The 115,343-nt window shown below is 33.2% G+C and carries 103 protein-coding genes, 3 riboswitches and 1 other annotated feature (2 of these 107 only partly in view); of the genes, 13 read left to right on the forward strand and 90 right to left on the reverse strand.

The window, feature by feature from the left end; translation table 11 throughout:
* Positions 1-227, forward strand: partial view of an alpha-amylase gene (locus IAE52_RS01905; RefSeq protein WP_109990963.1) — the end only. It extends 1,249 nt beyond the left edge of the window; only the last 227 of its 1,476 coding nucleotides appear in the window; the start codon falls outside the window, past its left edge; it ends in the stop codon at positions 225-227.
* A 59-nt stretch (positions 228-286) separates the two neighbouring features.
* On the opposite strand, the gene IAE52_RS01910 is transcribed toward IAE52_RS01905, so the two are convergent.
* The 46 genes from IAE52_RS01910 to gltB form a co-directional block, all read right to left on the reverse strand.
* Positions 287-1,387 carry a lactate oxidase gene (locus IAE52_RS01910; protein ID WP_162551454.1) on the reverse strand — a complete coding sequence of 367 codons (1,101 nt, stop codon included), beginning with the start codon at positions 1,385-1,387 and terminating at the stop codon, positions 287-289.
* 285 nt (positions 1,388-1,672) lie between these two features.
* Positions 1,673-2,695, reverse strand: coding sequence for a 3-deoxy-7-phosphoheptulonate synthase (locus IAE52_RS01915; protein ID WP_058204683.1), 1,023 nt, complete (start codon positions 2,693-2,695; stop codon positions 1,673-1,675).
* A 363-nt stretch (positions 2,696-3,058) separates the two neighbouring features.
* Positions 3,059-3,910 carry a methylenetetrahydrofolate reductase [NAD(P)H] gene (gene metF / locus IAE52_RS01920; RefSeq protein ID WP_058212926.1) on the reverse strand — a complete coding sequence of 284 codons (852 nt, stop codon included), beginning with the start codon at positions 3,908-3,910 and terminating at the stop codon, positions 3,059-3,061.
* Positions 3,900-6,173, reverse strand: a complete 2,274-nt coding sequence (metE, locus tag IAE52_RS01925) for a 5-methyltetrahydropteroyltriglutamate--homocysteine S-methyltransferase (RefSeq protein ID WP_109990965.1) — start codon at positions 6,171-6,173, stop codon at positions 3,900-3,902. The genes metF and metE overlap by 11 nt, the downstream gene beginning before the upstream one ends.
* A gap of 155 nt (positions 6,174-6,328) precedes the next feature.
* Complete coding sequence (locus IAE52_RS01930) at positions 6,329-6,982, reverse strand: metal-dependent transcriptional regulator (RefSeq protein ID WP_012897863.1); 654 nt, start codon at positions 6,980-6,982, stop codon at positions 6,329-6,331.
* Between the two features lie 93 nt (positions 6,983-7,075).
* Positions 7,076-9,808: a magnesium-translocating P-type ATPase gene (gene mgtA, locus IAE52_RS01935; RefSeq protein WP_109990966.1), complete on the reverse strand. Its 2,733-nt coding sequence runs from the start codon at positions 9,806-9,808 to the stop codon at positions 7,076-7,078.
* 256 nt (positions 9,809-10,064) lie between these two features.
* Positions 10,065-10,225, reverse strand: a riboswitch (M-box (ykoK) riboswitch).
* A 61-nt stretch (positions 10,226-10,286) separates the two neighbouring features.
* A complete protein-coding gene (gene dltD, locus IAE52_RS01940; RefSeq protein WP_109990967.1) occupies positions 10,287-11,573 on the reverse strand; it encodes a D-alanyl-lipoteichoic acid biosynthesis protein DltD in 1,287 nt (428 codons plus the stop codon).
* A complete protein-coding gene (gene dltC, locus IAE52_RS01945; protein WP_003130226.1) occupies positions 11,563-11,802 on the reverse strand; it encodes a D-alanine--poly(phosphoribitol) ligase subunit DltC in 240 nt (79 codons plus the stop codon). Before dltC ends, dltD begins: the two co-directional genes overlap by 11 nt.
* Before the next feature lie 41 nt (positions 11,803-11,843).
* Positions 11,844-13,067 (reverse strand): D-alanyl-lipoteichoic acid biosynthesis protein DltB, encoded by a 1,224-nt coding sequence (gene dltB, locus IAE52_RS01950; RefSeq protein WP_010905856.1) that lies wholly within the window; start codon positions 13,065-13,067, stop codon positions 11,844-11,846.
* Entirely contained in the window at positions 13,067-14,566 is a 1,500-nt protein-coding gene (gene dltA / locus IAE52_RS01955) for a D-alanine--poly(phosphoribitol) ligase subunit DltA (protein ID WP_200136639.1), read from the reverse strand. The genes dltB and dltA overlap by 1 nt, the downstream gene beginning before the upstream one ends.
* Before the next feature lie 24 nt (positions 14,567-14,590).
* A complete protein-coding gene (dltX, locus tag IAE52_RS01960; protein WP_003130223.1) occupies positions 14,591-14,722 on the reverse strand; it encodes a teichoic acid D-Ala incorporation-associated protein DltX in 132 nt (43 codons plus the stop codon).
* Between the two features lie 189 nt (positions 14,723-14,911).
* Positions 14,912-15,559, reverse strand: coding sequence for a thiamine phosphate synthase (thiE, locus tag IAE52_RS01965; protein ID WP_109990969.1), 648 nt, complete (start codon positions 15,557-15,559; stop codon positions 14,912-14,914).
* The gene (gene thiD, locus IAE52_RS01970; RefSeq protein WP_109990970.1) at positions 15,549-16,352 is read right to left on the reverse strand and encodes a bifunctional hydroxymethylpyrimidine kinase/phosphomethylpyrimidine kinase; all 804 of its coding nucleotides are present in this window, start codon (positions 16,350-16,352) and stop codon (positions 15,549-15,551) included. Before thiD ends, thiE begins: the two co-directional genes overlap by 11 nt.
* A gap of 13 nt (positions 16,353-16,365) precedes the next feature.
* A complete protein-coding gene (gene thiM, locus IAE52_RS01975) occupies positions 16,366-17,118 on the reverse strand; it encodes a hydroxyethylthiazole kinase (protein WP_109990971.1) in 753 nt (250 codons plus the stop codon).
* 80 nt (positions 17,119-17,198) lie between these two features.
* Positions 17,199-17,301, reverse strand: a riboswitch (TPP riboswitch).
* A 101-nt stretch (positions 17,302-17,402) separates the two neighbouring features.
* Positions 17,403-19,877 (reverse strand): glycosyltransferase, encoded by a 2,475-nt coding sequence (locus IAE52_RS01980; RefSeq protein WP_109990972.1) that lies wholly within the window; start codon positions 19,875-19,877, stop codon positions 17,403-17,405.
* A complete protein-coding gene (gene wecB / locus IAE52_RS01985) occupies positions 19,867-20,955 on the reverse strand; it encodes a non-hydrolyzing UDP-N-acetylglucosamine 2-epimerase (RefSeq protein WP_109990973.1) in 1,089 nt (362 codons plus the stop codon). The genes IAE52_RS01980 and wecB overlap by 11 nt, the downstream gene beginning before the upstream one ends.
* Positions 20,956-21,358: 403 nt before the next feature.
* Entirely contained in the window at positions 21,359-22,546 is a 1,188-nt protein-coding gene (locus IAE52_RS01990; RefSeq protein ID WP_200136640.1) for a site-specific integrase, read from the reverse strand.
* Positions 22,539-22,796: a DUF3173 family protein gene (locus IAE52_RS01995; protein ID WP_200136657.1), complete on the reverse strand. Its 258-nt coding sequence runs from the start codon at positions 22,794-22,796 to the stop codon at positions 22,539-22,541. The genes IAE52_RS01990 and IAE52_RS01995 overlap by 8 nt, the downstream gene beginning before the upstream one ends.
* Positions 22,780-23,379, reverse strand: a complete 600-nt coding sequence (locus tag IAE52_RS02000; RefSeq protein ID WP_200136641.1) for a replication protein — start codon at positions 23,377-23,379, stop codon at positions 22,780-22,782. The genes IAE52_RS01995 and IAE52_RS02000 overlap by 17 nt, the downstream gene beginning before the upstream one ends.
* 122 nt (positions 23,380-23,501) lie before the next feature.
* A complete protein-coding gene (locus IAE52_RS02005; protein ID WP_200136642.1) occupies positions 23,502-24,110 on the reverse strand; it encodes a hypothetical protein in 609 nt (202 codons plus the stop codon).
* Entirely contained in the window at positions 24,107-25,183 is a 1,077-nt protein-coding gene (locus tag IAE52_RS02010) for a cell division protein FtsK (protein ID WP_200136658.1), read from the reverse strand. The genes IAE52_RS02005 and IAE52_RS02010 overlap by 4 nt, the downstream gene beginning before the upstream one ends.
* Complete coding sequence (locus IAE52_RS02015) at positions 25,183-25,503, reverse strand: hypothetical protein (protein WP_200136643.1); 321 nt, start codon at positions 25,501-25,503, stop codon at positions 25,183-25,185. Before IAE52_RS02015 ends, IAE52_RS02010 begins: the two co-directional genes overlap by 1 nt.
* Positions 25,504-25,740: 237 nt before the next feature.
* Positions 25,741-26,946: a hypothetical protein gene (locus tag IAE52_RS02020; protein ID WP_200136644.1), complete on the reverse strand. Its 1,206-nt coding sequence runs from the start codon at positions 26,944-26,946 to the stop codon at positions 25,741-25,743.
* 181 nt (positions 26,947-27,127) lie between these two features.
* Positions 27,128-30,079, reverse strand: coding sequence for a type I restriction endonuclease subunit R (locus IAE52_RS02025; protein WP_200136645.1), 2,952 nt, complete (start codon positions 30,077-30,079; stop codon positions 27,128-27,130).
* 18 nt (positions 30,080-30,097) lie between these two features.
* Positions 30,098-31,942 (reverse strand): DUF4435 domain-containing protein, encoded by a 1,845-nt coding sequence (locus tag IAE52_RS02030; RefSeq protein WP_200136646.1) that lies wholly within the window; start codon positions 31,940-31,942, stop codon positions 30,098-30,100.
* A complete protein-coding gene (locus IAE52_RS02035; protein ID WP_200136647.1) occupies positions 31,932-33,248 on the reverse strand; it encodes a restriction endonuclease subunit S in 1,317 nt (438 codons plus the stop codon). Before IAE52_RS02035 ends, IAE52_RS02030 begins: the two co-directional genes overlap by 11 nt.
* Positions 33,245-35,332 carry a type I restriction-modification system subunit M gene (locus tag IAE52_RS02040; RefSeq protein ID WP_200136648.1) on the reverse strand — a complete coding sequence of 696 codons (2,088 nt, stop codon included), beginning with the start codon at positions 35,330-35,332 and terminating at the stop codon, positions 33,245-33,247. The genes IAE52_RS02035 and IAE52_RS02040 overlap by 4 nt, the downstream gene beginning before the upstream one ends.
* Before the next feature lie 336 nt (positions 35,333-35,668).
* Positions 35,669-36,034: a 50S ribosomal protein L7/L12 gene (rplL, locus tag IAE52_RS02045; protein WP_003130214.1), complete on the reverse strand. Its 366-nt coding sequence runs from the start codon at positions 36,032-36,034 to the stop codon at positions 35,669-35,671.
* Positions 36,035-36,103: 69 nt separating this feature from the next.
* Complete coding sequence (gene rplJ, locus IAE52_RS02050; protein ID WP_003130213.1) at positions 36,104-36,619, reverse strand: 50S ribosomal protein L10; 516 nt, start codon at positions 36,617-36,619, stop codon at positions 36,104-36,106.
* Positions 36,620-36,644: 25 nt separating this feature from the next.
* Positions 36,645-36,770, reverse strand: a sequence feature (ribosomal protein L10 leader region).
* A 71-nt stretch (positions 36,771-36,841) separates the two neighbouring features.
* Complete coding sequence (locus tag IAE52_RS02055; RefSeq protein WP_003130209.1) at positions 36,842-37,030, reverse strand: hypothetical protein; 189 nt, start codon at positions 37,028-37,030, stop codon at positions 36,842-36,844.
* Positions 37,031-37,045: 15 nt separating this feature from the next.
* Positions 37,046-37,804, reverse strand: coding sequence for a helix-turn-helix transcriptional regulator (locus IAE52_RS02060; protein WP_003130207.1), 759 nt, complete (start codon positions 37,802-37,804; stop codon positions 37,046-37,048).
* Between the two features lie 120 nt (positions 37,805-37,924).
* A complete protein-coding gene (locus IAE52_RS02065; RefSeq protein WP_200136649.1) occupies positions 37,925-39,751 on the reverse strand; it encodes an ABC transporter ATP-binding protein in 1,827 nt (608 codons plus the stop codon).
* A complete protein-coding gene (locus IAE52_RS02070) occupies positions 39,735-41,552 on the reverse strand; it encodes an ABC transporter ATP-binding protein (protein ID WP_109990974.1) in 1,818 nt (605 codons plus the stop codon). Before IAE52_RS02070 ends, IAE52_RS02065 begins: the two co-directional genes overlap by 17 nt.
* Before the next feature lie 148 nt (positions 41,553-41,700).
* Positions 41,701-42,321, reverse strand: coding sequence for an ECF transporter S component (locus IAE52_RS02075; protein ID WP_003130203.1), 621 nt, complete (start codon positions 42,319-42,321; stop codon positions 41,701-41,703).
* A gap of 114 nt (positions 42,322-42,435) precedes the next feature.
* Positions 42,436-42,572: riboswitch (FMN riboswitch) on the reverse strand.
* 97 nt (positions 42,573-42,669) lie between these two features.
* Complete coding sequence (locus IAE52_RS02080) at positions 42,670-43,389, reverse strand: pseudouridine synthase (RefSeq protein WP_003130202.1); 720 nt, start codon at positions 43,387-43,389, stop codon at positions 42,670-42,672.
* Positions 43,376-43,942: an SMC-Scp complex subunit ScpB gene (scpB, locus tag IAE52_RS02085; RefSeq protein WP_012897880.1), complete on the reverse strand. Its 567-nt coding sequence runs from the start codon at positions 43,940-43,942 to the stop codon at positions 43,376-43,378. The genes IAE52_RS02080 and scpB overlap by 14 nt, the downstream gene beginning before the upstream one ends.
* The gene (locus tag IAE52_RS02090) at positions 43,935-44,663 is read right to left on the reverse strand and encodes a segregation/condensation protein A (protein WP_109990975.1); all 729 of its coding nucleotides are present in this window, start codon (positions 44,661-44,663) and stop codon (positions 43,935-43,937) included. The genes scpB and IAE52_RS02090 overlap by 8 nt, the downstream gene beginning before the upstream one ends.
* A gap of 29 nt (positions 44,664-44,692) precedes the next feature.
* Positions 44,693-45,409, reverse strand: a complete 717-nt coding sequence (gene xerD, locus IAE52_RS02095; RefSeq protein WP_010905864.1) for a site-specific tyrosine recombinase XerD — start codon at positions 45,407-45,409, stop codon at positions 44,693-44,695.
* The gene (gene cbpB / locus IAE52_RS02100; RefSeq protein WP_010905865.1) at positions 45,387-45,848 is read right to left on the reverse strand and encodes a cyclic-di-AMP-binding protein CbpB; all 462 of its coding nucleotides are present in this window, start codon (positions 45,846-45,848) and stop codon (positions 45,387-45,389) included. Before cbpB ends, xerD begins: the two co-directional genes overlap by 23 nt.
* A gap of 30 nt (positions 45,849-45,878) precedes the next feature.
* A complete protein-coding gene (locus IAE52_RS02105; protein ID WP_021465146.1) occupies positions 45,879-46,382 on the reverse strand; it encodes a metallophosphoesterase in 504 nt (167 codons plus the stop codon).
* A gap of 47 nt (positions 46,383-46,429) precedes the next feature.
* Complete coding sequence (locus tag IAE52_RS02110) at positions 46,430-47,035, reverse strand: nucleoside-triphosphate diphosphatase (RefSeq protein ID WP_003130194.1); 606 nt, start codon at positions 47,033-47,035, stop codon at positions 46,430-46,432.
* Entirely contained in the window at positions 47,036-47,851 is an 816-nt protein-coding gene (gene racE, locus IAE52_RS02115) for a glutamate racemase (RefSeq protein WP_003130192.1), read from the reverse strand.
* Positions 47,852-48,005: 154 nt separating this feature from the next.
* Complete coding sequence (locus IAE52_RS02120; protein ID WP_003130191.1) at positions 48,006-48,245, reverse strand: YneF family protein; 240 nt, start codon at positions 48,243-48,245, stop codon at positions 48,006-48,008.
* Between the two features lie 151 nt (positions 48,246-48,396).
* Positions 48,397-49,656: a diaminopimelate decarboxylase gene (locus tag IAE52_RS02125; RefSeq protein WP_109990976.1), complete on the reverse strand. Its 1,260-nt coding sequence runs from the start codon at positions 49,654-49,656 to the stop codon at positions 48,397-48,399.
* A gap of 115 nt (positions 49,657-49,771) precedes the next feature.
* On the reverse strand, positions 49,772-51,211 hold the full coding sequence (locus tag IAE52_RS02130; RefSeq protein ID WP_015426512.1) for a glutamate synthase subunit beta: 1,440 nt from the start codon (positions 51,209-51,211) through the stop codon (positions 49,772-49,774).
* On the reverse strand, positions 51,211-55,671 hold the full coding sequence (gltB, locus tag IAE52_RS02135; RefSeq protein WP_109990977.1) for a glutamate synthase large subunit: 4,461 nt from the start codon (positions 55,669-55,671) through the stop codon (positions 51,211-51,213). Before gltB ends, IAE52_RS02130 begins: the two co-directional genes overlap by 1 nt.
* A 168-nt stretch (positions 55,672-55,839) precedes the next feature.
* On the opposite strand from gltB, the gene IAE52_RS02140 reads away from it, so the two are divergent.
* On the forward strand, positions 55,840-56,451 hold the full coding sequence (locus tag IAE52_RS02140; protein ID WP_003130183.1) for a sugar O-acetyltransferase: 612 nt from the start codon (positions 55,840-55,842) through the stop codon (positions 56,449-56,451).
* A gap of 32 nt (positions 56,452-56,483) precedes the next feature.
* On the opposite strand, the gene IAE52_RS02145 is transcribed toward IAE52_RS02140, so the two are convergent.
* A complete protein-coding gene (locus IAE52_RS02145) occupies positions 56,484-57,506 on the reverse strand; it encodes a branched-chain amino acid aminotransferase (RefSeq protein ID WP_003130182.1) in 1,023 nt (340 codons plus the stop codon).
* A 160-nt stretch (positions 57,507-57,666) separates the two neighbouring features.
* Here IAE52_RS02145 and IAE52_RS02150 point away from each other — a divergent pair, with 160 nt between their 5' ends.
* A complete protein-coding gene (locus IAE52_RS02150) occupies positions 57,667-58,413 on the forward strand; it encodes a mechanosensitive ion channel family protein (protein ID WP_058206448.1) in 747 nt (248 codons plus the stop codon).
* 111 nt (positions 58,414-58,524) lie between these two features.
* Here IAE52_RS02150 and IAE52_RS02155 read toward each other — a convergent pair whose 3' ends face one another.
* From IAE52_RS02155 to IAE52_RS02185, 7 genes are all read right to left on the reverse strand, one after another.
* Positions 58,525-59,925: a glutamate decarboxylase gene (locus IAE52_RS02155; protein WP_033898927.1), complete on the reverse strand. Its 1,401-nt coding sequence runs from the start codon at positions 59,923-59,925 to the stop codon at positions 58,525-58,527.
* Positions 59,926-59,944: 19 nt separating this feature from the next.
* Positions 59,945-61,456, reverse strand: coding sequence for a glutamate:gamma-aminobutyrate antiporter (gene gadC, locus IAE52_RS02160; RefSeq protein WP_010905871.1), 1,512 nt, complete (start codon positions 61,454-61,456; stop codon positions 59,945-59,947).
* 143 nt (positions 61,457-61,599) lie between these two features.
* The gene (locus tag IAE52_RS02165) at positions 61,600-62,430 is read right to left on the reverse strand and encodes an XRE/MutR family transcriptional regulator (RefSeq protein WP_012897893.1); all 831 of its coding nucleotides are present in this window, start codon (positions 62,428-62,430) and stop codon (positions 61,600-61,602) included.
* A gap of 551 nt (positions 62,431-62,981) precedes the next feature.
* On the reverse strand, positions 62,982-63,758 hold the full coding sequence (locus IAE52_RS02170) for a ribonuclease HII (RefSeq protein WP_109990978.1): 777 nt from the start codon (positions 63,756-63,758) through the stop codon (positions 62,982-62,984).
* Positions 63,759-63,869: 111 nt separating this feature from the next.
* Positions 63,870-64,718, reverse strand: coding sequence for a ribosome biogenesis GTPase YlqF (ylqF, locus tag IAE52_RS02175; RefSeq protein WP_012897895.1), 849 nt, complete (start codon positions 64,716-64,718; stop codon positions 63,870-63,872).
* Between the two features lie 222 nt (positions 64,719-64,940).
* Positions 64,941-65,486 (reverse strand): GNAT family N-acetyltransferase, encoded by a 546-nt coding sequence (locus IAE52_RS02180; RefSeq protein WP_109990979.1) that lies wholly within the window; start codon positions 65,484-65,486, stop codon positions 64,941-64,943.
* A gap of 92 nt (positions 65,487-65,578) precedes the next feature.
* Positions 65,579-66,310: an alpha/beta hydrolase gene (locus tag IAE52_RS02185; protein ID WP_162551455.1), complete on the reverse strand. Its 732-nt coding sequence runs from the start codon at positions 66,308-66,310 to the stop codon at positions 65,579-65,581.
* Between the two features lie 195 nt (positions 66,311-66,505).
* Here IAE52_RS02185 and IAE52_RS02190 point away from each other — a divergent pair, with 195 nt between their 5' ends.
* Positions 66,506-67,267 carry a DeoR/GlpR family DNA-binding transcription regulator gene (locus tag IAE52_RS02190; RefSeq protein ID WP_109990981.1) on the forward strand — a complete coding sequence of 254 codons (762 nt, stop codon included), beginning with the start codon at positions 66,506-66,508 and terminating at the stop codon, positions 67,265-67,267.
* Positions 67,260-68,645: a Xaa-Pro peptidase family protein gene (locus IAE52_RS02195; protein ID WP_200136650.1), complete on the forward strand. Its 1,386-nt coding sequence runs from the start codon at positions 67,260-67,262 to the stop codon at positions 68,643-68,645. Before IAE52_RS02190 ends, IAE52_RS02195 begins: the two co-directional genes overlap by 8 nt.
* Positions 68,646-68,710: 65 nt before the next feature.
* Here the strand turns inward: IAE52_RS02195 and IAE52_RS02200 are convergent, their stop codons facing one another.
* From IAE52_RS02200 to IAE52_RS02250, 11 genes are all read right to left on the reverse strand, one after another.
* Entirely contained in the window at positions 68,711-69,238 is a 528-nt protein-coding gene (locus IAE52_RS02200; protein ID WP_103054791.1) for a DUF805 domain-containing protein, read from the reverse strand.
* A gap of 74 nt (positions 69,239-69,312) precedes the next feature.
* A complete protein-coding gene (locus tag IAE52_RS02205) occupies positions 69,313-71,274 on the reverse strand; it encodes a MucBP domain-containing protein (RefSeq protein ID WP_109990983.1) in 1,962 nt (653 codons plus the stop codon).
* Positions 71,275-71,573: 299 nt separating this feature from the next.
* On the reverse strand, positions 71,574-73,148 hold the full coding sequence (locus IAE52_RS02210) for a zinc ABC transporter substrate-binding protein AdcA (protein WP_187398348.1): 1,575 nt from the start codon (positions 73,146-73,148) through the stop codon (positions 71,574-71,576).
* A gap of 387 nt (positions 73,149-73,535) precedes the next feature.
* A complete protein-coding gene (locus IAE52_RS11680; protein WP_187398349.1) occupies positions 73,536-74,285 on the reverse strand; it encodes a Firmicu-CTERM sorting domain-containing protein in 750 nt (249 codons plus the stop codon).
* 243 nt (positions 74,286-74,528) lie between these two features.
* The gene (locus tag IAE52_RS02220; RefSeq protein ID WP_109990986.1) at positions 74,529-76,073 is read right to left on the reverse strand and encodes a TIGR03766 family XrtG-associated glycosyltransferase; all 1,545 of its coding nucleotides are present in this window, start codon (positions 76,071-76,073) and stop codon (positions 74,529-74,531) included.
* Between the two features lie 10 nt (positions 76,074-76,083).
* A complete protein-coding gene (locus IAE52_RS02225; RefSeq protein ID WP_058203122.1) occupies positions 76,084-76,452 on the reverse strand; it encodes a 6-carboxytetrahydropterin synthase in 369 nt (122 codons plus the stop codon).
* A 1-nt stretch (position 76,453) separates the two neighbouring features.
* On the reverse strand, positions 76,454-77,800 hold the full coding sequence (locus tag IAE52_RS02230; protein WP_187398352.1) for a TIGR03111 family XrtG-associated glycosyltransferase: 1,347 nt from the start codon (positions 77,798-77,800) through the stop codon (positions 76,454-76,456).
* Positions 77,797-78,405, reverse strand: coding sequence for an exosortase family protein XrtG (xrtG, locus tag IAE52_RS02235; protein WP_207186890.1), 609 nt, complete (start codon positions 78,403-78,405; stop codon positions 77,797-77,799). Before xrtG ends, IAE52_RS02230 begins: the two co-directional genes overlap by 4 nt.
* 198 nt (positions 78,406-78,603) lie before the next feature.
* A complete protein-coding gene (locus tag IAE52_RS02240; RefSeq protein WP_109990987.1) occupies positions 78,604-79,785 on the reverse strand; it encodes a GGDEF domain-containing protein in 1,182 nt (393 codons plus the stop codon).
* Complete coding sequence (locus IAE52_RS02245) at positions 79,782-80,504, reverse strand: EAL domain-containing protein (protein ID WP_187398353.1); 723 nt, start codon at positions 80,502-80,504, stop codon at positions 79,782-79,784. The genes IAE52_RS02240 and IAE52_RS02245 overlap by 4 nt, the downstream gene beginning before the upstream one ends.
* A gap of 175 nt (positions 80,505-80,679) precedes the next feature.
* Complete coding sequence (locus tag IAE52_RS02250) at positions 80,680-81,063, reverse strand: helix-turn-helix transcriptional regulator (RefSeq protein ID WP_109990988.1); 384 nt, start codon at positions 81,061-81,063, stop codon at positions 80,680-80,682.
* Positions 81,064-81,264: 201 nt separating this feature from the next.
* On the opposite strand from IAE52_RS02250, the gene IAE52_RS02255 reads away from it, so the two are divergent.
* Together IAE52_RS02255 and IAE52_RS02260 are read left to right on the forward strand one after the other, a co-directional pair.
* On the forward strand, positions 81,265-82,794 hold the full coding sequence (locus IAE52_RS02255) for a helix-turn-helix domain-containing protein (protein ID WP_200136651.1): 1,530 nt from the start codon (positions 81,265-81,267) through the stop codon (positions 82,792-82,794).
* Between the two features lie 162 nt (positions 82,795-82,956).
* Complete coding sequence (locus IAE52_RS02260) at positions 82,957-84,246, forward strand: hypothetical protein (RefSeq protein WP_109990989.1); 1,290 nt, start codon at positions 82,957-82,959, stop codon at positions 84,244-84,246.
* 129 nt (positions 84,247-84,375) lie between these two features.
* Here the strand turns inward: IAE52_RS02260 and IAE52_RS02265 are convergent, their stop codons facing one another.
* The 9 genes from IAE52_RS02265 to IAE52_RS02305 form a co-directional block, all read right to left on the reverse strand.
* Positions 84,376-86,127 carry a metallophosphoesterase gene (locus IAE52_RS02265; RefSeq protein ID WP_109990990.1) on the reverse strand — a complete coding sequence of 584 codons (1,752 nt, stop codon included), beginning with the start codon at positions 86,125-86,127 and terminating at the stop codon, positions 84,376-84,378.
* Between the two features lie 204 nt (positions 86,128-86,331).
* Entirely contained in the window at positions 86,332-88,326 is a 1,995-nt protein-coding gene (locus IAE52_RS02270) for an alpha-glucuronidase (protein ID WP_109990991.1), read from the reverse strand.
* Between the two features lie 28 nt (positions 88,327-88,354).
* Positions 88,355-88,981 (reverse strand): polysaccharide deacetylase family protein, encoded by a 627-nt coding sequence (locus tag IAE52_RS02275; protein ID WP_109990992.1) that lies wholly within the window; start codon positions 88,979-88,981, stop codon positions 88,355-88,357.
* 12 nt (positions 88,982-88,993) lie between these two features.
* Positions 88,994-90,127, reverse strand: a complete 1,134-nt coding sequence (locus IAE52_RS02280) for a glycosyl hydrolase family 8 (RefSeq protein ID WP_200136652.1) — start codon at positions 90,125-90,127, stop codon at positions 88,994-88,996.
* A 1-nt stretch (position 90,128) separates the two neighbouring features.
* Positions 90,129-90,971: a carbohydrate ABC transporter permease gene (locus tag IAE52_RS02285; protein WP_031560090.1), complete on the reverse strand. Its 843-nt coding sequence runs from the start codon at positions 90,969-90,971 to the stop codon at positions 90,129-90,131.
* A gap of 14 nt (positions 90,972-90,985) precedes the next feature.
* Positions 90,986-91,930, reverse strand: coding sequence for a carbohydrate ABC transporter permease (locus IAE52_RS02290; RefSeq protein WP_109990994.1), 945 nt, complete (start codon positions 91,928-91,930; stop codon positions 90,986-90,988).
* Between the two features lie 67 nt (positions 91,931-91,997).
* The gene (locus IAE52_RS02295; RefSeq protein ID WP_109990995.1) at positions 91,998-93,305 is read right to left on the reverse strand and encodes an ABC transporter substrate-binding protein; all 1,308 of its coding nucleotides are present in this window, start codon (positions 93,303-93,305) and stop codon (positions 91,998-92,000) included.
* A gap of 27 nt (positions 93,306-93,332) precedes the next feature.
* Entirely contained in the window at positions 93,333-95,180 is a 1,848-nt protein-coding gene (locus tag IAE52_RS02300; RefSeq protein WP_109990996.1) for a sialate O-acetylesterase, read from the reverse strand.
* A gap of 232 nt (positions 95,181-95,412) precedes the next feature.
* A complete protein-coding gene (locus IAE52_RS02305) occupies positions 95,413-96,423 on the reverse strand; it encodes a DUF3883 domain-containing protein (RefSeq protein ID WP_109990997.1) in 1,011 nt (336 codons plus the stop codon).
* A 212-nt stretch (positions 96,424-96,635) separates the two neighbouring features.
* Between IAE52_RS02305 and IAE52_RS02310 the strand changes: the two genes are divergently transcribed.
* The gene (locus IAE52_RS02310; RefSeq protein WP_109990998.1) at positions 96,636-97,739 is read left to right on the forward strand and encodes an SLC13 family permease; all 1,104 of its coding nucleotides are present in this window, start codon (positions 96,636-96,638) and stop codon (positions 97,737-97,739) included.
* Positions 97,740-97,784: 45 nt separating this feature from the next.
* Here IAE52_RS02310 and IAE52_RS02315 read toward each other — a convergent pair whose 3' ends face one another.
* The 5 genes from IAE52_RS02315 to IAE52_RS02335 form a co-directional block, all read right to left on the reverse strand.
* On the reverse strand, positions 97,785-98,381 hold the full coding sequence (locus IAE52_RS02315; protein WP_109990999.1) for a histidine phosphatase family protein: 597 nt from the start codon (positions 98,379-98,381) through the stop codon (positions 97,785-97,787).
* 201 nt (positions 98,382-98,582) lie between these two features.
* Positions 98,583-99,386: an HAD family hydrolase gene (locus IAE52_RS02320; RefSeq protein WP_109991000.1), complete on the reverse strand. Its 804-nt coding sequence runs from the start codon at positions 99,384-99,386 to the stop codon at positions 98,583-98,585.
* 269 nt (positions 99,387-99,655) lie between these two features.
* Positions 99,656-100,462: a Cof-type HAD-IIB family hydrolase gene (locus IAE52_RS02325; protein WP_109991001.1), complete on the reverse strand. Its 807-nt coding sequence runs from the start codon at positions 100,460-100,462 to the stop codon at positions 99,656-99,658.
* A gap of 38 nt (positions 100,463-100,500) precedes the next feature.
* Entirely contained in the window at positions 100,501-101,100 is a 600-nt protein-coding gene (locus IAE52_RS02330; RefSeq protein WP_200136653.1) for a sugar O-acetyltransferase, read from the reverse strand.
* A 44-nt stretch (positions 101,101-101,144) separates the two neighbouring features.
* Positions 101,145-101,546 (reverse strand): VOC family protein, encoded by a 402-nt coding sequence (locus IAE52_RS02335; RefSeq protein ID WP_109991003.1) that lies wholly within the window; start codon positions 101,544-101,546, stop codon positions 101,145-101,147.
* Between the two features lie 233 nt (positions 101,547-101,779).
* Between IAE52_RS02335 and IAE52_RS02340 the strand changes: the two genes are divergently transcribed.
* The gene (locus IAE52_RS02340) at positions 101,780-102,748 is read left to right on the forward strand and encodes an ROK family protein (RefSeq protein WP_200136654.1); all 969 of its coding nucleotides are present in this window, start codon (positions 101,780-101,782) and stop codon (positions 102,746-102,748) included.
* A gap of 79 nt (positions 102,749-102,827) precedes the next feature.
* Here IAE52_RS02340 and IAE52_RS02345 read toward each other — a convergent pair whose 3' ends face one another.
* Complete coding sequence (locus tag IAE52_RS02345; RefSeq protein WP_109991005.1) at positions 102,828-104,474, reverse strand: alpha-keto acid decarboxylase family protein; 1,647 nt, start codon at positions 104,472-104,474, stop codon at positions 102,828-102,830.
* A gap of 134 nt (positions 104,475-104,608) precedes the next feature.
* On the opposite strand from IAE52_RS02345, the gene IAE52_RS02350 reads away from it, so the two are divergent.
* Both IAE52_RS02350 and IAE52_RS02355 read left to right on the forward strand, forming a co-directional pair.
* Entirely contained in the window at positions 104,609-105,079 is a 471-nt protein-coding gene (locus IAE52_RS02350) for a MarR family winged helix-turn-helix transcriptional regulator (RefSeq protein WP_058206429.1), read from the forward strand.
* Between the two features lie 50 nt (positions 105,080-105,129).
* Positions 105,130-105,951 (forward strand): LysR family transcriptional regulator, encoded by an 822-nt coding sequence (locus IAE52_RS02355; RefSeq protein ID WP_109991006.1) that lies wholly within the window; start codon positions 105,130-105,132, stop codon positions 105,949-105,951.
* Between the two features lie 40 nt (positions 105,952-105,991).
* Here the strand turns inward: IAE52_RS02355 and IAE52_RS02360 are convergent, their stop codons facing one another.
* Positions 105,992-106,765 carry an alpha/beta hydrolase gene (locus IAE52_RS02360; protein ID WP_033898984.1) on the reverse strand — a complete coding sequence of 258 codons (774 nt, stop codon included), beginning with the start codon at positions 106,763-106,765 and terminating at the stop codon, positions 105,992-105,994.
* 106 nt (positions 106,766-106,871) lie between these two features.
* Positions 106,872-107,069 carry a hypothetical protein gene (locus IAE52_RS02365; RefSeq protein WP_012897925.1) on the reverse strand — a complete coding sequence of 66 codons (198 nt, stop codon included), beginning with the start codon at positions 107,067-107,069 and terminating at the stop codon, positions 106,872-106,874.
* Positions 107,070-107,272: 203 nt separating this feature from the next.
* Between IAE52_RS02365 and IAE52_RS02370 the strand changes: the two genes are divergently transcribed.
* Complete coding sequence (locus tag IAE52_RS02370) at positions 107,273-107,809, forward strand: ClbS/DfsB family four-helix bundle protein (RefSeq protein ID WP_033898986.1); 537 nt, start codon at positions 107,273-107,275, stop codon at positions 107,807-107,809.
* A gap of 55 nt (positions 107,810-107,864) precedes the next feature.
* Here the strand turns inward: IAE52_RS02370 and IAE52_RS02375 are convergent, their stop codons facing one another.
* The 4 genes from IAE52_RS02375 to IAE52_RS02390 all read right to left on the reverse strand — a co-directional run bounded on the left by IAE52_RS02375 (position 107,865) and on the right by IAE52_RS02390 (position 111,277).
* Positions 107,865-108,188, reverse strand: coding sequence for an arsenic metallochaperone ArsD family protein (locus IAE52_RS02375; protein ID WP_033898988.1), 324 nt, complete (start codon positions 108,186-108,188; stop codon positions 107,865-107,867).
* A gap of 58 nt (positions 108,189-108,246) precedes the next feature.
* Positions 108,247-108,618: an ArsC/Spx/MgsR family protein gene (locus tag IAE52_RS02380; protein ID WP_017864571.1), complete on the reverse strand. Its 372-nt coding sequence runs from the start codon at positions 108,616-108,618 to the stop codon at positions 108,247-108,249.
* 186 nt (positions 108,619-108,804) lie between these two features.
* Positions 108,805-110,691 carry an aminodeoxychorismate synthase component I gene (gene pabB / locus IAE52_RS02385; RefSeq protein WP_109991008.1) on the reverse strand — a complete coding sequence of 629 codons (1,887 nt, stop codon included), beginning with the start codon at positions 110,689-110,691 and terminating at the stop codon, positions 108,805-108,807.
* A 4-nt stretch (positions 110,692-110,695) separates the two neighbouring features.
* Complete coding sequence (locus IAE52_RS02390; RefSeq protein ID WP_033898992.1) at positions 110,696-111,277, reverse strand: aminodeoxychorismate/anthranilate synthase component II; 582 nt, start codon at positions 111,275-111,277, stop codon at positions 110,696-110,698.
* A gap of 124 nt (positions 111,278-111,401) precedes the next feature.
* On the opposite strand from IAE52_RS02390, the gene IAE52_RS02395 reads away from it, so the two are divergent.
* Positions 111,402-112,814 (forward strand): PLP-dependent aminotransferase family protein, encoded by a 1,413-nt coding sequence (locus IAE52_RS02395; RefSeq protein ID WP_200136655.1) that lies wholly within the window; start codon positions 111,402-111,404, stop codon positions 112,812-112,814.
* A 62-nt stretch (positions 112,815-112,876) separates the two neighbouring features.
* Here IAE52_RS02395 and IAE52_RS02400 read toward each other — a convergent pair whose 3' ends face one another.
* From IAE52_RS02400 to IAE52_RS02415, 4 genes are all read right to left on the reverse strand, one after another.
* On the reverse strand, positions 112,877-113,659 hold the full coding sequence (locus tag IAE52_RS02400) for a PhzF family phenazine biosynthesis protein (RefSeq protein WP_058203145.1): 783 nt from the start codon (positions 113,657-113,659) through the stop codon (positions 112,877-112,879).
* A gap of 10 nt (positions 113,660-113,669) precedes the next feature.
* Positions 113,670-114,626: an ornithine cyclodeaminase family protein gene (locus IAE52_RS02405; protein ID WP_033898997.1), complete on the reverse strand. Its 957-nt coding sequence runs from the start codon at positions 114,624-114,626 to the stop codon at positions 113,670-113,672.
* Positions 114,627-114,834: 208 nt separating this feature from the next.
* Positions 114,835-115,125: a helix-turn-helix domain-containing protein gene (locus tag IAE52_RS02410; RefSeq protein ID WP_109991011.1), complete on the reverse strand. Its 291-nt coding sequence runs from the start codon at positions 115,123-115,125 to the stop codon at positions 114,835-114,837.
* 175 nt (positions 115,126-115,300) lie between these two features.
* Positions 115,301-115,343 carry the 3' end of a metal ABC transporter substrate-binding protein gene (locus IAE52_RS02415; protein ID WP_033899003.1) on the reverse strand. Its footprint extends 899 nt past the window's final position, so the window shows 43 of its 942 coding nt (coding positions 900-942); the start codon falls outside the window, past its right edge — the gene reads right to left on this strand; the stop codon is at positions 115,301-115,303.

Genomic DNA, 115,343 nt, shown 5'->3' on the forward strand with positions numbered 1-115,343 from the left:
ATGGATTATCATGTATTTTAACTAATAAAAATGGTGGCTCAAAATATATGATAATTGATAAGGCGTATGCAGGTAAAGTTTATATAGATTTATTTGGAAGACATGAAATACCTATTACGCTGGATCAAAATGGTGGAGCTGAATTTTACGTCAATGATGGAAGTGTTTCGGTTTGGGTAGATAAGGAAATTGTTTCAAAAATTGATCAAATGAACTTTCAAAACTAACTACTTTATCAAATAGGATAAAAAAGTACCTCTAATAAGGTACTTTTTTATTTGAACTATTAGTCAATCAATGAGGTATGTTTGATTTCTTCAATATTTTTTGTTCCAGCAAGTTGCATAGTAATACTTAGCTCTTTGTTTAAGTGTTCAAAAACAGATTGAACGCCTTTGGCTCCCCCTAAATTCAAACCATAAAGAACTGGACGACCTACCGCAACAACATCTGCTCCTTGTGCTAAAGCTTTGAAGACATGTTCCCCACGTCTAACTCCACTGTCAAAAACAATAGGAACTCGATGATTAACACTTTTAGCGATGAGGGGTAGGACATCAATTGAAGCAGGTCCTCCATCTAATTGTCGTCCCCCATGATTTGAAACCCAGATACCGTCTGCCCCAGCGTTAATGGCATCATCTGCATCAATAGGAGATTGGACCCCCTTAACAATTACAGGAAGATTTGTTATTTTTTTAATTTTTTGAATATCTTCTAAAACAAGACCTTGTTTTGCTGCTTCATAGATTTCGCTGATTCCTTTGCCAGTTCCATCACTTTCTGAAAAAGCAGCTAGATTTGGCATTGGTAAAGGAAATTGGAAATGATTGACAATGTCTTCTTCTCTATAGCCACCTAATGTTGAATCAGCGGTTAAAATAATTGCCTTAACTCCAGCTGATACAGCTTTTTTCAAAAGAAATTCATTAAATTTATCATCTTTACTCATGTATAATTGGAAAAATTGCGGTGCACCTGGTGCTGCTTTTGCGGCGTCTTCCACTGATGTACTTCCGTAAGTACTAATTGAAAAGATTGAGCCAACTTCAGCCATCGCTTTAGCAGTTGCAACTTCTCCTTCTTCATGAGCAAGGCCTTGGGCGGCAACTGGTGCTTGGATTATTGGTGTTTTTAGCTTTATACCAAAGAGTGAGGTACTTAAATCTGCAGAATCAATTCCTCTTAATACTCGAGGCATAATTTGTTTTTTGTTAAATGCTGATGTATTTTCATTCAGTGTCCACTCATCTTCAGAGCCACCACGAATATAGCCAAAAGCACCTTTATTTCCCGCAGCCTCCATACTTTGTTTCACTTTACCTTCAAGTGATTTAACATTTACAATTTCTAACGCTTTGTTTTCAGTACTAGTTTTATAAGTCATCTTAGTTCTCCTATTTTTTGTAAAGTTTACATCTGTAGATGATAAATACATTATACATCTTATTTTTAAAAAATACACAAATGAAAGATTTATTTTTTTATAAACTAAAACTTATATAAAAAGATAAATTAAAAAAGTAGCAAAACTACGCTTTTATATTATTATTTTAAAAGGTGGTACGATAAGGTTTGGTTCTTTACTTTTGATAGAAAAATTCATTTTCTATCTGAACAGAATATGAAAATATTCTATTAAGTTTCTCACTCATCCCTTCTCATTTTACAATCACGAATTATAAATTTCATTAATAAGTTCTTCTGTTTTATCCCAACCCAAACATGGGTCAGTGATTGATTTTCCAAATACTTCTGGTTTGTCTTGACGACCGTCTTCAAGATATGATTCAATCATAAATCCTCTGACATATTTATGAATTTGTTCATCCCAATTACGATTGACTAATGTTTGACGAACAATTCTTATTTGTTCCATATACTTCTTCCCAGAGTTATCATGATTAGTATCAATAACAATAAATGGATTTTGTAAGCCCATTTTTTCGTATATTTCGATACTTTCAAGAAGATTATCTGTATAGTAATTTGGATGGTTTTTACCATTTTCATCTTGTCCACCACGAAGGATGGCATGAGCTAATAAATTTCCTGATGTTTCTACTTCAGCATTCCCAAATAGAAAATCTTGAGATTGTTGGGCTGCATACATTCCATTAAACATAACTTTTAAATTCCCTGATGTCGGGTTTTTCATTCCTGTTGGGGCATCTATTCCTGAGGCAACAAAGCGATGTTGTTGATTTTCAACTGAGCGAGCGCCAACTGCATAGTAACTTACTAAGTCATCAACTAATGGTAGATTTTCTGGGTATAGCATCTCATCTGCTGTAGTCAGACCAGTTTCAGTAATTACTTTATAGTGAAGGTCACGAACCATTTTTATCCCATTGATAAGGTCTGTATGTCCATCTGCATCAGGTTCATGAATGAGACCTTTATAGCCATCTCCGTTTGTCCGCGGTTTTGCAGTATAAACACGCATCACAATAAAAATTTTATCTTCTACTTCTTTTTGAAGTTTTGACAATCTGTGAGCATATTCTAGAACTGCAGCTTCATTATCCGATGAGCAGGGGCCAATGACTAAGAGGATTCTATCGTCTTCACCCTTAATTATCGCTTCAAGTTCCTTATCACGTTTTTCTTTCTTTTCTCGTTGCTCATCATTTAAATGATTTAGCTCTTTTACATCTTTAATGTTAATTTTGTTACTGAGTTCTTTAAAAGTCATCTTTTACCTTTTTTCTATAGTTTTTTAGTAAAAATACTTAATAATATTTTACTTGCAATAAATTTTTTCTATTTTACTTTTTATGTGCCTCCTTTATAATAAAAAAAGACGTCCCAGGGGACGTCTTCTTTATCCCCTAGATGATTAACGAACATCAAAGAGGACCCACATTTTATTAGCCAAAAACTAATGTGGATCATTCATAAAGAAAAAATAAAATTTTTTAAAGTTGTTAATCATTTTGGAACCTCGATATTTAATATTATTAGTTAGTATAATTAAAATTTTTTGATTTGTCAATTATTTATCTATTTTTTCTTAATTTTATTTCAAAATTTCTTTTTACATAACTTTTATTATGTATCAAACGGTAAATAAAGAAGAAATTGAAGCATGGATGGAGTGTGCTGTATTTGCATTATTCATCGTATAGAGGTGAATTCCAGCAACATCCTCTGTTACTAAATCAACGATTTGGTCGATGGCGTAAGCAATTCCAGCATCCCTTAAAGCTAAAGGATTATGTTCATATTTTTCGAGTATTCTAATAAATTTTGCTGGTAATGGCGTATTACAATTTTTTAATAGACGAAGAATTTGATTTCGATTGACTACTGGCATTATTCCGGCGAATATCGGAGTATTTATCTCAGCAATTGCGCATCGTTCTTGAAAATCATAGAAACTATCATTATCAAAAAATAGTTGCGTAATTAATCTGTCACAACCAGCATCTACTTTTTCTTTCAGATAATGAAAATCACTCACTCGATTTACTGATTCGGGATGAATATCGGGGTAGCAAGCACCTAAAACTTCAAAACTATCATCATAATCTTTGATAAATTTAACCAAATCACTTGCAAATTTAAAATCATCTTTCATCGGTTCATCGCTGATATCACCTCTTAAAGCAAGAATTTTTTTGATTTGTTTATCTTTTAACCGTTCCAAAATTTCGATCACTTGAGCTTTATCTAAATAAGCGGCAGGTAAATGAGCAACCGCTGGAATATCTAGTGTATTGTTTACATAATCAGCAAACTTTATAGTTGTATCTCCAATATTATCATAATTATTGTTACTACAAGTTACACTGATAAAATCTGGCGAGAGAGTTCTTAGGCTATCCAAGGTCTTTACCAAGTTGGTACTTCCAATTTGAGTTGTAGGTGGAAAAACTTCAAAAGAAAGAATTTTGGAATTACTTGTCATATTCAACCTTTTCCTTTCTTAACACCCTAGTTGCCTCAACTAAGTGTCTTAAACTAGGAATGGTTTCGGCATTACCACGTGTTTTAAGACCACAATCAGGATTTACCCAAACTTGTTCAATTGGTAATTTGGCCAATATTTTTTCTAATTGATTTTGTATTTCTTTTACGCTAGGTATTCGTGGAGAATGAATATCATAGACTCCAGGTCCAACCAAAGTTTGAAAATGGTGAGCTTTCAACGCATCGATAATTGATAGCTCACTTCTACTTGCTTCAAAAGAAATTACATCAGCATCCATTGCGTCAATGGATGGAATAATATCTTCAAATTCAGAATAACACATATGCGTGTGAATTTGTGTTTCCGGTTTTACTTTAGAGTGAACTAAACGAAAGGCAGGAATTGCCCAATCTAGATATTCTTTATACCAATCACTTTTGCGAAGAGGTAACTTTTCTCTCAAAGCTGCCTCATCAATTTGAATAATCTTAATGCCAGCTTTCTCTAAGTCAAGAACTTCTTCTTGAACAGCTAATGCCAATTGTAAAGTACTTGCTTTTAACGAAATATCTTCTCGCGGAAAAGACCAATTTAGAATCGTTACCGGACCTGTCAGCATTCCTTTTACTGGTTTAGATGTTTGAGATTGAGCATAGGCTGACCAACGGACGGTCATAGATTTTGGTCTAGTGACATCAGCCCACACGATTGGAGGTTTGACACAACGTGTTCCGTAAGATTGAACCCATGCTTTTTGAGTAAAAACATAACCTTCTAACTTTTCTCCAAAATACTCTACCATGTCATTTCGTTCAAATTCACCATGAACTAAAACGTCTAATCCAATATCTTCTTGGAGTTTAAGACATTCTTTTATTTTTTCTTCTAAGAATGTGTCATAATCTGCTTGGCTTAATTCTCCTCGCTTATTTTGTAGCCGAACTTTTCTCACCTCTGCCGTTTGAGGAAATGAACCGATGGTTGTGGTTGGTAAAAGTGGTAAATTAAGCGATTGAGATTGACTTGCTCGTCTTTCCACTAGTGACGGTTGTCTAGTAAAGTCTTTTTCTGTTAATTTATCAAGTTTTTGCTTAAGTTTAGTATTTTCACGAACTCTTTCATTTTCAAAAAGTTCGATATTCTTCTTCAAAAAAGAAGTGTTTTTATTAAAATAAATATCGGAAATTTCATCAATTTCATTTAATTTTTCTGTGGCAAATGAAAAGTGTTTAAGAATTTCTTTTGATAATTTAGTTTCGTTTTTAACTGTTACCGGAACATGTTGTAAAGAGCAGCTTGTATTAATTACGATATCTGCTACTGCATCTAAAGCGGTTAGTAGCTCAAGTGTCTTTTGATAATTATTACGCCAAATATTTTTTCCATTTACTAGTCCTGCAAAAAGTATTTTCTCTTTGGGAAAACCGTATTTTTGAATAAGAGTTAAAGAATCTCTTCCTTCTATAAAATCAAGACCAATACCATCAAAATCAAGCTTTACTATTTCTTTATAGCTATCACGAACATCTCCAAAATATGTTTGAAGAAGTATCTTAAGGTTGTTTTTACTCTTAAGTAGTTCTTCATAAATACTCACAAATAATTTTTTTTCTTCTTCAGTTTGGTCTAAAACAAGTGCTGGTTCTTCAATCTGTAACCATTCTACTCCTAGTTGATTAAGTTCTTTTAGTAGTGTTTGAAAAGCTACAATAACATCATATAATACTGTATCTTTCGTGGCTCCTGACTTGTAATCTGCTAAAACTAAAAATGTATATGGGCCAATAATTGTTGGTCTGGTTTCAAATCCAGCAGATTTTGCTTCCTTATATTCATTTAATAATTTTGAAAAATTTGCTTTAATAATCGTATCTTTGTTAATTTCTGGAACTAAATAATGATAGTTTGTATTAAACCATTTTTTCATTGGTCTTGCTTTTACGTCATTTTGTTCATCTTGGAAACCACGCGCTAATGCAAATAAAGTATCTAGTTCATTTAATTCTAAATTTTTATAAGACTCTGGAATTGCACCAAGAGCAATTGATAAATCTAAGGTTTGGTCATAGAAAGAAAAGTCATTGGAAATAGGTGAGTCAATCCCAGCTTCTTTTTGACTTTTCCAATTTTCCAACCGAATTTCTTTGGCTACTGTTTGTAATTCTTCTTCTGTAATTTCTTTACGAAAATATTTTTCAAGAGCAAATTTTAATTCACGGTTTGAACCGATACGTGGGAAAGCAATAATTGATTTTTTCATAGTCATAGTCTCCAATTTTTAATAGGTCTATCTTATCAAATTTAATAAAACTTTAATAATACATTTTTAATATGATGACCTATAGTTTAAAACTATATGAAAACTCAAAAATAAAAAGTCCAAATAAATTTCTTGGACTTTTAGTGTATCTTATCTTATCTTCTATGCATGAGATGAATTTTAGATTGTAAAAATGGTGGGATTACAATTGAACTTTCTCGATCTTCTTTAATAATTATTGATTTATCTTCTAATTTATCGATTACTTTAATAAGATGTGGAAGAGAAATTTCTAATTTTTTGAAAAAGTTTTTTCCTTCTTCTTCTATAGCAGTAACGTGGTAAGTCTGATCAACTTGTGCTTCATCAAGTGTGAGTTCCACTTCATTTTTCAGCCAAAATGATTCTGTAGGAATTTCTGAGCCGTGAGGGTCAGTTGCTGGATAGCCCATCAGGACATATAGAGATTCAATCAACCTTGGTGATGAAGCATGTTCTAAATTTTCGGCTTCATCGTGCACTTCCTCCATTGTATATCCAACCTTCTCAAAAAGAAAAGTTTCCCAGACCCTATGACTTTTTAAAATAAATCTCGCTTCGTGATTTCCTAAGTCTGTAAGTGATACCCCATAATAAGGTTTATGAATAACAAGTTCTTTTTTGGCTAATCGTTTAATCATTTCAGTGGCGCTTGGTGATGATACTGATAATTTTTGAGCAATGGCATTAATACTAACAGATCCATTATTTTCATTTTTTAGGCTATATATTGCTTTTAGATAGTCTTGTTCATTTTTTGATGTTTTCATTTTTTTACCTTACTTTTCTTGATTTAATTATAGCATAGACTATACCAAAGTAAAATAAAAGTGGGATAAATTATCACCACTTTTATTTTTTATTTAAAGTAATTCACCGTATTTTGAAACAAATATTTTTTTAAATATGGTGACAAGCATCATATACATCACTACTGTTAAAATTAGCCATGGGAAAAAGTTAATTGGTAAAGCCATTAAACCAATTGAATGTCCAAAGCTTGTGAATGGAATGATTGTGAGTCCAATGATTCCCATGAAAGTTAAGATTGTTAGTGGAGCCGAAGCACGACTTTGTAAAAATGGGATTTTAGGAGTACGAATCATATGGATAACCAAGGTTTGAGTCCACATTGATTCAACAAACCAACCAGTATGGAAGAGCGCGATAAATCCAATATATGCTGCACTTCCAGGAACAAGAGAGCTAAATGGTCCAAATGTTGCTGGACAAATCACAAAGAACATTAGGAGATAAGTTGTAATATCGAATACGGAACTTGTTGGGCCAATCCACAACATGAATTTACTTACAGAACTTGCATCCCATTTTCTTGGAACAACCAAATATTCTTCATCGACATTATCCCAAGGAATAGCGGTACAAGAGAAATCATAGATTAAATTAAGTAAGAGAATATGAATAGATAACATTGGAATAAATGGTAAAAATGCACTAGCGATTAGAACTGAGAACATATTACCAAAGTTAGAACTTGCTGTCATTTTTATATACTTAATCATGTTAGCATAGGTTTTTCTTCCTTCAATAATTCCTTTTTCAAGAACCATTAAATCTTTTTCTAACAAAATTACATCAGCTGACTCTTTGGCAATATCTACAGCACTATCTACTGAAATTCCAACGTCAGATGATTTCATTGCTGCTGCGTCATTAATACCATCTCCCATATAGCCGACACTATTGCCTGAATTTCTAAGTGTTGTTACTATTCTGGCTTTTTGTTGAGGTGATAACTTAGCAAAAACAGAAGCTTCCTTGGCAACCTTTGCCAATTCATTATCATCTAATTGGTCGATATCAGAACCTAAAATAGTTTTATCAACTGGAAGTCCTACTTGTTTGCAAACTGAACGAGTAACTTTATCGTTATCACCAGTCAAGATTTTAACTGATACCCCATATTTATTGAGTGCTTTGATTGCTTTTGCTGTAGATTCTTTGGGTGGATCAAGAAAGGCAAGATAACCCATTAACACCATTTCAGATTCATCTTGAACCGAGAATGTATCTACTGGTGAAGGATTTGTTTTTTGAGCGACTAAAATCACGCGCATTCCTTCTTCGTTAAGTTCATCAACTTTTTTCAGAATGTATGCTCTGAGTTCAGGAGTTAAAGGAACAACATTTTTCTTATCTTCAACCAAAGTACAGATGTCTAACATTTCTTCAGCTGCACCTTTAGTAATCATTTGAGTTTTTGAAGTCGCTCCATTAGTATTGCTTTTTACTACAACACTCATCCGACGTCTTTCAAAATCAAAAGGAATTTCATCAACTTTTGTATATTTACTACTTAGACCACCCAGTTCAGGATTTTTATCTTGCTTGGCTTCGGCTCCTTCGATAATTGCCAAATCCATTAAATTCTTTAAACCAGTTTGGTAGTAACTATTCAAAAATCCATGTCTTAATACTCGAATATTTTCTTGCCCATGAATATCTAAATGACGCATTAATACTACTTTATCTTGTGTTAATGTTCCAGTTTTATCAGTACAGAGAATATTCATTGAACCTAGATTTTGAATAGAATTTAGGTTCTTGATGATTGTTTTTTCTTTTGACATTGTGACTGCACCTTTTGCTAGGCAAGTTGTCACAATCATTGGTAACATTTCTGGTGTTAAACCAACAGCAACTGCTAAAGCAAATAGTGCGGCTTCCATCCAATCACCTTTAGTGAAACCATTGATCAATAAGACAAATGGAACCATAACTAACATAAAGCGAATAAGGACCCATGAAACTGAGTTAACGCCTTTTTCAAAAGTTGTTTTAGTTGAGTCTTCGGTTACACTTTTTGCCATTTCACCAAAAATGGTCGCATCTCCAGTTGCAATTACAACTCCATAAGCACTACCAGAAATGACATTTGAACCCATGAAGGCTAGGTTTACTGACTCTGTGATTGAATCATCTTTTTCATCAGTAGCTAAATCTAGTTTTTCTACTGGTTCGCTTTCACCAGTTAAAGAGGCTTGGCTGATAAATAAGTCTTTTGCTTGAATAATCCTAAGGTCTGCTGGAACCATGTCTCCAGCTGATAGATGGATAATATCGCCTACGAGAACTTCTTCAATAGGAATCTCTTGACTTCCTGATTCTAATCTATGAACGTTTGTCGTCGTCGTAATCATTTTTAAGAGATTCTCAGCAGCATTTCCACTTCTAGTCTCTTGAACGAAACGCAGAATTCCTGAGATTAAAACCATTGTAGTAATGATAATGAGTCCTTGGGGATTTTTCTCACCAGGAGCTGCTAAGATAATATCCGTAAAAGCTGAAACTAATGCTAAGACAAACAATATAATGGTAAAAGGATTGATGAACGCTTGATAAAGCCGTTTAATAAGTGAAGTTTTTTTACCACGCGTAATCGTATTATCTCCATATTGTTCACGAGAGATTTCTACTTGTTCTTCACTTAATCCTTTATTTGATGTTTTAAATTTTTGAAATAGCTCCTCTTTTGTAGAAGTTTTTGCAAATTCTAATCTTGCATTTATTTCATTGTTATCTACAAATGTTGTAGCTCTTTTTGTGTTTTCGAGTGTTTTTCTAATTTTTTTCATTGGTCTGTACCTCATATTCTATAATATTTTTGTGTGTACAGTCCCAAACGTTAGGCACTTTAAAGAAGGTGATAAAAACGGAAAGCTGCTCTTATCACGTTAATTATCTGCGGCCTATCAGGCTCGGGACTATTAATACTCTGGGATTCCATTTCCGTTTTCACCTCCTTTTTAAATATAAAAAACCTTGCCTACAAAACTTAAACGTAGGCAAGGGAATAATTCCAAAAAAGATACCACTACTATAGAGCGAATCAGTTACAAGCTATCGTTCAAGCTTTAGCTCCGCAGGGCAATGTTGTTGCACTATTTCACGCCTTGTTTGTCGACGTGAACTGTTAGCCCTCTCATCGTGTCTCCACGACTCTGCGGCAGCAACCCGTATCCCTGCGGTAGCCTCACCTACCGACGATTATGTCATAGACATAACCTTTATTATTATAACTGACATATTCTTTTTTGTCAATCTTTTTTATTTTTAATTTACTATAGACTCTGTTGCACCATTCATTGCCCAATCTTTTGATAAAAATAACGAATTATCAATATGATAGTTGACCTTGCTTGGTGTCTTCATGAATTTTTCAATCGCTTTGTCTGTGGCTAACCAACCTTTAGTACCAAAGTGAACAGTATCACCAGAGGCATAAGGCGTGTTATACATATCTGTTAAGTCAGCAATTTGATAAAAGCCTTGACTGCGCAATTGTGTTTTAATTTTAGAGCTGAAATTTTCGAGTGTTGCTTTTGATACTCCAGTGTAAGATGACCATGAGCCATTTACTGGTTGAATAACAAATAAAACATCATTATTATTTTTGGCAAACACATTTAAGAGCTGTTGGAAATCTTGATACTCTGGACTTTCTAAATAGGAAACATGTTTTTTGTAATTTTCTAGATGTTTATATTTAGATTTTATTTTCTTATCCCAAACTTTATTATTGATTTGGAAAGGATTGTTATTTGAACTATCTTTTCCTTGGTCAACTGCCAATTTTTCTAAGTTTTCAGAGGTTGGATCATTGGGTAATTCTTTAGCAAACTTATTAATTTTTGGTGTAAGTCCAAGAGGTTGTGCTGTGAATTGTGAAACACTTGAGAAGAGTAAATCTTCTTTTCGCCAAAACTGAAGATTGGTCGCCACAGTCATTTTTTGTAGAGCGGTCAGTGGTTTTTTATCTGCTAGACGTCCAAGAGAATTATAAATCGTCTCTTCAGATTTAAGCGATCTAAATCTTAATAAATGTTTTGCAAGTTGGGTGGTGGTATCTGCTTTAGGGTTTGCTTCTTTTAACCAACCGTAAATCTCACCTTTGGATACAAAGTTTTTCAATTCACTTTCAACAATTCCTTGTTTTGAAAACCATTGTGGACTAATGACAAAAACAATTTTACGATTTTTTAACTCATTTGCCACAGAGTTCATGTAGAAAAAGTGGGTTAAAGTAGTTGTTCCTGGTTGTCCTACTAAGAATGGCGTAAAACCAGAATTGTATTTTTTGAAATAGGCACTTGGGTGAAAAGAATCCACATGTTCCATTTCTGATGAACCAAGAACTGGTAAAAACTCGGGGTCTGAATAGGCTTGTTTTTTAATTGAATAGCCTGTAAAGCTTGGAGTATTTAGTGGTGATTGAGCAAATTTAACAAGTTGGTCTTTTGAGTATTTCATACCAACATTTATTGGGAGAAATATCAGTAAGCCAACAAGGGCTAAAGCTGCAATTAATGGGCCAATGGCTCTAAAAATTTTAATTTTCATCCTTTTTTTCCTGAACGCGTGCTGCTATTTTATTTGCTGTATTCCAATCTTCACGGTCCATTTCTGATGGTGGAAGACTGATATCAAAAGCGCCTTCTAATTCAACAATGAGCATGATGGCTCTCATTGAATCAAGAATTCCTTCTTCAAATAAATCCATGTCTAAGTCTTCACGGAATTCGTCTGTGCCTGATACGGTTTCGATAATATCAAAAATTTGTTCTTTCATTTTGTTTCTCCTAATGTTTTTTATGATATGCCTAACGCCTTTTAGAAGTTAGGAAGTGGGAAATGTGGATCTATGCAGTGCATAATGATATGATTTGGTATTCCTGAGAAAATAAGGAAACTGATAAATACTAGATTAAATGTAATGAAAATACTTATAGCACTTGTCCATTTATTATCTGGAATTTTCCAGTTTTTACGTTTCTTCAGACGTTTCCATGCGTCATACCCAATCATTAACATAGCGTGGTAGAAACCATAAAGGATGTAATACCAAGTTAAACCATGCCAGAATCCCATGAGTAACATATTTGCGAGGTAACCAACATTTGAGATGGTTATCATATTTTTCGACCATTTTTTAACCATGAATGTTTTCACTAATCTCATGAATACAAAGTCACGGAACCAAAAACTCAAAGTCATGTGCCATCTTTGCCAAAAGTCATGAATATTTTTAGCTAGGAAAGGTTTGTTAAAGTTGTGTGGGAGGTCATATCCCATTAAATTGCTGACACCAATAGCAAAGAGTGAGTAGCCAGCAAAATCAAAGAATAGATAGAGTCCGTAAGCATACATTGATGATGAAACGTTCAAGAAGCTTGGGTGTATCGTTGCAGAGATTGCAATGCCATGTAGCCAATATTGGTCAATCAAGTATCCGATGATGAATTTATAAAGGAAACCTTGGAAAATTCTAAAGACACCTTTATTTAATAAATCAAGGTATTTTTCAGTGACAACTGGCGCTTTTAGTTCTTTAACAAAACGTCGGAATCGGTCAATTGGTCCTGATGAAATCGTTGGATAGAAATAGAGGAAATATAGAAATTCTTTAAGAGGAACGGCTTTAATAAGTCCGTCTCGTATTTCCATAATCATGGCTACTGTCTTAAAACTGATGTAAGAGATTCCTAAGAATCCAAGAATTGAACCTGGTCCAGGTCCTGGATTGAACAGAGGATGCACTTTGACAATCACTAATGGCAAAATAGAGAGCAGAATGATGAGGTAGAAAACAAAACTCTGATTCTTGTTTTGTTTTACTCGATACCACTCATAGAATTTTACAATGATGGTCTGGAAGACTCCGAAGCCGATTAATGCCCAAATTGTCACTGTTCCCGAAAATGTCAGCCAAAGAAAAGCGATGGTCAATAGGACTTGATACCACATGAGTTTTTTGCCCAGAAGCTGGGCAATAACGATAGGAATTAAAGCAAGTCCTAAAATCACGAAGTAAAAGGGTGTTGAATAGGGTTGCACTAGTTGTCACCTCGCTCTTTTTGGGCGAGTGCCTTGCGGTCAACTTTGCCATTTTGATTCAATGGGAACTTTTTAAGATAAACAAACTTAGTTGGCATCATGTAATCCATAATTGTTTTTGAAAGTTCAGATTTGAGTTCTTTTGTGAAGGCGCGTTCGGCTGCACGGTCTTCAAATGTTTTTTCTGTTTCTAAATAAGCGATTAATGCGGTGACTTTATGCTGGTCATTCGTTTTCGGTAAGACTACCGCTTTTTCAATCTCTTTTAAGTTTTGAATATTGGCTTCAATATCTTGAAGTTCAATACGGAATCCATTAAATTTAACTTGAAAATCAATTCGTCCTTGGTAACGGAGCATTCCGTCAGCCGAAATTGAACCGGCATCTCCTGTATGATAAGCGGGTTTTCCGTCGACTGTGAAAAAGGCTTGCTCAGTTTTTTCTGGATTTTCAAAGTAACCTTTGGCTACCGAATCACCAACAATGATGATTTCCTTATCCATAATTTTTAAGTCAACACCTGGTTTGGCAAAACCAATTGGGACACGATCATTTTCTGTCAGTAATTCTTTCGTGATTTTTACTGACGAAATGGCTCCTGTTGCTTCTGTTGGACCATAGGTATTGTATATATTTGCTGACGGAAAAGCTGTCAGTAATTTTTCTGCTGTTTTCTTTGTTAATTCTTCACCGCAGAAAATAAATTGAACTAATTGAGGGTGTTCTTTCTCAGTGAACGAAGGGTCCAATAAGCAAATATCAACAAATGATGGTGTTGAAATCCAAGTATTAATGACCGTTTTGTTCAAACGTTCAAAAAGTAATTTGAAGTTGGTTGTTTCGTCACGTGAGAGTGAAATTAATGTTCCGCCAGTTGTAAGACTTGGATACAAGCTGAAAATTGATAAATCAAAGCTGTAAAGGGCTTGTGACAAGATTTGATTATTTTCAATTTTCATAAAATCATTGTTCATCCAATTGGTGAAAGTCACAAGATTATCATGACTGACTTCAACACCTTTTGGTACTCCTGTTGTTCCAGAAGTATAAATAATATAATTGCTGTCATTTCCAGAAACAGCTTTAGAAAAATCAAGTGCTGGAAGTTTGTCAGTCAAAATCTGGTCAGTAAGTTCAAGAGAAATTCTGTCAGTAAAAAGTGCTTCAAAATCTGCTGACAGCTCAACTGTAGTGAGTACCGCCGCTGGTTTTGCCGCTGATTTAATCATTTCTGTCCGCTCAAATGGTGTGTGAGCATCAACAGGAATATAAGCGTGACCAGTTAAATTTGTCGCAAGCATGGCTGCTAAAGTGATAAAATCGTTTTTACCGAAAATCAAGATTGGACGCTGATTTAAATTGCGTTCATTGATTTGTTCTGAGATATGTGAAACCGCGGCAAATAATTGACGGTAAGTAAATTTCTGCTCACGCTCGGCAAGTACAATAAGGTCTGGTTCTTTTTTTGCAATTTCAAAAATTTGTTCTAATAATTTCATAATTAACTCCTTCGATAATTCTCTCTAAAATTCGTTATAGATAAAGTGTGCTCCGCCAGTATGACTGTAGGAATAAAGATAGAGCAGAATTAAAATAATTATAAAGTAAAATACTGTTTTAGCCAAAAATAGACGAATTTCTTTTTTCTTGTCCATTGGAACTCCTTTTAAATATAAAGTAATAAGAGGTTTTTAAAATACTCAGTTAATCTCATATCATTTATGACTCTGATTATAACATTTATTAAAGAAAAAAAACTTACATTTGTGTAAGTTTAATTTATATAATAAAAAGAAAACGGAATCATTTTGTTTTGTTGTATTTTTAAGGGTACAACATCTTTTTCATCTAATATTTTGCTTAATTTTTTGAACCATATTTTTGTAATTTTCGGATTCTGTCAGCAAAGAAATTACCGCAACTCCATCCAAACCAATTTTTGAAAGCTCTGTCAGTGAATTTTCAGTAATTCCACCAATTCCAACAGTTGGTAATTGATTATGCTCAAGCATTTTTCTTAAATGGTCAATCCCAATTGGTTCTGCTGCGTCGGACTTGCTATTTGTTGGATAAATTGGACCAATTCCCAAATAGTCAGCTCCACTTTTTTGAGCGCTTTCTAATTCCATATCATTACTGACAGAAAGTCCTACCCACATTTCTTGGCCAATCAGCTCGCGAATTTTACTGACAGAATCATCGTCTTGTCCGACATGAATCCCGTCAGCTGACAGTTCACGCGCTAATTCAACATCATCATTCACAATAAAAGAAACAGCCGCTTTCTGAGCTACTTCTTGTAGTCTTTTTGCTACTTCTAATCGTTGATTATTATTTTTATAAATTGTTCCCTTATCACGAAATTGATAAACCGTTACTCCACTTTTTATGATTACAGAAATTTTATCGATTGCATCATCAATTGAAAGTTTTGGAAAATCTTGTGGGCCAGCAATAAAATACGCCCTCAGGTCTAAAATTTTATTTTTCATTAATTGTCACCCAATGGTTTAACGGTCCATGACCGTGACCAACATTAATTGTTTGTGAAATAGCTTCAGTAATAAACAATTTAGCTTTTGGCATCACCTCTTTTAAATCTTCTCCTAAAGCTAAATGAGCTGTAATATAAGAAGAAAGTGTATCTCCGGTTCCGTGTGTTCTTTCTGTCAGTAATCTTTTAGAGTCATAAGTACTGACAGAACCATCTGTCATCAATAAATAATCTCTGACCAGTTCTCCATTACCATGTCCCCCTTTAATCAGCACATTTTTAGTACCTAACTTTTGAATATCATGAAGGGCTTTTAAAATTTCCTTTTCGTCAGTAATTTTATAGCCACACATAACCTCTGCCTCTTCCAAATTGGGAGTGACCAATTCTGCTAAAGGTAATAATTCATTTTTTATCAAATCAATGGCTTCTCTTGTCAAAAGAATTGCCCCGCCTTTAGCCACCATTACCGGATCCACCACCAAATGCTTCGGTTTATATTTTTTCAAGCCTTGAATTACCGCTTCAACTTGAGCGATATCAAAAAGTGCCCCCGTTTTAGCTGACGAAATTTCCAAATCAGAAAATACTGAGTCAAATTGAGCCAAAATAAAAGCTTTATTTGTCGGTAAAATTTCTTGTACTCCATAGGTATTTTGCGCTGTCAACCCTGTCACAATCGTTGCCGAATATACTTTTTGATTATGAAAAGTTTTTAGGTCAGCATTAATACCAGCCCCACCAGAAGAATCAATTCCAGCGATTGTCACAACTTGAGAAACATCAATCATTTATTTTTCTCCCTTATATAACCTCTTGCGTCACTTGATAAATTTTATCAAGAAGACGATTCACAAAATTTCCTGGTAGACTTTCTACTTGCTCAGTAGCTTTCACACCAGATTCACCGAAGAATTCTGTCGCTTCATAAGCCGCCTTAAATAAATCATCAGATACAGCCGCAAAAGTTCCAACAATTGCTGACAACATATCCCCACAGCCAACATTAATTTTAAAAAGTGGACTATCAGTTTCAACAAATAGTTCCTCAAACCCATTAGAAATAACATCAACTTTTCCAGTTTGAATAATGACTGCCCCTGTTTTTTGAGCAGCAACTCGCGTGTGCTCAACTTCTAAATTTGACTCAAGTGCATCAATTCCTTTGTTCAAGCTTTCTTTATCAGCAAACCAAGCAATTTCTGCTGAATTCCCACGAATGATATCAAATTTTACCTCTTGCATTAATCTTTTGACAAAATTTGCTCTAAAAGGGACATTGACAGCAACTGGGTCCAAAATTAAAGGTTTGTGCTTTTGATTTGCTAACTGACAAATAGTCAAAAAAAGCGGATAATCCTTTTCTGAAATGGTTCCAATATTAACCACTACAGCATCTGCAATTTCAACTAAAGTTTCACTTTCTGAAATTTCCGCAGTCATTAATGGTGAACCACCAGCAAAACTAATCGCATCCGCAACTCTTTGTGGAGTTACAAAATTCGCTAAATTTAAGATAAGTGGTTGTTTTTCTTGAATCTTTTCTAAAATTGACATCAAAAAACTCCTTTATAGACACAAGGAGGGCTCTAGTATGATAAGAAAGTAAGCTAAAAGATTTTCATAAAGAAAATACAATTAAAACTCGGACACATTCTTACGCAGGTCTTAACCTGTTCAAGTCTGATGGTCTTTCTCAACCGGTAATTTTAGTTTTTACCAGTACCCATTGTGTTATTGATTTATTTTTAAAACTACAACTACTTTAACATATTTAAACTAAAAAAACTAATTTCGCAAATATACAAAAGAAAAAACCTAGCCCAAAAGGCAGGTTTTTCTTATTTTTTATACTCATCAATATGAGGGTCAACACTTTCTTCTTGACGATTAGTTTTTACCCAATCATTTTTAGAGTTGAAATATCGAATGGCTGACTGTGGATAAATTTGAGTTAAAATAAGTAGAAATTTTGTCAGATTAACCGTATCTTTCACTACATCCCACACCCTTGTTTTTTCTTGCGACTTCTCTTTATTATAAAGAATAGCCCATACAAAATTGACTACAATAATATAAATGGACATTAGTATAAAAAGAATTAATACAATTCTGAGCGGTTCAGTAATTCCAGTTAATATAAGTGAATTAACAATCATTATCATTGTATAAATTACAATAATATATTCAATTCCCATTAACCAAGGTTTCAGTAGGGTCATCAGTAATTCAAACTTCTGTTTATTCTGCAATTTTTTTGACCGAATCGTCGGTAAAATATATTTTGAAGATTGGATATTTCCCTGCGCCCATCGCACTCGTTGTTTAACCAAAGCTTCATTATCATTGATAATCCCTGTTTGTTCAATGTAAATATCATCAAATTGAGCATTTTTAACTTCAATATCTGACAGAAACAGACGGGTTGATAAATCAAAATCTTCCACAAGAGAATCTGTCCAAGGATCCTCATTTAGGGCTTGAAGAGTACTCAATTTACAGAATTGACCATTTCCACCAAAGGCAACCGTATTGGTCAAACTTCGAAAAGACTGTGTAGCATTGATAATTTCAGAAAATTCGAGATCCTGAGAAGCATCTTTAAGTAAATTTGCAACACGAACTTTTGATTGTAAACCGGTAAGTTTATCATCATGATTAAAGGCACAATTAACTTTTTCAAAGTAATTATGATCAAGTTTTGTATCAGCATCGATAATCGCAATTAGAACATCCTCAGGAGCAATTCCTGCTTCTTGAATTTGTTCACTAATTTGATAGTAAGCCCAATTGAGCGCTACTCCTTTCCCCTGCTGTGCATTAGGTTTCAATCGTTTTAATACATTTAATCTAGAATCCTTAAGTTCAGAAATTTTTTCCAATGTGTGATCATCACTTGCATCATCAATAACTGTTACCACTAGATTTTCGTAATCATTTTTTAAAATACTTTTTAAAGTTGTTTGAATCACTAATTCTTCATTCAGACATGGGATTAAAACATAGATATGGAACTGCTTTTTTAGTCCTTCATTTTTTAAAGTAAGAGCGTTAATTCTTTGTCTTTTACTATAAGAATACCAAAGAATGAAGACTTCCACAGTATAATAAAGAAAAACAAAAATTGAAAAAAGAAAGAAAATATAATTGATACGGTCAAAAACATCTGCAAAAATATAACTATTTTCCCAATAATGATATCTTACGATATATAAATAGAGGAAAGGGAGACTTGATCCAATATACAATAGTATTTTTGATCTTGGCCTTATAAACTTTTTTAATCCAGTATAAATGCTCAAAAGCATAATGACTACTACTTCAAATATTTGCAAAGCAAAATAACTATTAAATACTTTTTCATTAAACCTAACAAAGTTAGTCGGAGGTTCAATTAAGAAGATATAGCCATATACCCCCAATGCAATTAATAATAAAATTAAAAATGGTTTTAGAGTGGATATTTTTTTCTTAGATTTTTCACCCTTATATCCAATTACTAGAGCAAAAGCGATAATCGGGAGAACGAATTGAGAAACCACTGTCAAGCTTTCAAGCCAATGAGCTAATAATACACCATGATTAAGTTCTATTCCATTAAAGAAAGCTTCTTGTGCAAAACTAAATGTAATATTCATTTGAGTCCCAGAATAGACAATCAGGGCTACTAGATAGATTAATAGGAGCGCATAAACAGTATTCTTTATGTTTTTACTTATTTGCTTCAGATCAACACCAGTAAACTTACAAAAACTTAAATACATAATCGGCATAAAGGGAACAATCAAATACCTAATATCCATATTACTTACAATTGAGAAGTCGAACCTTTGGTGTTCAATCAAAATTTTAAAAAGAAATCTAAAAACGATAATAGGTAATGTAATAAACCATAAAGAGGCAATAATAGTTGCTAAATTATAGATTAAGCGTTTTTTTGTTGAAACATAGTAAGCTAAACCACAACAGAATAAGGTAAATATGGCTATCAAAAATCGAAATGAAAAGAGCTGTGGAACAGCATGCTCCCCTCCTATGAGATAAGTTAACGATACGATTAAGCGATTTGAACCATAAATTAAGAAGCCGAAAACACCGATAATACTAAGATTTTTAACTGAATTAGGGACCTTTTCACTATCAGTAATGATAAAAAATGAACTCAGCATCAAAGGAGCTACAAAAAAGAAAAGTGTAAAAAATTTTTCCCTGGTAGTAAAATTTGATAAGCGGAAAATAAACTCAAAATTAAAAAGGAAGATAAAAATGAGACAGACAGACTGGAAAGACTTTAAATTAATTTTTTTATTTTTCATTTAGAATATTAACAATCTGCAAGGAAGTTGTTCCGTCACCATAAGGATTCTTACTTCCTGACATCCTTTCATATTTAGTCTTGTCTGTCAGTAAAGTCCGAGTCTCATTAACAATATTTTCTTTTGAAGTCCCCACAAGTTTTAAAGTACCAGCCAGTACACCCTCGGGTCTTTCAGTTGTATCACGTAAAACAAGCACTGGAATTCCTAAGAAAGCCGCTTCTTCTTGAATTCCACCAGAGTCAGTTAAAATCAACTCGGCATGACGCATCACATTATGAAAGTTAACTGTATCCAGCGGGTCAATGATTTTAATATTACTATGTTCCAGTAATTTTTGCGCTTTTTCACGAATGATTGGATTCATATGAATTGGATAAATGATTTTATGTGTTTCTTTAAATTCATCAGCGATCTCTGCAATTCCATCAAAAATTTCTTCTAAATCACTCAAATTTTCACGACGGTGAGCCGTCACTAAAATCATTTTCTTATCAGCTTGCCATGATAAAGCTTCATTTGTATAATCATCCTTTAAAGTATACTGAAACATATCTATAGCACTGTTTCCAACTACAAAAACCTGTTTTTTAGGCTTACCTTCTTTTAAAAGATTTTCTTTCGTCATTTCCGTTGGTGTAAAATGATAATCAGCCATTAAACCAACAATTTGACGATTCATTTCTTCAGGAAATGGTGAAAATTTATTGTAAGTTCGCAAGCCTGCTTCAATATGTGCCAACTTTATCTGATTAAAATAAGCAACCAAACTTCCAGCCAAAGTAGCTGCAGTATCACCATGAACTAAGATGACATCTGGTTGTTCCTTTTTAATAATTGGGTCAAGACCGCTAATTGATCCTGCCACAATTTCTGATAAACCAGAATATTTTTCCATGATTTTTAAATCGTAATCAACTTCCACAGAAAATTCATCTAAAAGTTCATTGAGCATTTCTTTGTGCTGCCCTGTGTTAACCAGAACAATTGGATTGCCTTGCCTTTTCGCCTCTTGGATTACTGGATAAACTTTAATAAATTCTGGCCTAGTCCCAAATATAAAGAGTAACTTTTTCATCTCTACCTCACCATCTATAATTAATATTTTATTACGGCTAACTACTTTAAATGTACCTTAAAAACTATACACTTATATTCTATTAAATAATAGTATCAAGAGCAACTGAACTGCTTTTGTCCCGTATTAAATTAATATTATGCATTATAAAAGTATGGTACAAATGTACCACACTGTCATTTTGGTGTAATTATTTAAAGACGCTGTACGATATATTCTAGCATATAAAACTTACATCAGTCAACATTTTATAGTTTTATCTTAAAAGTTTTATAAACTTTCAATAGATTAAAAAAACTGCCAACATAATGTGACAGTTTTTATTCAAATAAGAATAAAATTCTTATTTAAGTGTGATTTTAACTTTTTATCGTTTAACCATTGATATACATGGGTTTGTTTTTTATTTTTGCTCTTTGGCAGAATTATTGGCAGAAACCAAATCTAACCCTGCTTTTTTAATGTTTCGAGTGATTTCATCCGAAATAGATTCATCTTGATGATGATACCAATGACTATAAGTATTTAAAGTCGTTGATTTATCAGCGTGTCCAAGTCGGTATGAAACATATAAGGTATTTTTTCTCAATACGTTTATCAAGTATGAAGCGTGACTGTGCCTTAATCCTTTGCCTGTGATAACTGGAACTTCTGCAATTTGAGCATGACGTTTGATTACACGACTTAGCGTTGATTTATGAATTGGTTCTCCAAATCTTGAAATGATATAATCGTCACTAGAGCTTTGAACCTGAACTTCTCTCCATTGTTTCAGAATTTGAAGTGTAATATCATCAAGCTCAATGAATCTCATGCCAGCTGCTGTCTTAGTCTGCTGTTTAGAATACCAAATTCCATTCTCATCTTTTTCAAGCGTGGAATGTACATGAAGAATTTTTTCTTTAAAATTTATATCAGACCATTTCAAGGAAAAACCTTCACTTACTCGGCACCCTGTCATATAATACAGCCAAACCATTGTAAAACGTTGTAAACCTTCATAATCAGATAAGTCAAAAGTCTTCATCACTTTCTGAAAATCGTCATACGTCCAAAACTTTGTTTCTGGGTGTTTTCCTCGTGGATTATCCAAGTTCTTACATGGATATTCAGAAATATAACCCAATCTTTCCGCATATCCCATACAAGCTTTGAACCTTGACCAAACACTTCGAGCATAATTCTCAGAAAATTTATCGACAATGAATAAACGGAACATCTCACAATCACGAGTGGTAATTTCACGAAGTTTTCTATTCCTGAAACGCTCAATAAACATATTATGTTGAGTCAAAGCGGTCTGATAAGTCGCAAACTGTACTTTTTGACGATATGCTTTCAGATAAATCTCATTCATGAACTGCTCAAATGTAATACTATAATTATCATACGAATGCTTTGTATTAAATTCAACTTTCACACGAAGCATTTCATCATAGGCTTCTTTTGCAGTTTCAAAAGGTTTTCCAGTTTTATCTGTTCGTCCTTTTTTAGAGATTTTCTTTCCTGTTACAGGGTCTGTTCCCAAATATACTTGAAAAAAGTAATTTTCATTTTTATCTTGATATACATTTGTGTATTTTTTAGCCATCTTCTTTTTCGCTTTCTAACACACCAGAAAGTGAAAATCCGATAAGCTCCTCGACAATTTCTGTCGGGGCAATACCTAATCTTCGATTGTCAAAGGGCGATTTAGTTAATTGTACCAAATTATTCTGAGAATTACGAGCTTCTTCAAATTTATGTACTGCAATTTTCTTAGCTTGTCGGATAATATCACGCGCTCCTGTTTTTGAAAATCCCAATACAACTAACGATTTATAACTAACAGTTTGTTTCATCATGTGTTCCTCCTTTCCGCTTTTTTGGATTGTGTCGTCTTGAATCTAAAAACTTTGAAAAGAAAAAAGTTTTATCAATTACTAAACTCAAAAGTAAATAGTTATTTTTTCGTGCGAACCTGACCAATTCTTCAAATTCTGTAATCTCATTTTCTTCAATTAAATCAATCACTTCATTCAAAAATGTATCAGATGCCTGTTCAATCAAGAATTTTTCTAGTTCAAAGCCACAACCTGATTCAATTTGGTTTATATCATACAATGTTTTATCTGGATTCTCTGCATGGGTAAAATAATCATACATTCCTTTTGGGCTCATTACAATTTCAACATGAGCTGGACTATTCAACTTTTCCGTCAAAAGTTCTGACAGCTGAGTATAACTTTTGAGTGAATCAAAAAACAATGCTCCATGTTTATGTGATTTCTTAAACTCCCCTGTTTGCTTATTGACATCTTTATCATGCCACGGACTAAGCACAAAGGGTATATGCAAGTCTTCCAGTACTTCCAGATAGTTTTCAGGGGCAGATTCTTGATAAATTAGGAATGCCCATTTATTCGAACGTTTTTCTTTTGCCATCATCCCTTCTTTTTGATTAATGATTATTGATCCATTGGGGGTCGTAGTAGCCCCAATGGAATTTAAAGATAAAAAAGGCGCTTTGTGGCTTTCACTTTGTGAGCCACAGCGCCAGAGGGAATTTATCTTTTTGTTCCTTGAAGCCACGACTGATTATGATGACGTTCAAAATTTGAAAAGATATAATCAGGATTTTGGCTTGAAACTTCTTCCTTGATTTGGGCTTCCAATTCTTTTAGAATCTTTTGTGTTTGTTGGGTACGAGGGACTTTGATAAAAATTTGTGCCGTTTCTCGGTGAATATCAACGACTGCTAAACGTACCGAACGATTAAATCTATCATTAATCGGATTAAAGTTGGTCACTTTTTGAGCATCTACAATTTTTTCAGAACGCTCGCTTTGTCGCATGAACTTTCTCAAACTAAATGTCTGCTTGACTGACCTGAACCAATTCAAAAGATTATCAGAGTAAATTCTTGAAATCCATTCTTTAGCTGTTAATATCACTGCAAGCACTAAGGTAACTGTTCCCATGAAATGAGCTAACTCAGAAATATTCTGAATGCCATGATAAATCTGAATTACAATCCCTTTGAAATCAAATAAAGGTGCTTTATCCCATGTGTGGAGTGCCAATCTCAATAATAACTCAAAGATAAAAGCTAAGATTGAAATCGCTAAAAGTATGATATTCAGATTAAAGGTACGCATAAAATAAGTTTTCTTCATAGAATCCCCTTTCGAGTATAGTATGTTGGGATAAGGAGCGGTAAAACCTGATAGGGATGCTCATTATCAATGATTTGAATCAAACCTGTTCCTTTTCCAATTGGAATAACGATGCCTTCAGGGCTCAAATCAGGGAAAAGAAATTGAACCGTTTTTGAATTGATATTTCCAATCTGAATCAAAACATTCAACTGCTCCCGAACACTTACGGGAATAGAATTATAATCAAACCTTTGCGATACAAGGAGTAAATGGACTTTTGTAGCTCTTCCAAGCAAGGCTATTTGAGCCAGCAAAGAGAAAAATGCTTCTTTTATTGCCTTGTTTACCCCCTCTGAAATAGCTAACACTTCATCAATAACAATGGTAAGATGAGTAAATTCATGGTCAGGTTTCTCATATAGAATAGCTTGTCTTTTATAGATAATGTTTAAGCTTTGAGAAAGAGCCTCATTAATTTCAGAAACAAAATCTGACTTGCTACGGTTCATTTCTGGATGGATTACTTTTAAACCATTAACTTTTGCCCAACGACTGGGCGTATCAAATTTTGGGTCAATCAAGACTAAATCTGATATTGGATTGAGCATCGTCAAAAAATACACAAGTCCATAAGATTTCCCAGAACCACTTGATCCACTAATAGCAATATGATTGACCTTGTTATAATCAATTTCGAGGTTCTCCATAATCGGAATATTTGTGCTATCTTGTGAAGCTGAGAAACGTTCCAAATCAGGAATGATGAGCCGTTTTGAAATGCCAGCCTTCCAAGGGAAAAATAAACCACGTTGAATATGAATATCTTCTGTAACCATCGGCACAAAATAAGCTGAATTTTGTTTCAAAAGTGTATATTGCGGATAGAGTGCTGCGTTCGCAATCAAGAAAATCTTTTGATAAAGCTCATCATCAATAATATAACCCGCTGGTAAGCGGGGAAGAAAGAGAAATCCTTCTTCCTGAATTTTGACATCAAAGCTATTCGTATAGCTGGTTTCGCCTTGCATTTGACTCCCTAAAGCCATATTCAGACTTTGAAGCAAATATTGTTCGAGTTGTTTATCCGTCATCATTTGACCTCACGAATTCCAGAAGCACGAAAATAAATATTATATCCGACTTCACAGGCTTGAAGATCAATGAATTGAATTACAGACAAATAGCTTGGTAGAGTAATTTTTTCATCAAATTTAACCTCAAATGGTGGAAGTCCTGCTTGAGTAAACCAAGCCTTGTAAGCTACAATTTCATCTGTACGCTTATTCTCTTCAAATTTGAATTGAGGTTCAAGTTCGATACTCAATGAGTGAAATGGTTTTGAGCCATCTGCGATTTGATTTGCGAGGTCCGAGGTATATCCGCCTTGACGTTTGATGTTGTTTGATTTCATGAGAAGTCCTTTCAATAAGCTGATAACCAGCAACTTATCAGCAGCTAATCAGAAAAGTTTGCAACCCTTTCTGATCATCTGGTCATCAAATGAATTGCTGAGTCATTTGATACATATATATCTTACCTTATAATCAATCTCCAAAAATCTATGTATTTGGACTTATTTTTAGATGATTTGAACACCAAAACGAAAACAAAAAAGAGCGAAACCTCATCGCTCTAAATACAATAATTTTTATTTTGAAAATGCTTTTAAATCGTCCCGCTCAATCGAATTAATAAAATAATTTTGAACGGATACAAGGCTATCAATCATATCTCTAGCTGTATTACTAACTCTTTCTTGAAATAAGTTTGATGCTTGCACATTAACTGTCAAGACTCCTGGAATCTTCCATCTACCATGATTTAAGTCATGAATTTCACTAAAATCAAGAGGCATTTCTTCTAAGTGTCTAATAAAATCATCGAGTTTCAATTTGTCTGTACCTACCTTACCTCCATTAACCTCAAGCTCAGCTCCAACTATACCCTTGAATAATTCTTCAATCGGACCTTCTTGATTATTTCCAACAATTATTGAATTTCCCTCAATTTTTATTCCCATTCTGAGTGCCATTTCATTAAATTGCACTTCGTTCATTTCCTCAAAATTAAGTTTCCACATTTTTAAAGGTGGAATATCATACTGAATCGGTATCTCATCTAAGAAAGATTCGGGTAAATCAGTAACCAAAAATTTATCTATAAGAGATTTTGCCATGTATCCAATTTTAAATATACTATTTGATTCTAATTTATTTATAATTTCAGGTAAAACAATTTGAGAAAAGTCATTCAATAACCAATTATCAAGCTTTTCATTAATTCTATTAAAATAAAATTTTTCTTCTTTGATGACCTGATTTATAACATGGGTAGTAAATGAAAGAGTTAATTTTTCCTCACATATAGTAAAAATAATCAGAAACATATTCACGAGATCTACAGGATTGTCTCCATAATATTTCTCTGTATCTTTCCTCAAATCATACCATCTTCCGAAATCAGCGAAAGTATAAAAAAGTTTCAACATTACTTCCTTTACTTTAAAATCTGGCTCATCTAAACTAATTTTCATACCAAATTTATATTTTTGATTATCTGGAATTACAGAAATGAGAATTTCATTAAATATATCGAATATGAGATCATTTATCTCATCATCATTCCCAAAAATCAATTGATTTTTTTCTATTTTAAAATATTTTGTATATTCTTCAAGAAGGACATCTGTTATAAAATTTCCATTATTTGTATTTTCCCCTTTTTCTATTCTTAAAATAGCTGATTTTTGTCCATAAGATATTTCTTCAGGTGGAATTTTTCTAAATTTTGAATCCCTTAAATTCTTTAAGCGAATAGCTATTTTTTCGACTAATTTTTGTTCTAAATCAATCATTACCTTTTCCTACTTCAACGTCTGATTTATCCTATGCAAACGCTTTTCTATTTGATAATTCCCACCTGTGAGGAGTATGCACAAACTGCCAAGTCCGATTTAAGCTAAAGCAGAGTAAATCATATTTAAAGGAAATCGACTATCCATAAAATAAAATGTCAGATACATTATTTCTAATTTTCTAATCCTTCAAACTCTTATAAACATCATCAATAAAAACTTGCGCAATTCTTTTCTTAAATGCTTCATTATTCAAAAGAACACCAAAGAAATCTTGATTTTGCATATAACCATCTGTTAGGGCATTGTCAATCTCATCATTAAAAGTAAATCTAAAATCGTCTCGTGTATTGACTTTCGCAGACTCTTTTAATTTAGTATTTTTCTTCATGAGTTCCCGAATAGCAATCGCACCTGTTACACCTATTGCATCATTAATATCGAGATTGAGTTGTTCATTAATTTCTTCAATGATTTCTGAGAGTTTTTTCTCTTGATCTTCGGTAATATCTCCAATACTAGGTTTATTTAATTTCACATACACTTCGGATGGAAGCTCTGCAACATGAAATTCACCTGTTTGCTTGTGTTTCATATAGTCAACAACAATTTTGTCGCCAATAGAAAAATCATTTCCACCCAAACGAACATCAATAATTTTAATGAGTGATTGTAAATAGTTATATTTTTCATGCAAAACTTCATTTTGATAAGTAGTCGCTTGAATTAAGAAATTATACATTCTCAAAAACCCGCGAATTGATTTTTTTATGCTAAGCTGCTCTTTTTCTTCGTATCTTTGAACTAGAATATATCCCTTATTTAAAAGAGAAGTCATTTTTTGTTTATCACGACTAGATCGTTTTTCTTGATAAAGATATTGATTAAATTTATGGACAACATCCATATCTAAAATACCAAATCCATCAATTTTTTGATCCAAATCTAAAATATCACTAGGGGAAAGTGTTTCTTTTAAAATCGTTTCTCGATAATAGGGAGCAAATGATTTATTAATATCCTCATAGGTATTTTTAAAGTCAAGAATGAAAGTTTTTTTATTATAACCTTTGACAATCCTATTCAACCGAGAGAGAGTTTGAACCACAGCAACATCCTTCAATTTTTTATCTACGTACATTGCGACAAGCTTCGGTTGGTCAAAGCCTGTCTGGTACTTATTCGCTACTATCAGTACTTGATAATTTTCTGAATCAAATTTATCCTTGAGTAATTCTTCTTTCATGCCATTCATGACTGGCTCGGAATATTCAACACCATCAAGTTCGACTTTTCCAGAAAAAGCGATCAATGACCCAATACTTGTAATATGATGTTCCTTGAAATAAGCATTAAGTGCTTTTTGATATTTCACAGCAGCTTCACGACCACTAGTAACAATCATCGCCTTTCCATTTCCGCCTAATTCAGCCATAATATCGTGTGTGATGAAATGATCCATGATGATTTCAATTTTTTTATTGATGTTTTCGTCGGAAAGTTCGATAAATTTTGCGATTTTTCGTTTTGCAATTGTTGATTTTAACTTTGGATCATCTTCAACAGCTTTGTTCAATTTGTAATAAGCTTCATAGGTAATATAGTTATTCAAAACGTCCAGAATAAAACCTTCTTCAATGGCTTGCTTCATACTATAAACATCAAATGGTTCTTTACCAATGCCATCTTCACTTGTTTTACCGAATAATTGCAAAGTAGTTGCTTTGGGAGTAGCTGTAAAAGCAATGATTGAGATATTTTCTTGTTTACCTGTTCGTGCAATTTCTTGTTCAATCGCATCTCCAACACTTACTTCTTGAACTTCATCTATCGTGCCGTTTTCCGTATCTGTTTCAGTCAGCACTTGACTAACAGCACTCATATAAGATCCTGTTGTTGAACTATGCGCCTCGTCAATCAAGATAGCAAATCTTTTACTGGCGGTATTACCTGCACTCATCCAGTCCGATTTGTTGACTTGAGCAAACTTATGAATGGTAGTCGCAATAATCTTCGTATTCCCAGCCAAAGCATCAGCCAAGTCACTTGAAGTTGACTTATCATCCATCACTTTGATGACGCCTGCTTGATGATTGATCGCTTGAACGGCTTCTTGCAATTGCCGGTCAACCACGATACGGTCTGTTACAATCAAAACTGTATCAACGACACTTTGATTTTCAGCATCATGTAAACTCACCAAACTATGGGCAAGCCATGCGATGGTGTTTGTTTTACCAGAGCCTGCAGAATGTTGAATCAAGTAGTTATTTTCAGTGTGATTTTCTCGCATATCGGCTAAAACCCGAGTTACTGCACGTCTTTGCTGGTAACGAGGAAAGATAATATCTTTTTTCTTGGGTGTGACAAAGATAAAACGCTCGATGAGTTGGAAAATACTTTTCTTTGTTAATACTTCCTGCCAAAGATACTCCGTATCCACACCATTTTCATTATGAGGATTTCCAGCACCTTGGTGAATGCCCTCGCCATTTCCGATGTTAAAGGGTAAAAAATAAGTGTCCTGTCCTTTGAGCTGAGTTGTCACGAAGACTTCCAAAGTATCTACTGCAAAACTCGCCAAAACACCAGCATTAAACTGGAATAATCTATTTTTCGGATTTCGATTTTTGAGCTGCTTGATTCCATCTTGGACACTCTGGCCGTTGGCATTGAACTTGAGTTCAATCGCAAATAGCGCCAAACCATTGAGAAAAAGCACTAAGTCGATACGATCTCCATCTTCATAATTGACTTCTTCCATGACTGAGAGCTTGTTCTGAGAAAAAAGATGATTAGCTTTTTGATTGTAGCTTGTCGCAGGTATGCGATACATCAGGTCAAGTTTCATATTTTCAAGAAAAATGCCATTTTTAAGGCTATAAAGCAAGCCATTTTTGATGATTTCTTGATTGATGACATTGATAATCGTCTCTTTGGATAATTTTTTAAGTAATTTCTCAACAATTTTTTCTTGAGTCGCAAGCAAAAAATTCCAGAGCAACTCAATATCCATTGCAACACGCGCATCATAATGGCTCTGATTTCTTATTTCAAAGCCGTTGAGCTTTTGAAAATCAGATAAGATCCATTGCTGGTAATCGTAGCGTTCGTTGATGTTTAGGTTTGGCATGTTATACTCCTAACTGCTTCATTGCAATACAACCTCTTTAAAATATTTATTCTTCAAAGATTCTTGTAGTTCCACGTGCATCACAATATGATTTATAGCCTTTTTCTGATAATCCCTATCAATTGTTGAATCAGCTAAACTTAAAATTTCTTTATGCTGTAAAGTGCAGACTTTTAACCAAGCTTCATAATCAAAATTTTCAAGAATTTTCCCAAGATATTCCGAAAATTCTTCTTGTTTTACTTGCAAACTACTTAAATTATTTACAATTCCTGCAATGTTATCTTGAAAATCTATTTTATCGTCATAATTTACATTATGAATTTCCTGTTCAAATACTTTTTTTATATATCTTGAAACAATTACTGGTCTTCTTTTATTTAACTTATCTCTAAATTTTTCTTTAAAGGCATCTATTCTAGATTCAATTTCTTTTGGATAATTCACCAAAATTACTGATTTCATTACTTCTTTATCGCATAACAGCATTTCGATTTCTAAAAATTCAGTTGAAAAAACATTCTTTTTAGCAAGATCACTTATTTCTTCATCAGTTCTCAAATCATGATCAACTATCCCAACCGCATGATTCAAAAATACTTTATCCTGAGAGTTATAATTTTTAGTCCATTTTATTACTTCACGGGAATCTCCAACAGGAATTACTGTTTGCTCAGGAAATAGAGCGGAATAAACAATATAGTCTATACTACTTTGATTTTCTCCTTCACAGAAAATAATATCTTTTTTAGCGCCCGAAAGTTGGATGAGTAAACTTTTGGGTATTGAAAAAAAGTCATCGCCAAGAAGCTCAATTTCCCATTTACTTGGAAAATCAAAGCCTTTACACCAAATAAAATTGGCATTTGTTCTACTCTCGATAAAATCAACACTATGAGCAATATATATGAACCGACAATCTGGACGTTCCTGCTCAAGAAGAGTCCATAAACGATTATATATCGAGGAGTTGAGATAAATTTCTGGCTCATCAATAATAATTGTGCTCTCATCGACAGCCAAAAGTACTTGTATGATGTGATAAATAATTACTTTTTCCCCATCGCTTAAATCATCTAAATTATAATTTGAATATCCTCTTTTACTTGGGGAAAAGGTCCTGAGATTCACGTTAAGATTTAAAGTTATATCTGGAATAACTAAATTAAACAATCTAGTAAATTTGGTGAAAATATCTTTTTCTACCCACTCTCGTTGCTCATGTTCATGCACAAGTTCTTCTACATATTCATTAACCAGAGCAGTTATAAGCTTTGAAAAATTATCATCGTTACCGTAATTTGAACGATGTTTCAAATCTTCTGTTTGAACTTGATTTCTAACCTCTTCCACGCTAGTAGTTATGAATGAACTCGAATTTGATGTAAATAAATTTTTACGAGCTGGGATTACTGCAATTTTCCGATTCAATCCTTGTCTAAAATAATTTGCAAATGATGTTTTCCCACTACCATTAGCTCCAACAATTACAGAATTAAGTTTGCTATCTACTAAAGTTAAATAATAAATTCTAGTTAATTCTTCAACTATCGAAATCAAACCTTGAAAGTCAGCTTGAAATTCTCCATTTGCATTCATTAGCGAGTATTTACTAAAAAGAATTGGTGCATTAAAAACAATGGAATTGCTAAAAACACTCTCTAATTGAGCAGAAAAATCGCTCTTTTTCTCAATGAGTTCATTGAGTTTAGGACAAATTTCCTCAAACCTATGCATTTTCTCTTTATAGATTTTTTCTAAATCCTGACGATTTACTATATTATTAAAATCAAAATCATCTAATTCATGAACTTTTTGTTGAGTTATGTTCAACTTTGAAAGAAATTCTTCTTTATTTATCAAAATGTCCCCTCTTTCCAGTAACAACTCCATAAATGAAAGCTTTTCGCTGTTCTGACAGGTTTGTCAGTTGCTGTTCTTTGATTTTGATGATTTCGTTAATTTTGTTTGTTTTTTCATCGAGATAATCGGCGATTGCTTTTTGTTCTGTCAAATTTGGTTGGGGCAAATGCCAGCCTTTTAATAAGACTTGACTAATATTTGGCTGTGTACCACCCAAACCCTCATTGATTATTTCTGATTTAGATGCCGTCAAAGCGTATTTCCCAAATCTGACTTTCACTTCATCATCTTTCAAAACAGCTACAGCTTGATTGACAGAAGCATCAATTTTACTTATTGCAAGATTTCCGATTGAAGCACCATACATTGCAATTGCTAAAAATGGCGCTTTATAGATTGTCAGTGCTGACGAACTTTTTTGACCGATTTCTGTCAGTGTTTTTGATGTCTTGACGACTTTGTCAGTTTGATATAAATCCCCTGACTGAATCCAAGGAAACTCACCATCATAAAAATCTTCTCTATCAGATTTCGGTGTGCTACCACTTCCTATAATTTCAAAAATATATTTAATAGGCTTTACTTCCCACCCCACAGGTATCTCTCCAATCCAGTCCACGCCTGAATCTTTGAGCGAAGCAGTTTTATCCAGTCCTTTAGTGACTGTTTCATAAATCAGAGATTTTTTGTAGGCACGGAGCGTTGAAATCTCGTCTGTCAGCAAGCGCGCTGCTTGGTCAAACTTAGCTGTCTGCTTATCAAGATAATCAGCAATCGCTTTTTGTTCCATCAGTGCTGACGGAATGACATAAGAAAAATTATCAAATACATTTTGGTACAAATGTAAGATAGTACTTGCACCAGAATTCGTGAAATTAAACCATAACCAAAATTCTTCTGAGATAAGAATATAATATAGAAATTTAGTATCAATCATAGGAATTGGTTGAATTCGTAAAACACCACTATTCAATGATGCTTTGTCATCAAGTCCAGAAATAATAGCAACTTTCCCAACCGTACCATCCTTAGTAATTAATAAATCACCATTTTTTACTTGAATTTGAGTTGCTTCTTTCCAGCGAGATTCTTCAATATGAACTGCTGTTTTAAAATTTATTTTTCCTTTTTCAAAATCTGTACCAGTGATCAGATAAGGACCCGTTTCTTGATATTCATCAGAAGTTAATCCTTGCCAACCAATTCTCCCATTAAGTTTTGTTGTGTACTTTATCTTTGTTATTTTCCAATCTTCAGGTATCTCACCAATCCAGCTCACACCAGAATCTTTCATTTGTTTACTCATAATTCCTCCAGCAAGCTTTGCAATTGAGCTTCTAATGCTTTGAATTCTTCTAACAACTGTTCTGCTGGCTCTGGTGCTTGATACTCATAAAAGTAGCGTGTAAATGGAATCTCAGCACCGACTTTGTCCTCATTCCAATAATACGCATCAGGCACATGTGGGAAGACTTCGCGTGCGAAATACTCCTCTACATTTTCTGAAAGCTTGATGATTTCGGTATCTTTAGTCGTCTTATCATAGACAATACCATTAGCAACCTCACCTACTTTATCTACTTTTTTAGTCTTGATAATCTCAGCTGTTTTATCCATCTTACTCATGGCAAGAGCAAGGGCATTGATATTTGATGAAGTTAACTTAATATCTTTGAGTGCATCTTTGATTAACTTAGAAAATTTTTCAAAATTAGGATAAGTTTCATCTGATTTTGCACTCATCAAAGCAGACAAGATTTTCTCTTGCTTTTCTTCGCCTTTACTTAATTTTTGGAACTCTTTTTCTTGTTTAGCTGTACGAGGCTCAACTTCTAAAAGCTCTTGATATTTTACTTCATCATAAAGCTTTGTGAAAAATTGTGTCCCTTTTACATTTTCGATGGTTTCATCAGAGATAACCCCTCTGCGCTGCAAAGGCTGCATGACTGTATATTCTTTGTATAGGAATTCTTTGATATCAAAGATTTTCATGGTCTTGATTTCAGTATCGCTCTGATACCACTCGATAATGTTTTCGATATTTTTATGTGAAAGTTCTCGACGTTTTTGACCGAGTGATTTTCTCAAAGGAACAAACTCATCTGTCGCATCAATAAACTGGACTTTATTTAGACGTTCGATCGGTTTGTTTTTATTGTATAACCAAATGTAGATTGAAATACTAGTATTATAGAAGAATTGCCCTGGTAACGCTACAATCGTTTCAAGTAAGTCGTTCTCCAATATATATCGACGAATCTGACTCTCTCCTGATGTTGTCCCACCAGAAAAAAGAGGTGATCCATTTGAAATAACTGCAGCACGTCCATTTTCATTTAGTTTTTTCAGTGCATGGAGATGGAAAAGCCATTGCGCATCCCCGCTTACTGGTGTGTTGATAAATCGCCCTTCTCTTCCACCAGTTGACACAAATTTTGCATGGTCTGCTTTAACAGCATCTTCGACACCATCATCTGCATCTTTACCACCCCAGCTTTGCCCAAAAGGAGGATTTGCAACTACAAAAGTCATTTCCGTATCATAAAAAGGATCCGCTTCTTTCAACGTATCAGCATTTACGAAATTATCAGAGTTATCTTGACGAATGAGCATGTCTGATTTACCGATACCATAAGTCTCTGGCAAAAGTTCTTGACCAAACAAACGGATATTTACTTTTTCGTTCATTTGATTGATATAACTCTTAGCTGTCGCCAGCATCCCACCTGTCCCTGCTGCCATGTCTAAAATCTTTATTTCTTTGTTATCTTGGAATAGTTCCTTATCTGCTCCTGCTAATAATAGATTAATCATAAGACCGATGACTTCTCTTGGGGTGTAGTGAGATCCTGCTTCCTCATTTTCAGAGAATCTACGAATAATATCCTCAAACATATAACCCATTTTAATAGAATCTACAGCACTTGGGGACAAATCTAACTCAGAGAATTTTTTAATTACTCCGTATAAGCGACCAGACTTTGCTAAATTTTCAATCTCTTGATAAAACTTTAAGCTGCGCAAAATATCTTGTACACGCTCAGAATAGCCTGCGAGATATTCTTCAAAATTCGTTTTGATATTATCAGGCTCATCTAGTAAGTTTTTCAGTGTAAATTCGCTGATATTATAGTACTTATATCCAGACATACTCTCTAATATCATTGGTGGGGTATTAGCATTCTTTTTATAGGCCTCAACAATTTTGTCTTTAGTATCTACTAATGCTGCTTCTAAGCGTGTGATCACAAACATAGGAATGATAACGTCACGGTATTTATCTGCTCGATACGCTCCACGAAGAGTATTTGCGATTGACCATACTAAATTTACTTCTTTTGAGATATTGACATTATTTTCTTGGAAAATCGGATTGAATTTTTCTTTCATAATTTTTAACCCAATCCTTTAGTATTCCTTGTTGGAACGACAAGGAAAGGGTACCCTTTCTTGATTTTTAGCTAATTCTATTATACCAAAATAGCAGAATTTAAGTGCTATCTATATTGGAGATATTGATGGTAAAAAAAAATAAAAACACCTTGAAATAAAATATATACTTCAAGGTGTTTTTCACAAAATATTTTTTAAACAAAAGATTCTGCCAACACAATATTGGCAGAATTTTTGGCAGAAAACCAAATGATTTTTCCTAATTTTTAAAATCGCTAAAGGCAATCAAAGTCAGGTATATCGGGCTTTCGCTTTTAAACAAGAATGAATTTCTTATTTAAGTGTGATTGAAGCACCAGCTGCTTCAAGTTTTTCTTTAACTTCGTTAGCTTCTGATTCAGAAAGACCTTCTTTGATCATTGTTGGTGCACCATCAACGAGTTCTTTAGCTTCTTTAAGTCCAAGACCAGTGATTCCACGTACTTCTTTGATTACTGCAACTTTTTTGTCGCCAGCTGATGTCAATTCAACGTCGAATGAATCTTTAGCTGCTGCTGCATCACCAGCACCTGCTGCTGCTGCAACTGGAGCTGCTGCTGTTACGTCAAATTTTTCTTCGATTGCTTTTACAAGTTCAGAAAGTTCAAGGATTGTTGCGTTTTCAAGTTCAGCAACGATGTTTTCAATGTTCAATGCCATTTTAATATTCTCCTATTAATTTTTTAGTTTGTTGCGTAAATCCGCCGATATAAGTAATGTTGCTTATAATTAAGCAGCTGATTCTTCTTTTTCTGCAACAGCTTTGACTGCAAGAGCCACGTTGCGGACAGGTGCTTGAAGCACTGAAAGAAGCATAGAAAGAAGTCCATCGCGGCTTGGAAGAGACGCAATAGCTTGGATTTCTTCTTTAGAAGAAACTTTACCTTCGATAACACCAGCTTTGATTTCAAGATTTTCAGCATCTTTTGCAAAGTCAGCCAAAACTTTTGCTGGTGCTACAACATCTTCGTTAGAAAATGCTACTGCTGATGGGCCAGAGAATGCTTCTGACAAACCTTCAAGACCAGCTTTTTCAGCTGCACGACGCAAAACTGAGTTTTTAACGACTTTGAATTCAACGCCTGCTTCACGAAGTTGTTTACGAAGTTGAGTATCTTGATCAACTGACAAACCACGTGAATCTGCAACAACGATAGATGCTGCTTCAGTCATTTTTTGTGCGTAAACATCAACCAATTCTGCTTTCTTAGCAATTGTTGCTTCATTTACTTTGTAATCGCTCATTTTTTTACCTCCATTTTATTTTGGTTGTAGAAATAAAAAATCTCTACACACAAAAGACATAGAGAGTTCAATTATCATTTTGATATTTGTCCTCGGTAGGAAGTTTATGACTTTCGTCCCCTACTGTCTTCGGTCAGTTCTTTTAGAACCGTAAATAAGTATATCAAAGTTTTTCTGAAATTGCAAGACTAAAACTTATTCTTTTTTCTTTTTTATTTTAGTTCATGCAATGTTCTTTTGGTTTTTTGAAAGATGAAAAAATTTGACGTTAACAATCTTTTTTTCCTTTTTTATTTTCTCTTTGCTATCATTTTCTATCAATTTCTGTGAAAGCCATAAAACTAATTCATAAGCAATTGCAAAAATCGACCCAATTCCCAGTATTGGTAAAATTTCTCTTATCCAATTCATTTTTAAGCCCTCATTTTAATCTATAATCTGTGATTCTTCAATTTCTTCAAAATTATCAACTACTGGTCCAATAATTCGGAAATTATCTTCCTGTCCTAGATAAAAATCCTTGTATTGTGGATCTGGATTGAGTGAATGAATTCTAAATTGTCCATCTTCTTCTTCGAATACTTGTTTGATATACAAACGTTCTTCGCCCAAATCTCCTTCAGCAATGGCGTAAATATCCCCACTCCGACCAAAACCAGTGTGTAAGAATGTTGCAATAGAAAAATTAGGGAATTCAGGTTCCATCGATTCCCCTTTTACTCTGGCTGCACCATCATATCGACCAAGAGTTTCAGATGTGTAAGCTTTGTAGTGGCCACCTGTATTGCTTTGAGATTGACCAAAACCTGCCGATAATTCTTCATCTTCAACAATGGCATAATCTAAAGAAGAACGTCTGTAGGTTTTCAAATTAATAATCTCTGTTTTATTTTGTTCAATGAGAAAATCCGTAAAATTAATAACTGATTCTTGTTGTTCTCCTGTCAGTGAACGATAATTATCGATTAATTGTTTTTCTGCATTATTATCAGTTTCTTTGATTAATTCTTGAATAGGTAAATCATAGATATCTGCTAGTTTTTCTAGTATTTCTAACGTTGGGTTGGTTGATTTTTGTTCCCAAAGTACATAAGCATTTTGCTTCATTCCTAGCTTTTCTGCTAATTGACTCTGTGTCAATTTTGCATTTTTTCTTAATTTTTTTAAGTTCTGACCAAAATTCATAAACTCTCCCTTCCCGATTCTTTATCAATCTTTCTTATATTATATCGCTTATTTTATTTTTTGTCAACATTTTTTATCAGAAAAACTGATAAATGAAAAACCGCTGCTATCAGTGGTTTTTCATAGTTCTTTTTGTAAAGTTTGAATTCGATACATGTCTGCATAATAACCATTAAGCTCTAAAAGTTGGTCATGATTTCCTCGCTCAATAATTTCTCCCTTGTTCAAGACTAAAATTTGGTCAGCATCTTTAATCGTTGATAAACGGTGAGCAATTGCCATTGTCGTTCGATTTTGTCGCATATTTGTCAGACCTTCTTGAATAAGCGCTTCAGTTTCAGTATCAATATTGGCTGTTGCTTCATCTAATAAGAGAATTTTCGGATTACGCACAATCGTTCGAGCAAAGTTAATTAATTGACGTTCACCGGCCGAGAAGGCAGCTCCACCTTCAATTACTTTGGTTTCGTAACCATTTTCCAAATCCTTGATGAATTTGTCAGCTTGAACAAATCGAGCCGCTTCTTTGGCTGCTTGGTCAGTAATCTGTGGATTCATCATTTTGATATTGTCAGTAACTGACGCAACAAACATAAAGGAATCTTGCAATACTAAACCAATTTTTTTCCGAAGTTCTTCTTTTGAATAACTTCTAATGTCCTGATCATCAATCAAAACTTGACCTTCTGTGAATTCATAGAAGCGCATGAAAACATTAATAATACTCGATTTTCCTGAACCTGTATGACCTACAAAAGCAAGCGTTTCTCCAGGATTCACAATGAATGAGATATTTTTCAAAACTTGATGTTCTCCGTCATATGAAAAACTGACATTGCGAAATTCAATTTTTCCTTCTTGAATGATTGGAGAATTGCTGACAGATTTTCTGTCAGTAAATTTTTCATCAACATTTTTACTGACAGAAGTTGAAATTCCTTGTTGTGGCGCAAATTCTTTTTCTTCCATGATTGTCTTGATACGACTAGAGGCTACCAATCCATTTGAAAAGTTTGATAAAGAATCCATCAATCCTGAAATAGGATTAAAGTAAATTTGTACATTACTGATGAAAGCATAAATTAAACCAGCCTCAACCACTGCATGTAGACTTCGATTAGAATACATCAACAAGACAACAACAATTGAGATGGCCATCAAAAAATTAACCAAAGGGCTCAACAAAATCCCATTAATCTGAATCACTCGTTTTCGATAACCATAATATTCATCATTTGTTTTTTCAAATTCATTTCCTAGTCTGCTCTCTTGACGAAATTGTTGAATAATTCTCATCCCAGAAATGTATTCATTTAATTTCGTATTCAATTCTGAACGCTTAGCAAGCATGGCTTGATAAACTTTTGTACTCACTTTTTGATAAATCAATACTGCCAAAATCAATAGGGGAAGAATCAACAACATCACAAGCGCAATTTGGTGGTCAATAATAAACAAAGCAATGAAGGCAATGATAATAGAAAGCAAACTTGTTAATGCATTAAACAAAGTCTGCCAGAAATCAAATAAATCGGTGTCATTTGTGATTCTGGTGATTAACCACCCCGTCGGTTTTTGGTCAAAATATCGCATGCCTAGCTGATGAATTTTTCGATAAACTTTCTTACGAATGTATTGATTAACAAAAATCGAACCATTTTGCAGATAATTCCATTTGAAAAAGAAAGCAATTGAATTGATTATTGCTAAAATCAAATAAAGACCTGCAAAATAGAAAATAATCTGGTCAGTCGCTTTCATAGGTGTCAAATAAGAATCCATAAAAACGGACAGAACAAAAGGCATAATTGAAGCAAGAGCAGTTGTAATTACACTAAAAACAAAAGCCCAAACGAAATACTTTTTGAAAAGTAATAGGAATTTGAAAATAAATTTAAAAACTTGCCAACTTTCTCTGACAGACATTTTGTCAGTAGATTTCTCCATTTTCTTCTCCTTCCCGATTTACTGACGAACCTGTCAGTAAATTCTCATCTTCATCATTCGCTGTCAAATGACTTTCAATCTGTTGCATTTGCCACATTTGAGCATACCAACCTCCAGATTTAATCAAATCTTCATGCAAACCACGCTCAATCACTTTTCCTTCATCTAGTACGAGAATTTCATTAGCTTCCATTACTGATGACAACCTGTGACTGACAACTAACGTTGAACTTTCATGACGTAAGGCCTTCAAATTTGACAAAATTAACTGTTCAGTCTTGGCATCAACAGCTGACAGCGCATCATCTAAAATCAATAATTTAGGCTGAATAAGTAGCGCCCTCGCAATAGATAACCTTTGCTTTTGTCCACCAGAAAGTGAAACGCCACGCTCGCCAACCAAAGTATCATAACCTTCAGGAAAAGCAATAATATCATCATGAATTCCAGCTGCTTTAGCTGCAATTTCAACTTCTTCTTGACTCGCTGACATCTTAGCAAAGCGAATATTATCTCTGACAGACATCGAAAATAGAAAATGTTCTTGCGGAACATAACCAATCGCTGGCAAATATTCATCTAATTGATAATCCATAATATCATGGTCAGCAAAAGTAATATGTCCTTTGTAATGGTCAAACTCTCTCATTAAAAGTTTAATAATCGTTGATTTTCCTGCACCTGTTCGTCCGACCAAACCTAAAACATGACCTTCTTTTAAATCAAATTGAACTTTCTCCAGATTGCGCCCTTCATTCTCATTTGGATAAGTAAAACTTTCAATATCAAAAAGGAGTTGACCTTCTTTTGGCATTTTCAAAGTACCTTCAGAAATTTTTGATTCCGCTTTTTGAGCTAATAATTTTTCTACTCGACTGTATGAAGCTCTTCCACGTTCAATAACATTAAAAAGAACACCAATAGCAAACATCGGCCAGACCAAATTTCCGATATAAGTCATAAAAGCAACTAACTGACCAATCGTTAAAACGTGGTGAACAACATAGTAGCCCCCTAAAAGAATGGTTAAAGTATAAGATAAACCAACAATTAAAGTGATTAAAGGATCGTACATTGAGTCAATCCAATTGACCCTAATAAAGGCTTTATCAATATTATCTAACTTAACTTGGAAATCAGCCATATCTTGTTCTTCTTCACCAAAAGATTTGATTGCTTTCATTCCTGTAATCGATTCTTGGACTTTATCATTCATTTCAGAGAAGGTTTCTTGGGTATGTTCAAAACTTACATGAATTTTATCCCCTAAAACTTTAGATACTAGCGCGAGTAAAGGCAAAGGAAGGACAGCAATAATTGTCAAACGCCAGTCGATAAATAAGAGCATAGCAATGATTGTCATCCCGCCCGTCATTAAAGAATCTGCCCAAGTCAAAACACCAAGTCCAGCAACACTCTGTATCGCTTGTAGGTCATTTGTCGCATGAGCCATCAAATCGCCAGTCCGATTTCTCTGATAAAAAAGGGTATCCATTCTTAAAAAATGCCTAAAAAGCCGACTACGGATTATTTTTTCCAGTTTAAAGGCTTCACCCCAAATATTTGTAGACCAAAGAAAACGAAAGCCATATTCAACGAGTGCAGTGATCAATAAAATACCAGAAAAACTCAAAATTAAGGGTAAAGTCAGGTTACGCTTAACAATATGGTCAATAATTTTTCCGATAATTAAAGGCGGGATCAAGTGAGTTAAAGAAACAATAAAAAGGGCTAATAGACCAACGCCATAACCTTTTCTCTCTGCCTTAAAAAACCACCATAAATCTTTAAAAATTTTCATACAGTCTATTCCATTTTATTTTATAATATTCTAAATATTAGTATACCATAAAGAAAGCGTTTAAAACAGACTATATGAAGTGAGATTCCCACTTATTTACTATTTAAATAAAAAAAGAAACTTCAAATCAATGAAATTTCTTTTTTTATTAAGCATTATAAAATTTTACGACTTTGTTTTTCTTGAACACTGCAACAATCAAACCAAATACCAGAGCAAAGATGATGTACTGCAAAGCATTAAAAGGTAAAACTACTGTTAAAAGATAAGTTGGATTCAAAGTAACTGATAGAGAACCCATATTAAAAAGATGAGTTGCTCCAACAAAAATCTTATCAACATCGAAGCCAGCAGCTAAACGATAGAGAGGGAGTGCGTAGAAAACATTCAATACCATCATCACAAGAACTGATGCGATGGCTGCTAAAACAACACCAACTGTATAGTTTTTGATTGAGAATTTTTTCTTTGTAAAGAACCAAACAATTGCCATGAAGATTCCCAAAGCAATGAAGTTCATCGGCACACCAATCCAAGTTGATGGCCCTTGATTAAATAGGAGATACCATAAGATAGAGCGAATAAAGAGGATAATAAATCCATCACCCAATCCCAAAGTAAAGACTCCAATAAGTACTGGAATGATTGAGAGTTCAACTTTCATAAAATCAATTCCAGGCAATAGCGGAAACTGCAAAATCGGCAATAATAAGATTGTTGATAATGCAGCAAGCATGGCAATTAATACCATCCGACGTGTTTTAGACATAAAAAAACCTCCAAATATGAGAAAATAATTCTTCAAATTTCGAGGAAGTTGATAGACATTTTTGGTTTGGCTAAAAACAGTAATCCAACCGAAGTTGATTACACTACAAAAATTGTTCATCTTCTTCCATCCAGACTTTACTGTCGCTAGCAGATTCTCACTGCTTCAATCGCCGTAGCGAATCGCGGAGTCATAAGGTCAAAGCCCTATTTACCGCCGGTCCCGAATTACACGGTGCCCTGAAGATATTTTTATTATAGCACAAAAATAGTTTGCTTATCAAGAATAAGATTTGCTTAAGAAATAAAAAAACAACTCTTTATCAGAATTGTCTTTTATAATAATCACTTAATTTCCTTGGGCTGCATTAATCAATTGAGAAACTTCTTTTTTACTCAAACGACGAAATTGTCCTGTTGGAAGTCCATCCAATGTAAGAGTTCCATATTGAATACGACTCAATTTTTGTACTGGAAGTCCTGCAGCCGCAAACATTTTTTTAACTTGATGATTTTGTCCTTCATGGATAGTTAAACTAACAATCGAATGATTTTTTGTTTTCTCTTGTTTGATAATCTCATAACGGGCGGGACTAACTTTTTTACCTTCAATAGTCATACCTAAAGTTAAAGGACGCAAGTTTTCTTTGTTCGCTTGACCTTCTACCTTAGCAACATAGACCTTATCAACGCCATGACGTGGGTGAGTCATCATATTCGTAAACTCACCGTCGTTTGTAAGCAAAAGCAAACCGCTTGTGTCCCAGTCCAAACGTCCCACAGGGTAAATCCGTTCTTTAACTTGAGGCATTAAATCCATTACCGTTTGACGTCCTTTGTCATCGCTAACTGAAGAAATATAGCCTCTTGGTTTATTTAGAAGATAATAAACGGGTTCTTCGTTATAAACTGCTACTCCATTAACTTCAACGATATCTCCAGTTGAAACTTGATAACCCAAGTTTGTCATTGGAACATTATTTACCGTTACTTTTCCCGCTAAAATTAGTTCTTCTGCTTTACGTCTGCTTGCCACACCTGCATGGGCCAAATATTTATTGATTCTCATTTTCTTCACTTTCGTTAAATAAGGTTTGTTCTTCTGCGATAAATCTTGACTCATCTATTTCAGGTAATTCATCTAAATGATTAATCCCAATATAGTCTAAGAAAAATTCAGTTGTTGCATAAAGACTTGGACGTCCTGGTGCTTCAACTTGCCCGACCTTTTCAACCAAATCAAAAGCACGAAGTGTTGAGAGAACACCTGAGGAATTCACTCCGCGGAGCTGATCGATTTCGAGTCGAGTTAAAGGTTGCTTATAAGCAATAATTGATAAAACTTCAAGAGCTGATTTTGACAAGGATTGATTAAGAGGAGTTTTGGCATAGTTTTTAAGAATTTCTGCAAACTCTTCTTTTGTAGCCATACGATATTTACCTGCAGTTTCAATAATCGTTAAAGCAGATTCTTCATCAGAATGATATTTTTCTTTTAAGTAATCAATTTGTTGCTGACAAGCTTGTTTAGACATTTCTGTCAATGCTGACAATTCTGCCAAAGTTAAACCAGCTTCGCCAGATACAAAAAGTAAGAGTTCACAACTTGCTGTCTTATTCACTAGTTTCTTTTCTTTCTAAAATAATTTCTCCGAAAAGCTCTCTTTGAGAAAAAGAAATCTGTTGATTTTTGATTAATTCTAAAAGAGCCATAAAAGTGGTGACGAGTTCATCTTTATTAGTAGAGCTAGAAAATAAATCTGAAAATTTACATATTTTTTGTTCTGTAAATCTAGTACTTAACTCTAAAATCTTATCAGCGATTGTAAATTTCTCAGCTGCTATTTTTGTATTTTCGTCTTGAAAATGTTGTCTTTTCAACTCAAGAATTTTAGTAAAAGCTAGAAATAAATCTAAAGCAGATTTATCCTGCAAAAGTACAGTTTCATCAGTGATAATTTCTGTCTTAGCTTTTGAATAAAAGTGACTACGTTCCTGATGAAGTTCATCTAAATCTTGTGACAACATTTTATATTTCCGATATTCATCAATTTGAGCCAATAAATCATACTCAAGTTGTTCTGTATCTTCAATAAAAGTTTCGGTAACTGTCGGTAAAAGTCTTCTTGATTTAATTAACATCAGTTGACTTGCCATTAACATGTACTCTCCAGCTACTTCCAATTCAAGTTCTTTCATGGTTTGAATATAGATAAGATATTGCTCAATAACTGGTACCAATGGAACTTCAAAAATATCCATTTCATACTGACTTACCAAATGCAATAAAAGGTCGAGAGGACCCTCGAAGTTTTTAATTTTTATATTGATTTCTTTAATCATAGTTTACATAATAAAAATAGTGTAAATTCCTATCTATAATATTTTTCAAGCGTTGTAATAGTTGTTAAACCAAGTAGAGTTGCCAGTTCATAAATTGACTTCCCTGCTTTAACCTGATGCAAGATATACTGTTCTCTAATTTCTTTGGAAGAATAGTTCGTAAATTTTTTCAATTCAGTATAAAGAAATTGACGAGATTTTGCGAATAATTCATCAGCATTATTAATGGCTTTAACTCTTATGGCAAATTTTTCTCTAATTGGTAAAACTCGTTTTATTCCTGCTTTTTCAATCGTGAGATATTTAAAGTTCCAATTAAAATTTTCCCATTTCAATTTTTGTATCTCAGCAAAATTTAAACCAAATTCTAAAATTAATAAGGCTAAAAATTGTCCTGGACAGGTCAAAGGACCATAGAACTCAGGAAATTCCTTAATCATTGGATGATAACTTTGAGCAGTCTGTGATTTTTTTTGAACGACTTGTTTAATTTTAAAGTACTGGTCAACTTTTTGTCTTTGATACAGGAAAAGCAAATATTGATTTGCACTCGAAATCTTCCTTCGCTGTGCTGCTGGCGAAAGATTACTAATTTGAATTTTGTAAAGTTCTAAGTTTTCTGTTGTGAGTGACTTATCTTCAAAGAAAGCCTGCAAAGAAACTAAATCATAATGGTAATTTGAACGAGTATTCTCTGAAAAATTTCTGCTTGCTAAATACTCGTCAATCTCGTTTGGTAATTTCATAATATTTTGTAAAGTCGTGAGCAAAGGCACTAAAGGCCTTTAATATTTCTTGCCTAACAACAATCCCCATAAATTCCTGTCTTTTGACTACTGGGAGAAATGGCTCCTTAATTAATTTGTGCATCATTTCTTCCAAGGTTACTGATGGTCCAACTGTTTGAACATCTTTATTAACTATTTCCGAAATTGATGTATTATGTAATTTTTCAAAAAAGAAATTCTGTTCCATTTCAAATTCAACGATTTCTGTTAAACCCAAAACACCAACATATTCTTTTTTTTCATTTAAAACTGGAACTCGTGAATACTTATACTGACTAAGCATCAGTTTTGCATGAGCAATATTATGCTCAGCATAAAGTACAGCAACATTTGAGGCAGGAATCATAAAGGTTTCACTTTGATTCAAGATAAAATCCTCAATCTTTTTATCAATCATGCAAATTACTCCTTAAAGAGCTTTGTAGACTTAGAGTCTGAACTGTAGTTCCGGGATAGGTTCATGTTGCAGATTTCGATAAGAAACTTTGAACTCTTCTCCTTCAATCTCAATTATAGCATACATTTTGATATCATACTTCCCTCTAGGTTGTGCAACTGAACCTGGATTTACATAAAGTATATTATTTATTTTTTGTGCTACTGGTTGATGGATATGTCCAAAAAGTGCGATATCTGCGTTCTTTTCCTCAGCAAAATAAGAATAACGGTCTAATCCTAAACCAACATAAAAAAGATGACCATGTGTAATTAATACCTTTTTTCCTTCAACTTCTTGAGTAAGAAAATCATGATATCCACTATCATAATCACAGTTCCCAGCAACAACAGTTATTCCTTGCCAAATTTCATCAGAACTAGGAAGTTCAGAATCTCCGCAATGAAAGATAGCAGTTGCTTCATTCAAATATTTTGATTTTATGGATTCAACCACATCGCGGTCATAATGTGAATCAGACATTACTACAAACATAAGCATTCCTTTTTTACATAATTATATTTATGTTAATTTATTTAAACTTATTTGTCAAGCCACTCAGGAAGTTCAGCCATTAATTTTCTCAAGGCTTGTCCACGATGAGAGACTTGATTTTTTTCTTTTTCTGATAATTCTGCGGCTGTTCTAAAGGCATCAACCATGAAAATAGGATCATAGCCAAAGCCATTTTCTCCTTTAGGAGCGAGAGCAATATAGCCATCCCAATCTGCTTCTACAACTAAACTCTCACGGCCTGGTTTTGCCGCCACAAGCGTAGTATGAAAATGTGCGCTTCTACGTTCTGGAGTAATTGCCGTTGGAGCCAGTTCGTGCAAAAGTTTTGCGATATTTTTCTCATCAGTAGGATCTGGAGCCGAGAAACGATGCGACCAAATGCCAGGCAAACCACCAAGGACATCAACACAAAGTCCTGAATCATCGCCAATAACTACTTGCCCAGTAATTTCAGCGATTTGTTCTGCTTTTAAACGAGCATTTTCTTCAAAAGTAGTTCCAGTTTCTTCAATTTCAGGAAGTTCTGGATAATCTGTTAAATCTTTGATTTCATAACCGAAATCAGCAAATAATTTCTTAAATTCTTTTGTTTTTCCTGAATTTCTTGTTGCGATTATAAGTGTTTTTTCCATTTATTTTTCCTTATTGAAATTCTCTATTTCAGTATGTTCAATCTGAAGTTGTCCGATGTTTAACCATTTTTCTGCAATTTCTCGAAATGAATTAACGCCCGCAGTAGTATAGAAACGATGCTCTAATGGTTGACGTTCTTGTCCATTTATTGAAAAATAGTTGAGCAGAACAGAGATATCTCGTACAGCTTCTGCTCCAGAATCAATCAAACGTACCTCTTTTCCCATTGTTTCTTGGATTAAGGAACGTAAGAGAGGATAGTGAGTACATCCGAGAATTAAGGTGTCTACTTTTCCAATTAGTGGAACAAGACTTTCTGATACAACTTTTCTAGCAATTTCAGATTCCATTTCATTTGATTCAACGATTGAAACAAATTTTGGACATGCTAGGCTATATACTTCTACTGCTGATGATTTACGAGCAATTGTTTTATGATATTCATCTGAACGAATCGAAGCTTGAGTGGCAATTACACCAATTTTGTTTGTTTTTGTTTTTTGAATCGCTGAGCTTGCTCCGGGTAGGATGACACCAATCACCGGTATATCTAGTTTTTCTTTTACAATTTCTAAGGCCATCGCTGTTGCTGTATTACAGGCCATTACAATCATTTTCACATCTTTTGATAGTAAAAAATTAACCATGTCCCAAGTGAACGCTATGATCTGTTCACGACTACGCGGACCATAAGGAGCTCTTCTTGTATCTCCTATGTAGACAATTTCTTCATTTGGGAGTTGTCTAAGGAGTTCGCGAGCAACAGTCAGTCCACCAACACCAGAATCTAAGAGGCCGATTGGTCGATTGTCCATTTTTCTTCTCCTTTTAAAATATCTAATTCAAATTCTCTCTTATCCAAAATCTGTATTTTTTAATATAATGGATACTTTATTTATGATGATAAAAGCAAACGCTGAGAGAGTTTAGAACTTGTGTTCTACTGCTTCGCTCAGCGTATATAATAGCTTATTTTTTGTTTGTGTCTGATTGCTTTGCAGCAGCACGAATTTGGCGAAGAACTTGTTGGACTTGAACTTCACTTGGTTTACGTCCCATAGATCCCATCATAAGACGAACAGCGTCTTCATTAAGGGGTGGGTTATCCATAAGTAATTTTTTTGTTTGGCGTTGTGAGAACCATGTTCCCAAGAAAAAACCTGCCAAAAGGCATACAACCATAAGCAAAATAGCTAAGATTAAATTCATTTTGAATCTCCTAATTTTGGCGAAACGCTTTCGCCATTGATGACATCTTATTATATCAAATTTTAGTCCTTTTGTCAGCACTTTATATTACTGACAGAAAGGATAAATGAGGCAAAAGTTACTGACGGAGCTGTCAGTAACTTTTTATTTCTCAAATTGTAAAATCAAAACCATCTAATGTTGCAAAATAATCAGCTGGCTTCTCTGCTCGACGAATTAAACGGGTCTTTCCATCTTCTTGAAGCAAAATTTCGGAACTTCTTAATTTAGCATTATATTGATAACCCATTGAGAATCCATGCGCACCAGTATCATGAATCACTAATAAATCTCCTATTTCTATTTTAGGAAAGGCTCTTTCTTTTGCAAATTTATCATTATTCTCACATAAAGAACCTGTAATATCATAAATTTCAGTCGCTTCATCATTTTCTTTTCCTGCAACTGTGATGTGGTGATAAGCATCATAAAAGGCTGGACGCATCAAGTTAACTGCTGATGCATCAACGCCAACATATTTTCGATAAGTTTCTTTAAGATGCAAAACTTTTGTAATCAAATGACCGTGTGGAGCAAGCATAAAACGTCCCAATTCGGTATAAATTTTTAGATTTTCTATCCCGTTAGCGCTCAAAACTTCATCATAAGCTTCATGAACACCTTGTCCGATTTTTGCAATATCATTTGCCTCCTCATCAGGACGATAGTTCACACCAATTCCGCCTGATAAGTTAATGAAATCAAGGGTAATTCCAGTTTCTTCTCTAATTTCTAAAGCAAGCTTAAAGAGCTTGCTGGAAAGTTCTGGGTAATAATCGTTTGTCACTGTATTTGAAGCCAAAAAACTATGCATTCCAAATTTTTTCACGCCTAATTTTTGCAAATCTTTAATTCCTTGGATGAGTTGGGCTTTTGTCATTCCGAATTTAGATTCTTCTGGATTATCCATAATTTTTGTTCCCATAGCAAAAACTCCACCGGGATTGTATCTCAAACTCATTGTTTCCGGAAAAATAAAATCTGTCAGATTTTTCAAAAATTCAATATCTTCATAGGCATCAAGATTGATTGTCGCACCCAATTGATTAGCAAATTGAAATTCTTCAGCTGGAGTATCGTTTGATGAAAACATCATCTCAGAGCCGTCAAACCCACATTTTTCGGAAAGTAACAATTCGACATAAGAGGCGCAATCAACTCCACACCCCTCTTCATGAAGAATTTTTAAAATAGCTGGTGTGGGTGTCGCTTTCACAGCAAAAAATTCTTTAAATCCTTTATTCCAAGCAAAGGCTTTGTGAAGGTCACGCGCTTTTTGACGAATTCCTTTTTCATCATAAAGATGAAATGGTGTTGGAAATTCCTTTGTGATTTGTTCTAATTGTTCTTTTGTTACAAATGGTGTCTTCATCTCTCACCTCATTTTTAGATTATTTATAAGTATAGCATATCATCAAAAGCTTGGACACAAAAAAGTTCCTGCCATTTTTACTGACAGAAACTTTTTTTACTGACAGAATGATAAATTATGCTGTAGCGACTTTTATTAATTGTTCATCAACAATTTCGGCTGTTTTTCTTCCTTCACGGATTGCCCAAATAACCAAAGATGGACCTCGTCTGGCATCGCCTGCAACTAGAACTTTGTCATTATTTGTTCGATAGTCATCATAAATTTCTTGAACACCAAATTTATCCAGTAATCCTGTGTCAGTCCCAACAAATCCCATAGCAAGTAAGACTAAATCCGCTTCAATTACTTGTTCTGTCCCTTCTACTGCCTTGAAGTCAGGTCCAACTTTGGCTACTTTTAAACCCGTAAGTTGACCTTCAGCATTTGTTTGAAAAGCTGTTGCAGTCATTTGATAGGTTGTCAAATCAGTATTTCCCACAAATTCTGCTTCTTTTTGCCCATAACCTGCTCTCAAGGTCATTGGCCACTCAGGCCAAGGGTTGTTATCTAAACGATCAGTGGGTAAACTTGGTGTGATTTCTAATTGAGAAACCGATGCTGCTCCTAAACGAACTGCCGTTCCGATACAATCGTTCCCTGTATCTCCACCACCAATGACTACTACTTTTTTTCCTTTTAATGATTGACTAATATTATCTTCGCCCTCTTCTAGGACAGTTTTAGTCGTTTCTGTCAGAAAATCAATGGCAAATCGAATTCCAACTGCTTCACGGCCTGAAATATTTAAATCACGTGGAATTCCTGCGCCAATCGCCAAAATAATTCTATCAAAATTTACTGACAGGTCTTCGTAACTGATTGTCTTTCCAATCTCAGTATTGGTGACAAAAGTCACACCAAGTTCTGTCATTAAATCAATTCGTTTTTGAACGACTTTTTTATCCAATTTCATATTTGGAATGCCGTACATCAATAAGCCGCCCAAACGATCTGATTTTTCAAAAACAGTAACGCTATGTCCCAATTGATTAAGACGCCAAGCAGCTGACAGACCGGCAGGTCCAGACCCAATAATCGCTATTTTATAACCTGTCGGCTCCGCAGCTTTGCCAATTTCAGCCACCCAACCTTCATCGTTTCCTAAATCACCCAAGAAACGTTCATTATCTTTAATGGTTACTCCTGCACCGTTTAAGGCCTCGGCACAAGATTTTTCACAAGGAGCAGGACAGACTCTGCCAGTAAACTCTGGAAAAGGATTGGTTAAAATCAAACGTTCATAGGCTTTTCTTTGTAGTCCTCGATAAATCAAATCATTCCACTCTGGAATATGATTATCATTTGGACAACCTGAGACAGCCCGTTTGCCCCCATAAAATATCCCTTGATGGCAAAAAGGAACATCACAATGCATACAACGTGCCGCTTGTTTTTGTCGTTCTTCAGTAGATAAGGGAACTTGCAGTTCAGCAAAATCCTTTATCCGCTCCGCTAATTCACGGTAAGGATTATCATTTCTTGGATAATTTAAAAATCCATTTGGATCAGCCATTAGCTCACCTCCGTTACTTTTTTAAAGGTTGTCATTGTAAGTGCTTCGCCTGACAAACCTGTTTTAGCCAAATCTTCTTCAACATTTTTAATATGATGATATTCTCTTGGATAAACTTTGACAAATTTTTCGCGTTCTGTTTGCCAATGTTCTAAAATGAATTTTGCTTTTGCTGAATCAGTATAATTCAAATGTTTCTTCAATAATTCTTCTAAAACTTCATCACCTGAAGTTTCATCTAAAGCATAAAGATCCACCATTTCCCGATTCACTTTATTTTCAAAATTGCCAGCGACATCATAAACATAAGCGATACCACCAGACATCCCAGCCGCAAAATTACGACCTGTTGTACCAAGAACAACAGCGATACCACCAGTCATGTATTCACAACCATGGTCACCCGTTCCTTCCACAACAAAATGTGCTCCTGAATTTCGGACACCACAGCGCTCACCTGCACGACCTCGGAAATAAGCTTCGCCACCGATAGCCCCAAAGAGCGAAACATTCCCAACAATAGAAGTATTTTCAATATCATAAGCAGCATCTAGAGGTGGTTTTACAATCAAACGGCCACCTGACAATGATTTTCCAATATAATCATTGGCTTCGCCAATCAGAGTAACCTCCATACCAGCGGTTGCGTAAGAGCCAAAGGACTGGCCAGCAACCCCTTCATATTCATAGCAAACAGAAGCATCTTTTAGACCAAAATTACCATAACGTTCAGCAATCCAACCTGCCATCCGCGCGGTCGTTGTTCGATTAATATTTTTAATCGTGCCATGAACCGTTGCTTGAGAACCATTATTAAGTGTAGCCTCCGTAAATTGGTCTAACTCTTTCCAAGCACGAGGATTAGCAAAAGGATCACTATGTCTTGTTGCAATCGGTAAGGCATGACCAAGCATACGGCTAAAGTCCAAACCTCGCATTTTAGCTGGTAAATCTTCTTTAGCTTGCAAGAGCTCGGCATGACCTACCAATTCATTGATTGTTCTAAAACCAAGTTCGGCTAAAAGTTCTCGAACTTCCTCAGCCATAAATTCCATTAAACGTACAATGTGCTCTGGTTTTCCAGAAAAATTTGCTCTTAATCTAGGATTTTGTGTGGCAATACCTACGGGACAAGTATTTAAATGACAATTTCTTGTCATGATACATCCAATCGCAACCAAAGCTAAACTACCAAATGAATATTCTTCAGCACCTAGCATTGCAGCAATCGCAATATCTCGACCTGTGACTACTTTACCATCAGTTTCCAAAATCATTCGGTCACGTAAATTGTTCAAACTAAGCGTTTGATGTGCTTCTGCCAGTCCCATTTCCCAAGGGAGACCTGCATCTCTTGTTGAGTTTCTAGGACTTGCTCCAGTTCCACCATCATAACCAGAAATAACAACTTTATCAGCTCCTGCCTTAACACATCCTGTAGCAATTGTTCCAACACCAGTCGATGAAACCAACTTAACGTTGATTTTTGCATAAGGATTAATTTTTTTCAAGTCAAAAATAAGTTGCGACAAATCTTCAATGGAATAAATATCATGATGAGGCGGTGGTGAAATTAAACTTACCCCTGGAGTTGAGTTTCGAACTTCTGCCACCCAAGGAAAAGCTTTTTTACCTGGCAATTGCCCACCTTCACCTGGCTTAGCACCTTGCGAAATTTTAATTTGAATCTCTTCGGCAGACATTAAATAAGCAGCTGACACACCAAATCGTCCAGAGGCGACTTGTTTAATTTTAGAATTATTGATTGTGCCATAGCGTTTTGCATTTTCACCACCTTCACCCGAATTGGATTTTGCACCAATAGAGTTCATGGCTTGAGCAATACATTCGTGAGCCTCTTGTGACAATGATCCAAATGACATGGCCCCAATTTTGAAACGTTTAACAATTTCACGAGCTGGTTCTACTTCGCTCATCTGAATGGACTTCCGATCAGATTTGATTTTCCAAGTGTGACGTAAGCTTGTCGGCGTTTTTAGAGCAATATCATTTAGATACTGACTATATTTTTTATATTTTTCAAAATCATTTTGACGGACAGCATTTTGAATTTGGTAAATCATTTGTGGGTCATAGATATGATGTTCTCCTTCATCCGCCCGGTATTGGAAAGAACCGCCTGTTTCCAATAAATCCTGTGCTCGATGTCCATAAGCTTTCTCATATCGCAAACGATATTCGTCCTCAATTTGGGCAAGAGAAAGTCCACCAATTCTTGTACTCGTACCTGTGAAGTACTTGTCAACGACTTCTTTAGATAAACCAATTGCTTCAAAAAGTTGAGCCCCTTTATAACCGACAATTGTTGAAATTCCCATGCGGCTCATGACCTTAACAATACCTTTTTCTGCCGCATGACGGAAATTTTCAAGTTGTTCAGGTGCTCCCATACCCCAGTCTGAAAGGGTTGCATATGCACCATAAGGATGAATTCCTGATACGCCATAGCCTACAAGCGCTGCAAATTGATGAACTTCGCACACCTCAGCTGTATCTACAATAATTGCAAATTTAGACGCATTATGACGTCCTAACATATAATGATAAAGTCCTGACAAAGCAAGTAAAATAGGCATCGGCACTTTATTTTCAGCAAAGTCACGGTCAGAAAGCACGATAATAGTTGTTCCTTGATTAATCAAACTTTCTGCCTTATAAAAGAGTTTGTTCAATGCATTTTCTAAAAGGTCATCCTTATCATAAAGGGTGGAAATAATTTCTGTATGATAATGTTCTTCCTTCAATGCTAAGATTTTTTCAAAGTCAGCCGTTGAAAGGACTGGACTGTCTAATTTTAACTTACGGACATTTTCACCTGTGATTTTTGCTGGATTCCCATCTTCTCCCAAATAGGTTTCTGTTCCAATGACAATTTGTTCCCTAATCGCATCAATTGGCGGATTGGTCACTTGAGCAAATTGTTGTTTGAAGAAATTATAAAGTGATTGAGATTGATCAGATAAAACTGCCAAAGGAGCATCAAAGCCCATTGAAATTGTAGGTTCATTGGCTGATTCCGCCATTGGTAAAAGCACTGTCCGAATGACTTCGTCAGTATAACCAAATAATTTCCATAAGGTATTCATTTTTGCTGACGGAATTGGATTTGTTTTTTCACTTTCTGTCAGTGCTGACAGTTTTTTCAAACCTGCTGACAGAAATTCTTGGTAGGGATATTTATTAGCATAATAACTCTTGACTTCTTCATTACGAATAATTTTTCCTTCGTCAGTATTTACTAACAACATGTTACCAGGTCCAAGAACTGATTTTTCAATGATTTCATCGGCTGGGATATCAACCACACCAGATTCGCTTGACAGAATGATAAAATTATCCTTTGTCACAAGATAACGACTTGGTCTTAAACCATTCCGATCAAGTCTTGCCCCAACGGTTTTTCCGTCAGTAAATACTAAAGCTGCCGGTCCATCCCAAGGCGCAATATGAGCAGTTGAATATTCGTAAAAAGCTTTCAATTCTGGACTTAAGCCAGTTTGTTCTCCCCAAGCCTCAGGAATCATGGTCAGTAAACTTTCTGGAAGTTCTCGACCATTTCGATAGAAATACTCCATACAATTTTCTAATTTGGCTGAATCAGAATTTTCTACATTGTACATTTCAATATCGTTAACTTTCATCCAGTTTTCAGCTCCACGAAGCGTGTTAATTTCGCCATTATGTGCTAGAAAACGAAAAGGTTGAGCCCGATTCCAAGAGGGAAAAGTATTGGTAGAAAAACGGCTATGTGTTAGTGCAATATGACTTTTGAAATCTTCATCAGACAAATCAGGATAAAAGAGTTTTACTTGATACGCGTGAAGCATTCCCTTATAAACAACCGTCTGACTAGATAATGAACAAATATATAATTCCTCTTCGTCAAAACGTTTTTCAAGATTTCGTCTGATAATAAATAAATCATTTTCAAAATTAGAAATTTCGCTGACAGCTTTTTCAGATGATTTTTTCTCAATAAAAACTTGAACAAAAGACGGCATAATTCCTTGAGCCGTTGCTCCACATGCTTCAAAATTAAAAGGAACTGTGCGCGTGAATAAGACTTCATATCCTTGAGCCTTAACAGCTGCCTTAATCGCTTCTAATTCTTGATGTTTTTTATTTTCCTTACGTGATAAGAAAAATTGCCCTACGGCATAATCACCAAGTTTTGGTAATTCTACATCATGTTCTTTTGCAATTTTACGAAAGAATTCGTCAGGCAAAGCAAGTAAAATACCTGCCCCATCACCTGTTTCTGGTTCAGCACCCGTTCCACCACGATGATTCATCCTTGTTAACATGGTCAGCGCTCTCTCAACTAAAAGGTGACTAGCTTTACCGTCAATTTGGGCAATGAAGCCCATTCCACAAGCATCCGATTCAAAATCAGGCTGCCAAAGTGTCGTTTTCATGGCTTGTTTAGCTTTTTTATTCATAACACAACCTCTTTTATTTTACAATTTGGTTCTTTTATTCTACTAAAATTTCGATGAAATATCAATATATTCTGACAATTATATATAAATGTAATTTTTAGTAGCTTTATCAAAAATATAAAAACCCTTACAATTGACTAAAAGAGACTAAAATTGTAAGATAAAAGAATGAATAAGAAACAATTAAAGACACTAATTAATTCAGGAAAAACATACGATGACGCCGATTTAGACTTGTCTGAATATCGTAACCATGCCCTTTTTGAAAGCCGCCGTTATAATCAAAAAATTAATAACAATGAGGGTTATCATCCAGAAATCTTAGAGAATCTTTTTGAACATTTAGGTAAAAATCCTTATATTGAATCTAATTTTCGCTGTGAATTTGGCTTCAATATAAGAATTGGCGATAATGTCCTCATTAATCATGATATGATTATTTTAGACTGTAATCAGGTCACGATTGGCAATAATGTTTACTTTGGTCCCCGCTGTGGTTTATTTGCTGCCAATCATTCGGAAGATCCAAGTTTAAGAACTGCTGGCGGGGTCTATTCAAAGCCAATTACGGTTGGGAACCAAGTCTGGTTGGGGGCAAATGTCAGCCTTCTTCCTGGTGTAAGCATTGGTGACAATAGTATTATTGGTGCAGGAAGCGTCGTTACCAAAGATATTCCAGAAAATGTGATTGCTGCTGGTAATCCTTGCCAAGTGATTCGCCCAATTCGAACAGAGGATCAAGAATGGATTAAAAAAGATAAATTATTTATTTCAAAATAAAAAAGCTAAAGAGTATTCTTTAGCTTTTTAAATTAATCAACTTTAACAATCCAGCCTTCTGGTGCTTCAACATCACCAAACTGAATGCCAACCAACTCATCATATAAACGTTTAACCGTTGGTCCTACTTCTGTTTCTGAATGGAAAATATAAGAATCTTCTCCATCGTCAATACGACCAATTGGAGAGATAATTGCTGCTGTGCCACAAGCTCCTGCTTCAACAAATTTACCTAAATCTTTGGCATAAACTTCACCCTCAATCGCTTTGAGTCCCAAACGATGTTCAGCTAAATAAAGAAGAGAATATTTAGTAATTGAAGGTAAGATTGATGGACTCAATGGTGTGATAAATTCATTATCGGCTGTAATTCCAAAGAAATTTGCTGCCCCGACTTCTTCAATTTTAGTATGTGTGCTTGGGTCAAGATAAATTGCATCTGCATAGCCTGAAGCTTTGGCACCAACTTCTGCTTGTAAAGAAGCTGCATAATTTCCTCCAACTTTGGCACCACCTGTACCAAGTGGAGCTGCCCTATCATAATCTCTTGAAATTACAAATTTTGAAGGAGCCAATCCGCCTTTAAAATAAGAACCAACCGGCATAGCAAAAACGGTGAAAATATATTCATCAGCAGGTTTCACCCCAATAACGTCACCAACCCCAATCAAAAGTGGACGGAGATAGAGCGTTGCACCCGTTCCGTAAGGAGGCACAAAATCTTCGTTGGCTTTCACCACTTGTTTAACTGCATCAATAAACATTTCAGTTGGAACTTCTGCCATGCAAAGTCGACGCGCCGTATTTTGCAAACGAGCAGCATTTTGGTCAGGACGGAAAAGTTGGATTGAACCATCCTTTGTTCGATAGGCTTTTAATCCTTCAAAACCTTGTTGACCATAATGCAAAGCAGGTGATGATTCACTAATATGAAGTTGATTATCTCCTGTTAGTTCTCCAGCACTCCATTTTCCATCTTTAAAACGAGCGATATAACGAAAAGGTAAGTTCCGATAGCTGAATCCTAAATTTTCCCAGTCTAAATTAATTGCCATAACATCCTCCAAATTTTTTTGTTATAATAGATTATATTATTTTCTGTAACATAAAACAAGAAAATATTCATGAAATTCAGTAAAAGTTCAAACAATTTTTTCAAATATAGTCAATTTCTCTATAAATGAATTTATAAAATTACTGAACAAAGGAGCAAAAATGAACTTATTAAAAACAAACTGGGAAGATTTTGGTTTATTTTTATTAGATAAAGCAATTACAATTTTATTAATTAGTATTCTTTTTTTTATTCTCTATCAAGCCGGCTCTCGTATCGTTAAACGCTTATTTAAAAATTATAGTGAGCAAAAATGGACAGATACTTCGAGAATTTTAACCCTCTCTCGACTGACAACCAGTGCCATCCATTATCTTACAGTTTTTCTTTATATCTATACTGTTCTAGGAGTCATCGGAATTCCTGTTGCAAATATCCTTGCTGGTGCTGGTATTCTCGGAGTTGCTCTAGGTTTTGCTGGGCGAGATTTAGTCGCTGATATTATCAATGGCTTCTTTATTATCGTTGAACATCAAATCAACGTTGGAGATACTGTGGCTTTTGCTGGCCTTGACATCGAAGGGGTAGTAAAAACTGTAGGAATTCGTTCAATTACAGTAATTGGCGCTGATGGCGCAACGACTTTTATTCCTAATCGAAATATTGCTGCCCTCAAAAACTACTCATACAAAGAAAGAACTGTTAATCTTGATGTGCCAGTAACAAGTGAAAATCTGACTGAAAGAAAAAATCAGATTATGGAAGTTAATGCAAATTATCCTCAACTTAAATATTTAGGAATTATCAACATTGAAGACAAACTCTTCTTAAGAACAAGTTTAACAGCCCCATTATCTAAGATTACTCCTTTAAAAATGGAGATTTTAGATAAATATTATGAAAAATAATCACTGACAGACTTATGACTAAATAGAAAAAACAAAAATTATCATCAAAATAAAAGCGATATAGATTAACTATATCGCTTTTATTTTTTCATAAGATGAATATCGGTTTTTTTAGTGAGTAAAGCCATATGTTTTATTTTCAGGCTCTTCATGATATAGAATATGAGCCTTATTTAAAGCATCAATCGCTTCTTGCATATCTTGAACATAGTTAAATGCCATATTCATCCCAAAATCTGCTCGAATCACTAAACGTTGAATGATTTCATTTTCCAAATTTTTAGGAAGTGGATAAGCAGGCACTTGCCATCCCTTCATTAATAAACGGTCCGCCAAATCATAAAGATTCCAACCTCGATTTGAATCTTCTTTTAATTTATAGCAGACAATTGGCAATTGTGACCCATCGTTCATAATTTCAAACATTCCAGTTTTTTCAATTTCTTTTGCTAAAAACATGGCTACTTTATGTGTTCTCTCATGAATAGCTTTATATCCATCAAATCCATAACGTACAAAATTATAATATTGACCAATTAATTGAGAGGCACTGTGAGAAAAATTAATGGCCATCGTTGGTAGTTCTCCTCCAAGATAACTTACTTTAAAAATTAATTCTTCTGGTAAATATTTTTTGTCACGCCACAAAACCCAACCTACACCAGGATAAACTAAACCATATTTATGGCCTGAGGTATTGATTGAAATGACATTTTTCAAACGGAAATCCCACTCAAGTTCTGGCTCAACAAAGGGAGCATAAAGTCCTCCTGAAGCAGCATCTACGTGAATATAAACTTTATAGTCTGTCTGTTTATTATATTCTTCAATCAAATTATCCAAAGCTTTGATATCATCATAACGACCAGTATAAGTAATCCCCATAATACCAACTACCCCAATCGTGTACTCATCAACATAATCCATCACCTTGTCCAAATTGATTGACATATGTTCTTTATCCATTGGCACTTCTCGCATTTCAATATCCCAATAAACACAGAATTTTTCCCAGCAAACTTGATAACCAGATGAAATAACTAAGTTTGGCTTTTTCGCATTAATATCTAATCCTAATTTTTCTGCTCGCTTGCGCCAAGAAAACTTCATGGCCATTCCACCAAGCATACAAGCTTCTGAAGAACCAATCGTTGAAGTCCCCATAAATTTTTCTTTTTCACTCGCATTCCAAAGGTCAGCAATCATGTTGACGCAACGGTTTTCAATTTCAGTTGTTCTTGGATATTCCGATTTATCAATCGCATTTTTTTCCAAGGTCTGACTCATTAGTTTGACTGCTTCAGGTTCCATATAAGTTTGACAGAATGTGGCTAAATTTAAACGAGCGTTCCCTTCATCTAACATTTCATCTTGAACTAACTGATAGGCCACTCGAGGCTCAATTGATTTTTGAGCTAATTTATATTTAGGCAAATCCACTTGTTCACTTTCTGAACCAAAAATTGGTTCCAAGAACTCTGCTTCATCGCGATTTTCTTTTCCGTATAACATAGGTACATCCTCCAATTTTTTAATGTTTTAAGATATGTTCTTCTTTTTTAATAATATGATGCTCACCACGAGCTGCTGGATAAATCGCGGGGTTCACATCTCTTGCTTTAAAGTGCCTTGGTTCTTCAATAGTATCATGTCCCCTTTTATCATGCAATTCATAAACAATAAATGGCAAGATAGCGGTCACAACAAAACTTATAAGAAGTATCATTTGGTAAGTATGAGTCTCATTTTTCGCAATTGATGCTGGAGGAACAAAGGAAATAAATAGAGCAAAAATTGATAATAAAAATCCAATTCCCGCAATGATTGTTTTTCCAACTCTTTTACCTGGAACATTATAAGTGCGCTTTAAATTTTGTTTTTTATAGATTAAAACAAAGTAACCAATAAAGAATAAGAGATAACCTACCAAATAAATCACTACTGTCAGTGAAATGGCAACTAAGAAAGATAAATTATTTCCTCCTCCTCCAAAAGTTAATACAGCGCCCCAAAGTGTAACAATGATTCCTTGAATCATAACTAAAGGAACAGGGACTTCATGCGTATTTGTTTTACGTAAAAATTTTGGTAATAAGCCTCTTTGTGCTGCTGCAAACATCCCTCTAGAAGGACCAACAACCCATGAACTCACTTCTCCCATAACCCCAAAGGCAATCATTAGTGCAATTACTTTAACTAACCATCCCAAATGATGATTAAAATGTAAGATTAACGTTTGAAAAGTTTGAATTACCCCTGCACTTAATGATAAGTCTTTTTGAGGAATAACCGCTGCTACAGAAAATCCACCTATGGCATCTAAAGAAATAGCTAATATTACTAATAAAATCATTGCTAAGGGATAATTTCTCTTTGGATTTTCAAGTTCATTAATGTGCGAAGCTGAAGCTTCTACCCCCATATAAGCAAGAATAAAAGAAACAAAAACTACTAAAGTTGATACTTGTGAAAAATCTGGGACAAAAGCATGCTTATTAATTGGTATCTCTATAGGATTACCTCCGATAAAATATGCTGCAGCTAATCCAAACAAGATAATTGATGGAATCACTATCCCAACTACGAAACCAGCTTTTACCAATTTAGCAGTTCTTTGTGTCCCACCTAACTGAGAAAATGTCAATCCCCAAAAAATGATTAGTAAACCAATAAATTTAATCAATGGATCTGTATTAAGTGCCTGAAAATTTAACACATAAGAGAGGGCCCCTAAAATGAAATAGATCATAGTGACAAAGCCAACTGTAATTTGGAACCACTGAAAAAATATGGCTGCAAAACCAAAGCGCTCCCCTAAAGTTTGGCTCACCCAACTAAAAATTCCACCATTTTTCCAACCTTCAACCGTCGCCATTTCTGCTGCACAGAGCGCTACGGGCAAAAACCAGAGTAGTCCTCCGAGAAGTAAAAAGAACACCAAATGTAATTTTGACGTGGCAAAAGTTGGATACTCATAGACAGTCAAAACCATTGAAGCGGTTAATGCAAAAAAACCGAATAATGATATTTTTTTTTGATTCATCATACCTCCTTATATTTATGATTGAATTTTTTAAAAGACATGTTATATAGCCTCATACAACTCATCTTCATTTTCTAGTATATGCTCCAGAATAAAAAAAATCTCTTTTAAACTGTTGCTTTAAAGCAACAGCTTAAAAGAGACTAAATTGACTTTTTCAAATACTTTTCCATTTTTTTCTGATAGAATTCTTTTATCTTCATTCCTCCAAATTCTTCCAAAGTTTCAAGCGCATAATTTATTTTTTCTTCTCCCACTTCTGCATTTTCAAAATTAAAAATAATGATACCTCTGGCAAGATGTCTTAATACTTCAGAATATAAATCAACACCTACAGTCCGATATTTTTTAGTCATTTCTAAAATATTTTCGGCTTTTGTTCTTTCTCCATTAGCCGCGTATATCGCAACGCTTTTATAGGCTATTTGCAATAGTCTCCTTCTATATTTTAAGACTCTACAGTAATTTTCACATCTTTTGTCAAAGTTAAAAAGCAGCAATTCTAATTGATTGACATTGAGATAATCAGATACAAAATAGAATAAAGTTAGTTCAAAATATCCCCACTCTTCAATATTACAAAGATAAGTTTCAATTTCCTTAACTTCTGTCTGACTAATAGTCCCAAGCTTCGTTTTAACGGTAATCGTCAGTAAATGATTCCCTGTTTCTTTAACCTCAGAATATAACTCTTTTATTTTATCTCGATTTTGACTAAATTCAGCTTTTTCCAATTCTAATATAAAAAATTCTTGGAAATTCGGCATATAATTATTTACTATCAATTCGTACTCAGCTAATGGCACTTGCATTTCTTCTAACATCAAATCTATGCGCTCAAAACTCATCATACACTTTCCATGTTCAAATCTAGATATATTTGAACGGTCTATTCCTAATTTACTAAAGTATGATAATCCTAAATTCTTTTGGTTTCGTAACTTTTTAAAACAATCTCCATATTTTTTATACATTCTCAACATCCCCCAAACTATTATTTTTATTGTTTTTCAAGATTTATAACAGTTCATTGGCTATACTCTTTAATCAGTATGTCAATGTAGCTGTTATTTCTGGATTTAAGAAATTACGCAATTGAGATTATAACTTATTTAGGACTTAATCGTCAAATTTATACCAGTTCATACAAAAAGTATATCTTACATAATTTATAATAAAAAACATTTATATTACTTTATATTTCTCTTAGGCTATTAATAAAAACAGTGTGAAAGCTTATACTGGGCTCATCATCTGCTCTATTAGAATTTTGATATAAGTCTTTTGTTAAAATAATTATTATTAAAAAATATTGGAAATTATAACAGATGTAACTATACCAATTTCGAATATTTTATTAGTAACTAATTCTATAAAAAACTCTCTTTATTTATTATGTCATTTAGGTTAATATAAAATTAGTTTTTTATTAAAAAAGAATAGTCTAAATAATTACTGACAGACCTGTCAGCAAAAAAACGTGAACAGATAACGTTCACGTTTTACATATTTTTACTGACAGAATCTACGATTTAAAATTGACCATTGTTTTAATCGGCTCATAGGACTTGCGATGAATTCTTGTGATACCATATTTTGTTAGAGCTTCAAGATGTTTTGCTGTTCCATAACCTGCATTATGTTCAAAATCATACTCAGGAAATTCACGAGCAAACTCTTTCATCATTTCATCACGAGTTACTTTAGCAACAATTGAAGCCGCCGCAATCGAGGCTGAGCGAGCATCTCCGTGAATAATTTTTGTCTGTGCAATAGGTAAATCCAAAACCATAGCATCAATTAAGAGGTGTTCAGGTTTAACAGATAATTTTGATACTGCCTGAATCATTGCAATTTTTGTTGCCTCATAAATATTTACTTCATCAATTTTTTCCGCATCAACAATCCCAATTCCTATTGCTAAAGCTTTTTCTTGAATTTCGGATAGAATAGCATGATATTTTGATTTTGCCACTTTTTTACTATCATTTAAACCCTGAATTTTACAATTTTTAGGTAAAATGACTGCCGCAGTCACTACAGGACCAGCAAGTGGTCCACGACCAACTTCATCAATACCTGCAATTAATTGAATTTCTTGACCATAAAGTTCTTTCTCAAATTCCAACATTTGTTCCAAACGAGCCTCTTCTGCTAACTCTGCTAAAATTTGTTTTTTCCTACTTTTAAGTGCTGCTTGAACCCCAGCCCGTTCATCTGCTTCATATACTAAGAATTCTTTTGCTGACAAGTCTGTCAGTTTGGCTAAGGTCGCTTTAATTTCTTTAATGGTTTGTCCCATTTTACTCACCAACTCTCAAAAATTATTGACAGCTTTTCTGTCAGTAATTTTACATAATATTATTTATGTTATTGATACTGCAAATCTGTCATTAATCACACGATAATAAAATCAAAGTCCGTCAACTCCGACTTCGTCCAAACAGAACAAGCCCAGTTTTCCATCCCGGACATCTTTGACAAACATATTATAGAAACGATCATAATCATCACGGAAACCAAATCTTGCAGTCAGCTCCATAATTAAGTCTGGAATTTCAAGCTCCAAATCTTCTTCTGTCATTTTATATCGTTTCATTGTGACTGTTCGATAGTTCTTCAAAAAATAATTTAATCCAAAAATTGTTACCTCATCCATTGGCAATAAATCATCCTTAATTGCCCCAGTCAAAGCTAATTTTAAACCAACAAGTTGATCTTCAAATTTTGGCCAAAGAATACCTGGTGTGTCCAATAATTCTAATTCTTTATTGGTTCGAATCCATTGTTGACCCTTAGTTACCCCTGGACGGTTCCCAGTCACTGCAACTTTTTTACCTGCTAAGCGATTCATCAAAGTTGACTTCCCTGCATTCGGAATTCCGATAATCATTGTTCGCAAAGTAGTATGAGCAATGCCGCGCTCCTTATCATGAGCGACCTTATCAGCCATCAATTTTTTAGCAGCAACAGTTAATCTTTTTGCTGTATATTCTTCTTTAGAATTAATGGCTAAAGTTATAAAACCTTGTTCATCAAAATATTCAATCCATTGTGCTACTGCATTAGAATCAGCTAAATCAGCTTTATTTAAAGCAATAATTCTTGGTTTATCTCCAATAATTTGCCCCAACATCGGATTACGTGAAGAAATAGGGAGACGAGCATCAACCAATTCAATCACAAAATCAACATATTTTAAATTTTCTTGCACCTGACGACGTGCTTTGGACATATGCCCAGGAAACCATTGTATCACCATATTAATACTCCTCAAATCAACTGTAATCTCTACAGCTTTTATATATTTATAATTTCACATTCAGATAAGAATCAAGACTTAGCTGAGTTTTTATTCTACTAAAAGAATACAAATTTGAATTCTAATTTTTGCCCTCTTTTAAACCCAAAAGAATATAAAAAATGGACAAAGATTACCTTATCCATTTTAGCATTTTTCAACTTTTTTTGTAATCCTCAATTTTCAGGATTCAGATTTTCCGATTTTTAATAAATCAAGACCCAAAGTTAATTCTCTTAAGACCTTTTTAAAAACCTCTACAGAGAAAGAGGGTGATGTTGTCAAAGTTAAGAAAGTTTCTCCCCTATCAGTAATTGTGTAGTCTGTATCATAAAAACCATTCTTTTTATAGAATTTTAGACGTTTTACTCTCTGTTCATAATTATCTGCACTCGGATCAAGTCTCTCAATGTTCAAAGTAATATTTTTACCTGAAAATTTTTCTTTTAAAGTTTCTAAAATCGCTGAACCATAACCTTTAGACTGAACCTGATTATTAACTGCTAAATATAAAACAAAAGTCATTTCTTCATGACTCACAAGGTAAGAAATACCACAAAATTCATCATTTTGATAGAACGCCCAAAAATGTACATTTTTCTTCAAGGCCCAAAGTTTTAGCAACCAAATTGGATATTGTTCTTCTTTAGGAAAAGAATTTTTAACTAAATCTATGACTTGACGATATTCCGGTAAAGTTTTAGATACATTTTTTATTTCTAAATTCATTATTTCTCCTCTACTTTAAGGGTAATATATCGATTATATCAAAAAAGATTTAGAGGTCATAATGAAGTCCTTTTACTATTAGTATAAAATATCTAATCTAGTCTTATAAGCCAATTATTTAATGTTTGAAAGATTGCTTCTTGCTGTTGAAGATTAGAAATTGACGCCTTTTTATCTCCTTTTTGAAAACCATAGCTCCCAAATCCACTATGGTTTCCACCTTCTATAGTAATATACTTCGTTTGTTGTGGAAGATATTGTTTCGCCTTTTGATATGATGACCAGTTTAGGACCCCATCTTGAGAACCAACTATAGATAATATTCCTCCATTAAAATTAGTTAGACTTCCTTTTTTATCAGGATAACTAGCTAAAAAGAAAACTCCTCTTAATGATGAATCAGATATTCTTTTTTCTGCAAACCGACTTGCAATTACCCCACCTAATGAATGGCCACCGACCACATAATTATTGATTTTATTCGTTTTAATAATTGAGGAAGCTTTATCTGGATTAAACACTGCTAAATTTAAAGGTTCTTTTATTAGATAAACCGTATATCCTGCTTTAGCAAGTTTATTTGCCCAAATACTATAACTTTTATTATCTACTAGAGCCCCCTGATAAAAGATAATGCTTGTTTTTTTAGGATTTCCTTTAAATACAAGGGTATCATTCTGAACTTCAGCTTTTTGTGAAATTTTTAAAGCTTCTGAAGTGGGATGATAGCTATTCGTCTTAAGGTAAAAAAATATAAACGTAGCAATTATCAGTATTACCACTCCCGAAAAACCTAAAATTTTCTTTAACTTACTTTTTTTCATTCTTACTTCATTCTCCATATTGATATTATAATTATTATAACATGACAACAAAAACTAAAACGATTATATATTTATAATAATAAGATAAATAAACATTTTGCATTAACTTGCATTTTTAGCATATTTTCGATTAAACAATTGCAACTTATTGCTTATTTTCGTGTACTGTGTTATGATAGTTAAAAAGGAGAGAGAATGTTATTAGAAGAAAGACTATCCAAAATTAGCCAAATCATTGATAAAGAAGGCAGTGCCACAATTGATTTTCTAGCTCAAAAACTTGAAGTTTCAAAAGATACAATTAGGAGAGATTTAATAAAGTTAGAATCCAGAAAAAAATTGCATCGAGTTCATGGTGGAGCAATTCCAATCGGCAAAGAGGCTGAGATTTTGAATTATGAAGAACGCTCAAATATTTCCAACAGTTTAAAGAAAAAAATAGCAAGTAAAATAAAAAATCTCATAAAAGATCATAGCACTCTTATTTTTGATTCATCAACAACCGTCGAAGCTGCTATAAAACAACTTGATAACTTCTCTATCTCAACCATCACAAACTCCCTCACCAATGCAATATTACTTTCGAAGTATGAGAAGGCAACTGTACAACTTCTTCCCGGAAAATTAAACAAGAATCAACTATTCTTGTACGGCGCGGAAACCGTTGAAAAACTCTCTCAATATCAAGTTGATTTTACAATTTTAGGCGTTTTCGCTCTTTCTAATAATGGTTTATTTATTCATACTGAAGAGGAAGGCCTCGTCAAAAGAAAAATGATTCAACAAGGAAAGCAAGTCATAGCCTTAGCAGATCATACCAAACTTAATAAAGAAGGATTCTTTAAAATTTGTGATTTAAAAGAAATAGACTATCTCATCACCGATGAAAAAATTGAAGGTGAATTGATGAATAATTTAAATGATAATAATGTGAAAGTGGTGACTATAAATGAATAAAGAAATTGTTTACGAAAAAATAAACGAACCAAAGCTCTTTAATAATGTTCCACCGGTTACACTAACTGACAAAACATTAAAGGACCGAAAAGAAAAGCTTTTAACAATAATGGCTAAAGAACAATACGATGCATTAATTATCTATGCAGACAAAGAACATGGCAGCAATTTTGAATACTTTACTGGATTTATTCCACGTTTTGAGGAAGGATTACTCATTATTGATAAAAATAATAAAGCCACGCTTGTTTTGGGTAATGAGAATTTAAAAATGTCTAAACACTCAAGAATTGAAGCTAACCTTATTCATTACCCTCAATTTTCTTTGCCAAATCAACCCATGGATAACGAAAAAAGTCTAACTCAGATTTTTAAGGAGTTAGAACTTTATAAAAACAAAAAAATTGGCTTGATTGGCTGGAAGATGTTTACAACACAAAATGAAGAGCCTTCAGAATTATTTGATCTTCCCTACTTTATCGTAGACGCAGTAAAGAATTCACTCTCAACAGATACAATTTTAACTAACGCTGCTCAACTCCTCATTGGTCCAAAAGGAATTCGGACGATAAACAATGCAAACGAACTCGCGCATTATGAATATGGAGCTAATCTTGCCTCTCGTTGCATTCTAAATGCCATGAATCAGCTTAAAATAGGAATGAAAGAAAGTGAAATTGGCGCAATACTCTCTGACGAAGGGCAAGCCCATTCTGTAATTACAATTGCAGCTTCTGGAGAAAGATTTAAAAAAGCCAACTTCTATCCAACCTATAAAAAAATAAACTTTGGAGAACCAATTTCAATGACAACAGGTTTCAAAGGAGGCTTGTCTAGTCGAACCGGTTTTTTAGTCAATGAAGAAAAAGAATTGCCAGATAACCAAAAGCATTATCTCACTGATATTGTCATTCCTTATTATAAAGGAGTCGTTTCATGGTTAGAAAATATTTCCATCGGGATGTCGGGAAATGATTTCTATAAAATGATTGATGATAATTTGCCAAAAGCAAATTACAATTGGCATTTAAATCCAGGGCACTATGTCGCTGATGAAGAATGGATGGCCTCTCCTTTCTATAAAAATTCAAAAGTGAAAATTGCTAGTGGAATGATTTTTCAAATTGACATTATTCCATCTGTAGAAGGTTTAGCAGGCGTAAGTGCTGAAGAATGCGTAGCTATTGCTGATCAGTCACTTAAAAATGAACTTAAAAATGAATATCCCGAACTATGGCAAAGAATTATAACACGAAGAAACTACCTCATAAATGAATTAAACATCAATTTAAGTCCAGATGTGCTTCCTTTATCAAATACAGTGGGCTACCTAAGACCTTTCCTCTTAGAAAAGTCGAAATCCTTGAAAGTCAAATAAAGTTAATACTTATAAAAAAGAAGAATTCTATTCGGCAGAATTCTTCTTTTTTTCTTCACATAAAACTATCTTTCGCCTTTTGAGCAAAGAAAGAATTGACTAATCCTATTTTTAGAATTAGTACAACATATTTGGGAAGGCATTAAAGTAATCAAAAACATCGCTGAACTTATAACGATAAGAACATCAATAATTATATTTTGTTTCAGATGAATTATAAAACCTAGAATCACAATCAGCACCAATAAACAGAATATCAAAATTATGCCACTTGCTCTTAACCCGACATCACGCCATCTTCTAACAGTCATTGTAATAACTGGGATAAGTAAAAACAAATAGATGATTCCAATAATAAAAATTGGTATATTAAGAAATGTACTCTCCATTATTTCTTGAACATTTCCTCCACCTGAAATATTCATTAAAGAACCAAAAATTAAGTAAGATAAAATGACTGTTGGAATGATCGAAAGTATTAATAAACTTAATATGACATACCAAAAATCCAGCCGACTCGTTTTACCTTTAAAATTAAAATATTCTCTAAAAAATTTTTTATAGGCATTGACTAAAACAACTTCTCCAACCATTGCCCCTCCTTTTTTATCAATATTAATTAAAAAAGAGCTAAGAAAACAAAGCTCTTATAAAATAATTGTTATAATTAATCTACTTTTCTAAATCGAATAAATAGCACAAGTGAACCAAGTATAAGTAAGAAAGAACCAAACAAAGTAATTTTTTTCATTCCTTGTTCTTTATCACCTGTTTCAGGTAGATTCTTTTCTTTAGAAGTTACAACTGATTCTTTATCTTTAACAGTCTTAGACCCTTTCGTTGTTTCATTCTCCCTAGAGTCTGGATTTAAATTATTTTTATTACTAGAATCTGGAATAACTTCTTCTGGTTTATTAGGATTAGCATTTTTCTCATAAACGTAAGTTACTGTTTGAGGGCTATTAGTATATCGGCCAGAGGCATTACCAATTATATTCTTGAAAGTATAACCAGTTAGTTCTTTCTTTTCTGTATGATAAGTTTCACCAATATTCCCTGTCTGAATAACATCACCGAAAAGTGATTTACCATCTGTATCTATATACTTGACCGTCACTTGACCAAGTATCTTAGCATTTTTCTGATAAATATAAGTTACTGTTTGAGGACTATCCGTAAATTTACCGGTCGCATCTCCATCCACTTTAATTAAAGAGTATCCTTGGAAACTTAGTTCTTTTGAATTATAAGTTGCTCCTACATAGCCATTTAAAACTTCTGACGGTGCTAGTTCTTGACCATTTTCATCTTGATACTTAACCGTGACTGGTGCTCCATCATCAACGACATCAAATTGATGTAAATAAGTACCTGAGGATATTGCATAAAACGTATAGCCATCGGGAACTGCATACGTTCCTGCTGGGTTATTTAAACGAGCATTATACTCAAAAGATTTTATTCCTTGATATTCTTCAGGACTAACTGAATTGATAGTGATTCCATTGTCATCTATTTGCAAACGACTGGCTGGAAGTTGAGTTCCATTAAAATCAAAATAAGTATTACTGGCAGAGTTTGAAGTTGAAAAAGGTGGAATATAACCATCAAAATTCGTCATTCGATTAGGCATCATTGAAAATGGAATATAAACACTTTGCTCATCTTCATTATATTTCAAGCTCGATCTTGTCACCGTAGTTGGAGGATCATTTCTTCCAGTATTTTGGCCAAATGCTGCCAAGTCAGACATTATTGGAAAATCTTTGATGACAGTAAAATCTGTGATTCCACAAAATTGAACACTAAGACTCTTTAGATTCGGAAGAACTTTTAATGGCTCAATGTTTGTAATATTCATATTACTATCCATATAAAGTCTTACTAAAGCTTTTAAATTAACAATTTTTGCTAATACAGAATTATCCACACTAGTCCCACCAATTGACAAATTTGTCAAACCCTGACTTGCTGTAAGATTTGGAAAGTTATCGCTGGTTAATGAACTAGTTTGTAAGGTAACAAATGTCAGTTTGGTTAATGATTCTAATGGTGTAAAATCTGTGATTTTGTTATTGACATTAATATAAATTGATGAAAGATTAGTTGCATGTTCAAGTCCAACTAGGCTATAAATATCTACTGAATTTAAAGTTAAATTCGTTAATTTATCCATATCTGTCTGAGTCAGTTCAGCAGTCGTTGCAAGCCCTAAAGTTGATAAAATTGTTTGTTTTAAATTTGGGTCTGGTACAGAGATTGTAGAACTTGCTGCTGCTTTTGGTTCAGCAACCGTTGTTGAGGCAACTACTTCCTCTTTTTGCGCCAATTTTTTTGAATCAGAAGTCAGACTTTCAGAAGGCGCTAAGCTAGTAGTAGAAGAACTTTCTGGTAAGGAAATCGTTGAATTATTTTGGTTTTGATCATTAGTAGAGGATTCCACCGTTTGACTTTCAGATGTAGTTTCAGAAGCATCTTTTTGACTTGTTGGTGCTGTTTGTTCAGTTTCAGTTTCTGTTTCAGTTGCCGAGACACTTAAGGGTGTTAAGGCCAATGGTAAAGACAAACAAAACAGCATAAGATAAAGACTACTCTTATGTTTCCATTTATTTAAATGTATCTTTTTCATAATAACTCCTTATGTAATGTTTAAGTTACAGCTTATCACACAAGCGTTTTCATGTCAATGCATTTCAAAACTGTTAAAACATATATATTTCAATACTATTTTAGACTATTCATTACATTTAGTACTTCTACCGTTATTAACTTTATCTATTGTTCACTTTACCCCTTTTATTCTTAATGGTAAACTAATTAATTAATTTATTGCAATTTCTAATTTGTAGTAAAAAAAAGTTTCTCAGTTTGCTCTGAAAAACTTTTTTACGATTTAACAACATTTAATTATCTTTATATTACACGCTACTAATGTGCAATCATTTCTTGAGCAATCTCAAAGCCCGTCAACTTTTTCGGATAATAAGTTGGCCAATTTTCTAATTCAGCCAAAACTTTTTCTTGGCTTTCTCCACCATGGAAAATATGAAAATGACTTGTCTTTACGGGGCTAATATTATGATCACTAAATTGAACATATTTAAATTCACCAGCTTTGGGATCATTTGATTCAAATAAATAGCGAACCCCTCGGTTTCCTTTACTATAGTTTAGAATTTTGAAGCCTTTATATTGATATGTATAGCTCTCTTTTACCCCATTTTTAACGAAACTCATCGTTTTATCATCTATTAAAATTTGGTCAACATCCGTTTTATAACCCTTTGTGTAATAATCCTTATAGTCAGCAGCTGACATTTCCTTATTAATTTTTGATTTAAGCTCAAACACTTGGTCTAATGTTCCTTTTTCCAAGAGAGGATAGACAGATTGCCAATTTCCACTATAATCACTTAAGGAACGTTTTTTTACATCAGCATCAGTAAAATAACCATTGGCAACCGTTTTTACTTCTTTACTTTTCTCCTCTGCTTGAATGTCTTTTCCTTCAGTTTCTGTTGTTTTCTTAAGTGCTATTAAATTTTGTTCCATAACTTTGATATAATTCCCGCCTTCTGAAAGTTCTTTCTTCGTCAAACTTTCTAATGGATTAAGCACCTCAACGTTTACTTTTGCTTCTTTGGCGAGTGTTTTGGCAAATTTATCATTAGCATTTTTTTCAAAATAAATATACTGAATACTATTAGCTTCAACATATTTTTTTAATTCCCCCAATCTTTTAGCTGAAGGCTCTTTGTCAGGATTTAAACCTGCAATAGACACTTGATTAAGACCATAGTCCAATGCTAAATAGCGGAAAGCAGCATGTTGAGTCACAAAATTTTTCTGCTTAGCATCTTTTAGTTCTTCACTGTATTTTTGATCAAGTTTACTTAATTTTTTAACATATTTTTCAGCATTTTCACTGAAAAGATTAGCTTGTTTAGGATAGAGTTTTTTTAATTGAGCTTCAATTATCTTTACTTCTTTAATCGCCATCTTTGGTGAAAGCCAAGTATGTGGATCATACTCATGATGATGATCACTTTCGTTTTCTGAGTGTTCATGCTCATCATCAGAACCTGGAAGTAAAACAATTTCTCTTGTTCCTTCGATGATCTTGGGCGATTTTTCTCCCAAAGTATTTTTCAACTTTCCTACCCAAGTTTCCATATTATCATTATGATAAACAAAAAGATCTGATTGATTAATTTTCAACATATCTTTTGCTGAAGGCTCATAATCATGAGGCTCTGTACCTGCTGGTACTAATAGTGATACTTCTCCAGCCTCACCCACAACATTCTTTGTGAATTCATAAACGGGATAAAAAGTGGTAACAACTGATAGTTTTGAACTGGCGTTTTTTTCATTTTCTTTTGAATTTGTATTCTGACAAGCAGCTAAAAATATTAAAGCCACTAATCCTAAACATACACTAATAATCCATTTTTTCTTATACTTGATTAAGTTCACTCTTAAAATCCTCCTAAAAATAATCATCTTTACTCATTTACTCTAGAGATAAATATCAAACCAGTTAGTAGTTGATTAACCGGTTAACTTTATAGTCAAAAAAATATTTAATTTCTATTAAATTTCACTTTTCAAAAGACACCTCCTTATATAGTTAACCAGTTAAGTATATCTAAAGTTTTATAATTTGTCAACCGGTTAAGTAATTTAAGTTTACAAATAAAGACTTAATTACAAAATCTTTTTAGATTATTCATTTAATTTTCTCATTGAGGTAAGAGTACCTTTTCCAAAAAGTGTAAATAAATATTTTTTTGGCAAGTAGGGTGTTATAAATCCATTATTATAATAGATATTTTTTAAACATAGAATAAACTTTTTCAAAGTATAACCTATAAATGGGTAACTACAAAGTCAATTCTTTAGTTTTTTTCTATATGTTAGTGCCCCGATTATCGCAATAACCCCCCCTAAAACTGTAAGCAAAAAAGGCCCCGTACTTCCCCCACTTGTTGATAAGGCTTGGTTTCCTAAACTATAATTTTGTAACGTTATAATTTGACTCATGTTACTATTTGTAAGTCCTAAATCTTTAAATGGAATCCTAACTTCCATCTCATCTGTGAATCCTGTTTGATTATCGCTTGAAGAATTTGAGGTTCTTTTAATAATTGCTTTTGCATTGGCATCCTGTATAACACTGTCACTTGTCGAAATAGTCTTGCTACTTCCTCCTTGAGTTTGTGCTCTTAATTTATATTCCTTGATACTATCAATTGGGATTGAATTAGAATCAATTGAAACACTATCTCCATTCTGATTTGCAAGTTGAAGTGCAAATGTTGTAGTTCCGACTTTTAAAAGATAAACCGCAGGAACCATCCATGTATTACTACCTGCTTCTGCCATTCTAATATAAAAATATATATTATCGCTATCAGAAACTAATCTTCCATATTTATAAGCTATTCTTTGGTTTACTTTATCAGTTGGGTTCCATTGAGAAATTATTGTTTCAGGAAATGAGTTCCAATCAGAAAAGTTTCCGTCAATTCTTATTTTTAAATCTCCATTATTGTATTCAAAATTATCTGCATTAATCTTACTTTGCAAAGTCATTAGTAAAGTAAGAGTCAATATCAAATAAATGACCTTTTTTTTCACGATTTTTCTCCTTTTAATTTGTTTTATTTTGAAAATAGTTTTTTCAAATTATGTGAATAGGAATAAATCCTTTCATATAATTTATATTTTTTAACAATTCAGATGAGCTATAGGTAGGGAAGAAGATAATTGATTAGAGCATTAATATTTTACGGAATATTTTCTTCATAATCTTAAAAGTAACTCTTTATATCAATACGCTCCGCTTAAATATTGAAAATTTAAAAATTAATTTATTTATTTTTAAAATTCTTCATTTACTTCGCATATGAAGAACCTCTTAATCCTTTCAAATGATTTTGAAAATGAAAGGGAAAAAAGCAACATAAACATTGGGAAAAATTGAATTAAGTACCTACTTCGCCCTCCTTCAAATACTAAGAGATATAAAAATCCCCCTAAAATACATAATTTAAGAAATAAAATATTTTTCTCTTTATCATTGCCACCAAATAAAATCAAAATCATGAAAAAAATATAAATAATTTGAGTAATCATTCGAAAATCTTCAATGTGCGTACCATAAAGCAAAAAAAAGTTTTTTATCTTACCAGATATACTAGTATTGGAGGGAGATCTTGATTCTTTAAAAAAGTCTCCTTCTTTTAACCAACCGAAAGTTCCGTCTGAGGTATTATTTGAATGTTTTTGTAAAAGAAACTTGATATAACCAAATACCCCTTTACCTTTTAAGCGCTCAACCAGCTTATCTTCGGAATATTTAACACGTTCTTCCTTAGTTTGAAGAATAGACATCATCAAAGCATCTTTTGCGTTATAACCTCCTTCTCCAGATACTCCCATACTAATAAAATGAATTGCTGGAATCTCCCTCCCTTTGGTTATTCGAATAAAGGTTTGATTACATACTTTTTGCTGGATAAATTTTTCAGATAGTATGCTTGAAGTAATAATTAATATTACTATAGCTATAAATTTAAGAGTAATTTTTACTTTACCGCTTTTTACCATGAATAATAGCTCAATAATTGTCATCGCAATAATTGGGATAATTGCAGATGGTTTAACATTATAAGTAACTACTAGTGTTAATCCTAAAGCGACACTCAAAAAAAGTCTTATAATGAAATTTTTCTTATATAATATTAAAAAATATATCAATAGCATACCCGAGACTAACGGTAAAACCCATGTATCAGTATAAGGAATTATTATTGATGGAAAGAAAAGCAAAAATAAAGCATGGCTATAAATGGCAATAGATAATTTTTTAATTTTAATAACTGATATTGTTAATAAATTTAATAATACTGATAAATCAACCAAAAATAGGGTGCAATAATCAAAAAATATCCAGGTATGATTTCCAAAAAGTATAGCTAGCTTATGCATTAATAACTCAATAAATAAATTATTAGTGTTTGAACTAAAATATCCTATAACCTCTGGATTCTGAGCGTTACTTTTATTAGCTTGAGCATAGTGAAGCATCCCTACATCCCAACCTACCTCTGGATGAACATAAAAAATAAATATTATTTGCAATAGAATTACTCCAAATAACATCAAAACAGATGATAAAAATTTGTGTTTTATGAATATTAATCTAAAAAATTTTTTTACATTATCAAAAGTTATAATTCCAACAAAAATAACTATAGAACTCAAAATAAAATAAGTTGTAACTAGAGTTGTGCTTTGTCCATATTTTGGATTGTCTCCAATAACTAAATTTGGTGAAAAAATAGAAAAATAACATGTTAATAATAAAAAAAAGCTGAATAGTGTTGTTATTGTACTGCTAGAAAAAGAAAAAAATTTTTTCATAATATTAACCTCAAATTTTTGTAATACAATAAAAACGAACGGGGGTTTCTCCAACCTCTATTCTAATTAGTTCAGCTGCAAAGCTTTCTACCAATTTTGATATTTCTTTAAATAAAAAATCTGCAAAATTCTCAAGTGTAGGATTTAATTCATCAAATGGATAGACTTCGTTTAAAAAAACTCCCAAAAATTTATGAAAATATAATTCTATTGCTTTTTCAATATCTGAGAAAACGATCATATGGTCATTCTTCGTCGTTATTTCACAAATAATTTCCCAAGTGTGATTATGTTGCTTTCCTTCGCCCTTTTCCCAACGAATAGCATGACTTGCATTTACATAAAATTTTAATTTATAATTTTTTCTCATATTATTCATTTTAATCTCCTTTAAATAACTTTTTTATATCTTTATAAATTGTGCTTTTTATTAATTTTATTTCCGCAGTGAATCGCTGAGAATTCCATTGTGCTGACTTGGTCATCGTATTTAATATTCCTACCAGCCTTATCCATGAACAAATAAAAGTATAGAAAGGTAAAATAAAAATTACCCACCAAAATCTTGAATAAAATTTTAACTCCTTTTTAAATGACCTTAGAAGCATATGAGCACAAATATAATTCAAAAAATCTACGAAAATATATAATAAGTAAATGATAAAATAAGAAAAAATAAGTACTGTCAATGAGTAACCAAACATTATTAATATTATGCTCGCAAACATCCATATCATCTTAGGGAATACAAACGTATGGTCAATCATCATTCTTCTTACCATGAAATTTTTAAAAAAATTTGAGATTATTGCATTTTCTCCCATATAATTTTCAGTCACTTCTATTTCACCTCGTTGCCATCTCTGACGCTGAAGATATAAACTATCAAGACTATCAATTGGGTCAACAAAAAATATAGCTTCGGGACAAAATCCAACCTTCTTTTTTTTCCCCTCTCTTATCTGAAATGTCATGTCTGTATCTTCGCCAACGGTATTGATATTATATAAAAAAGTGCTATACAGAACTTCTTTTCTGAATGCAGAGAACGCCCCTGCCATTGTAAAAAGTTGCCCTTTGTCAGCTTCAATTGACCTACCAGATAAGAAAGCTTGAGCATATTCAAAATACTCACTAACTTGCAATAATTTCAAAAAGATATTTTTAGTACTTTTGATTTTTTCTTTTTGGGTAAAAATTGTACCAGTCATTGCCGATATCTCTGAGTCATTTTCAAAAGTTAAAATCAAATTCATTAAAGCATTTTTTTCTAGGATTCCATCACTGTCGATATTTATAATATAAGTACCAATCGTCTCATAAAGTGCAGCATTCAAGGCTTTTGCTTTTCCTGATTCTGTTTTCATCCAGTACATATTCATTGTTGGGAAATGTTTATTATGGGCCTCATCAAATATTTCAAAACTTTTATCTGGATTAGTATTATTATCCGCAAAGATTACCTGCATTAACTCATTTGGATAAGACGAATCATTTATTGATTTTATACATTGATAAAGTGTTCTTTCAGAGTTGTATACCGGTACAACAATTGAAATAAAGGGAAGTTTATCCGGTGTTTCTACATTCTTTTTCCTCAAGTTTTTCATCATCAATTTGGAAACAGATATAATTGATGGAATTATCTCTATAATAATAGGTACTAATATCCAAGTAATCCAAAAAAACATTTGATTCACCGCTAGATTTATTAAATATTCAATCATTTATTAATATCTCCAATTTTGCCGAAATTTTTGAAATTTATAATAGAATTTTTTGTTACTTGTGTGTATGTGAAAATTTTATAGTAGAGTATCAATATTGATATATAGAAGACTACTCTTCCTAAAATTGAATGTGATAAATAAAAAGCCTTCACTCCCAAAAAATGTACGACAATAATTACTACAGAAAGTCTAATTATATTAGTAAAATATATCCAAATTAGGCCAATCAATGAATAAAGAAGCTTTTCTTTTCGTGAATAAGCAGGGAAAAATAGAACTAGAGAAACATACGCGCAGCTTTCAATAATACCTGAACACTCATAATCAATCGAAATACTAATTGAAGATCGAAAATCAAAAATATAGAGGAAATTATGCATTGGATTACCTTGTACCCAATGTGTCCAACTCCAAAAAAAACTAGTTCCCATTACAACTATGTGTGATAATAAGAATACCCAATATGGTTTACTAAGACCCAATATTATAAAAAAAAATCCTATACTCCCTAAAATAAAGAAAAAGGCTGACATCCTATTTCTTTTAAGAACATTAAGTAGATATATCCAAAGAATACCCCAAAAAAATATTAAATTATTCAATAGTTCTCCTTATACTTTATAATTACCCAAAAATATCATTTAAACTAAAATAAAGATAAGCGCAAATATTACATAAAACACCGATGATTAATCAAAAATCTATAAGACCACTACTTCTTGTTAATCTTTTACAAAATAAATCTATAAATAATATTTTTATTTTTTATTTTCAATTACCTAGTTCAATTGCCCTATCAATTATATTTTAACTGATCCTATCTGCTCTGTATCCCTGTTTTTCTTATCATAATAAGAACCGTTTTTCCCTTTTGATTTTGCGATATACAAATTGTTGTCTACATATGAAATTGCTTGTTCCATATTCATACCTTCTCTAATTTCTGATATTCCTGCAGAAATAGTAACATTAATCTCATAAGAGTCCTTATTAAATCTAGCAACTGAAATTTTTCTTACAATCTGATCCATAACTTTTTTTATTTCACTTCCTGATCTATTTCTAAAAATTAAAAAGAATTCGTCACCACCATACCTAAATAATTGACCGTTCTCCTCAACTTCTCTTAAAAATTTTTCAACTAAGTAACATATTTCTCTTAAAACATAATCTCCCGAATTATGTCCAAATGTATCATTAATTTCTTTAAAATGATCTACGTCGAAAATAACTAAGGAGTATTTCTTTACTCTGTCACTCTTAGTAATTTCTTCCATTACTTCCTCAAATTTTCTTCTGTTATAAACATTTGTTAATGCATCAATATATGTATATTTTTTAAACTTAGAATAATCTTCCACAATAGAAGATATTATTGAAAATAAAAATTTAGAAAAAAGTAAGATCATAAAAGTTTTAAAAAAAACACCGATTGAGTATATTAGGTTGAATGGAAACTTAGATATCGATAACATGATATCCGAGAACCAAATACTAAAACTTATTAATGCTATATTAAACATACTATCCATTAGGGAGGCTTTATACTTGGATATTACATACAATGTTAACCAAAAAGTTATTAGAGAAATCCCTATAAATATAATAGATTTGATATTCAAACCATAACTAAACGCATAAAATAAGCAAAAACCCAGCAACAAAGGAATGACAGTAAATTCTATAAATTGATATGAAGAAACTATGAAATAGTCAACAGCAATTGCGATAAATAAAAGAGAGACATCGCTGAGTAAATATCCATACTCAGAGACTTGATTTATTTCAATATACAGCATTTTCAAAATGAAAATCCAAAGGGCAAAGTTGCTAGAGTATAAGAGGTAGGCGACATATTTATTAACATTTAGCTGATTTTTATAAATAATATTTTTAGATATATATATTCCGCCTAAAATGCTTGGAATCAAAAACAATTTTATAAAAAAATGATTACCTAGAACTTCGTTAATATAATTCAATAATCATCTCCAAAATAATCAAAAAAATGAGGGCAATCATACAAATAAGTTTGTTGCTTCCACTCTGCTGGAAATATTTGAATTACCTCTTCTTCCTCGACACCCTCTATTACTATCTCTTTACCAAGAAAACCTATTGTATTAACAACAGAAAAAAGAAATTTTTCTAATTCCTTTTGAGATAATACTTTTTTAAAAGGCAAGGCTGATATTTTTACTCTTGATATAAACTGTTCAATCATAAATAAAGTTTCAAAAGTATTAACTCCTGAAAGAAAATCATCAAAAACAATGGTATAACCTAGATTAAATATTTCCTTAATTATTTCAACTGGAACAAATTCTTCATATGGATTATCCCTATATAATGGTATTCTTTCAGTTAATTCTAATTTTAGATTATCCTTGTATTTAAATTCTCTTAGAAATTCTATAGTTTCTGGGTAGTACAACTCTTGATAATCTATATTTAGAGAATAGATGCACGATTTTCTTTTAAATATATTATTAAGGATTTTACAGATATGAGAAATATATATTTCATGATATTTTCTATTTTCAATAATTTCATAAAACAATTCTTCAGGAAAAATATAACATCCGTCATTTTTTGCACGTAATAACAACTCGTACTCCTTGACTTCTCCATCATTTGGATAACTGATAATCTCTTGCCTAAAAAAAATTAAATCTTTTATTTGTATTTGTTTTTTCACCATTTATGTTCCTTATTTTATGCTTTAACAAAGTTATCACTAATATATAATTATGATATTCGCTTAATTTTACTTGTAGCATTGCTTTAAGGTATTACTATTAAATTTTAGATAAATTTACTAATTGAAAATAATAAATTATTCCAAAGAAAAATACCTTCTAACAAAAGCAAAATTTTCACTCTGCTTTATTTACTCTTTGAATGTTATCTACATTATAATTAATGCCTAAAGAACATTCTGACTTAAGAAGATTTGATAACCATTCCTGATAAACTTTTCCTAATTCCATTTTTTCAATTAATGTTAATTTTTGAAAAAAGGAACTAATGTTTAAACTTTCTGTCTGTGAATCATTACTAATTCCAATTAAGTAATCAGGTGTTACTTCAAAAAAATTTGCTAGTTCAACTAACCTAGTTCCTGATGGTTCTGAACCTTCTTTATAGTTACTTATGGCATTCCTTGAGTAACCTAACTCTCTTTCAATTTGATTTACAGATTTTCCAGTGGCATTTATCAATTTGAACAAACGTTCACTAAATATTTTATTACACGACATCTACTAGTTCTCCTATAGATTAAAAATTAAGTATATTTAATACTACAACTTTTATGGCTAAAGAAGAGTTAAATTTTTACCTCTAAGTTATTACTTTTTTTATATTAAAAAAATATATAGACTACCTATAAAATCTTGTAAATATTCAAAAAAAAGGCTATACTTTATCATATAAAATTTGCAAAATCAATTAGGAATAATATGTTTAAAGTCATTGAAGAATTACCACTAAAAGCTCTCTATTCAAGGGATATTACTATAAAATTAGAAATATTAAATGCCCTATATCGCGAATATAATGGATATACGATTGAATCGCTCTCTCATAAAATTAACGTATCAAAAAAAACGATATATAAATACATTAAAGAATTAAATGAGCTTTCTATTAATTCCTCAGAAAATACGGCCTTTGTCTTAGATTCCGAATCAAATAACTATACCTTTTTGGGAAATAAAATAGAATTTTTAGAATTAAGATATAGAATTTTAGAGTCTTGTGACGCTATTAAACTATTATTAGAGCTAGTTCATGCATCATCTATCAATTTTTTGAATTTTTGTGCGAAATATTATATCAGCGAAAGCACCCTAAAAAATATTATTCGAAAAATAAATTACATATTTAAATTTATAGATATCAGACTTAGTGTGAAAAAAAATGAAATTTTTTTAAACGGTAATGAAGTAATCATTCGTTATTGTTTTACTAGCATTCTGTGGCGAATATACAATGGTTTAAAATTTCCATTTGAATTGATGGATAAAGAAATTATTCAAAAATTGAAAGGCGACTTATTCAAGAATCTCCCCTTGAGTATCTCTGAAGGCAGAAAAAATCTATTTTTATATCTATTACTTGTAAATGCAACAAGAGCTCATAACAATAAACTTTCAAGTTCTTTATTCCCTAATTTTTATAAAGAATTAACTGGGAAATCTGATATTTTAGTTAAATTAGCAGCAACATTGCATAATTATTTTAAATTAAGTACTGTAGAATTAGAATTTAATCTAATTCTTTTATACACTTTTCCAGAATTCTATCAGTTTGAAGATAAACTCTTTTATACTTTGAATATTTTAGAAAAAAAAGCTCCTTGTACTTTTTATAATATTATCTCTTTTTTAATTTTTATAAAAAAAAAACATCCAACATGGGATATTAATTCTGAAAACGGAAGAAATTTATTATCGCATATCATATCCTCTTATATCTCCGTATTCCTATTTAAGCACGCATACTTTAATTTGCAGGATTTAAATTTACTTAAATTTTCTTATGATAACTTCCCAACGTTATTACCCACTATACAAAAAAATATAGTTAGGTCAACTTCTAATACACAAGAAGGAATTATAAAATCATTAACGTTTAGGCTTACTCAAGCATATCTTGTAGAATTTTCACCAATGGATTTTGAACCTGAAATAAATATTATGCTTATAACTGACTCCCCTCCATTTGTTGAGAAAGGAATTATATTAAAGTTAAATTCTATATTAGCTACTAAATATAACATTAAAATTAGTACAGAAATCTCAAATTTGAATCAAACAGATTTAATCATTTCAACCGGTTTATATGTAAACTTGTATAGTGAAAGCACTTCTCAAATTCCAAAAGTATTCATATTTCCACAAATTGAAGAAAGAGATAAATTTGAAATATTAGAAGCTTGCAAAATAATTCATGAAAAAAAAATAAATCTACTTGATATACTCAATTAAATCTAGAAAATGGATATAATATGCTAGTTTTATATACTGAATAATATCTCCGTTCAACTTTTTTAGGATTTATAGTTTTATCTAATATTTCTTGTATTTTATAGACATCCTAGTTAGTTTGAAGTCTTCACATTAAAATTACCATCTATAAGGAAAAATCCTATGATAAACATCTTTAGCAAAAATTTATTTATTCCTATTTTAAATTTATTGGCAAATATTAGTATTATTCTACCCTTTGCTATCTATTTTGAAATTTATAGCCAGAATGGTAAGGGTTATTATTATCTTATTCCTTTACTTCTCATTTATTGTTTAAGAGGATCAGGAGTATTTTTAGGTCCAATTCTAAAAAAAACTAACCAACAACTTCTAATACTATCAATAGTTTTTGAAATTTTGGGATATATAATTTCTTGCTTTTATATTACAAGTCCTATGTTTTTAGTATTGGGTGGAATATTTTTAGGTATTGCATCTAGTTGGGGGTGGCCCTACTTTTTATCAATACGTGAACTGCCTTATTTCAAAATAAAAAAGAATGATTGGATTAAAAGTGGTCTATTATTAGTTATAATATTATTGACCTTCTGGATTTCTTACAATACTAAAATATATTGTTTTATTTTTATATTGTTATCCTTTTTATATTTATCTGTCCTTATACCACTTAGCCATACACTTAATACTAATAAAAATCTTATAAGTGTGACTGTTTCAACTAGTACAAAACTTTTTACACAACTTTTTTTGTTCCTTCTACTACTTTCTCTCCTATTTATCGAAAGATACGCTAGGGCAATATATATTGAGTCATCAGTTATAGTAGCATTATTATTGGTTAGTATAATAATCTTTTTAGTGCTAAGGCATTTATACAAAGAAAAGATTAATACTCCATATATGATACCTGCTTCTGTCCGAGGATTTATAATGTCTTTTGTATTATTCTATACTCCTTTTTATAGTTTATCTTACCTAGGTCAAAAACAAATTTTTTTAATATATTGTCTTTATCTACTAGGCTTTGAAATTGGGAGTATTTTTTTTAAAATTATTGGTTCTTACCTTTATTATATTTGTATTTTTGGTCTACTTCTGACATTGAATTCCTTCTCATTTCTCATTGGGATTTTTATTTGTTCTGTTTTTTTGGGACTACAAAATAATAGAATTAACACAATTTATGGCAAAATATATATGCAAGACTCAAATATTTTTATAAAAAAATATCAATTTTCTTCCATTGGTTCGTTTTTCTTCCAATTTACATACATGTTAATGATAGGGTTTTTATCGATATACAACAATCAAGAGATACTTAATTTTTTTGTACCAGCAAATGGTACAAAAAGCTTAAGGACTCAGGAAAATATTGTCCATTTCATTCTCATCGGAATATCTTTAATATGTATCCTTAAAGCTCGTAAAGAAGATCATAAGTATGATTAGTTGACTATAAAAGTTGTAGGCATTCACATTTACTTTTCTCTCGATTTTTACCAAATCTCTCACGATAAGAGAGTGAGAAACAATATAACTCCTACTATAAATTTTTTTCATTCTTCTTTTGTAAATATTTTAATAATTTTTATCTTTCTTAAGTCCTAAAGGTTTCTCCATAATCGTATCAGGTAACAATTTTGCAAGCTCAAATCCTGTATTAATTTTTGAATAAATGGAACAGACTACAAAGATATTTTTGTTAGAAAATTTGACCATTTTTGATTGACCTGATGAGGCTGGAATGTGATGATGGCCATGAATGGCTCCAATAATATTAAAATCTTCGAATAAACTTAATATCCCCCTATGAGCACATTTATAAGATTTGTTATAGGAGCTGCTCTTTGGTGAAAGCATGCTTAATTCATTAAATAATGGAGCATGAGAAACAACTACTGTTGGAATTTGTTTATCTTGAGCAAGAAGTCTTTTCAGTTCAATAGCAATAAAATTTTGCAGTTCTTTCTTTCGCTTTGCAAGAGCCACTGGTATGGTTAAGCCAATATAACGTACTCCCTCATAAATTACCGATTCATTATTTAATATCTTCATTTTGGGATAATTTTGCGCTAACTCCTCTTTTATGAGTTCATAAAAGGAATTATCCCCTATTGGTAATTTTGGCCATGCCTGATCTGGGTCTAAAACTAAATCCTTAAACCATTCTTTTTCTCTAAAATCATCCCATTGACTTTTAGAAAAAACTTTTTGGTCTGAAAGAATATCTGATAACTCATGATTTCCAATAACATAAATTCCTTGTATTTTTGAATCTGAAACTACAGAATCAGAGATATTTCCTACTAAAATATTGAAGTTAGGATTAGAGAAAGGAAGTTTTCCATCCTGACTATCAATATCTGAAATAACATTAATTTTATTATTATCTTCAGTAGAATGAACATTTTCAAAGTACTGCTCAAGGTCTTTAGGATTTTGACTATGTGCAACATAATTTTTCCGTAAATTCCTCAATTGATTACCCACATTTGATTTCAGTAGTGGTTTGGTCACCACTTCTTTAATAGGTTCAGCAATTTGAATGTTTTCAATTTCTACTTTAAGTGGGGCAGGAAGATTTTCTAAACCAACTTTCAAATCTGACTGACTTGAAAGTGCTAAATTCTTGCTTTGATCAAGATAAACATTTTCTTTTGGTTGTTCATGGGCAGAATCAAGCAAATGAACATTTTTACCATCCGTTGAAATCGGTAAATTCTGCGTCACTTCAACAACAAATTTCAAGTATTCGGCTAAATAAGGCGAAATTCCAGTTTTTCTATTTTCACTGTGTAAAAATTTTCCAGCCAGATTAGCAGAAAGAGGGCCCGTTTCATCATGTTGCATCATCCTTCCCAAGACTTGCATTTCAAACAAAGGGTCCATAAAAATTTGTTGATAAGCCTGCTTTACTTCATTGGAATCAAGTGCAACTCTTTGTCCTGTTAATTGAAAAATAGATAAAGCCAAATATTTTTTTAGATTATTTTCATGACTTTCAATATATTTTCTTGTTTCATTCGGATGCAAGATTGCTTGAATAGAGGCTTTCTGTATATAATTTCTTCCTGTATCATAAGGAATTGCAGAGTAGATTAAATCCCCTTTACTCTCAATTGCTAAAGATTTGTGATTTAAATTATAAACTAATTGAAAATACTGGCTCTGATAAATAACTTTATTGACTGAACGACGACGATTTTCTGGATAAAGTTCAAATCGACCTTCTAATAAATTTTGACTGATTTCAAGATTATTTTGTTTAATTTCTATCGCAGTTTCTACGGTTTCTTTTCGCTCTTTAGAAATTTCATTTTTAGCCTTCAAGTCATCTAAACCCTTCTATTTTATTAACTAACCTTAATAAATTTAACTCTTTAACATCAGTAAAATTTTATTAGATTTAATTAAAGATTATGTCCTGTTTTTATCTAAATCCATTATATCAGATAAGCAATTTAAAAATGCTTGTAAAATCAATCTTATAAACTAAAAAATAGCTAGTATATGATACTAGCTATTTTTCTAAAATTACCGATAAATCTCCCGACCTTTTTCATCTGGGATACCCGACATTCGATAAAAATAAGTATTAACTTGGTCTCGCCAATTTCTGGCATTTTCCAATTGTAGATTTAAACGTTCAAGCACATTATTATAAGTTGGCTCATCAATTTCTCCAATCAACGACTGCCAACTTTTAAGATATGACTCTACTCGCTCCAGTCCCTCGAAATGCTGGTCATAAATGGTCTGAATCAATGTTTTTCCACTTTTTAAAAGTTGTCCATATTCGACATAATGGAAAAAAAGTAGAATTTCATCTGGAGTTTGACTTTTATCTTCAAAAATTTTGGCTACTTCCGGGGCATAAAGACTAACATAGCCAGTTCCTGTCGCACTTGTTCGGTCAACTCCAAGACCATTGCGGTCAGCAAAATGATAGGCTCCCCAACGATCATACTCATACCCATTGATGGAAGGGCCATAGTGATAATGAGGAACCATCATTGAACCCACACCAAGTGGTGCATTGTAGAGTTCATAAGTTCGATTAGAATCAATCATGAGCTCAAAAATCTCTTTTCCTACCTCTTCTTTTACTTCTGGAAAAGATAACGCAATCCATTCTTGCAAAATCTTAGCTGCTGTTAAATCATTGTTCCAACCCATTCGACCAAAACCATAAAAATTTGCTTGGGCTAGTTTGTTTCCACACCAATTTTCATCCATTCCCACGTTACCAATGGCAACAAAACCTGAGTTTGTCTCTATAGGAGAATTTGCTCTGATTGTGTCCTTTGGCTGACCGTAGTTATCAAAATGAATCATTTCTAACCATTGAGGAAGAACATAGTTCAAGTCAATTTGATGTCCTAAATACTCGGCTGTGATTTGAAATTCCATTAATTGATTAGTTTTTTTAAGTGCTCCAAACAAGGGCATCAAAGGTTCTCTCACTCCAAAATCAATAGGACCAAATTTAATCTGTAAAATTACATTGTCCGCAAAATTACCATCAAGGGGCATAAAGTTTTCATAAGCTGCCTTAGCTCGGTCATTCTTACGAGTCCGCCAATCCGTTTGCGAATTATATACAAAAGTTCGCCAAATGACAATTCCTCCATATTTTTTAAAAGGCTTAGCAAGCATATTGGCTCCGTCCGCATGATTTCGGCCATATTGATAAGGACCAGGTTCACCCTCAGAGTCTGCTTTAACAACAAAACCACCAAAATCAGGAATGACATTATAGATATGGTCAATAGTTTGTTGCCACCATGCAGACACCTTTTCATCCAAGGGATCTGACGTTTTTAGCCCACCGATCAATTTTGGTGCTGCCCAATTAATAGCTAAGAAGGTCTTGATACCAAAAGTCGCAAAAAGTTTAGCAATCTCACCCACTTTTTCAATGTAAGGCGAGATAATCAGGTTTGTTCCCAAAGCTCTAACATTCACATTATTTAGTGAAATTGCGTTAATTCCAATGGAAGAAAGAAAACGAGCGTACATTTCTAAGCGCGTGAAATCATTACGAAAAATATCTGTTCCAATGTCTTTGACAGCAAAGGATCCTGTGTCTGTGTTATCATTTGAACCGAAGCGACCAAAGAAAATAGACTCACCAGCATAACCACGCTCAATAGTACCATCCACTTGGTCCCAGTGATTTATCATCCGCAAAGCTTGATTAGGTGCTGATTTTTCAGATAATTTGGCCCCTGTTAGTTTTAAACGCAAATAAGCATAAAATCCATAAAGCAAACCAACTGACGAAGCACCAATAATCTCATTTTCTCTGATTTCATAAGCTTCTAAATTATCATCCAGATCACTTTTTACTGACAAGACCACTGTTGCTTTTGACTTTTCTCCTGTCAGTTGACAGCCTAACCATTCACTGATTTCTGAGCGCAAACGAAGCGTAATTTTATCTTCAAATGCCACATCAACATAAAAAATCTCTTTGGCCAGTCGTTCTTTCAAGACTGAAGACTTCAGCCACATTTCATCAATCGTCATTTTCTCCCTTTCTTATCTAAACTTACTGTCAAATACCTTTAAAACCAACTTTTTTCCGTTTATCCCTTGAGTAGTAGATATAAGCTTCATCATTAAGTTGAGTCCCCAAAAGCTCAGGAATCGATTTAAAAGTAAACTCCTCTTCTTGTAGGTAATCTAAAATAGCAGACAAAGCAAAAACATCAGCTTCTTGAAAATCATGCATCAAGACAATATCGCCATCTTTAGCATTATGGATAGCTTCAAAACATTTAGCCGGATCACCATGATCCCAACTCATTGTATCCAAAGACCAACAGATTATCGGACGATTAATGAGAGATAAAGTATGAGTATCACAATCCCCAAATGGTGGACGAACAAAATCAAAAGTCAAACCTGTCAGTCGATAAAAGAGGTCATCAGTCTTTTTAAGCTCTGTCAAAACTTCTTTTTCCGATAAGCCAGTCAAATGAGGATGACTATATGTGTGATTTCCAAAAGTAAAAAGTTCATTTTCTACTGCTACTTTCATAATTTCAGGATAATCTGCCATATGCTCACCCCAGATCATGAAAGTTGCTGGAATTTGTCGCTTTATGAGTTCGTCATGCACCCAAAGCGTCCTTGCTCCCCAAGGCCCATCATCAAAAGTTAGGGCAATTTCTTTTGTCACTCTCTTCTCCTTTCATGACCACTCTTTTTGATAATTTCCAGATAAAGCAAGAAGAGCAAAAAAGTAAAGGAGATTATCATAATAACGATACTTCCCTCTTCTAAGCTTCAAATTCCAGAAGTATTTGAGGTATTTCAAAGCTAAAGTGGAATTAAACTCATTGGTGACAAGTGAGGCTTGAGCTAAAGTTGACCAAAGACCAATCGGATGATGAACTTTTAGCGGCGGGAAGCCTTCCGCGGTCTGTTCTTCTTTCCTTAAAGGCTGACCATCAATTTTAAAAACAGGAATTTCTTCATCATTTTCAAGATAAGGCTCAAAGAATTTTTGGATATTTACGGCAATCTGACTTTGTCCAATCTCTTCGTGCTCCCAAAGCCAATCCAAGCCAATATTGGCAACCGTCCGATAAGCATCACTAAAGAAAGTCCAATCACCATCAATATCATAAGGTTTTCCCTCATAATCCGCATATTCTGGTGTCAATCCAGTCTTAGCATTTGCTGATTTAAGCCAAAACTTACGAGCTTCCTCTTCAGCTTTGAGAAAGAAAGCTGAGTCTTCTGGATTGCCATATCTGGCATAAAGCTGATAGAAATGAGGTAAATGATAAGAAGGGTCAGTCATATGAAGATGAGCCACAAACTTAATATAGGTATTTTCTGGTTCAAACATAGGATAGCCATCTTGATTTTCACCTTTATGAACCATCACATGAAGTAAAACCCTCGCTTCATCCCCATATTCTTTGATTTTCCATCTCTTTTCAGCCAGTAATAATGCTGCCGCAAAATATTCTTCTCCATCTGGAGCTGGACCGTCACTATTAGCTTGACCATTTGGTGCACAAGACCAGATAAAATATCCCTCGTTTTCATGACCTTTAGGTACTGTCATATAGGTTTTCACCCATTTCCATAACTGAGAAAATATTTTTGGTTTGTCCAACTGCAAAGCAATCATCATCCCATAAGACATTCCTTCCGTTCTGACATCATCATTGCCCGTATCAACAATATATGACATATCATCTTCTTCAAAATAAATACGTTCAGGAGAAGCTTGACCAAAGAGCGTTTCAAAGACATGCTCTAGTTTCTTGTCGATTTCTTCTTTTGGTGCAACTTTTAGTAATAAGTTTTCCATGTTACCCCTTAACACCTCCTGCATTTCCACCGCCTATAATAAAGCGTGAAAGTAGCAAGTAAGCGAGAATAGTAGGCGCAATTGCAATCGAAACGCCGACATATACCGCTCCCCATTCTACGACGTGACCACCACCACCATTTGCGGTTAATACCTGTATTTGCATCGGTAAGGTATATAGTTTTTGATTAGTGATCAAAATTAATGGCATCATAAAGTTATTCCAAGAGAAAATAAAACCAAAAATACCCATTGTTGCTAAACCCGGTTTCATCATTGGAAGCATAATTCTATGGAAAATTTTCAACTCACTGGCCCCATCTAATCTGGCTGAATCAGCATAATCTTTGTTATAAACTGTACTCATATATTCACAAAGGAAAAAGATGGATGCTGGCGCACATATTGCAGGTAAAATTAATGGAATATAATTATCAAGTAAATTTAACTGAATCATGAATTTATAAAAACCAATCATTGACACTTGCCCCGGTATCATAATCAAAGCAATTATAAAACCATAGATTATTTTCTTTCCTTTAAAATCATAAGCCGTTAAGGCATAAGCTGATAAAGCTGAAAAATAAACAGAAATAGCTGTGGAAGTAATGGAAATAAAAGCTGAATTTCCCATTCCTTGCCACATATTCATCCCATAACCTTTTAATATTTGTAAATTATGAGCCAAAGAACTTCCTGGTAAAAGTGAAACACCTGAAGTAATTTGGACTAAAGAGCGCGTGGAATTCACTAACATATAAATAAATGGAATTAAACTTAATAAAGTCAGGATTCCAAAAAAGATGTAAATCAATGTTCGACGTGCTCTTAATTGCTTACTCATACTTTTAGGTTCCATTATTCTTCACCTCCAATATTTACTCTTTCTCTAAATCCACGGAACATAAGAATAGAAACAACAGCGGAAATAATCAATAAAAGTACAGAGGCTGCTGAAGCTAAGCCATAATTACGATAAGCAAAGGCTTGATTATAAATAAAGATGGACAGAGTATAAACTCCATTTTGTGGGCCACCTTGGGTCATAATAAAAGGAATATCAAAGACCTGCAAACCACCAATAAAGCTAGTAACAAAGGTATAAAGTACAATGGGTCTCAGTAAAGGCAAAGTAATTCGTCTAAATATTTGACCATCACTAGCTCCATCAATTCGAGCTGCTTCAAAAAGTCCCTCATCTATTGATGTAATCCCTGCAATATAAACAATCGAGGTTTGACCATACCACATCCAAAATTGAATGAAGATTACAATCCCTCTTGTCCCCCAAACCGATTGAAAGAAATTAAAAGGATGATTAATGAGATGCAAATTTTGTAAGAGTAGATTTGCAAGACCTGTTGGATAGCCAAATATCCCACCAAATAAGGCTGCAATAGAAGCTGCCATTATCATGTTTGGTAAATAAAATACTGTTTTAAAAAAGCCACTTCCTTTTAAATTTAGTTTTCTATTCGTCCACCAAGCTGCTAAAATTAAAGCTAAAAGCACTTGCGGAATAAAAGTAAAAATCCAAAGCATTACTGAATTACCCAGTGCTTTCATAAAAAGCGGAGTGCTTGTCAGTAATGTTATAAAGTTCTGTAAGCCAACATTAGTTGCATCTGAAAAAGATTGCCAACCATTCATACTGGTAAAACTAATCGCAATTGAATAAATCATTGGATAAAGTGTAAAAAGTAAAAATCCCACAAAAAATGGAATTAAGAAATAATAACCAAAACGATTATATTTCTCGAAATTTGATTTTTTCTTTCGAATACTCTTTTTAGTGTTTTCCATTTTATCTCCTTACTATAAAAAGAGAAGCAAACATAGTCCTTGCTTCTCTTATGTTTTCTAAATTTACTTATTTCACTTCAATATTAGGATAGGCAGACTTAACATCTGACTTGAATGTATCGAGTGCTTTAGATTTAGTGACTTTTCCTGTAGCATAAGGGTTAACAACATCATTAATCCAAATTGATTGAATACTTTGGTCATATTGTGTTTGATTTTTACCATTAATGGTATCTGCAACTTTTGACCAAACAGGATAAGGATTTTGTCCACCAATCAAACTGACCTTTGCATCTTTACCTTGTTCTTTATTGATTGCTTTCACTGAGCCAAAGTCATTTTGTGTTTTGACATCCCATGTTTGGAATTCTTTGTTTGTTCCCATATAAACTGCGAGTGCTGAAGCTGCATCAGCATTTTTAGAACCTTGAACTCCTGCAAGCCAAGTGCCACCCCATGAATAAGACACCGGCCCTTCTGTCACGCGCCATGCTCCAGCTGTATCCTTAGCATAGTTTTTTAACCAATAAAAGAGGCCCCAAGATGGCATTGCATAAGCCCCAATTTTGTTAGATGAAATTCCACCATACCAGTCAGGAGTTTGAGGGGTTGTATTTTGACACCAACCTTCTGAAACAGCTTCTTTCATCAAATCTAATGAATCAGTCATTGAACTATCAATTTTAAGTTTATTATCAATCACCCAACCATCTTTTCTTGCACCAATAACTGGATTATAAATTTCTTCAAGTGAGCTAAAAAGATAAGCTTGTCCACCAGATTTTTCTTTGATTGTTTCGCCAGTCTTCTTAATTGCATCCCAACTAGACAAAGCTTTCTGAGCAGAAGCTACGTCATTTGGAGCAATACCTAAATATTTTTGGAAAACATTAGTATTATAGTAGTAAGCCCCCGGAGCTGCTTGATAAGAAACTGCTACTTGTTTTCCTTTGCTATCTTTCCCCATATCAAGCGTATATTGATAATTCCCTTTGGCGGCTGAAGCAACTCCGTAATCTCCAAGATTTGTTAATTTACCTGATTGAACATATTTTTCAACGAAACCGGCATCTAACGCCACCATATCTGGCGCTTTATCTGTTCCCAAAACAGAGTCTAGTTTTGTTTGAAAGTTAGCATAGGGAACAACAACTTGTTTGATGGTAAGGTTTGGTTTTTCCTTTTTTAATTCATCAATCTGTGGTTGCATCGTAGTAAATGACCATAATGTAATAGTCTGTTTTTTGTTCAAATCAGCATTGCCAGCAGATTTTTTCGAACTACTTGTACTTGTACCACAAGCAACTAGGGTTACAGTTGCAAGTAAAGCAACAGAGCCAAGGCAAAGCTTTTTCCAATTTTTTGCGAGATTCATTTTGTTTTTCTCCTATTATGAGTTTTCTTATTGAATATTTAATTCGAAGGGAGAAGCTGGATATCCCTCTTCATTCCAAATAAATGCTTGCGGAGCATTGCTCCAGTTGTACCTGATTTTCGCATCAGGTTGAAGTGATAAGGTTGCAGGAAGCTCTAAAATAATTTGTTCCTCAACTTGACGATAGTCTCTTACTTTATAACTATGCCTTCCTTGAAAAAGTTCAAAATCCTTATTTTTCTCAACGTTAAATTTTTTTCCAAAAGTTTCAAATGAAAGGATAATGACATTCTTTTTGGCTTGTATAGCCTCTTTAGCAAGAGGACCTACACAATAACCATTTGGGAATAATTTAACATTGTGATAAGCGTTTAGTAGTTTATGAGCGACATCTTTTTTATTTAAAGGGTGGAGGTCATCATCTTCTCCATCTCCGATTGTCACGACCATGGCTGTTCGTGATATTTTTAGACACTCTTTTTGTTCTTCACGAAGTCTTGCCCAATCTGCCTCTTTTTCAGTATCACAATTTGGTAATTGGACATAAAGAAAAGGTAAATTTGGTTGCTTAAAAAGTTTTCGCCAACTTTCGATCAATTCGCGAAAACGTGGGCCATAATTTTGCGGACTACCTGCATCACTTTCACCCTGATACCAGAGAATAGCTGCAAACTTTAACTTTTGCAAAGTTGCTATCATACCATTGTATAAACCAGTTGGTTCATAATTAATAAAGTATTCCTTATGACGTTCAGGCAATGTACTGCTCCGCCTAATTTTCCAGCCATGATTTAAATCTAGACGATTCTCTCCAACTAAGAGAATATGAGGCTTACTATGAGTTATTCCACCAGGAGCATTATAAATTTTAAGGCGAATTACAATCATAAAACTTTTTCTTAACTTAGATATTTTGTAATTTCTAGATGGATACTTGTAGTCAGTATTGCCTATTTTCTTTCCATTGACATAGATAACATCAGCATCAGTCATTGTTCCAAAGCGCAACTCCCCCTCCTTTCCAATAAATCTATCTGGAATTTGAAGTCTTTTTCTTAACCAAAGTGTACCTGGAAAAGTATATTTTTCATTCCAAGTCTCACTTAATGAAATTTCAGGCCAATTCCTATCATCAAAGTTAGGGTCTTGCCAAGATTGATGTAAACCTTCATCTGTTTCTTCGCAAAGTTTCTGATAATTGTCTTGATAGAACTTATCAAGATTTTGAATTTCTTTTAGATATTCTTTATTTTTTAAAGCATTATAGGATGGTGGAAGAGAATTAAATTTGGTTAAAGACTCTTCACTCAACCAAGCATTAAGCGGTGTCCCACCTGCTGCTGTAGCAATCAAGCCTATTGGTACGCCATCTTCTGAAAATTTTTCTTTAGCAAAAAAATAGCCTATTCCTGACAAATTCTTTAAATCTTCGCCAACTGCTCTTTTCCATTGTCCTGAAGTTAATTCTGTTTTTATGTTATTGAAAGAAGGTTCTTGTGGTACCTCAAAATAACGAATCAAAGGATTTTTGGCTTGTTTTATCTCGTTAGGATAGCGGGTTTTGAGACGTTCCATCCAAAGTTGCATATTTGATTGACCACCAAGCAGGAATACATCACCAAAACAAATATCTTTAAGAACAATTTTGGCATCAGCTGTTGAAATTTTAAAGTCAATGCTCTCACTTACTTCGTGTGCTGGAAGAATAATATCGAAATAGCCTTTTTCATCAGATTTAGTTTTTAATAGTATTTCCTCATAAGATAATGTGACTTCCTGTTCTGAACCCGTGTATCCCCAAAAATGATTCTTTTGATTTCTTTGTAAGATTGCACCATCTCTTAGAAGATATGGAATAAAGATAGATGATTTCATGGTTTATCTCTTTCGTTTATTACAAAACTTATATACAAGTTTTTATCTAAAAATAAATATAGCGCTTTCACGGTTTGGTTTTCTGATTTTTCTTACGATGTGAACTGGGAAATGTTGTGTTTATTGTTCCGTTATTATTGATTTTTATTATAATAAACAAAAATGTAAAACTAAAAAGAGAACAAAATTTATTTTGCTCTCTTTTTGATTAAATATTTTATTAAAATACTTTTTATTTTTGATAAACTTTATAGGAAGTAGCTTCCAAATTAAATGTCTCACTGCTCACAGGACCTTCAAATATTTTAATTTTGCATTCTCTTGTTTTTATATTTAAATCATAAACTCTATAAATAAAATAATTTGCATTTTTCGAAGTTGATGCTTTTATTTCGTTTCTGGACATCTCAAATCCATCTGAAAATTTACTTGTAGAAGTTTTCACTTCTATGTAACACTCTTCTCCAAGCTCATTCCAACACCGAATATCATAACCTAATCCATCTCCTTCAACTTTAGATACGTGAATCGGTGGTTTATTATTATTTTTTTTTGCCTTTTTAATAAGAAGTTCAAATACAATTGCTTCTCCGAGTGCGCCTATTTTTTGTCTTTGCTTTTGAATACTTTCAAAGTCAATTTGTTTTGCAATAAATTTAGTTGATTTTTTTCTTTTAGAGTGGGTTGTGTTATCTTCTTCATAGGAAATAGTAAAACCTTTTTCGACAAAAGTTTTAATTTCTTCTTCAGATATTTTTTCGTCTTCAGAGGCAGTACCTTCAGCAGGAACGCATTGGACAGCATTTACTAATTTTTCGAATTCATCAATTTTTATTTCATTCATTCCATACTGATTCCAGAAATTCGCCCAATTGTTCGATTTTTTCTTTTTACTACTCCATTTAAAACTTTCTATAAAATCGTCCCCTTGTTTAATGGGTGGTTCAATATTAAAGGAATGTGTTATCAATGCCCTTACATTTCCATCTTCATCTGGTTTAGAAATCTGTTCGACATATCCTCCAGCGTAAATCTCAAACTTCTTATCTTTCGATAGTTTACTTGGATGACGGTTAAGAACAAAAGCTCCCTCTTTTAGACGATTATAACGTTTGATGTTCCAGCCATAACTTGTTTGATCATCAGCATATTTTAATCTTCCTTCTTCGATTTTACCATGATCGAGAATAAAGGCTTGTTGTTTCTCTTGCTTTTTCGGAAGAATTTTATCTATTTCAGTCATCGCATCCCTTTCAAATTCATCAAAAGATTAATTTTTTGTTAGTCAGTATTATATAAATACCATTATATCAAATAAATAAACTTTTTTTGTGAGACCCATAACAAACATAATCTTTTTATTAGAACAGTTAAAACTTGTAGTTTTGAAAATGATAGCAGATGTTAGTTTTATGCTAAAATTAATTAAAAATAACTTCCTGATGGGGAACTTTCATGGCATCTACTCTAAAACGTATTTTTTCTGATAAAACTTTTTTATTTACTTTCGCTCTAGCGCTACTTTCTTTAATTTTTGGGACGGTCAGAGCTTCTGATATTGATTTGAAAACCATTTTGGCTCTTTTGAGCTTGATTATTCTTATTTCTATTTTTGAAATTCTTGGTATTTTAAAATATTTTGCGGCCTTTATTATTGATAAATGTCAAAACTTGAGACAAGTGGCTTTAGTGGTGCTACTCTTGTCTTTCTTTGGTTCGATGTTTTTTACAAATGATGTGGCGATTTTAACTTTGGTGCCGATTATTTTTAATATTGACCGAAAGGTGAAGTTACCTAAAATCGGCTTGATTAGTTTGATGACTATTTATGCCAACTTAGGTAGTGCAATTACTCCTATTGGTAATCCTCAAAATTTGTATTTGGTTTCTTATTATCATTTAAAGCTTTTAGAATTTTTCAAACTCTCCATACCTTTAGGATTGGTCAGCTTATTGACTTTATTTTTATGTGCCTTATTATTTTCAAAGAGAGCTGTCAGCCAGATAGAAAACAAGGCATTTTCTATCAAAAGACGAGATCTTTACTTGTTAGGATTCACGACCTTAATTGTACTTTTGGGCGTATTAGCTTTGATTCATGTTTGGATTTCTTTAATTGCAAGCTTGGTCTGTGCTTATCTTATCGAGAAAAAAGTTTATCAAGAAGTGGATTATGGAATCATCTTAACTTTTATCAATTTCTTTATTATTGTTGGTGCACTTGGGCGTATTCCTTTGATTCATGATTGGCTTCATCAGCTGATGAATAATGACCTCTCTATTTTCTTTACCTCAATCTTATCTAGTCAGGTCATCAGCAATGTTCCTGCTGCTGTCTTACTATCAAAATTTACCAGCCAGCTTTCTCCTTTATACTTGGGAGTGACAATCGGTGGTTTAGGAACTCTAGTGGCTTCTTTGGCTAACTTGCTAGCCTTAAGGCAATATCAATTGAATGTTAAAGACAAATCTACCTTGAAATTTTTCGGCCTTTTTACGCTTTTAAATTTTCTTTATCTACTTGTTTTTATCGGGATTGGGATTTTGTTTCTTCGATAATATTGATAAAAAAATCAAATCATTTTCTGATTTGATTTTTTATTATTAATAATGCGCCGTAGAGTTTAAGAGCTTTAATTTTGCTTTTTTATTTTCTATTTCGATGATACTCAATGATGTCGAGCTAAGATCCATCTCGCCATAGAGTTCTTTATTGTTTAATAAGAGAGAAATCAGCATTCTAATCGTTATTCGATGAGAAACGATTGCGATTTTGCCTGAGCGCTCCCTGAGTCCTTCTTCTTTGATAAAAACTTTTAGTCGAGCTTCTAGTTGAGCAAATGATTCACCATCTTTAGATGGAAAGTAATTAAAGGGATGATTAAAGAAATTATTCCATTCTAGAGGGGCGAGTTTTTCAATTTCTTGATAAGTTTTTCCTTCCCACGCGCCCATAGCGATTTCACCTAGCAAATCTGATGAAGTTTTCTTTTCATCACCAAATATTAGTCGAGAAGTTTCCAGAGCTCTAGGACTTGTACTTGAGTAAATATGATTAAAATAGTGTTTATTCAGCTCTTTACCTAATGATACTGCTTGTTTAACTCCTTCAACTGTCAAGTCAGAATTGAGTGAACCTTGCATTTTCTTTTCGAGATTCCACTTTGTTTGTCCATGTCGTATTAAATAAATTTCTAGCATTTTTTTCACCTCAAAAATTATTTTAGTAAAATAAATAGTTTTTTAAAAATACATTTTAATTAAGCAGATATAAGTAAAAGTTATGAGTCTTGCTATCAAAAGTAATGTAGTAGATAATCTTTAATAATAAAACATAAAAAAGGACAATAGGTATTATTGTCCTTTGCATTTTAATCAGTTAACTTAGACCTATGTTTACTTTCATTTTTGTAAAAGTAACAACTTTTCAATTGTTTGAAGAACGCCACTCTCTTCATTTGATTTTGTTATGAAATCAGCTTTTTCTTTTACGATGTCAAAGGCGTTATTAACGGCAAAGCTACAGCCAGCGGCTTCTAATAGTTCAATATCATTGAGTCCATCGCCAAAGGCAATTGTTTCTTCTTTCGTTACCCCAAGAATATGTTGTAGTGCTTGAACGGTGGTTCCTTTGTGGACATTATAGTTGGAAATATCAATCCATGCTGCTTCTGAGGCCACGATATAGGCTTGAGCTTCAAATTCGGATAGCTCTTTAACATTTTCAAATGCTCTCAGTTTTTGATCAAAAACGGTTATTTTTACAAAGTCTTCGTCAATATTTTGCAAATCTTCCTGCTTTTTGACAACAGCATATGACTTTCTTATTTTTTGAGCATCCTCTTCAGAGACTCTTGACTTGATATAGGCAGCGGTTGGGGTACAAGCGATAATAATATGATCTGATGCAATATTTTCTAGTTTTTCAATAATTTGAAGTCCTAACTTGTTTGGTAATAAGGACTCATAAATATATTTACCTTCATGTTTAATTCGTGTTGCACTATCACCCAATATCCAGATATTTTTAGAAATATCCGTATCAAAGAGTTCTTCAACCCGCTCGCATTGTTTACCAGTACAGGGGGCAAAAATAACATTATTCTGATCCATCATTGTCTTTACCTTCTCGTAGTAAGACTGATCAAAACTACCACTTTTGTTTAAGAAAGTACCATCTAAATCTGTAAGTACAAGTTTAATCATATTATTATCTTTCTTTCATTAGTATTTTTTTGTTCAAGAAGCTGAGTTAAAAGCTAGCACTTCATTTTAAGACAGTAAATCAAATTGAAGACAAGATTTATTGCTACTTAGATCATTATAATGTGCCTTATGCTTGGTGAGAGCTCTACAATAATGTTTCTATAGGAGGTCAAAATTATAGTTGTTCATTATAATATCAATTATTTACTTTTAAGTTTACTGCCTTAGAATGAAGTGGTTTTTACTTGTTCCTTCCACTTCATAAAGTTTTAGCCTACTTTATCAAATAAAGCATTAATAGTAGAAATTACTCCATTCTCATCATTTGATGGTGCTTGATATTTTGCTACTCGGGCCACTTGTTCACTTGCATTAGCCATAGAATAACTATAGCCTGCGAGCTCTAACATTTCTAAATCATTATTGCTATCACCAAAGGCCAGAAATTGTTCGGGCTTGATTCCCCATTGATTCAATAATTGCTTAAGTGTGTTCCCTTTGTTTACTTCGTTTGCAATCAAATCAACACTTCCATGTCCACTATATACGGCTTTTAGTTGAGAATTATTCTTTTCATTCATTAAATCAATAATCGAAAAAGCATTTTTATCCTCTAATTGAAGGGCAATTTTTACCCATTCATCATCTGGAAGGTCTTGAAATGAATCGATTTCTTTGAGTGCAAAATAGTATTTTGCTGCTTCTTTTTTCAAGTCAGCATTTTCGCTCTTGAGGATATAGGCAGATTGTACACCACACAGAATAATTCCAACTTTGTAGGAAGTCTTTTCTAAAAGAGTCAAAGTATCCTGAATAATTGGTTTGGCAATGATATTTTTTATTAATAAATTTCCCTTTTCAAATACGAGTCCGCCATTTTCTGAGACAAATGTTATTTCTCGCCAAATTTCTGGGAAAAAAGAACTTATTTGAGCGTACTGATTTCCACTTGCTGCCACAAATCTCACTTCTTTAGCTTTTAATTTTTTAAAGAGTTCAAGGAATGCTTTTCTGTCGTAGTCATTATTTGAATCAAGAAAGGTTCCATCCATATCCACGGCGATTGCTTTAATCATACATTATCTCCAATTTAAAAAAATATATCAATTTATTTCTATTTTTCTTTTAATCTCGATTGATATTCTTCTTTTTTCTTGTTCCAATAGCGCTTGTCCTCTTCATTGATTGCTCGGATAAGCTGAGCTGGATTTCCTCCGACAATTGTATTGGCTGCAACATCTTTCGTTACTACTGCACCCGCAGCAATGATTGAGTTTTTACCAATGGTCACTCCTGGAAGGATAGTGGCACTCCCACCAATCCATACATTATCTTCAACAGTGATAGGCAAGCCAAATTCAAGTTCTTCTATTCTAATTTGAGGATCTATTGGATGACCTGCCGTATAAAAACTGACACGTGGACCCACCATAACATTATTGCCAATCTTTATTTCATTAACATCTAAGAAAATACAATCCATATTTGCATAGAAATTATTTCCAATTTCTACGTGTCGGCCATAATCCACCTGAAATGGGGGAGTTACATACAGATTGTCCCCTGTTTTCCCAAAAGCTTGACGTTCTAAAGCAACGATTGTTTCTTTTTCTTCAATCGGAGTATTATTGATTTTTTGGATAATTTTCTTGCCGTGGATAGATTTGTTTTCTGGCAAAATATTCCCAGCAAGGTATAAGTTACCTAACAACATCTCTTGATAATCAAAATCAACTGCCAAAACCTCTTACCCACTCTCTATTTTTTATGTTCTTCATCTAGTGTTGTCGTGAGTTCAATCAAATTTCCCTCAGGATCTTGAATGACTGCTTCATAATAGCCGTCACCAGTGGTACGAGGACCATTGAGTAATGGATAACCATCTTTTACAAATCTTTCAGCATACTCATCTACTGCTTGTTTATCACCTACTGCAATAGCAATGTGGGCATATCCTAAACTCTCAGCAATTCTATTTGATAAGAATTTTTTTGTTGTGACTTCCATTCTACTCCCTGAATCAAAGGTTAAAAAGTAAGATTTGAAGCTTGTTTTTTGATTATGGTATAAATCACTTGAAGTGACATTAAAATATTTTTCATAAAAAGCTTTCATTTTTTCAATATCCTCAGCATAAATCGCTACGTGTTCGATGTGCATTCTGTTTCTCCATTTTCTAGCTAGCTTTATCCAATTGCTGGATAATCTTTTAAAAATAGTGGTATAATGTTTCTAATGGCAATGATTGCTCCTTTTATTAAGAATAATAAGAGCAGGCCGATTTTTTTAAATAAACTTTATTAACAAACTTTAATAAGTTGATTTCATTATATCTTTTTTATCAAAATTAGTAAAGCGTTTTTATTTTGAAAAATGATCATATAAGGAGAATTATGAAAGCCTATAAACCTAAAAATATCAAAGAACACAATAAGGAACTGATTTCCGATTACATTAAAAATGCTCATTTACCACTTACAATTCGTCAAATATCAGATGGGACTCAACTCAGTGTTGTAACAATTAATAAACTTATTGTGGAACTTCTTGAAAGTGATACCATTAAATCTCTTGATAAACATGCTAAAACTGGCGGTCGTTTCGCAACAGCTTATGAATTTAATGCTACTAAGGAATTAATACTAATCCTTCAATTTATCGAAAATGATAAAAATTTAGTGGTCAATTATCATATTGTTGATCTTCTGGGAAATGTCATTGAACAAAAAAATTTAAAGACTAATAATTTAGACGAACTTCTGCTTAATATTAATCATTTTAGAAGTCTTTTTCCTCAAATCGTTTTAATTACTTGTGGTATTACTGGAGTTGAGATTGATGGAGAATTACGTATTATGGATTTTTCACCGCTTAAAAATGTCAATCTCGCTAAAGAAATTAGAGATTCAACTCAGATTGAAACCATTATCGAAAATGATATTAACGCCGCTACACTAGGTTATGCTTTAGAGGATAATGAGGTTTTATCAGGCGTTTATTTTCCAGAAAAATTTCCGCCGGGTTCTTCTTTGATTATTAATCAGACTATTTTTAAAGGAAGCAATAATATCAGTGGGGAAATAAAATATCTTCCTACTTTTAGAACTGCTGAATTTCCATTGAGTCAAAACGAGATTTATCTAAAAGTATTTGATTCGATTCAAACAATTATCGCAATGTATGCCCCTCATCAATTAATCATCTTTATTCCTCAAGTTTGGGAGAAACTCTTAAATATAGAAAAAATAAAGGATGAACTCAGAGAGATTTTTCCTAAAGGAACTCTTCCGCAAATGGAATTTTCTTCCAACTTCTCTAGTTTATATTTGGCAGGCTTAATTAAGTTGTCTTTGAGAAACTAAGGTTTTCTATATAAAGAGGGATTGATTTAGTCAACAAAAAAACATTAGGTATTTCCTAATGTTTTTTACTATTTATAAATTATGATTTATTTTGTTCAGCAAATAGTTTACCCATTTTTTTCAGTACTTTTGGTGCATCTTCTTTTGCCAAAACTAACTCAATCCAGTACATTCTATTTGGATCTGCTTGAGCTTCTTTCATGACAGACACAAATTCATTTTCAGTTCTAACGATTTTCGAGACTACTCGTTCTTCTGTTGCTCCAAATGATTCTGGTAATTTTGAGTAATTCCACATTGGAATATCATTGTAGCTTTGATTTGGTCCATGAATTTCTCTTTCGACTGTATAACCATCATTATTGATAATAAAGCAAATTGGATTAATTTTTTCTCTGATTGCTAATCCTAATTCTTGCACCGTAAGTTGAAGTGAACCATCACCAATAAATAAAAGGTGTCTGCTTTCTTTATCTGCAATTTGGCTTCCTAATGCTGCTGGGAATGTATATCCAATTGATCCCCATAAGGGTTGACCAATAAAATGACTCTTTGGTTTTAAGAAAATTGATGAAGCGCCAAAGAATGATGTCCCTTGTTCAGCAACGATTGTTTCATTGCTTTGAGTTAGGTTTTCAACTGCTTGCCATAGGCGGTCTTGTGATAAAAGTGCATTTGATGGAACAAAGTCTTCTTGCTTTTTATCGATATATTTTCCTTTGTATTCTATTCCGCTTAGGTCTAAGAGAGAGGAGATGAGGGATTCAAAATCAAAATTTTGGATGCTTTCGTTAAATATTTTTCCTTCGTCTATGTTCAGTGAAATCATTTTATTTTCATTTAAATGATGGGTAAATGCTCCTGTTGAAGAGTCTGTGAGTTTAACTCCAAGCATCAGGATGAAGTCGGCTGATTCCACGAATTCTTTAAGATTAGGCTCTGAGAGTTTACCATTATAGATTCCTAAAAATGAAGGGAGAGTTTCATCAACTGAACTTTTTCCAAAGTTTAATGTCGTAATAGGGAGTTTTGTCTTTGAAATAAATTGAGTGACTGTATTTTCTAAGCCAAAGCTAATTATTTCATGTCCTGTAATCACGATTGGTTTTTTGGCATTTTTCAAGCTTTCTTGAATTTTGTTCAAAATTTCTTGGTCACTTGTATTTGAAGTTGAGTTTTCCTTTTTCAAAGGGAGTGAGGGTTTCTCTGCTTTTGCAGCAGCAACATCAACTGGTAAGTTGATATAGACAGGTTTTCTTTCTTTTAATAGTGCAGAAAGTACTCGGTCAATTTCAACGGTTGCATTTTCTGCTGTCAGTAAAGTTCGAGCTGCTGTAACAGGTTCGTGCATTTTCATAAAGTGTTTAAAATCACCGTCAGCCAGCGTATGATGAACAAATTTTCCTTCATTTTGGACTTTTGATGTAGGTGATCCCACTATTTCTACTACTGGTAAATTTTCGGCGTAACTTCCTGCTAATCCATTAACTGCACTCAATTCACCTACTCCAAAGGTTGTAAGAAATGCGGCAGCTTTTTTAGTACGAGCATAGCCATCAGCCATATATGAAGCATTTAATTCATTAGCATTTCCGACCCATTTCATATCCTTGCGGGAAATAATTTGATCTAAAAATTGTAAGTTATAGTCTCCAGGGACTCCAAAAATTTCTTCAATTCCTAACTCGTGTAATCGGTCTAATAGGTAATCTCCTACTGTATACATCGCATTCCTCCATATTTTATTATATATTGGTCAATCAACTTGACATTTATAGAATAACGCTTTTCTTTAAATAAGTCAACGATATTGACTTATTTAAATTATCAAGTATAATAGACTAATAAAAGGAGTGAATTATGACTAAAGAAAACTCAGAAATAGACGATAACTTAAATTTTACTAGAGATTTGGCTTTATTTTACTTCGGATACCGTGCATTTATTAAACAAGAGGACGACCTAGTACTTTCTTACGGAATTCGTCAAGTACATCGGCGAATTATATTTTTCATTGGAAGACTTCCTGGCTTAACTGTTAATGAATTACTTGAAGTGCTTGATATTTCTAAACAAGCTTTGAACGGTCCTATGAATGATTTGAAAGAAAAAGAGTTGGTTTATTTCAAACCAAATCAAAATGACAAAAGAATCAAACAGCTTTATCTGACTGAACAAGGAATTATGTTAGATGAACGTATGAATGAAAATCAAATCAATAAAATGAAGCAATATTTTAGTGAATCTGGCGATAAAGAGGGAAGTTTTTGGACTAAGGTCATGGAATTATATGCCAATGAAATTGGTGAAAAATATGTCAATCGTTTATAAGGTCTTAATCAGACTTCTATCAATTACAAGTGAAAGTTAAATAGACATCAATGAATACACATCAGCTTGAAATTTTTTATCATGTCGCAAAATTTCAGTCAATATCAAAGGCAGCCGAGGCACTTTATATCAGTCAGCCAGCTGTCAGTAGCCAAATCAAAAAACTTGAGTCTGCTTATGGTGTTCACCTAATCGAAAAAAATGGTCAGGGAATCCAGCTGACAGCTCTTGGAATTCAGCTTTATGAAATTATTCGCTCCTTTTTTGAGAACGCTATTGTTTCCGCAGAATCACTCTTAAAAAATTCTTCTATTCTCCGGATTTCAGGAAATTTTTTAATGACAAATTTTGTGATTCCTCAAATTTTCGATCATGAAACTAATCAGGCTAACTTAATTATCAAAAGTACTTCTTCTTTTAATGCGCTGACAGAATTGAAAAATAGTTACTGTGATTTGGCATTGATTAGTGCTTCTAGTCAGCCCGTTCTGTCAGCAGATATTTCGGTCAAAAAAATTTTTGATGATGAAATTATTTCTGTCAGTAAAAATCCACTAGAAAGCGAAGTTACTTCCCTTATTGTCAGTAAAAGTAAAATTGATGTTTACAAAATATTGGAAAAAAATAATCCATTATTTTCACACTTACCTTATACTGCAGTTGAGTCGACTCAAGATGCCCTCTCAAATATTAATATTAATAAAAATAGTGCAACTTTCATTTCTGCTCGTTTTCTAAAATATTTTGAAAAAGATTATAACTATCACTATACTGGAGTTAAAAATGGTTTTTATGCCCTCTATAAATCAAACAATTTTCATACTGATGAAATTATAAAGCTTATCGAAATGATAAAGTCTTCTACTAAATAAATTAAAAAACAATCAACTACTGAGTTGATTGTTTTTATCATTAGATATAACGTTTCAAAAAGTTTAAAAGATTAGGCCAAATGTCATCAATATAAGCCTCCCCATGTCGTGAACCGCTAAGTAGGCAAGTTTCTACGGGAATTTGCTCTTGTCGCAATAGTTCTGCTAATTTTTGATGTTCATAAGCAGGAACAAGCTCATTCATTGAGTTACAAAGCAAGCCCGGTCCACTCTTTTTAGTTACTTTAGAAAAAATAGAGGCCTTTTCTAAACTATCGTCATTTATTGACGTCAGTAAGTTTTCGATAATCCACTTATAGTAAGAATCATTGGCTCCTGCTTGGTCAATCTTCTTACTGGGTAAGTCTGGGGCAATGATTAATTGTTTAGGAATCGTTTCCTTATGATTTTCATAAAATCCCTTTAAATCTAAAAGTCCTGACAGGCTGACAAAGGGGCGACCTTTTGTCAATCCCAAATAAGCAGCTAAATGTCCACCTGTTGAGCCACCAATAAAAGCGATGTTATCAGCCTTGAAATCTGGGATATTTTTAAGAAGCCAAGTGTAGGCAGCTTCAACATCCTCATCTTGGGTTGGAAAAAGATTTTTAGCTTGTGTGGCCAAACGATAATTCAGAGCTGCAACCTGATAACCTTCAGCAGCTAATCCTATGGCAACTTCTTTTTCTTTGCCTTTGTCTCCTTGCCACCATCCGCCGCCATGAATCAATACTAAAGTTTTTCCGTTCCATTCTTTTGGTTGATAGAGGTCAAGCGCTTGTAATTCATCTTCACCATAATTAAAAGTTTTCATCTTATTTCCTCCTAACTAAATTGTATTTCTAATTCAACTATCACAAGACCTCCTCAAAGTTAGTTTGAGAAGGTCATTTTGTTTCTTAAGTTCGTTTGTAAATAGATTATTTGTTTAATTTGAAGTACAAATCAGCAATATTACCTGTAAAATCATAAGGTTTTTCATCGATAAGAACTTCAACTACTTTTGCAGAATCATCAATTGCTGGAATTTCAAGGTTTTGTTGACGAATAAAGTCATTAGCATCAATAAATTCTTTGTTCAATGTGCGACCATCCAAAGTTTTAAATGTAATTTTCATTTTATCACCTCTTTCTAATTGATTATAGTCCTAAAAAATGATGGAGTCAAATAATTACGAATATTTGGTTTAGAGAGAACATCCAACTAAATCTAAAAGAAAATTATCGATAAGCTCTTGTGAAAATCTTAATTTTGGATGTCAATTTGAAAAGGTATTCAAAAATGATAAAATGTACTTAATATATTCAAGGAGGGATTATAATGGCAAGAGCCCAATCCAAAGAGGAATTAATTACTTTTTCTGAAGAAAGTTGGCAGAAATTATGTTCACTAATCAATTCATTAAACGAAGAAACAAAAAATACCAATTTTACCTTTAAAGTTGAAGATAAAAAAGAAAAACATTGGGCAAGAGATAAAAATCTAAGAGACGTCATGGTTCATCTCTATGAGTGGCATCAGTTATTAATCAACTTTGTCAAAAAAAATAAAAGAGGAGAGAAAACGCCCTTTCTGCCCTCTCCTTATAATTGGAAAAATTATGGTGAAATGAATGATAATTTTCAAATAAATGGGCAAAAAAAATCATTATCTGAGATAACACAACAACTTTCTGAAAGTTATATGGAGCTAATCACCCTCATTGAAAATTTTTCAAACAAAGAATTGTTCACAAAAAAATATTTTGATTGGACAGGTTCAACTAGTCTGGGGCAATATTTTCAGTCTTCTATGTCATCGCACTACGAGTGGGCTTATAAAAAAATTAAATTACACAAAAAAACCTCAGAACTATGAGGTTTTTTATTTTTATTATTAGTTTCTTGAATTTAATCATTTCTGTCAGTAAATTTTACTGACAAGAACAGTCCTGACAGTCTTCTTCACATCCGAGATTTTGAAAACTTAAGCCCGTGATTTCTGTCAAATCTTCCACCGTTGGATAGTCACCAATCAATGTAATTTCTCCATCTACAAGGGTCAGAGGTAAAACATCCTTTTTTTCCAACATCTGTGTCACTTGAGGATAGTTTTGAAAAATTTCCGGCTGATTTTTTAAATTGTAACGTGCCATTTGCAAGTCTTCACCACATTTAAAAGTGGCAAAAACTTGGGTTAATGTCATCATTTCATTACTAAATTCGGGAATATCTTCCTCAAAAAGTTCAATTTTCATCTTAATGTCCTGTCTTTTGTCATTAAAATTATTATATCAAAAGAGCAAGGCAAATTCACTAACGGAGACGCCAAGGAATAAAGGTCCGAATATCTTCGTTATTATAACCTATAAGTAAACGGCGGTCATCAAAAGTAATTGGTGAACGTAATAATTGCTGATTTTTCAAAATAAATTGAATCATTTGCTCCGTCGAAATTTGGTCCATATCACAAGAACTTCTTAGTTCTGAATAAAGTTTGGGTGCTTTTGATTCCGAAACAATAATTTCCTCAAAACCTTTATTTGAAAGTTCTAAAACTCTGACAATATCTTCTTTACACAATGAAGTTTTGGAAATGACAACATAAGGAATATTTCGCTTTTTAAACCAACTGGTAACGCGCTCAGCTGACTGGTTTGAACTTGATTTTTGGTAGATTTTAATCATCTTCACGCTCCTCTCCTTTATAAAATCTATTGTAACTCATTTTTGCGATTAAAAATTCAGACTTGAGATGTATTTCTTAATTTTAATTTATTTTTGTCAGTAAAATTTTAGAATATTTTTACTGACAGATTCTGTCAGTAATTTTTGCCCCAAAAAAGCCCTTGGTCGGTAAAACCAAGGACTATATTAGGAAATTCCGTCAATTTTAATTTCAACTAATCCTCTGACAGCATTTGTCATATAAAAACGATCGTAAGTTTTCAAATCAGAAATCGCAATATCTTTATATATTAGCGTATGATTTTTCGCAAATAAATCTAAAAAAGTTCCTTTTAGAGCATATTTGGCTGGCGTTTCGTACTGATTACCCTTTTTTGCCACAAAATTTCCGATTGATAATTCACTGACCAAACCATCTGTATGAAATAGAATATCTTGAAACCCTTCTTTTTTCGCTTCTAAGACTTCCTGACGAAAGACCTTTTGAAAATCTGGACCTGAAAGTTTAAAGTTAGACAAAGGACTAGGCTTGTCATTAATTGACGACAGTTTAACTCGATAGGCCTCATTTGAATGCGTCAGCTGACGAATCCCAGGGGTCAAAGAATCTCCGTCAGTACTGATACGTAAAACTCCGTCAGTAACCTTTTGGGCAAATATTCTCAATTTTTCTTCCAAATCTGGATGATGGTATTGTTTTTTCAAGCGATTGATATGACCCTCTAAATTTAACAATTCACCATTTTTTACAAGACCTGTTGTAAATAAAATACTTGGAACATCTTTCAGGCCTAAAATATCTAAAAAGGGTTTTGCTTTTAGTAAGATCTCTGAAAACTCTGCTTCTGCTTCGCTCTCGAACGTAATTCCACCGCCTACACCAAGCTGATAATGCTCACCGTCATGAACTAATGTCCGAATCACGATGTTCATATCCAAATCCATTTCTCGACTTAACCAACCCTGCATCCCTGTATAAATTCCTCTAGGTTGTTTTTCAACTTCCTTAATAATCTCCATTGCCCGCTTCTTAGGTGTACCTGTGATTGAACCTCCCGGAAATAAAGCCGTCATAAATTCTGAAAAAGTCAAATCTTCTTTAATTCTACTTTTTATTGAAGTCACCAGTTGATGAACATGAGAAAAAGTTTCAATTTCTGCAAATTTAGGGACAGACAAAGAAAAAGGTTGACTAATTCGGGCAATATCATTACGCAATAAATCCGTCACCATCAGTAACTCAGACCGTTCTTTACTACTATTGGAAAGTATTTCCTTTTGTAATCTATCAGCTCCAACATCTTCTCCTCTTGCAATTGTTCCTTTAATGGGTTTTGAAATTAATGCTCCATCATGAATAGAAACAAAGCGTTCCACTGAACTTGAAATTTGCGTCATTTTCCATTCAGGATATTGTAAAAATGATGAGAAAGGAGCTGGAATTTGTTTCCTTGTTTTCTTAAAAACATCAATAGGTTTTTGATCGGACCAAATTTCAAATTGTTGCGTCAAATTGGCAACATAGATATCGCCAGCCTTCATATAATCTTGTAATTTTTTTATTGAAGCAATATATTCTTGCCTCGTTTGGTCAATAAAAACAGCCCCTATGCCATTCTGAACATCGAACTCAATCTCTGAATCCACTTCAATTTCTTCCGATTCAGTCAGCCAATATTGGCCATCAGTTTGTTCAAATTGCACGACATGTAACAGTTTTGTTCTATGGTCAAAAAGTAAAACTTCATCATAAACTGCAAAACAAGCCGGATCTTGCTCATAACTTACAAAACCCAATAATTCTGGATAAAAAGGCCAATTTTTAGGCCGTTCAACTTTCTCATTCTTCAGCAAATCTACCGCATCTAAAAAATTGAACTTCTTTTTTTCACCATTAAAAAACAGTTGACCCTTATATTTTGAAACCTTTTTATAAGGTTTATGAGCTAAAATACTATAATGCTCCTTTTCGGTCACCTGACTACTATGTAAAAAAACAATTTCTTCATCTGACCGATAATATTTTAGGAAAATTTTCCAAATATCCGTATTTTTTATTATAAATTCCTTCAAAAGACTACACCACTTTCAAAAAATTATTTAACATTTCATGACCATATTCAGTAACTAAACTTTCTGGGTGAAATTGTAAAGCCCACAATTTTAATTTTGGCTGATGAATGGCCTGAATAACACCATCCTCACTCTGCGCATCAATTTCAAAATCATCAGGTAGTTTATCGACAATCAACGAATGATAACGTGCAACTTTCAAATTTTGTGGAAGTCCTTTAAAAATTCCTTGACAATTATGACGAATGACAGAAATTTTTCCATGCATTGGCCTCTCACCAAGAACAACATTTCCCCCAAAACATTCAGCAATGACTTGCTGACCCAAGCAAATTCCTAACATAGGAATTTTTCCAGCGTATAGTTGAACTACATCCCTACTAAAAACGGCTTCTTTTGGTGTTTTTGGACCTGGAGAAATGATAATCGCATCATAATTTTCACAAATAAAATCCGGAGAAATTCTAATTTTCTGACTCATTTTATCTTGGTCATTAACCACTGTTACACTACAATCTAATTCCTCAAAATACTGTGCAAGCAAATAAGTAAAAGAATCATAATTATCAATTAATAGCAATCTCATTTTATCTCCCCTTCAATAATTATACTAAAAATATTTATTCAAAACTGATACTGATACCTAGTCTATAGATTATGTTTCCTATGTTATAATATTTATTATATGATAACAGAAAGAAGAATAATAAGTGTCAGTAAATAGTTATAAAAATAATCCATTATCTTGGCATCCAGATAAAGCATTATTAAAAAGTCCCATTTATAAATCCTTAGTAGATTTACTTCAAGAGGATATTCTCTCCAACCAACTTACCCAAGACACAAAACTTCCTTCACAAAGAGAGCTTGCTGACTATTTAGACATCAATTTTACCACCGTAGGTCAGGCCTATCAATATGCAATAAAAAAAGGACTATTATATACTAACGTTGGAAGTGGAACCTATGTTTCCCCTAATGCTTATCATTCAGCAACTATTTCTAATCACAATGTCAAACAAAATATCATTGACTTTGGTTTAGTTAGTTCATTTGAAGAATACAACTCCCTCGTCGTTCCATTCATTCAATCGGTTGCCTCTAGTCCAAAACTAATTCAACTTCTCGACTATCAACATCCAATGGGGACCAATTTTCAGATTGAAACAGCCTCGAAGTGGCTTGAAACGCAAGGCGTTCTTCCCTACACTAATCACGTTGCCATTGTATCAGGTGTGCAAAATGGACTTGCAATTGTTCTATCAGCCTTATTTGCCCCAGGTGACCGTATTGCTGTTGACCGTTACACATATTCAAACTTTATCGAATTAGCCCATCTTTATCATCTTGAAATTGTCCTTATTGACTTTGATGAAAATGGAATGTCTCCTGAGGCCTTGAACAATGAATGTCTCAAGAAAAAAATACAAGGTATCTTTCTTATGCCTTCGTGTAACAATCCAATTGGTTTTCAAATTTCTGAAGAAAGACGTTATGAACTTGCCAAAATTATTAAAAAAATGAATTTAATTGTTATTGAAGATGACATTCACTCCTTTATGACTACTTACTTTCAAGATAAAGTCCTTCCGCCCTTTCAACAACTTCTTACCAAACAAACAATTTATCTGGCTGGTATGACAAAATATATTAGTTCTGGTTTACGAATTGCTTACCTTGTCTATCCCCAAAATTTTAAATCAGCAATTGAAAAAGCTCTCTTTAACATCAATGTTAAAACTTCAGGATTAGATGTCGAAATCATTACGCAAATTTTTCATTCTTCAACAGCCAAAAAGATTCTAGAAAATAAATTTGAAAAATTACAAGAAGCAAATCAACTTTTTGATACTGTTTTTGAATCAATCAAACCTCAGCGTCCTTCAAATAATTATCCCCTCTATCGAATATTAAATCTAAAAAATAAATTAACTCAAGAAAAACAAGATACAATAGAGAATCACCTTTTAAATCAAGGAGTCCGAGTCTTTCATTCCGACCGTTTTTCTACTCAAACACAACCTGACCCTTTTATTAGAATTGCCCTTTCGTCTAATAATATAGAAAAACTAGAAAAAGGACTAAAAATTATCAAAAAAGAGGGAAAAAAATATAATCAATAATCCAGGTAATAAAAAAACTGACTTAAAATAATAAGTCAGTTTTTTGTTAGCAAACATAAATATTAAAGGTATGTTTCTCCCTTGGCAAACAGAACTGCTTTTCCACCAATACTTACTCGATTCCCTTTAAGCTCACATTTTAAATAACCTCCACGCGCAGAAGCTTGATAAGCCGTCATTTCATTTTTCTCAAGTCTTTCCGCCCAGTAAGGAATAAGATTTGAATGGGCAGAGCCACATACAGGGTCTTCATTAATTGTTAATTTGGGGAAAAAAGTCCGTGACACAAAGTCCTCTTTTTCACCTTCAGCCGTAACGATAACACCAACTCCTAATTTAAAGGATTCTAAGGCTGTAAAGTTTGGATGTAAATTTACAACTGTCTCTTCAGATTCTAGTACAAAAAATAAGTCTCTTGCCAAATAGGCTTCCTTAATTTTGGCTCCTAGAGCCACTTCATATTCTGTTAAAATTTCCACCTTTTTGGGAAGAATATTCGGAAAATCCATATAATAATTTTCGCCATTTTTGGTAACAAAAAGATCACCACTTTGGCTCGTAAAGCGTAGCGTTGGCCCTAGCTCACCATAATAATTGAAAAGCACAAATGCAGTAGCTAAAGTAGCATGTCCACATAGATCAATTTCTCGGTCAGGCGTAAACCATCTCAATTCAAAATAATCATCTTTTTTTACCGTGAAAGCTGTCTCTGATAAATTATTTTCAATCGCAATTTTTTGCATGATATCTGCTGACAACCATTCCTCCAGAACATAAACGGCCGCTGGATTTCCTTTGAAAATTTCTTCAGCAAAGGCGTCAACAACATAATAATTCAAACTCATCACTTTTCTCCTACTTCACCTTGTTATAAATAAATTCTGCACAGCATAAGTCTTCAATTGCTAAACCTACAGCATCAAATACTGTAATTTCTTCATTATTCTCCCTTGCAGAAACTTTGCCCATAACCATCTCTCCTAAAGTAGCCTTGATATCCTTTGCACTCATAATTCCCTCAGAAATCGGAATCAACAAATCTCCACTTTCCTTCATAGCTGCCTCGTAATCATCAACATAGACTTTACTTTTTTTCATTAAATCACTCTTAATTTCACGCGTTGTAGGTGTGAAGGTTCCTATCGCATTAATATGAGTTCCAGCCGAAATATTCTCAGCATCTAAGAAAGCTTCCTTACTTGGGGTCAATGTGCAGATGATATCTGAATCTTCTACCGCTTCTTTAATAGTACTAGAGTTAATAAATTCAAGTTCAGGATGAATAGCTTTCATTTTATCAATAAATACTTGAGCTGATTTTGGATTTAGGTCATAAACACGAACAACTTTTATAGGACGCACACAGAGCAACACTTCCAAATGTGAACTCGCTTGTTGACCACTACCAAATAAAGTAAGAATTGACGAATCTTTTTTTGCCAAAAAGTCTGTAGCAAGAGCCGATACAGCTGCCGTTCTAATCCAAGTAATTGCATTAGCATTAATCAATGCAACAGGAAGTCCATTTTTTGAATCAAATAACATTACTTCTCCAACATGAGAAGGGAGATTTAAGGCATGGTTATCCGGAAAAGCCGTGATAATTTTAGCACCAAAATAGCGATTTTCACCAAGATAAGCTGGCATTAAAGCAAAAACATTTTTATTTTTTCCATCAGGTAATATTTCAACCATTCGTTCTCTTTGAGCAATTGTTCCATTTTCATGATCTTTAAAGCAATCACTCATTACCTGAATTGATTCTTTAAAACTTAAAAGTTCAACTACTTCATCATAACTTATTTGCTTCATCCTAGTTCCTCTTACTAATATTTTTCATTTAATTAATATTATATCTTTCTCCTGAGTGAGATACAAGATTAATATTGTATGGCATATACTTTAATACATTTACTTTTATATATTATTATAGAACTCCTGGTAGATTTAAGATATATTTTGGTACCTTAATTACTTCTAAAACAAAATCGTTCATACTAAGTTTTAAGACCAAAAATATTTATTTAAAGTTCAATCCCTTTAGCGAGAGTATCCAGTCTAAACTCAACTCAAATATCTCTTTTATAGATTTTACGTCTTTATCTAAATTCTTCCCGATCAGGAATTCTGGAGATACTTCAAAATAATTTTCTAATTCTAGCAATCGGACAGCTGAAGGTTCTCCTCTGCATTTATAATTATTTAATGCATTTCTGGAATAACCAAGTTCTTTTGCAATTTGATTGATAGATTTACCCAAGCTAGAACTCAATAATTTTAGTCGTAAATAAAATTTACTTTCTTTATCCATATATTTATACCTCATATTTTTTTATTAGTATTGAACCATCGTCAAACCTTATCAAGATTTCTCTTGTAATTTAGTATATATGAATAATCCAGCTAAACTAAAAAAAGAGTGAATCCGAACTTTTTTTTAGTTCAAATTCACTTTTGCACTTTAATGATTATTTGATAAGGCTATACTATTTCGAAAGACCAGTGTAAATCTGTTCAATATTCCATTTC

The sequence above is a fragment of the Lactococcus sp. S47 genome (assembly GCF_016517475.1).
GTDB lineage: Bacteria > Bacillota > Bacilli > Lactobacillales > Streptococcaceae > Lactococcus > Lactococcus lactis.

What these genes read in the sequence shown, in the direction of transcription:
- IAE52_RS01910 (WP_162551454.1), bottom strand. Translation starts at nt 1,387, where the DNA reads ATGACTTATAAAACTAGTACTGAAAACAAAGCGTTAGAAATTGTAAAT.
- IAE52_RS01915 (WP_058204683.1), bottom strand. Translation starts at nt 2,695, where the DNA reads ATGACTTTTAAAGAACTCAGTAACAAAATTAACATTAAAGATGTAAAA.
- metF (WP_058212926.1), bottom strand. Translation starts at nt 3,910, where the DNA reads ATGACAAGTAATTCCAAAATTCTTTCTTTTGAAGTTTTTCCACCTACA.
- metE (WP_109990965.1), bottom strand. Translation starts at nt 6,173, where the DNA reads ATGAAAAAATCAATTATTGCTTTCCCACGTATCGGTTCAAACCGTGAA.
- IAE52_RS01930 (WP_012897863.1), bottom strand. Translation starts at nt 6,982, where the DNA reads ATGAAAACATCAAAAAATGAACAAGACTATCTAAAAGCAATATATAGC.
- mgtA (WP_109990966.1), bottom strand. Translation starts at nt 9,808, where the DNA reads ATGAAAAAAATTAGAAAAACACTCGAAAACACAAAAAGAGCTACAACA.
- dltD (WP_109990967.1), bottom strand. Translation starts at nt 11,573, where the DNA reads ATGAAAATTAAAATTTTTAGAGCCATTGGCCCATTAATTGCAGCTTTA.
- dltC (WP_003130226.1), bottom strand. Translation starts at nt 11,802, where the DNA reads ATGAAAGAACAAATTTTTGATATTATCGAAACCGTATCAGGCACAGAC.
- dltA (WP_200136639.1), bottom strand. Translation starts at nt 14,566, where the DNA reads ATGAAATTATTAGAACAAATTTTTGAAATTGCAAAAAAAGAACCAGAC.
- dltX (WP_003130223.1), bottom strand. Translation starts at nt 14,722, where the DNA reads ATGGACAAGAAAAAAGAAATTCGTCTATTTTTGGCTAAAACAGTATTT.
- thiE (WP_109990969.1), bottom strand. Translation starts at nt 15,559, where the DNA reads ATGAAAAATAAAATTTTAGACCTGAGGGCGTATTTTATTGCTGGCCCA.
- thiD (WP_109990970.1), bottom strand. Translation starts at nt 16,352, where the DNA reads ATGATTGATGTTTCTCAAGTTGTGACAATCGCTGGAATTGATTCTTCT.
- thiM (WP_109990971.1), bottom strand. Translation starts at nt 17,118, where the DNA reads ATGTCAATTTTAGAAAAGATTCAAGAAAAACAACCACTTATCTTAAAT.
- IAE52_RS01980 (WP_109990972.1), bottom strand. Translation starts at nt 19,877, where the DNA reads ATGAAAAATAAAAAAATTAATTTAAAGTCTTTCCAGTCTGTCTGTCTC.
- wecB (WP_109990973.1), bottom strand. Translation starts at nt 20,955, where the DNA reads ATGAAAAAGTTACTCTTTATATTTGGGACTAGGCCAGAATTTATTAAA.
- IAE52_RS01990 (WP_200136640.1), bottom strand. Translation starts at nt 22,546, where the DNA reads ATGGCTAAAAAATACACAAATGTATATCAAGATAAAAATGAAAATTAC.
- IAE52_RS01995 (WP_200136657.1), bottom strand. Translation starts at nt 22,796, where the DNA reads ATGAAACAAACTGTTAGTTATAAATCGTTAGTTGTATTGGGATTTTCA.
- IAE52_RS02000 (WP_200136641.1), bottom strand. Translation starts at nt 23,379, where the DNA reads ATGGCAAAAGAAAAACGTTCGAATAAATGGGCATTCCTAATTTATCAA.
- IAE52_RS02005 (WP_200136642.1), bottom strand. Translation starts at nt 24,110, where the DNA reads ATGAAGAAAACTTATTTTATGCGTACCTTTAATCTGAATATCATACTT.
- IAE52_RS02010 (WP_200136658.1), bottom strand. Translation starts at nt 25,183, where the DNA reads ATGACGGATAAACAACTCGAACAATATTTGCTTCAAAGTCTGAATATG.
- IAE52_RS02015 (WP_200136643.1), bottom strand. Translation starts at nt 25,503, where the DNA reads ATGAAATCAAACAACATCAAACGTCAAGGCGGATATACCTCGGACCTC.
- IAE52_RS02020 (WP_200136644.1), bottom strand. Translation starts at nt 26,946, where the DNA reads ATGATTGATTTAGAACAAAAATTAGTCGAAAAAATAGCTATTCGCTTA.
- IAE52_RS02025 (WP_200136645.1), bottom strand. Translation starts at nt 30,079, where the DNA reads ATGCCAAACCTAAACATCAACGAACGCTACGATTACCAGCAATGGATC.
- IAE52_RS02035 (WP_200136647.1), bottom strand. Translation starts at nt 33,248, where the DNA reads ATGAGTAAACAAATGAAAGATTCTGGTGTGAGCTGGATTGGTGAGATA.
- IAE52_RS02040 (WP_200136648.1), bottom strand. Translation starts at nt 35,332, where the DNA reads ATGAAAGAAAAATTCAATCCGATTTTCCAAGAAAATAATGTCAATATC.
- rplL (WP_003130214.1), bottom strand. Translation starts at nt 36,034, where the DNA reads ATGGCATTGAACATTGAAAACATCGTTGCTGAACTTGAAAACGCAACA.
- rplJ (WP_003130213.1), bottom strand. Translation starts at nt 36,619, where the DNA reads ATGAGCGATTACAAAGTAAATGAAGCAACAATTGCTAAGAAAGCAGAA.
- IAE52_RS02055 (WP_003130209.1), bottom strand. Translation starts at nt 37,030, where the DNA reads ATGAATTGGATAAGAGAAATTTTACCAATACTGGGAATTGGGTCGATT.
- IAE52_RS02060 (WP_003130207.1), bottom strand. Translation starts at nt 37,804, where the DNA reads ATGAATTTTGGTCAGAACTTAAAAAAATTAAGAAAAAATGCAAAATTG.
- IAE52_RS02065 (WP_200136649.1), bottom strand. Translation starts at nt 39,751, where the DNA reads ATGGAGAAATCTACTGACAAAATGTCTGTCAGAGAAAGTTGGCAAGTT.
- IAE52_RS02070 (WP_109990974.1), bottom strand. Translation starts at nt 41,552, where the DNA reads ATGAAAATTTTTAAAGATTTATGGTGGTTTTTTAAGGCAGAGAGAAAA.
- IAE52_RS02075 (WP_003130203.1), bottom strand. Translation starts at nt 42,321, where the DNA reads ATGTCTAAAACACGTCGGATGGTATTAATTGCCATGCTTGCTGCATTA.
- IAE52_RS02080 (WP_003130202.1), bottom strand. Translation starts at nt 43,389, where the DNA reads ATGAGAATCAATAAATATTTGGCCCATGCAGGTGTGGCAAGCAGACGT.
- IAE52_RS02090 (WP_109990975.1), bottom strand. Translation starts at nt 44,663, where the DNA reads ATGATTAAAGAAATCAATATAAAAATTAAAAACTTCGAGGGTCCTCTC.
- xerD (WP_010905864.1), bottom strand. Translation starts at nt 45,409, where the DNA reads ATGAAATTACCAAACGAGATTGACGAGTATTTAGCAAGCAGAAATTTT.
- cbpB (WP_010905865.1), bottom strand. Translation starts at nt 45,848, where the DNA reads ATGATTGATAAAAAGATTGAGGATTTTATCTTGAATCAAAGTGAAACC.
- IAE52_RS02105 (WP_021465146.1), bottom strand. Translation starts at nt 46,382, where the DNA reads ATGTTTGTAGTAATGTCTGATTCACATTATGACCGCGATGTGGTTGAA.
- IAE52_RS02110 (WP_003130194.1), bottom strand. Translation starts at nt 47,035, where the DNA reads ATGGAAAAAACACTTATAATCGCAACAAGAAATTCAGGAAAAACAAAA.
- racE (WP_003130192.1), bottom strand. Translation starts at nt 47,851, where the DNA reads ATGGACAATCGACCAATCGGCCTCTTAGATTCTGGTGTTGGTGGACTG.
- IAE52_RS02120 (WP_003130191.1), bottom strand. Translation starts at nt 48,245, where the DNA reads ATGAATTTAATCTTAGCTATTTTGCTTATGGTTGTATGCCTTTTGGCA.
- IAE52_RS02125 (WP_109990976.1), bottom strand. Translation starts at nt 49,656, where the DNA reads ATGAAGACACCATTTGTAACAAAAGAACAATTAGAACAAATCACAAAG.
- IAE52_RS02130 (WP_015426512.1), bottom strand. Translation starts at nt 51,211, where the DNA reads ATGGCTGATCCAAATGGATTTTTAAATTATCCAAGAAATGATAATCCT.
- gltB (WP_109990977.1), bottom strand. Translation starts at nt 55,671, where the DNA reads ATGAATAAAAAAGCTAAACAAGCCATGAAAACGACACTTTGGCAGCCT.
- IAE52_RS02140 (WP_003130183.1), top strand. Translation starts at nt 55,840, where the DNA reads ATGAATAAGAAACAATTAAAGACACTAATTAATTCAGGAAAAACATAC.
- IAE52_RS02145 (WP_003130182.1), bottom strand. Translation starts at nt 57,506, where the DNA reads ATGGCAATTAATTTAGACTGGGAAAATTTAGGATTCAGCTATCGGAAC.
- IAE52_RS02150 (WP_058206448.1), top strand. Translation starts at nt 57,667, where the DNA reads ATGAACTTATTAAAAACAAACTGGGAAGATTTTGGTTTATTTTTATTA.
- IAE52_RS02155 (WP_033898927.1), bottom strand. Translation starts at nt 59,925, where the DNA reads ATGTTATACGGAAAAGAAAATCGCGATGAAGCAGAGTTCTTGGAACCA.
- gadC (WP_010905871.1), bottom strand. Translation starts at nt 61,456, where the DNA reads ATGAATCAAAAAAAAATATCATTATTCGGTTTTTTTGCATTAACCGCT.
- IAE52_RS02165 (WP_012897893.1), bottom strand. Translation starts at nt 62,430, where the DNA reads ATGTATAAAAAATATGGAGATTGTTTTAAAAAGTTACGAAACCAAAAG.
- IAE52_RS02170 (WP_109990978.1), bottom strand. Translation starts at nt 63,758, where the DNA reads ATGGGACAAACCATTAAAGAAATTAAAGCGACCTTAGCCAAACTGACA.
- ylqF (WP_012897895.1), bottom strand. Translation starts at nt 64,718, where the DNA reads ATGGTGATACAATGGTTTCCTGGGCATATGTCCAAAGCACGTCGTCAG.
- IAE52_RS02180 (WP_109990979.1), bottom strand. Translation starts at nt 65,486, where the DNA reads ATGAATTTAGAAATAAAAAATGTATCTAAAACTTTACCGGAATATCGT.
- IAE52_RS02185 (WP_162551455.1), bottom strand. Translation starts at nt 66,310, where the DNA reads ATGAAAAAAAGTAAGTTAAAGAAAATTTTAGGTTTTTCGGGAGTGGTA.
- IAE52_RS02190 (WP_109990981.1), top strand. Translation starts at nt 66,506, where the DNA reads ATGTTATTAGAAGAAAGACTATCCAAAATTAGCCAAATCATTGATAAA.
- IAE52_RS02195 (WP_200136650.1), top strand. Translation starts at nt 67,260, where the DNA reads ATGAATAAAGAAATTGTTTACGAAAAAATAAACGAACCAAAGCTCTTT.
- IAE52_RS02200 (WP_103054791.1), bottom strand. Translation starts at nt 69,238, where the DNA reads ATGGTTGGAGAAGTTGTTTTAGTCAATGCCTATAAAAAATTTTTTAGA.
- IAE52_RS02205 (WP_109990983.1), bottom strand. Translation starts at nt 71,274, where the DNA reads ATGAAAAAGATACATTTAAATAAATGGAAACATAAGAGTAGTCTTTAT.
- IAE52_RS02210 (WP_187398348.1), bottom strand. Translation starts at nt 73,148, where the DNA reads ATGATTATTTTTAGGAGGATTTTAAGAGTGAACTTAATCAAGTATAAG.
- IAE52_RS02220 (WP_109990986.1), bottom strand. Translation starts at nt 76,073, where the DNA reads ATGAAAAAATTTTTTTCTTTTTCTAGCAGTACAATAACAACACTATTC.
- IAE52_RS02225 (WP_058203122.1), bottom strand. Translation starts at nt 76,452, where the DNA reads ATGAATAATATGAGAAAAAATTATAAATTAAAATTTTATGTAAATGCA.
- IAE52_RS02230 (WP_187398352.1), bottom strand. Translation starts at nt 77,800, where the DNA reads ATGATTGAATATTTAATAAATCTAGCGGTGAATCAAATGTTTTTTTGG.
- IAE52_RS02245 (WP_187398353.1), bottom strand. Translation starts at nt 80,504, where the DNA reads ATGGTGAAAAAACAAATACAAATAAAAGATTTAATTTTTTTTAGGCAA.
- IAE52_RS02250 (WP_109990988.1), bottom strand. Translation starts at nt 81,063, where the DNA reads ATGTCGTGTAATAAAATATTTAGTGAACGTTTGTTCAAATTGATAAAT.
- IAE52_RS02255 (WP_200136651.1), top strand. Translation starts at nt 81,265, where the DNA reads ATGTTTAAAGTCATTGAAGAATTACCACTAAAAGCTCTCTATTCAAGG.
- IAE52_RS02260 (WP_109990989.1), top strand. Translation starts at nt 82,957, where the DNA reads ATGATAAACATCTTTAGCAAAAATTTATTTATTCCTATTTTAAATTTA.
- IAE52_RS02270 (WP_109990991.1), bottom strand. Translation starts at nt 88,326, where the DNA reads ATGACGATTGATGAAATGTGGCTGAAGTCTTCAGTCTTGAAAGAACGA.
- IAE52_RS02280 (WP_200136652.1), bottom strand. Translation starts at nt 90,127, where the DNA reads ATGGAAAACTTATTACTAAAAGTTGCACCAAAAGAAGAAATCGACAAG.
- IAE52_RS02285 (WP_031560090.1), bottom strand. Translation starts at nt 90,971, where the DNA reads ATGAGTAAGCAATTAAGAGCACGTCGAACATTGATTTACATCTTTTTT.
- IAE52_RS02290 (WP_109990994.1), bottom strand. Translation starts at nt 91,930, where the DNA reads ATGGAAAACACTAAAAAGAGTATTCGAAAGAAAAAATCAAATTTCGAG.
- IAE52_RS02295 (WP_109990995.1), bottom strand. Translation starts at nt 93,305, where the DNA reads ATGAATCTCGCAAAAAATTGGAAAAAGCTTTGCCTTGGCTCTGTTGCT.
- IAE52_RS02300 (WP_109990996.1), bottom strand. Translation starts at nt 95,180, where the DNA reads ATGAAATCATCTATCTTTATTCCATATCTTCTAAGAGATGGTGCAATC.
- IAE52_RS02305 (WP_109990997.1), bottom strand. Translation starts at nt 96,423, where the DNA reads ATGACTGAAATAGATAAAATTCTTCCGAAAAAGCAAGAGAAACAACAA.
- IAE52_RS02310 (WP_109990998.1), top strand. Translation starts at nt 96,636, where the DNA reads ATGGCATCTACTCTAAAACGTATTTTTTCTGATAAAACTTTTTTATTT.
- IAE52_RS02315 (WP_109990999.1), bottom strand. Translation starts at nt 98,381, where the DNA reads ATGCTAGAAATTTATTTAATACGACATGGACAAACAAAGTGGAATCTC.
- IAE52_RS02320 (WP_109991000.1), bottom strand. Translation starts at nt 99,386, where the DNA reads ATGATTAAACTTGTACTTACAGATTTAGATGGTACTTTCTTAAACAAA.
- IAE52_RS02325 (WP_109991001.1), bottom strand. Translation starts at nt 100,462, where the DNA reads ATGATTAAAGCAATCGCCGTGGATATGGATGGAACCTTTCTTGATTCA.
- IAE52_RS02330 (WP_200136653.1), bottom strand. Translation starts at nt 101,100, where the DNA reads ATGTTGTTAGGTAACTTATACCTTGCTGGGAATATTTTGCCAGAAAAC.
- IAE52_RS02335 (WP_109991003.1), bottom strand. Translation starts at nt 101,546, where the DNA reads ATGCACATCGAACACGTAGCGATTTATGCTGAGGATATTGAAAAAATG.
- IAE52_RS02340 (WP_200136654.1), top strand. Translation starts at nt 101,780, where the DNA reads ATGAAAGCCTATAAACCTAAAAATATCAAAGAACACAATAAGGAACTG.
- IAE52_RS02345 (WP_109991005.1), bottom strand. Translation starts at nt 104,474, where the DNA reads ATGTATACAGTAGGAGATTACCTATTAGACCGATTACACGAGTTAGGA.
- IAE52_RS02350 (WP_058206429.1), top strand. Translation starts at nt 104,609, where the DNA reads ATGACTAAAGAAAACTCAGAAATAGACGATAACTTAAATTTTACTAGA.
- IAE52_RS02355 (WP_109991006.1), top strand. Translation starts at nt 105,130, where the DNA reads ATGAATACACATCAGCTTGAAATTTTTTATCATGTCGCAAAATTTCAG.
- IAE52_RS02360 (WP_033898984.1), bottom strand. Translation starts at nt 106,765, where the DNA reads ATGAAAACTTTTAATTATGGTGAAGATGAATTACAAGCGCTTGACCTC.
- IAE52_RS02365 (WP_012897925.1), bottom strand. Translation starts at nt 107,069, where the DNA reads ATGAAAATTACATTTAAAACTTTGGATGGTCGCACATTGAACAAAGAA.
- IAE52_RS02370 (WP_033898986.1), top strand. Translation starts at nt 107,273, where the DNA reads ATGGCAAGAGCCCAATCCAAAGAGGAATTAATTACTTTTTCTGAAGAA.
- IAE52_RS02375 (WP_033898988.1), bottom strand. Translation starts at nt 108,188, where the DNA reads ATGAAAATTGAACTTTTTGAGGAAGATATTCCCGAATTTAGTAATGAA.
- IAE52_RS02380 (WP_017864571.1), bottom strand. Translation starts at nt 108,618, where the DNA reads ATGATTAAAATCTACCAAAAATCAAGTTCAAACCAGTCAGCTGAGCGC.
- IAE52_RS02390 (WP_033898992.1), bottom strand. Translation starts at nt 111,277, where the DNA reads ATGAGATTGCTATTAATTGATAATTATGATTCTTTTACTTATTTGCTT.
- IAE52_RS02400 (WP_058203145.1), bottom strand. Translation starts at nt 113,659, where the DNA reads ATGAGTTTGAATTATTATGTTGTTGACGCCTTTGCTGAAGAAATTTTC.
- IAE52_RS02405 (WP_033898997.1), bottom strand. Translation starts at nt 114,626, where the DNA reads ATGAAGCAAATAAGTTATGATGAAGTAGTTGAACTTTTAAGTTTTAAA.
- IAE52_RS02410 (WP_109991011.1), bottom strand. Translation starts at nt 115,125, where the DNA reads ATGGATAAAGAAAGTAAATTTTATTTACGACTAAAATTATTGAGTTCT.